This window comes from Nonomuraea sp. JJY05 (assembly GCF_043496855.1).
Classification (GTDB): domain Bacteria; phylum Actinomycetota; class Actinomycetes; order Streptosporangiales; family Streptosporangiaceae; genus Nonomuraea.
This window is the reverse complement of sequence record NZ_JBIEIS010000052.1, coordinates 1-87,760: the sequence shown is the minus strand read 5'-3', so window position 1 is coordinate 87,760 and position 87,760 is coordinate 1. Positions and strand designations below refer to the sequence as shown.

The window sequence follows — 87,760 nt, the reverse complement described above, 5'->3', positions numbered from 1 at the left end:
TAGGTGTGGTCGACGTAGCCAAGCCGGTGCCGCTCCAGCGCGGGCACGCCCTTGACCGCGATCGGCCCATAGGTGATGTTCAGCGCCTGGGCGGTCAGACACGCCGCCACCGAGATGTCCAGGTTGTCCAGGTGCGGGCCGGTGCCCGCGATCGAGGTGAAGGCCTCCATGAACTTCGGGCACCAGCCCAGCACCTCCACGACCGCCTCGGAGATGTCCACCCGCGGCAACCGTCTGCGCGGCGAAACGGGACGGCCGCCGGCTGCGACATCAATCGCGGCCGCCGGGAGCGCCCACGCCCCGGCACGCTGTCAGGCGGCGGCGGTCATCGTGGTCGAAAGCCGGTGACCTCGCGTCGGTGGCCGGCGCCGGTGGCGTGGAAGATGGGCCACGGGTATTCGGCCGTGGCGGCGAGCCCGGGTGCCGTGCATGGGGAGTCGACGCGGAGGTGAGTGCGCGATGACGTGGTGGTCGGTGGTGCGGTTCCTGCACGTGCTCGGAGCGGCGCTGTGGGTCGGCGGGCAGCTCGCGGTGTCGCTGGTGGTCCTGCCCCTGGCCCGGCGCCTGCTCGACGAGCGGCGGCGCGCCGAGCTCCTGACCGCCGTCGGCCGGCGCTTCGGCCTGGTGACCGTGGCCGGGTTCCTGCCCGTGCAGCTCGCCACCGGCGTGGCCATCGCCTGGCACAAGGGCCTCACCTGGGCCTCGCTGGCCGAACCGGGCTACGGTCGTGTGCTGGGCGCCAAGCTGGCGCTGTTCTGCGCCGTGATGATCGCGGCCGGGGCACACGGCTGGGCCGCGGGTGCGGGCCGTCCGCGACTGGCGCGCACCTTGGCGGTGAGCGGGCTGGTGGGATCGTTCGGCGTGGTGCTGCTGGCCACCGCGCTGCCCGTGACCTGAGCGCGTCGTCTCAGACGCGCCGGCACGCCTGCGGCGCCGAGTCGAGGTCCTCGCCCCGGCGAGCCCCCTCGGTCACCGAGGGCAGGTGAGGCATCCGATAATCATGAGCTGAACTCATGTTTCAGGGGGTTCGCTCGATAGCATGCGGGGCCGAAAGTGAAGTCTTGTTGTTGCCGCAGCGTCCCGGCAGGGTTGGAGCCGCTTGTCCAGCAGATCTAGAGGAGTGAGCGGTGACAGGATCATTTCGGGTGGGACTGCGCGTTGCCGACGTCACGGCGGCTGCCGATCTCTACCGGGGGCTTGGCTTCGAGGAGATGGGAAGGGTGCCCGACGCGGACGGACGGCCGGTGTTCATCCTCCTGGAACGCGGTGAGGTGCGACTGCTTGTCGACGCGCTGCAGGGCATGCCGTTCCCCGATACCGAGCGTGAACGGCGGATTCGGCAAGGTCCGCGCGGCTTGGGCGTGACGATCGGCCTGCGCGTGAACGATCTCGAAGCCGCCTACGCCTACTGCCTCGGCAACGGCTGCGAGATCACCTGCGAGCCGATGAACGAGGCGTGGGGAGACCGGATCTTCGAATGCGTTGATCCGTTCGGGTACCTGTGGGAGTTCTTCACCCCCAGCCACGACCTGGAGCCCGCGGCCGGCCTTGCGGCGACCCGGGACGCCTGGTTCGGGGGGCGGTCATGAGCGAGCTGCACGACAGCCCGACCGCATGGGTCGCCCGGCATATCCGCGAGTACGTGGAGTCGGGCGGCGAACGTGGGCATCGCAAGTGGGGCGTGAACACGCTCCTGCTCACCGTACGAGGGCGCAAGAGCGGCAAACTCCGCCGTACAGCGTTGATCTACGGCACGGACGGACCAGGCAGGTACGTCGTGGTGGGGTCCAACGGCGGCCTGCCCACCCATCCGGCCTGGTATCTCAACCTGCTCACCGATCCGCAGGCCGGCGTCCAGGTCGGCCCGGAAAGCTTCCCCGCGCGGGCGGTGGAGGCCATCGGCGCTGACCGAGAGCGCCTGTGGCAGATGATGACGCGACTGTGGCCGCAGTACGACGTCTACCAGAACAAGCTCGACCGCCGGATTCCAGTGATCGTCCTGGAGAGGACCGGCACGCCCACGTGAGCAGCAGTGCTTCGCCGCAGGGTGAGAGGGGGCAGCGGATGAACCGCGTGCGCCCGGCCGGCCCGATGGCAGATGGGCAAGGACGGCGGCGCCTACTCCACCACCCCCGGCCAGGCGACATTCACCCCGCTCAAGGGGGGCAGACGTTCTACTGGAGCGCCATGCCCACTACCAGGCGCTGGCGACGCTGCCCGGAGTGCGGGTCGAAGGCCGGACCACCGATCCGCAGGGGCGGACGGGCGTCGCCGTGACCTTCGCGATCCGGCAGGGCCGGCTGATCATCGACCCGGACACCTCCAAGGTTGCTGACGTTCGAAGTCACCGGCGTGCCGCAGAAGGGCGGGCGGGCGTGGTGCTGGAGTCGGGCTGGACCGACGCCAAGCCTTCCCCGCCCTCGACCGGGTGAAGGCGGCCGGGCACGTCCGCGCTCTGCTCTTTCGCGGTCAGACGCCGGCCACGGCCTGGCGCGGCGCGCGAACGCCGAGCAGGGCAAGGCAGTTCGCCCACAGGGGAGCGAGCCGGTGGGTGCTGTTGTAGAGCTTGGCGAACAGCACCTGACCCTCGAGCTGGGCGACCACCGCCCGCGCGGCTTCCCGCGGGTCGGCCACCTCGACCTCCTGCCGCTCACGGGCCTCGGCGATGATCGACTCGACCATCTCGACCTGCGCGTCGAAGATCTCCTGCAGCCGGGTGCGGATGGCCTCGGTCTGGTTGCTCATCTCCAGGGTGAGGTTGCCGAACAGGCACCCCGAGACGGTGCCGCAGCTCTGCTGGGCGTCCCGCAGGCCGGCCTGCGTGATCTCGAACAACCGGCGCAGGCGCAGCAGGGGCTGGGCGTCACCGCCGAGAGCGGCCGCCCAGGCGCGTTGCTGGCCGGCCCAGTGCTCGTCGATGACGGCCAGCGCGAGGGACTCCTTCGAATCGAAGAAGTAGTAGAAGCTGCCCTTGGGCACGCCGGCCGCCCGGCAGATCTCGGCCACGCCCAGGGCTGAGTAGCCATGCGTCTCGAGGAGCGAGCGCGCGGCGCTCAAGATCCGCTCGCGAGCATCACTGGTCCGGCCCATGAAGCCAGTTTACGACCGGTCGACTATCAGCCGCGGGCCCGCTGTTCGCGGGCCTCCCCGTACGGACATACGGGTGAATAGGTACCCATATGGGGATTTATCCCGTCTACCGGCGGGGCGGGTCCGAGCGAAGCTAAACGTGTCTTCGAACACATTGCGCCAACACCGGGAGGAGACGATACACGTGCCAGCCATGTTGCAGCCGCACATCGAGCACGGCACCACCGCCGGGCCCCAGCCCGCGCTACGGCTGCTGTCCTGGAACGGGCTCCTGGCCATGGGAGATGGCCTGGCCGTTCGCACCGGCTGGGCGGGCCAGGACCGCTCGGCGTCGTGGCTGCTGTCGGCACGGCCTTCGGCGGTGCCGGGCGCACGACGCATGACCGCGGTCCGCCTGGCCGCCTGGGGGTTGCGCGAACAGGCCGAGAACGCCGACCTGCTGGTCGGCGCCCTGGTCGCCGACGCCCTGCGGCACGCCACCGCGAAGATCAGGCTCTCGCTGTGGGCCGAGGACGACCTGCTGCGCTGCGAGATCGAGGACGACCGTCCCACCCTCGCCTTCGTCGCATCCTGCCGCAAAGCCGCCCAACGCGGGCACAACCCGCTGCTGGCCCGGCTGGCCTGCTGCTGGGGGGTCGCCGGCAAGGCCGTCTGGTTCGAGCTCGTCACCGGCGAACGCTCCTGCGAGCACGCCTGACGCGCCCAGACCCGTACCTGCCGCCCGAGCGGCACCGAGGGAAAGGAATCACCCATCGTGCGCCAGATAAGGATCCGCGTCTCCAAGCGGCCGACGCGCCGCCCCGCTCAGGGTGTGGACCTGCGGACCCCGTCAGGGCGGCCGCTGCCCTACTGAGGCTGCCCTCCTGACGCTGCCGTACTGGCACCGCCCGACTGGCCGGAACCGGCCCTCACCCTGGAGCCGGTTCCAGCCTCCCCCGGGCGCCGCGCTCCCTCACGGTTCGTCGTGCCCGTTGGCCCGGGCCCGCTCCCCCACCCACACCGCGATCTGCGCCCGCGAGCTGAACCCCAGCTTGGTCAAGATGTGCTCGATGTGCCCCTCCGCCGTGCGCTGCGCGATCACCAGGGACGCCGCGATCTCCTTGTTCGTCATCCCCTGGGCGACCAGCTCGGCGATCTCCTTCTCCCGCCGCGTCAGCGGCGCCTTCCCCTCCTCCTTGACCGGCCGCTCGGGCTTGTCCTCCTCCAAGGCGTAGGCCAGCGCCTCCTCCAGCGGCATCCGCGCCCCGCGCCGCACGGCCGTCTCGAACGCCGGCTCCCCCAGCGCCGCACGGATGGCCCGCTCGCACTCGTCGTGGTAGCGGGCCAGATGCCCGTAACCCGACAACGGCGCCCCGGCGCAGCTCCACATGGTCTCCAGCACCCCCATCAGGCGCGCGGCCCGCTGGTGGCGGCCCTGACTGGCGGCGATCCAGGCCAGCACCTCGATGTTGACGCCGGCGCCGAGCGGGTCGCCGACCGCGCGGTTGAAGGCCAGGCTCTGCTTCTCCAGGTCCGTCGCCCGCTCCAGGTCCCCCTGGCGCCACACCTGCACGCCCAGCGCCATCGTCGTGTACGCCTTGTGCCAGCCCTCCCCGTAGGCCTCGCATTCGGCCAGGCACTCCTCGCCCGCCGCGATGGCGGCCGAGGAGTCACCCAGGAACGAGTGGGCGAGCGTCAGCCGGATGAGCGACAGCGCGATCCCGACCGGGTCGCCGGTACGGCGATGGCGGGCAAGGGCGTCCCTGTATAGCTCGATCGCGGCTTCCGTTCGCCCCTCGCACATGGCCACCATTCCGGAGAACAGGGCCACGTAGGCCAGGACCGGCTCATCGCCCAGCTCCTCGCCGAGCCGGCGGCTCTCGGCGAGCAGGGCGGTGGCGGCCGGAATGTCGGCCTGGATGATCGCCAGCCAGCTGCCGGCCCACAGGGCGCCGGCCCGAACCCGGCTCGGCTCGGTGTCCGCGGCCAGCCCCTGCTCCAGCCAGCCGCGGCCCTCCGCCAGGTAATAACTGGTGATCCAGTGATACAGCAGGTCGCCGGACATGCTCAGCCCCGCGCGGGCCTCCTGCGGCGTGCTCAGCCAGCTGTCCAGGGCGGCCCGCAGGTTGGCATGCTCGCGCCGCAGCCGGGCGAACCAGGCCACCTGGCCGGCCCCGAACAGCTCCGCCCTGGCCCGCGCCGCCAGATCGCGGTAATAAGTGCGGTGCGCTCGCTGCAGGTCGGGCTCGCAGCCGGAGCCCGTGAGCCGTTCGCGACCGTACTGCCGCAGCGTCTCCAGCATCCGGTAGCGTACGCCGCCCGGATGGTCCTCTCGTATCAGCACGGACTTGTCCACCAGGCCGATCACCAGGTCCAGGACGTCCTGCGGGTCGATCCCGTCCCCGCCGCACACCGCCTCGGCCGCCTCCAGGTCCAGGCCCCCCGCGAACACCGAGGCCCGTTCCCACAGCAGGCGCTCTTCTTGCGAACACAGCGCGTAACTCCAATCGATCAGCGCCCGCAGCGTCTGATGCCGGGGCAGCACCGCCCTCGACCCGCCGGTCAGCAGGCGGAAGCGGTCGTCGAGCCGGTCGAGCAGCTGCTCGGCCGACAGGGCCCGCAGGCGCACCGCCGCCAGCTCGATCGCCAGCGGCAGCCCGTCCAGCAGGCGCACGATGCGGGTGACGACCTCCCGGTTGCCCTCCGCCACGGTGAAGGACGGCAGGACCGCGCGGGCGCGTTCGGCGAACAGCCGCACCGCGTCCTGCCGGATCAGCCTGTCCAGCGGCACCTGCAGATCCGGCAGCGGCAGCGGCGCCACAGGCACCGCCTGCTCGCCGGCGATGCCCATCACCTGCCGGCTGGTGGCCAGCACCCGCAGATCCGGCGCCGCCCGCAGCAGCGTCTCGCTCAGCGCCGCACACTCGCCGATCAGGTGCTCGCAGTTGTCGAGGATCAGCAGGGCCTGCTTGTCGCGCAGGTGGCAGGTCAGCACCCGCATCGGGGAGTCGCCGCTGTGGTCGCGGATCTCCAGCGCCTCGGCCACCGCCTGGACGAGCATGGCCGGCCCGTCCAGCTCGGCCAGCTCCACCAGCCACACCCCATCCCGGAAGGCCCGCCGCACCTCCTGGCCGACCCGCACCGCCAGGCGCGTCTTGCCCACGCCGCCCACGCCGGTCAGCGTGACGGCCCTGGAAGCGGACAGCAGCTGTTTGACCTCGGCCACCTCGTGCCGACGCCCCACGAAACTCGTCACCTCGGCCGGCAGCCCGCCGTTGGGCCGCCCTCCGTAGGTGCTGGCAGTCACCGTTGTCATTGGCGCCTTCCGCGACGCGGCCGGCGCTGCCGTCGGCCCGCATCCCACGTCGTCGCCCCCAGGTTATGTCCCGGCCGTTATCCCAGACGAGCACGGTCAAGAACCCACAACAAGTTTTGGCCATCGCATGGCGTAACGGCGTCTCGACCTTGACGGCCCGCCGCTCCTAGCGTGGAGGAAAGGAGAGGGGCAAACCATGTTCATCCAGGTCATCGAGGGCCGGGCGATCGACGCCGGCGAGCTGCACGAGGCGCTGGAGCGGTGGGCGGACGAGCTGTCGCCCGGCGCGCAGGGCTGGCTGGGCACCACGGCCGGCGTCACCGACGACGGCCTGTTCGTCAACATCGCCCGCTTCACCACCCGTCTGGCGGCCCGCCGCAACAGCGACCGGCCCGAACAGGGGCAGTGGTGGGTGGAGACCGCCAAGCTGTTCGCCGGCGAGGTGACCTTCCTCGACTGCGAGCAGGTGGTCGAATACCTGGGCGGAGGGTCGGACGAGGCGAGGTTCGTCCAGGTGCTGCAGGGGCGCGTGCGCGCCCCCGACCAGGTGCGCGAGGCACTGGAGCGGGGACAGGAGGAGCTGGCGGCCTTCCGGACCGACCTCATCGGCGGCACCGCCGCCTTCTACGGCGAGGACGGCTGCGTCGAGACCGCGTACTTCACCAGCGAGCTGGCGGCCCGGCAGGGGGAGGCCAAGCTGCAGCCGCCCGCGATCCGGGAGCTGCTGCGGCAGTGGCAGGAACTGTTCGTCTCCGACGTGGACTACTTCGACCTGCGCGAGCCGTGGCTGTACTCGCCGCGCTAACCGCACCCGCTCACGCATGGGCCGGCATCCGTACGGGCACCTCGAACCAGACGAGCTTGCCCCGCCCCGTGGGGATGCTGCCCCAGCCGGACGAGAGCACCTCCACCAGCAGCAGCCCGCGCGAGCCCTCGTCGTCGCGGGCCGCGGCGCGCGGGCTCGGCGGCACGGGGCTGGAGTCCTCCACCTCGCAGCGCAGCAGCCCGTCGGCGGCCGACAGGCTGATCCGCACCAGGCCGCGCGCGTGCCGGACCGCATTGGTGACCAGCTCGCTGATCAGCAGCTCGGCGAAGTCGCACGCCTGCTGCAGCCCCCACTCCGCGAGCTGGACGCGGGCGGCGTGCCTGGCCCGGCGCACCGAGACCGCCTGCGAGGTGAACGTCCACGACGCCAGGGCGGCACTCACGCGGCGCGCTCCAGGACCGCGACCGGCACGACGCTACGGCCGTCGGGCAGCAGCTCGCCGGTGTCGTCGAAGAACACCACCCCGTTGCACAGCAGTCCCCATCCCTGCTCGGGGTGGTAGGCGACCAGGCGGGCGGCCTGGTGGGCGGCGGAGTTCGCCGGAGGACAGGGAGGCTGGTGCGTACACATGGTGCGGATTCCTCCGTTCCTCGCATCCAGCAGTTTTTCCGTACGCTTCCAACGTGCCTCACAGCACCGCGTCAAGAAGAGGTGAAAAATACCCTTATAGGTACCTACGTCCTATACGTACGTAGGTACCCGTCAGGTCACCAGGACCTCGCGCCCCTCATCCCACCTCCACCGCAGGTCACGGCCACTCAAGTGCACCCCACCGATCCAACGGTCCACACCGTTGAGCCGCACATGATCCTCCTCACCCGCCAGCACCCGGGCACCGACAGCGGTCAACCGCACCAGCGTGGCCCCCTCCACCGGCACCCCGGCAGGCCGCAGCTCCAGCAACGGATACGCAGCCCCGGCCAGACGGGCCATCATCGCGAAACACGACGTATCCCCCAGATAAGGACGCACCTCACGCGCCGCGGCACGCACGAACACGTCCCCCGCCCTACCCTCCTGCGCCGCGACCGCAGCCAGAACGCGCCGCTCAGCGAGGGAAAGCCCGTCACGAGTGGAGGGATACTCCCGGCACAAGCGATCGAACGCCTCACCCAGAAAACGCAACTCCCCGGAACGGACCGCGGCGATCGCCGGCAACCCCTCCGGCGTCGGAGCACGAAAAGCCGCCCACGCCCGGGTGGCCAGATCCAGCGCCGCCCCAGAGAGCCTCGCGCACGCCTTCGTCGCCGGCAACTCCCGCAACTGCTCCGCACGCAGCTCACCCAAGCCACCGAAATGGGCGATGCCGGGATGCTCCCCGATGCAGATCAACGTGACGGCCCCGGCCGGCACCTCCAGCTCGGCCAGCCAGGCGAGGATCTCCACGATCTGCAGCTGATCGTACAGGTCGGCCTCGAACCACAGCACGTACTCCCCGCCCCGGTTGGCCTCCACAGCCGCATCGCGCTCCAGGAACATCCGCAGCACCTCACCGCGGTCAGCGGCATGCACCCCCACCAGGAACGCGGCCCTGACCCGGCGCAACTCCTCACGCCCCAGCGCCGGCACCGGCCCCTCATGCAGCACATCCCGCCAGAACACGATGCGCCGGGCCAGCCCCGTGCCCGCCAGATCGGTGCCGTCGCCGTTGCTGATGTGCAACGCCGCCGCCATCCGAACCTCCTCGGCAGCCGGCTGCCCACCCAGCAGCCGGCGCCGCGCGATCGCGTACGACTCACCGGTCTCGGCCATGCGGGCACGCACCCGCAGCTTGAAATCCGCCTGCCTGGTCACGAACGCCTCCCCAGCGCCACCCGCGGCATCCCCCCAGCGACCCGCGCGGCAGGCGCACGACCAACCAGCAGATCCCCCGTCCGAGAGGTGAACCCCCCTTTGCCTCCTTCAGGCGACCCGGCTGGGGCGGGCGGGCCGGAGGTTGGGCGGGGACGGCCGCCACCGGCCATGCTAACCCCGCCCCGCCGCCCGCGACAGCCGCCCTCAGGCCGCCCCTTGACGCACCGGCTGACGCAGCACCGTACGCGGCTCCGGATCGTCGAACGGCGTCAGATACACCTCATGATGCAGCCCATTGGGCACCAGCCCCCGCTCGGCCATGAACGCCTCCATCACCGCCAGCGACCGATACTCCTCACTGAAGGCGCCCACATGCAGCACCTCCACACACTCCCCCTCGGTGAACGTCGCCACCCGCACCCGATCCACCGCCGCCCCCGACGACCGCGCCGCCTCCCGCGCCCGCTCCACCAGCCCCGGCTCCGGCACCCCCGCAAGAGGCAGCAGCAGATGCCAGCGCCACAGCTCCCGCGGCACCTCCAGCCCCGGCCGCTCATCCTCCACGAACCACAACCCCTCCAGCGGCCCCGCGGCGCCGCCCATCCCCGCCGCCACCGCGAACAGCGCGCCAATGGCCGACACATGCTCACTGCCGCCCGGCTCACCCATGCCCGTCACATTCAGGCAGGTCACCGGACCGTACGTGGTCAGCTCAGGATTCATGACTCCTCCAAACAGATCATCAAATGCGTGACGAGATGGTCAGGCGAGGTCACCGCCGGATCCGACACATAAACCTCGCGAATCGGCCCCCGCACCGCACACCGGCGCTCACCACACCAGGCCAGCACCCCATGCGCCGTCAGGGACATCTGGTCATAAGGCCCCACATGCGTCGCACAAGCGAACCGGCCCCCCGGCAACACCCGCACCGGCACACCCCCGCCACCCTCCCCATCCCCGAGCACCCGGACGGCCTCCACATCGAACACCTCGCCCAAATCCACCGGGAACAACCCCATCAACCGCACCGGCCCCCCACCGGCAAGCCCCACCAACCGCGACAGCGCCGCCGACACCGCCCGCCCCACATCCTCAGGACCCGCCGCCCGCTCCGCCGCCACCGCCACTCGCCGCGCCGGCTCCTCCACCACCCGCACCGGCACCGACGGCAACCCCCGCGCCATCACCCGCTCCAGCGACGCGAGCGTACGACGCCGCCGCGCCAACTCCGCCTCCAGATCCTCCCGAACCCCCTCAAGCGCCCCCGCCCCACCCGACAGCACCTCACCCACCACCGCCAGCGGCACATCCAGCGACCGCAGCAACGCGATCGACAACGCCACCCGAACCTGCGACGCCCGGTAATACCGGTAACCCGTCACCGCATCCACCCGCGCCGGCCGCAACAACCCCAGCTCGTCATAGTGACGCAACTGCTTCACACTCAACCGCCCCAACCGGGCGAACTGCCCGATCGGCAGCAACTCCTCATCCACGCCCACCAGCATGGACCCTCCCACCGAGGGAGAGTCCAACCCGCCATCGAACGACCTATACATGCCCTTGCCGGTATATAGCCGAGCGGGTATATTAACGAGCCATGCGCTTCGACGTCCTCGCAGAACCCGCCCGACGCCACATCCTCGACCTCCTCCTCCAACGCCCCCGCCTCGTCAGCGAACTCACCACCCACCTCGGCCTCACCCAACCCGGCACCTCCAAACACCTCCGAGTCCTACGCGAAGCCGGCCTCGTCACCGTCCGCAAAGACGCCCAACGCCGCTGGTACGAACTCCGCCCCGCCCCCCTCGCCGAAATCGACGCCTGGCTCACCCCCTACCGCAAACTCTGGAACCACAGCCTCGACCGCCTCGAACACCACCTCGACACCATGGAAGACGACCGATGAACGAAAACCTCACCATCCACCCCGACGGCCGCACCACCCTGCGCATGCAACGCCGCCTCCCCCACCCACCCGAAAAAGTCTGGCGCGCCATCACCCAGCCCGAACACCTCGCCCACTGGTTCCCCGCACCCATCACCATCGACGGCGACCACATCACCTACGGCTTCGGACCCGACGGCCACATCACCGAGAACAACCCACCCCACACCTACGCCCACACCTGGGGCGACGACGAACTCCGCTGGGACATCCACCCCGACGGCCCCCACGCCAGCATCCTCACTCTCACCCACACCTTCACCGACCACCACGGCGCCGCCAGCTTCGCCTCCGGCTGGCACACCTGCCTCATGGCCCTGCTCCACACCCTCGACGAACGCCCCGTCCAGCAACCCGCCGACAAACAACCCGCCGCATTCGCCCGACTCCACGAGGACTACATCGCCATCCTCGGCCTCGCCCCCGCCACCGCCGAAAACGGCGACGTACGCGTCGAACGCCAGCTCACCCGCCCCGCCGAAGACGTCTGGCACCTGCTCAACGGCGACGACGCCACCCTCGGCGACCCCCCGCCCGCCCCCTTCACCGCACCCGGCCTCCCACCCGGGCCTGTCACCCGGGCCGAGAGTGCCAAACTCCTCGAATACGACACCCCGACCGGCCCCGTCCGCTGGGAGCTCACCGAGGGCACCGGTCAGGGCGCCCGGCTCATCGTCACCCACACCGGCGACACCACCACCCTCGACACCTGGCGCATCCACGTCGAGGAACTGGCCTCCTCTTTGGTGGATTAGTGGTTTTGAAGGGGTGAGCAGAGCGGTGCAACCACCCACGCCCTTTACAATGTAGATCAATAAGCGCCGAGGCCGAGCACCGCCGCCGTCACCGCCCGCGCCCGCCCCGGCGCTGTCACCAGGTCCGTCGAATCCGACAGCTGATCCACGCATCCCACCACCGGCAACCCCCTGATCACCGGGTCCGACACCGACTCCAGCAGCGCCTGCGCGAACCGGTCCCCGCCGATCACCTCGAACGGCCGGTCGAAGAACCCCCGTACCCGCTCATCCAGCCGCTCGGCCAGCGCCATGCGGTTCTGCAGCGCCGCCACCCGCGCGTACGCCCCCGACAGCCCCTCCTGCCGCTCCCGCCAGGAGCGCGCCGCCATCGCCGCCCCCAGGCACTCCCCCAGCTCCGTCGAGCCCGGCATGCGCGCCAGCGCGCTGCCGAGCCATTTCGCGTACGGCGGGTAGCGCCGCCGCAACAGCAGCGCCAGCCGCATCACCTCCCGCGCCAGCCGAGCCCCCACCACGGCCGAGCCCAGCTCATCGCCCACCTCGCCACACCGGCCAGGGAACGCCTCCTCCTGGGCGATCCGCCGCCACTGACACGCCAGCACGTACCGCCACACGTCCTCCGGATACCAGCGCAACGCCGCCCTGGCCGCCTCCAGCCCGCTTCCGGGAGCGGCGGTCTCCAGCCCGTCGTGGAACACCTCGCCCCGCGTCACCTCGGCCAGGCTCTGCCACGGCGCCGACAGCCAGTCCAGCAGCGACACCCCCTCGCGCGGATCGAAACCCAGCCGTTCCACCAGCCACGACCCCAGGTCCGTCACCGCCACCCCGGGCTGCACGCTGCCGTGGTAGCCGAACACCGTCGGAAAACCGCCGAAACGCTCCGGCAGGCCCGCCGCCACCCGAGCCCGCACCTCGGGCGCCGTCCCGGGCGCCACGAACACCAGCACCCGCGGCCCCCAGTCATGATCGGCCGAGCGGGCCGTGTCGAACTCCAGCACCTCCGACCCCGGCCCGATCAACGCGGCGCTGTGCGGGACCCCGGACACCAAAGGCGCCACCACCTCGCCGTAGAAGGCGCGGGACAACTCAATACCAGGTACAAAATCGGACATCACGCCGTCAACTCTGCCCCAGCGCCGCCCGAACCTCACCCGATTTTCCCGGCGCCCGCGCGGGTCACCCGGCGACGTGAGAGGCCATCACCCGCCGGCGCCGGTAGCCGATCCGCTCATAGACCGTGCCGGCCGCCACGTTGCCGTCGTCGACCATCAGCGCCGCCCGCCCGTAGACGGCCAGCAGCTGCGCCGACACCCACCGGCACACCCGATCGGCCAGCCCCCGCCCGCGCATTCCCGCCTTCGTCGCCACCCCGGCCAGCAGCCCCACGCTGGGCGCCGACCAGGCATCGGCCGCCACCGCCGCCAGCTCACCGCCGACGCGCACCCCGGCCCACCTCCGCACCCCGGCGATGCCGGGCACCGCATAGGAGTCGGGCGCGTCGGCCGCCAGCAGCGCCGCGACCTCGCCCGCGGCCTCCGGCTCCAGCCACCCCACCCCGCTGGGGACGGGGCCGTCCAGCGCCGGCAGGCTCATCCAGGAGAACGTCCCGGACTCGCGCAGGCCGTCCAGCTTGGCCGTCACCTCGCGTACCAGCTCCAGCTCCCCGAACGGCCGGTAGGAGGGCCCCACCTCGGCCAGCGCGTGCCGGACCAGCTCCACCGCGTCCGAGGCCGCACCCCACACGCCCAGCCGGTCGCGGCGCGAGGCGCCCGGGCCGGCGGCCACCACCGCCCCGCCGAGCGCCCACGCCCGCGCGCCGCCACGCAGCCCCTGCGCCGCCCACACCAGCAGGTCGTCGTCACCGCACGCGGCACGCACCTCGGCGTCGTCGCGTAACTCCCGTATCGTCACAGCTGGCCGCAGCTCGCTACAGGATGGCGCCGGGCCGGTAGGCCGCCGCCTCCGGATGCGCCGTCACAACCTCGCCCACCTGCCGGGTCACGGCCTCCACCTGATCGGCCGCCGCCCCGGTGAACGACACCTGGTCGGCCAGCAGCCCCTCCAGCCGGGCGCGGTCCAGCGGGAAGCGGGTGTCGGCCGCCAGCAGATCGAGCAGCTCGTTGCCGGCGCCGCGCGAGCGCATCGCCAGCGCCGCACCCACCGCGTGCTCCTTGATCAGCTCGTGCCCCGTCTCCCGGCCCACCCCGGCCCGCACCGCCGCCATGAGCATCTTCGTCGTGGCCAGGAACGGCAGATAACGCTCCAGCTCGGCGGCGATGACCGCCGGGAAGGCACCGAACTCGTCCAGCACCGTCAGCATCGTCTCCACCAGCCCGTCGAAGGCGAAGAACGCGTCCGGCAGCGCCACCCGGCGCACCACCGAGCACGACACGTCGCCCTCGTTCCACTGGTCACCCGCCAGCTCGCCCGCCATCGAGGCATAACCCCGCAGCACCACGGCCAGGCCGTTGACGCGCTCGCAGGAGCGGGTGTTCATCTTGTGGGGCATCGCCGACGAGCCGACCTGCCCCTCCTTGAACCCCTCGGTGACCAGCTCGTGCCCGGCCATCAGCCGGATCGTCTTGGCCAGCGACGACGGCGCCGCCGCCAGCTGCACCAGCGCCGTCACCACCTCGAAGTCCAGCGAACGGGGATAAACCTGCCCCACGCTGGTGAAGCGGTGCGCGAACCCCAGGTGCGCGGCCACCTTCTCCTCCAGCTCGGCCAGCTTGCCCCGATCGCCGCCCAGCAGATCGAGCATGTCCTGCGCGGTGCCCACCGGCCCCTTGATCCCGCGCAGCGGGTAGCGGCCGATCAGCTCCTCCAGCCGCCGGTAGGCCACCAGCAGCTCATCGGCCGCCGACGCGAAACGCTTGCCCAGCGTGGTCGCCTGCGCCGCCACATTGTGCGAACGCCCGGCGACCACCGTGGTCTTGTGCTCCTCGGCCAGCGTCGCCAGACGCGCCAGCAACGCCACCACCCGGTCACGCACCAGCAGCAGGCTGTCACGGATCTGCAGCTGCTCGACGTTCTCGGTCAGGTCGCGCGAGGTCATCCCCTTGTGCACCTGCTCGTGCCCGGCCAGCGCGTTGAACTCCTCGATACGCGCCTTCACGTCGTGCCGCGTCACCCGCTCACGCGCCGCGATCGAGTCGACGTCGACCTGCTCGACCACCTTCTCGTAGTCGTCGACCGCGCCCTGCGGGACCGTCACCCCCAACTCGGCCTGCGCCCGCAGCACCGCCAGCCACAACCGCCGCTCAGCGATGATCTTGTATTCGGGGGACCACAGGCGGGCCAGCTCCGGCGAGGCATAACGCGAGGCCAGGACATTCGGGATACGCGGCTTGGACGTCACGTCGGACAAGTCTATTCACACGCCCGCGCCCGCACGGCACCAGGCCACGCGAGCGCCGCGATCACGCTCCGACATAGGCCGCCAGGTGCTCACCGGTGAGGGTGGAGCGGGCGGCGACGAGGTCGGCGGGCGTGCCCTCGAACACGATCCGGCCGCCGTCGTGACCGGCGCCCGGGCCCAGATCGATGATCCAGTCGGCGTGCGCCATGACCGCCTGGTGGTGCTCGATGACGATGACCGACTTGCCGGCGTCGACCAGCCGGTCCAGCAGGCCGAGCAGCTGCTCGACGTCGGCCAGGTGCAGGCCGGTGGTCGGCTCGTCCAGGACGTACACGCCGCCCTTGTCGGCCATGCGGGTGGCCAGCTTGAGCCGCTGCCGCTCCCCGCCCGACAGCGTGGTGAGGGGCTGGCCCAGGCTCAGGTAGCCGAGCCCGACGTCGGCGAGCCGGCCGAGGATGGCGTGCGCGGCCGGAGTGCGCGCCTCACCCGCGCCGAAGAACTCCTCGGCCTCGGCCACCGGCATCGCCAGCACCTCGCTGATGTCGCGGCCGCCGAGGTGGTGCTCCAGCACCGAGGCCTGGAACCGCTTGCCGTCGCACTCCTCGCAGAGCGTGGAGACGCCGGCCATCATGGCCAGGTCGGTGAAGATGACGCCGGCGCCGTTGCAGGCCGGGCAGGCGCCCTCGGAGTTGGCACTGAACAGCGCCGGCTTCACACCGTTGGCCTTGGCGAACGCCTTGCGGATCGGGTCGAGCAGGCCGGTGTAGGTCGCCGGATTGCTGCGCCGCGAGCCGCGGATCGCGCTCTGGTCGATCGACACCACCCCCGCCCCGGCGGGGATCGACCCGTGCACCAGCGAGCTCTTGCCGGAGCCGGCGACGCCGGTGACGACGGTCAGCACCCCGAGGGGGATGTCGACGTCGACATCGCGCAGGTTGTTCGCGCTCGCGCCGCGGATCTCCAGCGTGCCGGTGGGCTTGCGCACGCTCTCCTTCAGGGCGGCCCGGTCGTCGAGGTGGCGCCCGGTGACGGTGCCGCTGGCCCGCAGGCCCTCGACGGTGCCCTCGAAACAGACGGTGCCGCCCGCCGTACCGGCGCCGGGGCCGAGGTCGACGACGTGGTCGGCGATCGCGATCGCCTCCGGCTTGTGCTCCACGACGAGCACTGTGTTGCCCTTGTCCCGCAGGCGCCGCAGCAGGTCGTTCATCCGCTGGATGTCATGGGGGTGCAGGCCGATGGTGGGCTCGTCGAAGACGTAGGTGGTGTCGGTGAGCGAGGACCCGAGGTGGCGGATCATCTTGACGCGCTGCGCCTCGCCGCCCGACAGCGTGCCCGCCGGCCGCTCGAGCGACAGGTAGCCCAATCCGATCTCCACGAACGACTCCAGCGTCCGCAGCAGCGTCGCCAGCAGCGGCGCCACCGACGGCTCGTCGAGGCCGCGAATCCACTCGGCCAGGTCGCTGATCTGCATCGCGCACGCGTCGGCGATGCTGACCCCGTTGATCCGCGAGGAGCGGGCCGCCTCGCTGAGCCGGGTTCCGTCGCACTCGGGGCAGGTGGTGAAGGTGACCGCCCGGTCCACGAACTCCCGGATGTGCGGCTGCATCGCCTCCCGGTCCTTCGACAGGAACGACTTCTGGATCTTGGGGATCAGTCCCTCGAAGGTGAGGTTGACACCCTCGACCTTGACCTTGGTCGGCTCCCGGTACAGGAAGTCCTGCATCTCCTTCTTGGTGAAGTCGCGGATCGGCTTGTCCGGGTCCAGCAGGCCCGACTCGGCGTAGACCCGTACGGTGAAGAAGCTGTCGGACTTCCAGCCGGGAATGGTGAACGCGCCCTCGGCCAGCGACTTGGAGTCGTCGTAGAGCTGGGTGAGATCGATGTCGGAGACCGCGCCCCGGCCTTCGCAGCGCGTGCACATGCCGCCGGTGCGGGTGAAGGTCTGCACCTCCGTCTTCTTGGCGCCGCGCTCGACGGTGATCGCGCCGCTCGCCCGTACCGAGGGGACGTTGAAGGAGAAGGCGTTGGGCGAGCCGATGTGCGGCTGCCCGAGCCGGCTGAACAGGATGCGCAGCATCGCGTTGGCGTCGGTCGCGGTGCCGACCGTGGAGCGGGGGTCGGCGCCCATGCGCTGCTGGTCCACGATGATCGCGGTGGTCAGCCCCTCCAGCACGTCGACCTCGGGCCGCGCCAGCGTCGGCATGAAGCCCTGCACGAAGGTGCTGTAGGTCTCATTGATCATCCGCTGCGACTCCGCGGCGATCGTGTTGAACACCAGCGAGCTCTTGCCCGAGCCGGACACGCCGGTGAACACCGTCAGCCGGCGCTTCGGGATCTCGATGCTGACGTCCTTGAGGTTGTTCTCGCGTGCGCCGTGCACGCGGATCAGATCGTGGCTGTCGGCGACGTGCGGCGCAGGCGACTGCGGGTCCGTGCTCGTGGCCTTGCTCATCGTGTCTCCATCTGTGGGGCAGGACCGCTTTCGCGGTCTCCGTCGGCGTCGCCTGGCTCGATCCGACCAGTTTCGAGCATTATGTCGGGGTTTTCTGGCGTCAGTACGGTCGGCAGAGGCCCGGCACTCACCGGTCCTGAAGCAGCCCCAGGACGTTGCCGTCGGGGTCGGTGAAGGTGGCCACCAGACGACCGCCACCCACGTCGCGCACGGGATCCTTCACGGTGGCCCCGGCGGCGGTCACCTCGGCCAGCTTCGCCTCGATGTCCGCCACGTGCCAGTAGGCCACCGGCGAGGTCATCGCCTGCGGCCCACCGCCCGGCACCAGCCCGATGTGCTGGCCCTCGGCCTCGAAACCGACGTAGTACGACTCGTCGGCCTGCGGCGCGACGCCCAGCAGCGCGGCGTACACCGCCTTCGCCTTCGCCAGATCCGACACCGGATGCAGCACCGTCGTGATCCCCTGGGTGGAAGAGCCGGTCATGGTCACTCCTGTTCGAAAAGATGAGGTGTGTGCCGGTCACGCTAGCCGCAGGCCACCGAAACCCGCTTCTCCATTCCTGACCGGTCGCACCCCGGATGCTGTGAGAAACTGACGAGGTGAGACGGCAGGACCTCGACGATCTCGTCCGGCTGCGGCGGGCGCGCGACCGGATGGACCGCGACTACGCCGAGCCCCTCGACGTCCCGGCCCTGGCCCGCGACGCCCTGATGTCCCCGGGCCACTTCTCCCGCAGCTTCCGCGCCGCCTTCGGCGAGACCCCCTACAGCTACCTGATGACCCGCCGCATCGAGCGGGCCAAAGCACTCCTGCGACGCGGCGACCTGTCCGTCACCGAGGTCTGCTTCGCGGTCGGCTGTACGTCACTCGGGTCGTTCAGCACCCGCTTCACCCAGCTGGTCGGCGAGAGCCCCAGCGCCTACCGGGCCCGCGACCACGACCGCGCCGCCGACATCCCCGCCTGCATGGCCAAGATCTACACGCGACCGGTCAGGAACGGAGAAGCGGGCCCCACCGCTCCCCCGTAGGGTGAAGTGCATGGACATCAAGCTCTCCACCTGCTTCATCGCCGTCGACGACCACGACAAGGCGCTCGCCTTCTACCGCGACGTACTCGGCCTCGAGGTACGCAACGACGTCGGATACGAGGGGATGCGCTGGGTGACCGTCGGGTCACCCTCCCAACCGGACGTGGACATCGTCCTCGAACCACCACTCGCCGACCCCAACGCCTCACCCGCCGACAAACAGGTCATGGCCGAGCTGATGGCCAAAGGCCTGCTGCGCGGCATCATCTTCACGACCGACGACTGCGACGCCACCTTCGAGCGCATCAGCTCCGCCGGCGGCGAGGTGCTGCAGGAGCCGATGGACCAGTTCTACGGCGTCCGCGACTGCGCCTTCCGCGACCCCGCCGGCAACATGCTGCGCTTCAACCAGACCCTCCCCAAGTAAGCCCCGCGCGCGGCCTCACCAGCTCCGGACAGTCGACCGCGGCGCGTCCGTGTCGTAGGGGATCTTTTCTGGCTGGTAGGTGAGTTCTCTTCACCCCGCCACCTTTACAATGTAGATTCATAAATTGAGGTGCATCATAGGCAGATGACGCGTGACGACGCTGCCCTGGACGGGGCCGCCGCATGGCGGGCCCTGACGCCGCTGATGGACCTGATGACGCCCATGGCGCTGCGGGTGGCCGTGACCTTGCGATTGCCCGATCTGGTGGACGAGGACGGCTCGGACCTCCACGACCTCGCCACCCGGGCCGGCGCCGACCCCGACGCGCTGGCCCGGGTGCTGCGCCACCTGGTCGGCCGCGGCGTGTTCACCGAGCCCCGCCCCGGCACGTTCGCGGCGAACGGGACGGCCGCCCTGCTGCGCCGGGACCACCCGTCCGCGGCGTGGCGGTGGCTGGACCTGGACGGGTTCGGCGGCCGGATGGACCTGGCCTTCACCGGCCTGCAGGACACCGTGCGGACCGGCCTGCCCGCCTGGCCGGCGGTGTTCGGGGCGCCGTTCTGGGACTACCTCGACGCCAACCCCGAGCTGAGCGCCTCCTTCGACGCGACGATGGCGGCCAACGCCGGGGGCCGCGAAGTGGCGGAGGGCTACGACTGGCCGGCGCTGACCCGGGTCGCCGACGTCGGCGGCGGCACCGGAAAGCTGCTGGCCGAACTGCTGCTGCGCCACGACGGCCTGCACGGTGTGCTCATCGACCTGCCGGACACCGTCTCCCGCGCGCGTCAGTTCCTGGCCGAGCGCGGGCTGGCCGACCGGTGCGAGACCGTCGCGCGGAGCTTCTTCGACGAACTGCCCGCCGGCGCGGACGCGTACGTGCTCAACCGGGTGCTGCACGACTGGGCCGACGCCGAGGCGACCGCCATCCTGCGCCGCTGCGCCGCCGCGGCGGGCCCGCGCGGCCGCGTGCTGATCCTCGAATCGCCCAGCACCTCGGAGGTCGATCCGGCCATGTTCGCGGAGATGAACCTGCGGATGCTGGTCCTGACCGGCGGCCGGGAACGGACCGTCGACGACTACCGGACCCTGGCCGCGGCCGCCGGGCTACGGGTCGCCACCGTGCACGACATCCGGCCGTGGCACTCCGTCATCGAGTGCCTCCCCACCACCTGACGACGGCCCGTCGCAGAGTGGTCGGTTGGGTCAGGCGCGCTTCGGTTCGTAGCGCAGGGCGGTGATCCCGCAGTCGAACGGCCGGGCCGCCACCGGCCGCAACCGCCTGTAGTCGCCGGCCCCGCCGAACACCGGCATTCCGGCGCCGATGGCCACCGGGTTGACGAACAGGTGCAGCTCGTCGAGCAACCCCTGGGCGATCAGGCTCGACACCAGCGTGCCGCCGCCGTAGGCGATCAGGTCGCCGCCCGGCCGGGCCTTGAGCCCGTTGACGATCTCGGCGAGATCACCGCCCGCGACCACGGCGTTCTCCCACGGCGACTCGGTGAGGGTGTTGGAGATGACGACCTTGGGCGTGTTGTTCATCTTGTCGATGGACTTCTGGTCCTCGCCCTCGGGCCCGGCCGCCCACGCCGGGATGAACCCCTCGGCGAGCTTACGGCCCAGCACGATGCAGTCGACGGGGCCGGTGAGCTCGTCGATGTAGGCGTTGATGTCGTCGGTCCACGGGAAGGACAGCCAGTCCATCTCACCGTTCGGGCCCGCCATGTAGCCGTCGACGGTCATCTGGACCTGCAGTTTGAACGTGCGCACGAGGTGCTTCCTTCCGCGCTGAAGGGGCGTTGATCGAGAGCGTATCCGCTCAGACCAGGCACCCGTCCTCGCCGCGGTCGTGGAGCCCGGCCGCGCCTTCCACGATGCGCCGGTAGTCGGGGCACTGGGTGAAGTCGTCCGCCGTGCACCGCATGAGGTGCTCGATCAAAGCCGTGGGGCTCGGGTCCTCGCCACTGGCCGTTCCGGTGCAGGTAGGCCCTCTCGGGATGCGGATGCAGGTGTTCGCCCGCGAGGTGTCGGAGAGTGCGCCGGGGCCTCCGGGAGATCGGCAAGGGAGGAACGCCCGGTTGTCCACCTGCACTTCGGACCGTCAGTTTGCTTGGGATTTCCGCACCGTCGTGTCCTCTGAGCTGGGGATTGTGCGCTGTCACCGTTGTCGGGCCAGGGGGTGAAACGCTCCCCGGATGATGGACCGGCTTTTGGCCGCCACATCGATCGTGTCGGGTGCGGTGGTGGGGTCGGACACCATGAGGCTGGTGGCCAGCGCGCGGCCGTCGGCGGTGCGGGCGAGGTAGGCGTGCGAGTAGGAGCGGTACGGCGAACCGGGTTTGCTGTCACATCTGTTGACAGTGCTCCATGATGGAGGCCGACACCCTCGCCGTCCACAGGGCGTGGCAAGGGATAGCCGATGTGCGAGGAGGCCATCTGTGGCGGTACCGACGTTGACTCCTGGGCAGCGGGCCATGGCGGTGGTCAAGGCCGCCGAGGCGCGCAAGGCCCGCAGTGAGCTGTTGGCCGCGGTCCGAGCCGGGACCGTCACGGTGGCCGAAGTGTTGGCCCGGGCGGAGGAGGAGACTCTTGTCAAGAAGACGAGGGTCGTTCAGGTGCTGCGAGCGATGCCTGGTTATGGTCCGGCGCAGGTCGCCGCGCTGATGGCGATCTGCGGGGTCGAGGTGAAGCGCCGGGTTGGCGGCCTGGAGCAGGCGCAGCGCGAGCGGTTGCTCACCACGCTTGCGCGGTAGGTGCGGATCCTGCGTCCGGGTCGTCCTGATGAGGGGGTTACAGGACCTGGTGTTCAAGGTGACATCGCCGAGGTGGCGGGCAATGTCGCGGGCCGGCCAGGCGCGGTTGGGGTCTTGGTGGAGGAGGGCCAGGACCTGTTGTTGTCTGCGGCGGTCGGCCGCGGCGATGGGCCGCTCGTCTCGTGACGCGACAGGCAGCGCGGGTGGGGGTGGCAGGAGGGTGATCTCAAGGCCGGTGATGGTGCGGCTGTGATCGGGCCTGCCGTCGTTGAGCCGTTCGTTGTAACGGGAGATGGGCGATTTGACCTTGCGGGTGCTGACTCGCGGGCGGCGGGGTGGCAGCAGCCCAGAAACCTTAACTACCTGGCCTTGGGGGAAGTCCCGAACACGTTCGCCGCAGTGCGACTGCTGCCCGTGGGCGCTTCTGACCTTGTCGCCGGGCAAGGTCCTGCACCGGCTATGGCTCCTCATGGATCTCCACTGCGGACGGTCCTGGACGCGCCACAACCGACACCGTACGGATTCAGCCGACGAATCCCAGGCGGATGACATCAGTGGAGAGATGTCAAGAAGGCGCATCAGCCCAGAACTGTGCCCGAGTTCTCGGTGCCGCGGGGACGCTTGCGGGAGAACGCCGAAAGGTCTATGGCCAGGCCGGTGTGCTCGCCGACGAATCGTACCGGCCGTTCGTCGTGATCTACGCCGTTCTCGGTCTGTTCGATGATCGCGGCGAGGAACTTGCCGACGACCGGCGCGTTCTTGAACTGGTTGCCGCTCGTCCCCATGGCGACGTAGAACCCGTCCAGCTCCGTACGGTCGTAAATCGGCGTCCAGTCGTCGGCGACGTCGTAGACTCCCACGACCCCGCGAGCCCGATTCGGTATCTCCAACGCCGGTAGCCGTCGCGCAGCCCTCGTCACCTGGGCCTCGAACACCGCCGTCGTCGGATGCGCGGTGACGGCATCCGGGTCGTCCACCCACTGCAGCGGGTCGCATTCCGGTTCCGTACCACCCACCAGCAGTCCCCCGCCGGCCTCACCGCGCAGGTAGATACCCAGGTCCATGTCCGCGACGCAGATCCCGGCGCGGTTGTCGGCGCCGAAACCCGCGGGGGCCGCGACGTGCGCGACCTCCTGCCGTAACGGCCGGCATCCCACGGTGAAGTCGGCTCCGACCGAGGCCAGCTCGTTGATGCGGGTCGACCATGGGCCTGCGGCGTTGACCACCACGCCGCAGGGGATCCTGCTCCCGTCCGCGAGTGTCATCGCGGTGACCCGGCCATGAGCCCGCTCGATCCCGCGCACCGACGTATGGAACCGGAACTCGGCACCGTGTGCCCGCGCGGCGGCGGCCAGATTCTGCGCCGCCAGTTGCGGATCGTTCACGAACCCCGCATCAGGTGTGTACACGGCACCCAGCGTGGTTTCGGTCTCGGCCCAGAACTCGTCGTCGTCGATTCGTTTCGGTGGCCAGTACCTGCCGACGTCGATACCCAGGATCCGCTCCGACAGGTCCGCACTCGTCCACTCCTCGAACGGGATACCCGCGTTCCGGAACAACGGCAGGTACACCGACCGAGGAGCCACGTCCACGTCCAGCATCGCCATCCCGCACCGTACGTACCGAGCCAACGGCCCGACGTCGCGGCCAAGGTGCTCCGCCCACGACCTCCAGCCGAAGTGCGCCTCCCAGGCGGTGGCGACGCCCGCGGCGGTGGAGAAGTTGAACCGCACCACCGCGCTGGACGCGCTCGTGGAGCCGTGGCCGGCGCCCCCGGCCTTGTCGACCACCGTCACCTGCCAGCCACGGCGGGCGAGTTCCAAGGCGACCGACGCGCCGATCACCCCCGACCCGATCACCACGACATCCGTGCGCTTACCGGGCACGGCAGGTCCTGAGATAACTGAGGAACGAGGCCTGCAGGCCGGTCACGTGCGTTTCGTGCATGAGTGCGCTGGTGACGGATCCGCTGCGTGAGGTGAGGCGGTGAAGGAACGTGGCCGCGTTCTTCGCGAGATTCTGGTAGACCGCCACGTCTCCGAGGATCTCTCGGTCGTTGAAGGTCACGTGAAGCTTGGTAGCAGGCAGGGTGTCACCCATCGCTTGAAGACGAGCGAAGACCTGACTGTCTGCACCCACAATGCCGGGGCTGCCCGCGCCGATGCTCTCGAAGAAGGTGCTATTGGTGAGCCAGGCGTAGAGACTGAAGAGTCCGCCGTAGGAATAGCCGAAGAGGCCGTGACCGCTCGGGGCTGTGCCGTAGTCGCGTTCGATCCGCGGGTGTAGGTCGTCGGTAAGGAAGTTCAGGAACATATCCCCGCGGCTGTCGCTCAATTCAGCGAGGTAGGCGTCGGCTTGCTCGCGAGTCATCGTGCCCGCTTCGATCCCCATCTCCACCGCATCGATGTACTCCTTCGCGATGGGTTCGCCGGGGGGCACGAGGTCGCGGTTGCGCAACCGCTCCCAGTGCTCTGCCTCCTCGCCTGCGTAACCCACGCTGACTTGGACGTAGGGCTGAATCGACTGCATGGGGTCCAGTTGCGTGACGATGAGTGGGGCGGTCATGCCCACGGCCCAATTGCCGTCGAGCACGTACACGACAGGCGCTTGCGCCGCGGCAGGGTCGTAGCGCGGTGGCGTGGTGACCCAGACGCCGTAGTCGTGCCCACCGCTGGAGCGCATCTCGAAGTAGTCGGTGTGGGCGAGGCAGCCCTGCCACATGGTGCTCATCTGAGGTCCTTTACGATTTGGCCAGCCTGGATTACGAGGACGGCGCTGGTGGGGTCGGAGAACAGTTCTGGGTCTTCGAGCGGGTTGCCGTTCCAAAGAACGAGGTCTGCCTGCGCGCCGGGAGTGATGACACCCACCTGGCCGGACAGGCCGAGGATCTCGGCGTTGGTCTGGGTCGCCGCCACGAGCGCTTCCATCGGCGTCTCGAGGGCTGCGCGGAGGCTGAGTTCTTTGCCGCGACGGTCCTGAGCCGGACCGATGAGATCGGAACCCAGCCCGATCCGCACTCCGGCCTCCTTGGCGACAGCGAGCGCCTCGGTCATCCGCTCACGGACACCCAGCACACGATCGCGGACCGGCTCGCCGAGGCCGGCTTCCGCGGGGTCGTGCAGCAGTCGCTCGACGACGGCGAACGTGGGCACAAGGGCGACCCCGCGCGTGGCCATCAAGGTGGCCGTGGGCTCATCGAGGTCGGTGCCGTGCTCGACACAGCGCGCCCCGGCCTCGACCGCGTTCCGAATGCCCTCATTGTTGTGGGCGTGAACCGTCACGTAAGTGCCCCGTGCCGCGGCTTCCTGCACAGCGACGGCGATCTCCTCCACGGTGAACTGGGTGTCGGTCAGCCGGTCGTGAGCGCTGACCACTCCCCCGGTCACACAGAGCTTCAGGAAGGAGGCTCCGCGGCGGAAGGCCTCACGTACGTTGCCTCGCAGCTCGTCCGCGTTGCCCGACATCATGGACAGGGCACACAGACCCGGAAGGTGATGGCCGCTCCACAGCTCGGTGGGTTCCCAGTCGGCTCCGTAGTAGCCGTGCCCACCGATCTGGCACTGCACCGGTCCGCACGACAGGACGCGCGGTCCCCTGACCTTGCCCTTCGCGATCGTGGTGACGACGCCACCGTCGATCCCGCCGGTGTCCCGGACGGTCGTGAAGCCGGCGTCGAGCGCTGCGCCGGCCGTGGCGAAGATGTCCGCCGCGATCTCGGCGGCACTGATCTGGAACGAGAACTGCGGCTGGATCGGGCTCGACAGGCCCAGGTGAACGTGCGCGTCGATCAGGCCGGGCGTCATCGTCAGTCCCCCGGCGTCGAGCCGCTCGCCGGGTTCGCCACCGGAGGCCCCGAGCTGGGTGATCCGCCCGTCTTCGACGGTGACGTCGACGTCTATGGGATCGCGCCCCGTCCCGTCGGCGACCGCCGCGCCGACCACCTGCAAACGTCCCACGAGTCGTTCCCTCCGCCGTCGCGAGCTGACTGCGACCATGTACGAAGCAACACGGGCCGCCAGAAATCTTTTCCAATGGATAAACTGTAGGAGTGATCCTGTCAACCACGGAACGCAAAGGCGACGCACGCGAGCGCCTCCTGGCCCGGCTCCTCGACACCTTCGACGAGGCCCTTCCCTCACCGGAGGTGTCGCTCCGCGAGATCGCCGCCCGGACCGAGACCAGCCACGCCCTCCTGCGATACCACTTCGGGTCACTCCCGGGCGTCCTGGCGGCCATGCTCAAGGCACAGCGATCTCGTGACAACGAGGCCCTTTTCGCAGCCGCCCAGCAGGGCACCTTCGCCAACCTCGTTGTGGCGATCTGGCGGACCTACACCCGCCCGGAGCAGTTGTCGCGTGTCCGCGGCTTCTTCCACGTCGTAGGACTGGCCGCGTACAGGCCGGAGGACTTCCGCGAGTTCATCGACTCGCTCGACGACCTGACCAAAATGCTGGCCTCACTCGCGGAACGCGAAGGGCACGACACCGGGGAAGCGCTGAACATGGCCACCGTCGCCGTTGCCGCGATCCGCGGCCTGCTCTTACAGGAAGTCCTGACTCCAGGAGTCCACTCGGAGGACGCCGTCGACTTGATCCTGCGCATGCTCCCCGGCAACGCGGCCGGTGTTCATTCAGGCGATGGAGTACGCCCGCCCCCTCAAGCAGGCCGTCCCGCACCGGCGCGTGATCGTCATGGTGCATGAGATGAAGCGAACTTCGATCTGGGCACCAACCGGCCGCACGCGCCAGGCTGGCCCGGCTGCTGGTGGTCGATCCGGTCACCCGGCGCAGCGAGTACGACGGCCTGAAGGACGTGGCGCAGGCCGCATCCCTGGGCAAGTTCAAAGCACGCCTGGCGTTCTTGCAGAACCTGGACGCGCTCGGCCCGACAGAGAAGTGGCTGGAGGCTATCCCGCCGGGGAAGGTCGCGCATTTCGCGGGCGAAGCGCGAGTAACCGACGTCGCCGGCCTGCGCAAGGTACTGGATGAGGACAAGCGGCTCACTTTGATCGTTAGCCTCTTGCACACGGTGCGGACCGGGGTCCGCGACGACGTGGTGACGATGTTCTGCAAGCGGATGGCCGCGATCCACAAGAGGGGCCGCGACCAGCCGGAAACGCTGCGGGAGACGCACCGTGCCGAGTCCGAACGGCTCCTGGGCGTGTTCGGCGACGTCCTGGACGGCGTCCGCGAGGCCATGACCTCCGTGGAACAGCAGAACAGTGAGGACGGTGCCGACGCCGCCGTGGACACACCGGACAAGCGATGGCCAGGAGGCGGTGACCGAGCGGGCGGGCCGGTTGGTGCTCAAGGCCCTGGACCAAGCCGGAGGTCTGGAGGCGCTCAAGACTGCGCACGAGGCGGTTTCGGCCCATCACGGCAACAACTACCTGCCGCTGCTGGACCAGCACTACCGCTCGCACCGCTCAGCGGTGTTCACCTTGGTGGAGTCGATTGACCTGGAGTCGACCAACGCCGAGCGCAGCGTTCTGGACGCGGAGCAGCGTGCGAAGGCGTTGGCGAAGGAGGCCGAGGCGCGTACGGCGCGTCGGGCGCTGTTGGCGGAGGTGCCCTCCGGTGCGGTGAGTGTGGCGGAGGTGTTCGAGCGCCGCGGGCACGATCTGGTCGGCAGGACCCGGGTGGTTCAGGTCCTGCGGGCCGTTCCCGGGCATGGGCCGGCCAGAGTCGCGGCGTTGATGGCCATCTCCGGGGTGGCGGAGAAACAGCGTGTTGGCGCGCTGAACGAGCAGCAGCGCGAGCGACTTCTGCGGGCTTGATCAGCTGACAGCGCCGGGACTGATCGCGTGCGCTATCGCAGCTCCGCGTGCGGGTGGGGTTGATTCTGCAGGCGATGGCGAAGTTCGGCCTCCTGCGCCGTCAGCGCCTGGCCCGGGCGTCGGATGCGGGCCGGGCGGAGTCGGGGGATGTCTTCGCCCTGCAGGAGGGCGAAGTCGGTGTGGGCCGCCTCGATGGCTTCGGTAGGCCTGGGTTTTCTCATGCTCGGCCAGGGCCCGGTAGATGCTGGCCAGGGAGGGATTCTCGCCCTTGCGTTTGCCGGTGGGGATGATCAGGTCTTTGCGGATCTCCTCAATGCGTTCCCCGGCGGCCTTGCGGCACAGCACGGTGTGCAGCATGTCGTCGGTGATCACGACGGGGCGGCCGCCGTGCTTGCCCTGGCGTGCGGCGGCGTCCAAGCCTTCAAGGGTGGCTTCGCGGATGGCTTCGCGCTCTACGTGGAGGGCATGGTGATGGCCGAGGGTGTGCCATTCGCCTTCGATCACGCCTGGTGCATCATCGCCGCGAGCGACCGCGTCATCGAGTCCACCCTGCCAGACGGGATGGGCCTGGCTTATCTCGGTATTGCGCTAACCGACCACTACCGGCGCGCCCAGCAGTCACGGCGTGGCCTGGACGCCGTCATCACCGGCGGCGGCATCAACTTGGCAGACAACGCCGACGCGCTGCGCGGCGGGCTTCCCGATGACGCCTGACTGCGCACCGCCTGCGGCATCGGCTGGGGCGTGTCCCCCGACCATGGAGCGACGCTCGCGGTCATCGGCACGCTGATCGCTTACCCGCCCAGCAGCGCGTGGGCAACTGGTCATCGTGAGTCGGTGAAGAAGGTCTGGAGGTGGCGGTTGACCGGTTCCGGGCAGTCCAGCTGAGGGGCGTGGCCGCAGCCATCCAAGATCACGAGCTCTTCGTTCGTGAGCAGCTCGGCGAAACGGTGGGCGCGCTCGACAGGCTGGATGGTGTCCTGCTTGCCCCACAGCACCAGCGTCGGGGTCTTGGTGGCGGGGAGGGCGGCTTCGGTGAGCGCCCAGTCCAGACGGCGTTCCAGTAGGTAGGTGGCACGGATGTTGTCATGGAAGGTCATCGGCGCCCACCACTCGTCCAGGAGCTGCTCGGTGACGCGCTGCTTGTTGACCATCATGCCCTCGGCCAGGCTGCGGACCGTGGACTTGCCGGTGGACAGCTTGACGGCCAGCTCGCCGATGACAGGAATCTTGAGGGATTCCCACATCAAGGTCCCCGGCAGGTCTAGCCCGGTGGCGTCCAGCAGGGCGAGCTTGGTGACGCGGTCGGGGTGGCGCTGGGCGAAGGCCAGGGCCCAGCCGCCGCTCCAGGAGTTGCCGGCCAGGGCGGCCTGCCGTATTCCAAGGCTGTCCATGAACGCGCCGACGGCAGCGACCATGGCATCCAGGTCGAAGGCGAAGCCGGCGTCCTTCAACTGGGTGTAGCCCTGGCCGGGAAGGTCGACCGCGTACACGGTGTGGTCGCGGGCCAGTATGCCAAGTTGGTCCTTCCAGCCGATGACCGAGGTGCCGCCGGGCGAGAGCAAGATCACCGGTGTGCCGGATCCGGCTTGGATGTAGTGGAAGCGGGCGATCGGGGTGTCGGCGTAGCGGGAGCCGGCCTGGGCCAGGTACGGCGAGCGGAATGCGCGGCCTTCCTCGGCCGGCTGCCAGCCGTACGCGCCGAACAGCAGTGCGGCCATCAGCAGCGCGAGCGCAGCCGCCAACCAGTGGCGCCAGCGCCGCTTGCGCGCCGGCTGGGCGGTGGTGCTCTGAGGTGTGCTGTCCAGGCGAGCCATGGTGACCCCTTACTTGGTCGGGGAGGTGTGCATACACCTGGACGGGCGAGTGGGAGCAACCGTGACAGCCGCGGCACGTGATCCGGCTCACACAGAGCTGCGGGACGCTGGAAGGATCATCTCTACGTGCCGGCCCGCGACCAGGCCACCGCTAAGTCAGTGCCGCAGCGAGATCTGCCACCGTTCGGTAGTGGACAGCGGTCATGCCCAGCGATCTGGCCGCCTCCACGTTCTCCAGTCGGTCGTCGATGAACAGGCAACGCTCTGGCGCGGTGCCGGCGACCTCTGCGGCGATCTCGTAAATGCGCTGGTCAGGCTTGGCCACCCCGACCCGGGCGCTGCTGACCACGGCGTCGGCGAAGTGGGTGAGTCCGACGCGGGCCAGATGCTCATCCAAGGTGTCCGTGGCGTTGGTCACCAGCACCACCGGCACCCGCTCCTGCGCTTTCGCCAGCAGCGCCCTGACGCCCTCGTCCACGGTGAACGGTACGGCGATGAACTCGGCGACCGCGCGCCTTGCCCGTTCGTCTCCGCCCAGAGCCACGACGACGGACTCCGCCCACTCCTCCTCGCTGATCAGGCCGAGTGTGGCCGGGCCGATGAGGGCGGGGTCGAAGGCGGTCCGCATCAGCGGCAGCCCGTAACGGGCCTCGATCTCGGCCTGAACGGCATGGTCGAACTGGCGGAGCACGCCGTCAAGGTCGCAGAGCACTGCGTCGTAGGGCATCATGGCCCTCTATTGTGCGGGGTGTAATGGTCCCCTGGTCGGGGTGGTGCGCCGATCGGGCTCGCCCAACCGTTGATCTTGCCGACGGGTGGGTGATATAGGTGGATCGGTGCGATTCCAAGGTGCGGCGGTGACAGCCCGCCGGTTCCGCCGGTAGCGGTGGTACGACTCGGTGTGATTCCGGGCCACGCGGTGAGACCCCGCCACCTCTCGGGCCCAGCTCAGGCCCCTGATTCTTCGCGCGGCGAGGATCGTCCTCTCCGCTGTCGAGAGGTGGTGTCGCATGTTCACCGGGCACATCCAGGAAATCGGAACGGTGATGGCCGTCGACCAAGCTCGTATCGCGGTCAGAGCGCCCAAGGCCGCCGCGAGCGCGCTGGGTTCGATCTGCCTGAACGGCGTCGGGCTGATGATCGTCCAGACCAAGCCCGAGACGGACGTACTGGAAGCCAGGCTCACGGCCGAGACCCGCCGCAGATCGACCCTCGACCAGATTCCGCCCGGCACGCGGGTCAACGTGGAGGCGCCGTTGGCTCTGGGCGACCCACTGGGTGGTCACCTGGTCCAGGGTGCCGTGGACGCCGTGGGCAAGGTCGTGAGAATCGACGACGAGGGAACCTCACGGCGGTTGTGGATCAAGCCGCCGGAGCGTTTTCTCCCGCTGGTCGCCCCCAAGGGACAGATCGCGGTCGACGGCGTCAGCCTGACCGTCGCCGAGGTGTCCCGCGACCGGTTCTCGGTGGTGCTGATCCCCATGACGTTGCAGGCCACCACGCTGGCGGAGCTGTCGGCCGGCGATCGCGTGAACCTGGAGCCCGACCTGCTCACCCGCCTGGTGCGGCGCTGGCCGTCGGACCCGGGGCGTGCGGTGGGCGCGGTGGTCGCGGCGCTGCCGTGGGCGGGACGGGTCTCGGGCGGGCAAGGCGTGCAGAAGGCGCTGGCGCAACTCGCGTCCGGGGGAGCTGTGGTGATCTGGGATCCCGACCGGGAGGGCGAGGGCGACGTGGTGTTCGCAGGTGCCCGGTTGCGCCCGGAAGCGTTCACCTTTCTGCTCACCCAGGTCTGCGGTCATCCGACCGTGCCGTGCGCGCCCGAGGTCCTGGACCGTCTGGAGATCGGGTCCATCCCCGGGCCCGGTGATCGGCATGGTACCCGGCCGCACGTTCCGGTGGATCTGGTCGCAGGGACCGGCACCGGGGTGTCGGCGGCCGAACGCGCCGCGACCGTACGCCGCCTGGCCCATCCGGAGTCCAGACCGTCCGACTTCCTCCGGCCGGGGCATGTCTTCCCGCTGGCCGCCCGCCCTGGAGGTCTCGCCGAACGAGCCGGTCACACCGAGGCCACCGTCGCCATGTGCGTGGCGGCCGGGCTACCGCCCGTCGGGGTGTGCTGTGAGGTCATGAACCCCGACGGAACCATGGCCAAGGCCACCGACCTCGAGATCACCGCCCTGCGCTGGGGTCTGCCGCTCCTCGACGTGGACGACCTGAGGAAGCACCTGTGATCACGGCGGGTCGCGACCTGTACGACGATCCCCGCTTCTTCGAGGGCTACCGCCGGCTCAGGGATTCCGGTGCCGGGATCAACGACGCCATTGAAATCCCGGCCATGAGCCGCATGCTCCCTCCCGTGGCGGGCGCCGCGGTCGTCGATTTGGGCTGCGGGACCGGCGCGCTCGCCCGCCGACTGGCCGACGCGGGAGCGGCGCACGTCGTGGCGGTGGACTCCTCCCAGCGGATGCTGGCGCTGGCCGACCCGCATCCGCGGGTTCGCTACCTGCGCGCTGACCTGGACGAGCTCACGCTGCCCCCGCGTTCCGCCGACCTGGTCGTCAGTAGCCTCGTCCTGCACTACGTCGCCGACTACCCGGGGTTGGTCCGGCGCGTCGCGCACTGGCTGCGGCTGGGTGGACGGTTCGTCTTCTCGATCGAACACCCGATCTGCACCGCCGCCGATCCGATGACCGGCTGGCGGAGAACCGGCGAGGGCAGGGTCTGGCCGGTTGACGACTATGCCTCGGAAGGGCGTCGGAGGCAGAATTGGATCGTCGAGGGCGTGGAGAAACACCACAGGCAGATGGCCACGCTGATCGGCTGCCTGCTCGATGCCGGTCTGGAGCTGACCGGCATCGACGAACCCGTTCCCGGCCCCGCCGCTCTCCAGATCCATCCTCACCTGGCTGAACATCTCAGACGTCCGCCGCTGCTGGTGCTGGGGGCCCGCCGCGGGCACGTCGATCCCGCCGGCGGAGAGGAGTAACGAGGGTCGTGAACGCCACCCCATACCAGACGATCGGCTTCGGCTACTCCCGCCACCGGCGCCCTGACCCGCGCATCGCCGGCCAGATCGACCAGGCCCTGGGCTCCGCCGAAACGGTGATCAATGTAGGCGCCGGAACTGGCTCCTACGAGCCCCGCAGTCGGCAGGTCACCGCCGTGGAGCCGTCCACGGTGATGATTCGCCAGCGTCCCCCCGGCTCAGCGCCGGTCATCCGGGGATACGCCGAGACCCTCCCCTTCCGTGACAAGTCGTTCGACGCCGCGATGGCCATCCTCACCGTCCACCATTGGACCGACGCCGCCGCCGGCCTCGCCGAGCTGCGCCGGGTGTCCGGCCGGCAGATCGTCCTTACCTGGGACCCAGCCGTCACCGCACGATTCTGGCTGGTCGAGGAATACCTCCCGCAGGTCGCCGAAACCGACGCCGGACTCGCTTCTCTCGACATTGTCCAGACCTGGTTCCGGCGCGACGGCGCACGGGTGAGCGTCGTCCCCGTGCCGGTGGCCGCCGACTGCACCGACGGATTCCTGGGCGCGTACTGGCGACGCGCGCACTGCTACCTCGACCCCCGGGTTCGCGCCGCCATCTCCGCGCTGGCGAACCTTGACCAGCACCTTGTCGAGCGCGCGATGCGACGCCTCGAGATCGACCTCGCCACCCGACGCTGGCATGAACGCCACCAGGGCCTCCTCGACACCGACACCCTCGACCTCGGCTACCGCCTCGTCACGGCCGACCCACCCACCCGCACCGATCAGCCGGACACGAGCAGCACCGTTGCCGTGCGGAGGCCCGCCGCCCAAGCGGACTTGCCGGGCTGGACAGCCGACCACATCGACGGGAACGGGGGATAGCCGTGCCGATCATCGACGCCTGGGCGCAACACCCGACGCAGCGCTTCCTCCAGGACGACATGTTCAACTCGCTGCGCCGCTGGCGCGGCACGTCGATCCCGGCCGAGCAGCCGCCGGTCTCGGCCACGCTCGCCGCCATGGACGGGGCGTGCGTCGACCTCGCCCTGATCAGCGCCTGGTACGGCCCGCAAGGCGTGTTGATCTCCAACGACGAGGTGGCCGCCTTCGTCGCCGAGGCCCCCTACCGCCTGGCCGGCGTGGCCTCCGTCGACCTGCGCAAACCCATGCCCGCCCTTCGCGAGCTCCGGCGCGCGGTCACGGAGCTGGGGTTCAAGGCGCTGCGCGTCCTGCCCTGGCTGTGGGAACTGCCACCGGACGACCGCCGCTACTACCCCCTGTACGCCGAGTGCGTCGAACTTGGCGTCCCGTTCTGCACCCAGGTCGGGCACACCGGCCCGCTACGGCCCTCTGAGCCGGGCCGGCCGATTCCCTACCTCGATCGGGTCGCCCTCGACTTCCCCGAGCTGACCATCGTCGCCGGGCACATCGGCTACCCCTGGACCACCGAGATGATCGCGGTAGCGACCAAACATCCCAATGTCTACATCGACACCTCCGCCTACACCGTCCGCCGGTACCCCGCCGAGCTGATCGCCTACCTCAAGGCTCACGGCCGGACCAAGGTACTGTTCGGCACCAACCATCCGATGATCACACCGGCCAAGGCGCTCGACGGGCTGGACCAGCTCGAACTGGACGACGAGGTACGCGAGCTGTTCCTGCACGGCAACGCCCAGCGGGTCTTCAACCTGGAGCGCTACCGATGACACGGACCATCTGCGGGAGAGCAACTGCTTGATACAGGGGGTCGGTGTCCGCGGAGGATTGAGGGAGCAATGGAAGACCGGACGCAACAGCAGCAGTCAAGCCCCAAGGTGCAGGCGCGCATCAGGGCCAGTTTCGAACGGCAGGGATTGATGCGCCATCTCGGTGCGCGCATTGCGCACATAGCGCCAGGATGCGTGCACATCGTGCTCCCCAGCCGGCCTGAAGTCACCCAGCAGCACGGCTACATCCACGCGGGAGCCACCAGCGCCATCGCCGACAGCGCAGGCGGCTATGCGGCATTCACGCTGTTCCCTGAGAACACCTCCGTGCTCACCGTGGAGTACAAGATCAATCTTCTGGCGCCTGCCCTGGGCGATCACCTCGAGGCCGTGGGGACGGTCCTGAGAGCTGGACGAACGCTGACCGTCTGCCGGCTGGAAGTGTTCGGCGTCCAGGACGAGCACCGGTCGCTCGTCGCGACAGGCCAGCAGACGCTGATGTGTGTGAAGGAGCGACGCGAACAACCGGAAAACCATCCCTCTTCTTGATTTTGCTGGCGAGAAGCGGATCTGGCTCCGAGTCTGGATGCTGTTGGTGATCTCTATTGGGTGGGCGGTGGGTTCTGGCAGAGTTGCTGGAAAGGGTTGCGGGAACGTGCTGGTCGGTCGGGGTAGGCGCTGGAGGTGTAGTGGTCGGCCGGGCACCGAGGTATTGGAGCTCATCACCGTCAAGGACGGCGTCATCGTCGAGGGTCGCCCCTTCGACCTCGATACCGTAGCCGTCCTCGCCGCGACGACCCCGTGACGTCCACGGATTGGGTGGAACCGGGACCACGTCCGACCGACTGGTCGCGTCCGGCTGACCGGTCGGCCGGGGCCGGTCCTGATCGGGGCAGTAGCCATGCGGGGATGAGGGCGATGAGAGCGAAGCCGACCGTCCACCAGAAGGTTTCGCCGAACGCGCCTTGCAACGCGGCGGGGGTGCCGGTGCCCTCGGTGACCCGTTGGAGGACGACGGCCAGGACGGCGGTGCCGAATGAGCCGCCGACGCGCTGGACGACGCTGGTCAGGCCGGTTGCGCCGGGGATCTGGTCGGGACGCAGTCCCTGGTAGGCGCCGGCCATCATCGCCACGCCCGCCGTGCCCAGTCCCATGCCCCCGGACCAGCAGAGTGATGATCTGGAGCAGGTCGCCGGTGCCGGACAGGGTGAACGGGATCGTCGCCGCGACGGTGACGGCCAGCCCGACCAGGACCAGGGGGCGGGCGCCGATGCGGTCGGTGAGCCGCCCGGCGATCAGCAGCGACACGGCGGTGCCCACCCCCTGGGGGCGAGCATGAGCCCGGTCTCGACGGTCGTCAGGCCGTGGACCTGCTGGTAGTACAGCGGCAGCAGGAACATCGGCCCGAAGATCGAGGCTCCGGACAGGAACGCCAGGGTCGCCACCAGCGCGTACGAGCGGTGGCGGAAGAGCCGGAGATCGAGGAGGAGGGCGATTCTGGTCCGCAGGGCGTGCCGGGCGAACGCCGCAATTAGGCTCACCCCGGCCACCAGGCTGACGATCGCCGTGGCGCTGCCGAGGCCCCGGCCTTCCGCACCGTCCTCACCGCCGATCTGCGCGAGTCCGTACACCAGTGCCGCCAGGCCGGGTGACAGCAGTGCCAGGCCCAGGACGTCCAGCGGCGGCCGGCCCTCCGGTCGGCCGGAGGGCATCGCGCGCCAGGCGAGCAGCAAGGCCAGACCGACCACCGGCACGTTGACGAAGAACACCCAGCGCCAGCCCGCGCCGTCGATGAGCACGCCGCCCAGGATCGGCCCGATGATCGGTGCGAGCTGGCCCGGGATCGCCACCAGCGCCATGACCCGCCCGAACCGCGACGGCCCGGCGGCCTGAGCCAGGATTGTCTGCGCCAGCGGCAGGATCATGCCGCCCGCCAGCCCCTGCAGCACCCGAAAGGCGATCAGACTCTCGATCGACCAGGCCAGGCCGCACAGCACCGACGCGACGACGAAGACCGACAGCGCCGACATCCACATCGCCTTCGCGCCGAACCGCTGCACCGACCAGCCGGTGAGCGGGATCGCCATCGCCATGGCCAGCAGGTAGGCCGTCGCCACCCACTGCACCGTCGCCGGGGGTGCGTCGAACCGCCGCCCGAGGCCGTCGATGGCAACGCTGAGGATCGTGGTGTCCAGCAACGAGGCCAGCGCGCCCACCACCACGATGCCGGCACGGGCGCGGCGGCCTGGCGCCCTTGCCGGAGAAGGCGGGCACGAACGTCGCGCGGTGCAGCGCCTGCTGGTAGCGCTGAACGAGCACAGTCGGCCACCAGCGACGCTTTTGCACCTTGGCCAGGTCAGCGGTGGAGAGCGTCCCAGCGCGCAGCGCTTCGATCAGGATCGTCGCCGTGGCGACCGCGTCCTGGATGGCGAGGTTGATGCCCATGCCGCCGGCGGGTGACATGGCGTGAGCGGCGTCGCTGATGAGCAGCACACCCTCGGCGTACCAGCGCTCCAGCCGGTTGAGCTGCACATCGAGCAGGTGCAGCTCGTCCATACTCCGAAGGTGGTGGCGGATGGTCGAGTGCCGCCCGTCGCATGCCATTGTCAGGTTGGCACGGAGCTCCAGATCGCCGCAGCGCACACCGACGACCTTGCCGCCCTCCCTGATCAGCTTCCGGTCACCGCCGTGTTGGTCAGCAGGGTGAAGGCCGGCTCTCGTGCGGCTTCCTCGGCCAGGAAGTTCAGCAGGTCCCACTGGGCATCATCGCGACGTGGTTGTACGGCTCTGGCAGTCCGGCGATGTCGCTCGGTGTGATCCTGCTCCCGTCGGGCAGCGGGGCCTCCAGTTCGCCGAGACGGCTCTGCGGCAGGTTGCGGAACTTCGCGCTCAGCCCCAGCTTGTCCATCAGTCGGATCGTCGAGGCGTGCACGGTGTCGCCGCGGAAGTCCCGCGGGAAGTCGCCGTGCTTCTCCAGCACGGTCACCTCGATGCCGCCTCTGGCCAGCAGCAGGCCGAGCATCATCCCGGCCGGGCCACCTCCGGCTATCACCACGCTCATGCGCCCTCCCTCGGCGGCGCGAGCAGCGCCTGCGCGGCGGCCCAGACCCGCGGCATGCCGAACTCGGCCGCACCACGGAGCAGATCGCGCAGGGTGTCGTCGGTGGCCCCGGCCGACCTGGCCAGCTCGGCGTGCATGCGCAGGGATTCGCCGAGCGTCTGGTAGAAAACGTCCACGACCAGGCAGGCGAGCGCGGGCCCAGCGCTGGGCGAGCTGGTCCTCGGTGAAGGCTGCCAGGCCCGAGTCCACGTTCTCAAGGGCGCGTACGGCTCGCGCGAGCGGTCCGGTCAGCGGTGTGGGTTCGACGGGCTTGCCGTCCTGGGCCTGGGGCAGTCCGAGCTCGGTCAGGCGTTGGAGGGCAGTGACCACGATCGGGTAGCCCACGTAGGGCGCCAGGTGCCGGTAGAGCTCGCGGATCGCCTCGGAGTCGACCCCCTGGGCCAGGGCCATCTGAAGGTGCATGGCGAGGGGCAGGTCGAGGTGGGGGTGGCACAGGTCGGCGGTCAGGCAGATGAAGGCCTTCTCCCGCGTGGTCAGGTAGGCCAGGCCCCAGAGGTTATGGCCCGCGCCGACGGCGCACTGGGCGAAGACGGGGTCGAGCGCGGTCAGGGCCTCGGCTCCGGCGAGCTGGGTCATGGGGGTGCTCCGTTCAGGACAGTCCGAGCGCGCGCAGGCGCAGGCGGTCGAGGGTGTATTGGGGGACGATGCGGCCGAGCGTGCTCATCAGGCGTGACTTCTTGCCGACCGGGTAGCGGGAGCGGGGCTTGCGGGCGGTCAGGGCGTGCAGGACCGCTTGGGCGACCACGTCGGGGCTGGAGCCGGAACGCTCCTCCTTGAGCCCGGCGGTGGTCATGGTGCGGTAGGCGGTGCCGTACAGGCGCCTGCCCTCGGGGCCGAGGGAGGCCAGGCGCGGTTCGACCTCGTCTTCCAGCTTGTCGACCGCGTCGGTGTGGATGGAGCCGGGTTCGATGAGGACCGCCGCCACGCCGTACGGCTTGAGCTCCATGCGCAGCGCGTCGTTCAGCGAGCGGATGGCGTGCTTGGAGGAGCACAGCGGCCCGCCGAAGGGCAACGTGATCCAGCTACCCACCGAGCCGACCGTGACCACCCGCCCGCGCGAGGCCCGCAGCTTCGGCAGCATCGCCTGGGTGACCGCCACCTGGCCGAACACGTTGACCTCGTACTGCCAGCGCAACGCGTCCAGCGGGACGAACTCCAGGGGCCCGGTGACGCCGATGCCGGCGTTGTTGACCAGGGCATCCAGGTGGCCCAGGCGCTCGGCGGCCGCGGCGATCTGGCCGGCGTCGGTCACGTCGAGAATGATCGGGGTGACGGTGGGGCCGAGCGCGGCGCCGTCGGCCTCCTTGCGGACTCCGGCGTAGACGGTGAAGCCCTCGCGGGCCAGCAGCAGCGCGGTGGCGCGCCCGATTCCGGTGGAGGCGCCGGTCACCAGGACGGTCTTCGACATGAAGGGTTCTCCAGGTTTGTTGACATTTGGGCTCAGTAATAGGCGCGCATCAGATCGGTCGCCCACTCCGGCTGCACCGTCTCGCCCTGCGGGCCGAACTCGGCCATGTAGGGCTTGATGTCCAAGACCGGGCTGCCGTCGATGGCGTCCAGGCCGCGGACATGGATGTCCAGGTCGTCCACGGCAAGCAGTTGGCAGCGGGAGACGCCCAGCAGGTTCGGGCGGTTCCTGCCCCGCTGAGCGAAGATGCCGACCTTGGGCCAGTCCGAGTTGCCACGAGGGTGACGGGCAGAGGTGTTGATCGAGGACGGGTTCACGAGATGGAACTGGAACACCACCTCCAGGTGCGAGAAGGCGTCCAGCCCGGCGAGCGCCTCCGGCCCGAAACGTGTTCCGTTGAGGCGGATCAGTGCCTTCTCGGTGTTCCAGCCGTCGTCGAACGCCTCAGCGCGTCCACCGACGACCGTTCCCACCGGCTGCAGGACGATTCGTTCCATGTTTCCTCCGTAGTCGGGTCAAGGTCATCGAGTGCTTTCTTCCCGGAGGCCGACGGCCGGCAGCCGCATCAACGTATGGCACGCAACAGGTCCACCGGCACCGATCCACCGCGCACGAGGGCGCCGGACAGGATGTTTGCGGTCCGACCGTGTCCTGGATGGCGTAGTCGGACTGTGGAGGTGATCGATCGGCTCGCGCCGACCCTTCAGCGCTACCTGACCAGCGACTGAATCGGGCCGGCCGCTCGCTCCTCGGCTTTGAGCAGGCGGTTCTCCTTGATGAGGAAGTAGATCAGCAGGCCGCTCATGATGAAGTGGCCGCCGGCGGTGTACAGGCCGGGGAAGTAGCCGCCCTTGATGATCGGGAAGACGAAGTGGGCGATGCCGTTGAGCAGGCCGGCGCCCAGGGCGTACCACCACAGGAAGAAGTTGGCCACGCGGATGCGGTAGAGCGCGCCCGCTCCGGCGAAGAAGTAGAGCGCGCCGAAGCCGAAGACGAAGACGAGCAGGAATTCCTTCTCCGGCCAATCCCGTGGCGAGTCGAACAGCTCAACGATCTCGTGGGGAAAGCCGCCGGTGTACTCCTCGGCCATGTGGATGAGCTGGAAGCCCACCGCGCACAGGTAGACGGCGATCACCTTCCTTGACTTCACCGGGCGGGCGTAGCTGAAGGCCATCCATCCGCTGTAGCCCAGCACGCTGGCCACCACGAGGATGACGGCGCCCTGGATGGGGAGGGTGAGCAGTGCCCAGACGCAGAAAGCGACAGCCAGGATCGCCATAATGGCGGCCGAGTAGGGTTCAGGTCGTTTGGTCATGGCTGGGACCCTATGAAGATCGCGATGGCGGTCGCCTCTGTCACCTGACTGATGTGCGCGTCGGTCACATCAGTCACCTGACGGAGGCGATGCACCAAGTGGCATGGCTAGCGTCCTGCGCTATGAAGTTGATCGATTCCAAGCCATGATCCGGGTCTTCGCTGTCGTGTTCCTGCTGCTGTTCCTGGCCACTCCGGCCCGGGCGCATGTCGTCGAGTCCGGAGCGGATCTGCGGGTGACGCAGACCTTCGGCGCGGGAGAGGTCACCCTGGTCATCGCCGGGGTCTCGCGAGTGCCGGCGCCGCTGCGGGTGAGTGCGCAGGCCGTAGCGCCCTCGAGCCTTCGCCTGGAGCTGGAGTTGCGTTCGCTGACCGGCGGAAGCAGGTCGACCGGCTCGGTGAGCGTCGGGCAGGAGCCCGCCGCGTTGCAGGCGCGCCAGACCGGCCCGCATGAGCTTCGCGTTCGGGTCGGTGACGAGGTCGCGGTCATCCCGTTCCGGGTGCTGGTGGCGGGCGCCGCCTTCTGGGAGATGCTGCTCGACGGTGCGTCCGTGGTGGTCGGGCTGCTGCTGGTGATCGGCGTGCTCGCAGGCCGCCTGTCCCGGCCGATCGTGGGCGGCGCGAGTGCGGCCGCGGCGGTCGCGGTCGTCGTGATGCTGCTGGAGCCGTACCTCTCCGCCGCCCAGCCGGAAGGCGCCGCGCCCCGCACCGGACCCGGCCGACCCTACGCGCAGGTCCGCTTCTCCACGCTGCCCGCCCGGCCCGCTGCGGGCAGCGAGTTCACCCTGGCCTTGCGGCTCACCGACGGCTCGACGGGCCGGCCGGTGAACGACCTCGCCGTCCACCACGAGGCCTCGGCGCATCTCGTGGTCACCAGCCAGGATGGCGCGGTCTTCCGGCACGTGCACCCGTTGCGGACCGCGCCAGGAGTCCTGACCGTACGGCTGCGCCTTCCGCAACCGGGCCGCTACCTCGCCTACGCCGAGATCGAGCGGCAGGAGTCCGGCGGGCAACTCCTCTCCGGCGCCTTCGAAGTCTCCGGCGCCGCCCAGCCGTACGCCCCGGCCCGTGAGCCTGCCGTGCCCCGTCTCACCCCGCCCACGCCGGCCGCCGCAAGCCCGGTGACCATCGAGGTCAGCCCGGAGGGACCGGTACAGCCGTGGCTGGGGATGCCCGGCCATCTGATCGTCAGGAGTGCGGACGGGGTCCACCTGGCACACGCGCATGGGATGCAGACGGAAGGGTCCGCGCTGCGCTTCACCCTGACTCTCCCGGAGCCGGGCCGCTACCTGGCTTGGGCGCAGTACGCCACCGGAGGCCGACTCGTGACCCGGCCCTTCACCGTGGAGGTGGACCGATGAAGTACGCGGCTGTCTGCCTGCTCGTGGCCGGCGTGCTGTTCGCCCTCGCGACGGACTGGTTCGACGGCAACCCTGAGAGCGTGGAGGCGGCGGGCACGCGCTACACCGTGAGCGTGCTGCCTGCCGATCCCGTCGAGGTGCGGGTGACCTCCGGCGAGGCCGACACGGTCACCGTGGCGGCGGTCATGCCGAGCATGGGCCACGCTCTGCCGCCGGTCGGCACCGTCCAGGCCCATCCCGGCCGCTTCGTCGCCGAGGAGGAGACGTTCGTCATGGACGGCGTATGGGAGCTGTCGATCACCGTCTCCGGGGCTCAGGGACAGGAGACGATCAGCATCAGTACGGTAGTCGACCGGTGAACATCAGTCAGGTGACGGAAGCGACCCCCGAGCGCCTCTGGCTAGCGTCGGCGCCATGAAGCTGATCAATGACCACCTGGCTGTCAAGGCCCGCGTGCTGACCCCGACCGGCGACGGCTTTGTCATGCTGGCCGGCGAGGTCGGCTCCTGGCGTGGCCCCTTGGCGTCCGCTCCCGTCCAGCTGGCCGCCCGCCTCAAGGCGCTGGCCGCGGGCATGGAGGCGCGTGAGGCGTACGTGTTCCGCGCGGTCCTGCGGCCGCCCGGCGAGGGCGACGAGGTGCTGGCCGCCAGGGGCATCCGGCCGGCGCGCTTCGACGTCGTCGTGCTGATCCGCGCCGCGTCCGTGGAGGCCGCCCTGGAGCTGCGCGAGAGCGCCGCCTACAAGGAGCTTGCCGACACCATGGCCACGGCATCCCGCCGTACCCACCAGATCGTCGCCGGCAACGCCGGACGACTCGGTGACGTGGACCACAGCCAGGACCATTGCTTCCTGTTCAACTACTTCTACGCCGACGACCGCGAGACCCTGCTGGAGGTGTGGGAGTACACCGCCGGGTGGTTCCAGGCCAAGACCGCGCTGCCCAACTCCGTGCTGATGCGGCCGCTGGAGGGTGAGCCCGCCGACTACGGGGTCGTCAACCACGCGAGTTGGCCGAACTGGCGGACCTTTCTGCCCAGCCTGATCTTCCGGCCCACCTTCCGTACCTTCGTGTTGGCCAACTTCCAGGCCAACGGCATCGCCGCGCAGCCGATCATCTACCGCCGGGTGTGACCTACCCCTCAGCTCAGTCCCGGAAGCCTGGTCAGCTCGGCGCGCGAGGAGACGCCCAGCTTGGGAAATGCCTTGTACAGGTGAGAGGCGACCGTGCGCGGGCTCAGGAACAGCTGCGCGCCGATCTCGCGGTTGGACGCGCCCGTGACGGCCAGCCGTACCACCTGGAGCTCCTGCGGTGTCAGCACGTCCAGTGGATCTCCGGCACGGGCATGGTCCGGTAGTGAGATCCCGGTGGCGCGCAGCTCGGCGGCCGCGCGGGCGGACCAGGGAGCCGCGCCGAGCCGGTCGAAGGCGTCCATGGCGGCCTGGAGGTGGGTGCGTGCCTCGGCGCGGCGCTTGTGGCGGCGCAGCCACTCCCCGTAGACCAGGCGGGTGCGTGCCTCGTCGAAGAGTTGCTCGCCCTCGGCGTGCAGGGCCAGCGCCCGCTCGTACAGGCTCTCGGCCGCGCTGTCCGGAGCCACCAGCGCACGGAGCCGATGCAGTACGGCAAGCGGCCTGGATCGGCCGGTGGACTCGGCCCATTCCGCGTAGAGTCTCAGCGGCTCCTGAGCGCGCTGCGGATCCCCTACCCGGACGGCGGCCTCGATGTAGTCCGGCCAGGAATATCGCCACAGGAAGGCATGGCTCGTGGGACCGGACATGGCCCGGTCCACCCGGTCGAGCATCGCTTCGTAGCGGCCCAGCCCGAGGTCCAGAGCCGCGAGGGCGTACTCGGCCCAGCAGGATCCCGGCATCCACCTGCGGTGGTCGGCGTCCCGGATAGCCTGCACGGCCATCGCCACAGATTCCTCCTCCGTGCCGGCGATCGCGGACAGCCAGGCGTGCACGCCCGCCAAGTAGCTGCCCCACTGCGGCTGGCCGACATCGGCGGCCAGGGCCAGACCCGCGACCACGGTGGCTCGCGCGGACCGGTGGTGTCCGATGAGGAGCTGCGCGATGGTGAAGACTGTCATGGCCTGGGGCATGCGTCCCAGACGTCCCTGCGCGCGGCAGTCTTCGACGAGCCGCGCCGAGCCATCCAGCATGCCGTCGAGGTCGGCCCGGACCATGCTCTGGTAGGCGATGATGAAGCGCAGCTCGAACGGTATGCGCTCGGTCCGGTCCGGTATCCGGTAGGTGAGCGTGGTCACGGCATCTCCCTCCAGGATCAGGCGGAAGGCGTGGTTGAACGTGCGCACCAAGGAGGCCAGCCCGTCACCCTCCGGGCACAGTTCCTCGTTACGGCGGGCCAGCGCGACCTGGTCGGGGTGGGTGGCACTGGCCCAGGTGTAGAAGCCGGCCAGGCTGAGCAGCGACAGCCTGGCGGTCAGGTCGTCGGCTGCCTCGGCGCCCTCGAGCAGCAGGCGCACGCCCTCCAGGGGCCGACCGGCCTCGATCTCCAGCTTCGCGCGCACGTAGGCGAGCTCTGCCAGGACGGCGCCTGTCGGCGTCGTCGTCCCAGTTTGGTGGCGGGCCCTGTCCACCAGTTCACCCGCGCGCTGCCACAGGCCCGCCTCGGCCGCGGCCTCGGCTGCGGCCGTCCACCGGCGTGCGGCCTCGGCAGGATCGGCCGACAGCTCGGCCGCCCGCGCGTAGGCCGCCGACACCGCCGTCTGCCCGCCGCGCTGCCGGGCGCGCAGCGCCAGGCCCTCCATCTTCCCGGCCACCTCCTCGTCGGGCTGCAGGGTGACAGCGGCCAGGTGCCAGGCTCGCCGATCGTCGTCGACCGCCTCGGCCAGCGCCCGGTGCGCCGCCATCCGGGCGGCGATGTCGCAGGCCAGCAGCACTCCCGTACGCACCAGCGGGTGATGGAAGACCGCGCCCCCTAAGCCCACCCGCACCAGGCCTGCGCGCTCGGCTGCGGCGAAGTCGGCCAGTGAGGCGCCGAGCAGGCCGACCGCGCGTGCCAGCACGTCCAGCTCGTCGTGGTGATCGAGGGCCGCCACGAGTAGGCAGGAGCGGGTGGCGTCGGGCAGTGCCGCGATCCGATCGCGGAAACCGGTCAGCACCCTGTCCGTCACCGGCTGCGCCGTACCGAGAGAGAAGGAAAGCGGGACCAGGGCGCCCTTGCGCTGCTCGCCTGTGAGCATTCGGGGCAGCTCGACCAGCGCCAGCGGGTTACCCCCAGCCTCGGCCACCAGTTGATCGCGCACGGCCGGCGGCAGGTCCGCTGCCTGCTCGGCGAGAAGCTTGCGGGCGGCGTCGGTGTCCAGCTTGCCCAGCCGCACCTCGGGCAGACCCCGCGCGGGGAAGTCGCCCTCCCGCGCGGCGAACAGGACGGCGACGGGCTCGGCATGCAGGCGGCGTGCGGCGAACAGCAGCGCGTCGGCCGACTCGCCGTCCAGCCACTGCGCGTCGTCGACCAGGCACACCACCGGGCCCGCCCCCGACAGCTCCACCAGCAGGCTGAGCGTCGCCAGCCCGACAAGGAAGCGGTCTCCGCGGTTGTCGCCGCCGAGACCGAGCGCGCCGCGCAACGCCTCCGCCTGCTGCGGCGGCAGCGACTCGATGTGATCGACGACCGGGCGGAGCAGCAGGTGCAAGGCGGCGAACGGCAGATCCGCCTCGGACTCGACGCCGGTCACCCGCAGCACCCGTCCCCGCGTGCTCGCAGCGGAGAACTCCAGGAGGGCCGACTTGCCGATGCCCGCCTCACCACGCACCACCAGAGCGCCAGACCCGCCTTCCAGCAACCCGCCGATGACGGACTGCTCCGCCTGACGCCCGTACAACATGGCACTCCAAGAAACGGTTGTCCGTAATGTGACGTATGGGGAACGTTTCGCCTACGCGCCGCGAGGCGGAAAGCCCACGATCCGCTGTTGGTCGAATCGCCCACCATGTCCATGACCCGCGATCTGGTCGAGATTTGGGCAGACCGCGCAAGCAGGATCATCCGGATCGGCTTCCGCCAGGGTCGACAACTGTCGGCGGTCCGGCGTGCGCCCTCTCGGACGGCGGATGTCAACTCGAGGGAAGGTGGCGTCGAAGGAAGGCGATTTGGTCTGGATGGCGTCGGGCGCCAAGCGTGTGCGTGTAACTGTTATGCGGGATGTTCATGGTCAGAGGACGGCCAGACGCTGCGCAGTGGACGCAGGCCCTCCTCGACGTAGTCGGCGATAGGGCGGCTGCCGCCGTCGAGGTACCACTGCTCAAGTGCGGCGAAATAACCGAAGACGAGGGCGTTCGTGGTCACGCGAGCCTGCGTTTCTGTCAGCTCGCTGGTTGCCGCGATCAGCGGGGCGATCCGCTGGCTTGCGCGGTCGAGATTGGCGCAGACGGCCACGCGGACCGATGGCTCGGCGAAGAAGTAACGGACCCTGCGCCACGGGCTCTTCTCGGCCTGAGGGCCTTCGGCTACATCCTCGGAACCAGATGTGCCCTCCGGTGCGGATTCGTAGGCGCGGACGGCTCGGAGCAGGCTGCCGATGGGATCGCCGGGGTCGAGGAGGTCCTTGAGTGCCTCCGGGCTCATCCTATCGAACTCGTCGGCGACCACGATCCCTTCCTTCGTGCCGAAGTAGCGGTACACCGACGACGGCGATACCTCGGCCGCGGCCGCGATCTCCTCGATTGTGACCGCAGCGAACCCTCTCTCGTCGAACAGATCGAGGGCGCATTCCTGGATGGCGCGCATGGCCTTGAGTCGCCAGCGCTCGCGAAGCCCGCTCATGCGATCAGGGTAGCAGGAAGTTAAACGCTAAAGCATGTAACTGTCACTAGACGTTGACTGTCTAAAATCAGGGATTTAGAGTCACTGTCCAAAGATAGTGACTACCTAAAAGAGGTCAGGGGACGACTTCGATCCCGCCCAGACACGCCGTGACCCTCTGACGCCTCCCGGCCGTCACCGGCCCATTCACACGGAAGGACTCATGCCATGACGACGCTGAAGCAGAGATCGCACAACCGGACCCCACTGGCGATGATGTACATCGGGGCGGGGCTCACCTCGATCGCCGCCTTCTTTCCGTTCATCGACCAATCCACGACGACCGTCTTGGCAGACCACATCAGGGCGAGCTATCCGGCCTACGAGCCCGGCGCGATCGGCGCCGCTGTTGCTGCGTATCTGGCGATACTGTCGACGATCGGGGTTCTGGGCCTCCTCGGCTGGCTCGGCACGATCTGGATGGTTCGAGTCGGTAAGCGCTGGGCGCGCTGGCTGGCGACCGGGCTGCTTGCGATCGCGATCTGCATCGCGATCGCCGCACTGACCGTCCGGGACACCTCGGGTGATGTCGGCCTCGCGCCGCTGCTGGGCTGGCTGCAAGTCCTTCCGTGTATTCCCGGCCTCGCCGTGGTCGCACTGTGGAGAAGGGCGACATGACCGAAGGCCCAAGGGAGGCATGGAGCATCGGCCGTGCCGTTGTACGCCGGGTCGCGGCGCTCAAGAGCGTGATGTATCGAGGAGGGCGTCCGAACGCGCTCATGCGGCTCATGAACCGGCTTGATGTCCTGGTGTACGGGGCTCGGCGGCTGTCACCACGCCATGGTGCCGTGTTGAAGGTGAAGGGGCGCCGCAGCGGAAACATCCTTGCGGTTCCGGTCGCGGTCACGGCCTACCGCAACGCCGAGTTCCTCGTATCGATGCTTGGGCCGGACGCGAACTGGGTGCGGAACGTCCAGGCTGCGGGTGGTAAGGCCGAGCTCCGCCATCGGGGTCGCGAAACTCCGATCCAGCTTGAGGAGATCCCGCCCGAGCATCGCTCCGAGATCCTGCGCCGCTACCTCGCCGCCGCACCTGGCGCAAGGCCGCACCTGGGGCTGAGGCCTACAGCCCCCTTGTCGGAGTTCCACCGGATCGCGCCTCGTCACCCCGTCTTCCGAATCCGTGAGTGCCGGTTCATGCCCACACACGAAAGATGAACGAGTCAGCGACAGGCGGCTCGTCCGGCGCCGCTCGCCCATCCGACAACAGTCTGTCGATAGGCAGCCCTACCGCATCCCGCCGAGGCGGCGACACGTCTCGGGGCGGGGGAAGGATCACACCGGCGCGGCGGGGAACAGCGCGCGAGGGGTGAGGTCCAGCCTGGTCGCCACGATGTCCTGCGGCGGGGTGGTGTCCACGATCCAGTCGCCGAACCGGCGTATCGTGCGCGTGATCAGGGGTGAGATGGTGGCCAGGTCGTCGGGGTCGACGACGTGGCCTTCGGCGGCCAGGGCGTTGGCGGCGTCGGTGATGTCCAGGGCGGTGGAGTAGATCGCGCAGTTGGAGATCAGCTCGTTAAACTTCACCACCCGCTCCTGGTAGTCCGGGTCGTTGTGGCCGATCAGCTGCCCGCCGATCATCAGGTGCGCGGCGAAGCCGTGGAACGCCTCGGTGCGGTTGGTGATCGCAGTGATCTGGTCTCTGAGCTGCGGCTCCGACAAGTACCGAAGCAGCGTCACGGTCCGCACCACACGGCCCAGCTCGCGCAGCGCCTTGTAGATCCGGTTGCGCCGGGAGTGGTTGCCGAGGCGACGCAGCAGCGTCACCGAGGAAACCCGGCCCTCCCGGATCGAGATCCCGGTGCGCAGCAGGTCCTTCCAGTGCTTTTCTATGAGATCCCAATCGATGACGTTGTCGTCGAACGGCGAGTCGATGTGCTTGTACCTGGCCTTGGGATCAGGCCGGTAGAAGTTCAGGTCGTGCCAGTTCCTGATCCCCGGAAGAAGATCGAATCCGAGGATGGCCGCGAGCCCGAAAACAGGCAGCGACGCGCCTTGGGTGTCGGCGTGAATGGTGTCGGGCTGGATGTCGGAGACATTGGACAGCAGCGAGTCCAGCAGGTACACCGCCTCCCACACCCCGCACGGGATGAAGTGGCTGAACAACGCGATGTAGGAGTCAGACACCAGCCGGAACGCCAGAGCGCCAAAACCTCCATACCTGACATGGGATTCAGCCCGGAGATTGTCTTCCCAGGTGTCGATCTGCGAGCCGTCGGTCGCAGCGACCGACCCGTCGCCCCACACCTGTTGTGACGTCCAAAGTGGCGAAGGCGTTCACCACGTCTGCAGAGGCTTTGTAGATCTTGCCCGGGTCGGCGTGCTTGTTCCCGGCGGTGTAGATCTCGTGCGCGGATATCCCGCGCATGTGCCGGGCCACCTCGGTCGGGCCGAGGTTCCCGCCGTAGGCGAACGCGGTCACCACGTACCGGCCCAGCCGCTCCTCGGGCTTGATCTTCGGATCGGAGCCGGAGGCCGGTCCGAAGCGGTGGTGCCAGCCGGTCAGGTGCGCGGTGCGGGCCAGGATGCCCAACAAGGGCCGCTCCGGCAGCCGGTCCAGCACCGTTCCTTCCAGTGCGATCGCCGACGGACGCCGCTCGGCGTCCTTGCGCCGGGCCAGCACCGGACGGCCGCCCTCCAGACGCAGGTCGGTGTTGGCCGGATATCCCTCATCCACCTCGCGGGCCGTCTTGGTCAGCAGGCTGCGGTAGTGCGCGACAAGGGCCTTCGGATCCGACGGCATGCCGGCCTGAGCGCAGAACTCCTCGGCCTGCCTCTCGCACTCCTCCCACGCCATCAGCTGGGTATGTAAGTTGGCGTAGGAATCCGACCCCGACCACCGCGATATCCCCCGACCGCAGCTCGGCAGCCAAGTGGGAGAACACGCAGACCTCCAGGTGGCGCCGCGCCAGCATCCCGGGCCGGCGCCGGTCGCGCAGTGTGCGCTTCCATAAGGGTCCGGCGAACGCGTCCACGTCGATCGTCAGCACGACCTGCTTGCCGTCCCGCTCGACCAGAACGCTCTCCTCGATCCACTCAGCGCGGCGGTCGGCATCCCGGTTCGCCCGCACGAACTCCAACGCGTCCAGCACCGCCCGCTCGGCGGATGTCGCCTCCAGCTCGACCGCGTCCACCAGCGCGAACAACGTCGGCCGGTGCGACTTGTAGTACTGCTCGCACAACGGCAGGTAGTTGTTGCCGTGGTGGGCGGCCACCGCCTCGTGCGACGCCGACAGAGCCGCAACCCCGCCGCCGGCGGCCAGGGCTTTGAGCACCAGCTCGCCGGTCAGCGCAGTCTGCGCGACGGCCGCCTCGGTCGTTCCTTCTTCGGGGTCGTCCTCGTGCGCACCAGTTTCGTCGTCGGCGGCGTCGTCAGACGCCGTACTGTCGGGCCCGGCAGCCTCCCGGACGGCGGCCAGGACGTCGCCGAACACCTCCATCAGCCGTTCGCTCGCCTCGCGGTGCTCCTCGCGCAGCGCCTCCAGCCGGGCCCGGCCCTTCTTGTGGATCACTGCCATGCTTGCAGAACATATCGGTGACCTCATCTCGTGCCGACGTGCGCAGCACGTGGACGAAGGCGGCCAGCAGCGTCAGCCGCTTGTCCTCGCCGACCTTGACCATGTCTGCGGCATCGGTGACCTTCGCCTCTCCGGCGAAGTGCGAGATCTTCCCCGGCGGGACCCCGCGCAGCCAGACCTCCGTGGGACCGATCGCGTCCAGGTCGGCCAGATGCGCCAGCCGGATCTTGAGCTTGCGGATCGTCGCGGCCTTCGCCGGGTCCTTCAACCGGTCGAACTTGCCTGCTCAGACCCGACTGTCAACGAATGTGACAGCAACCCCGGTTCGCCGTACCGCTCCTACTTGCACGCCAGGATACGCGTGCTCCCGGCTCGGCCAGCCGTGCGTCGATCTCGGTCCACGAGGTCGGCTCGGGTTCGTCTGGGGTCAGGCGCAGGTTGTCCACGCGCCCCGCCGCCTCCACGTGCACCGTGATGCGGTAGCCGGTGGTGTGGGCGTGCACGGCTGCCTGGACCTGGTCCGGTTGCGTCGTGAGGGTTTCGCGGAGGGTGAGCGGACCCACTGCGGCCAGTGCGGCGTTGAATCCGTCCGGTCCGCCGCTAGCCTCCAGCAGGGCCGGGACCAGGTGCTGACGGATCTCGCCATCCGGCAGCGGACCCCTTGAGGAGGCGTCCAGCAGCCAGTCCAGCTGTTGTTCCGCGGTGGTGGAGGAGGTGCTCGCGGCGGTTTCGTCGATCACTGCCGTGCCTTTCCTGCGAGAGGTGTCGGGTCGGGCGGTCAGCGTTTGAAGCTGGAGACGAGCCGGGCGATCGCCGACGGGCGCGGTGCCAGCCAGTCGGCGATGTCGGTGACCACGGCCGCGTCCACGTGCTGGGGCTTGTCGTAGTCCACAGGCGTGGACGGGCCTGAGCCGGGGAAGAACAGGTGGTCGTCGGCGTCGTAGACGCGGATGGTGACGTCCGTACGGTGGGCGAGGCCTGCCTGCCAGCCCGCGAGGTCGTCGGCGACGGTCACCTGGTAGTCGCGGCCGCCCTGCAGGATGAGCATCGGCTTGTCCAGCGCGGCCGCGGTCGCGACCGGGTCGTAGCCGCGCAGGTCGAGCCAGTACGCCCCGGAGTAGCCGAACGGCAGTTCCGCGGCAGGTGTCTCAGCCGACAGTTGAGGGCTGTCGACACGTGCGGCCTGCCGGGTGATCGCCTCGACCGTGGCCTGCGCGCCAGGATCAAGTGAGGCGAGATGGCGGACGACGCGGACTGCGGCCTGGTGCATGGGCTGGGTGTCACCGGCCAGGAGCACCAGTCCGGCCACCGACGGCTCGGCGGCGGCGACTCGCGGGGCGACCTTGCCGCCCATGCTGTGGCCCGCGACGAACACGCGCGCGGCGTCGACGGCAGGCTGGCGCTGAAGCAGGCGGATGGCCGCGACGGCGTGCGGGACGTACTCATCGCTCATCGTGAAGTCCGCGATTGCCGCCACCTGGGCGGCGTGGGTGTGGGTCACCTTGTCAAAGCGCAGCACTGCCACGTTGCGGCTGGCCAGCCCCCAGGCCAGGTCCTTGAGGGGCTTGTTGGGGCCGCTGGTGGCGTCCCGGTCGAACGGCCCGCCGCCGCTGAGCAGCACCACTGCGGGCCACGGCCCGTGCCCGCGCGGCAAGCTCAACGTGCCGGGTACGGCCAGCGCGCCGGAGCCCACGGTGACCTCATGCTCGTCGAACCTCTTGCGGCGGGCGTACGACGGCGGCGTCCACGGTTCGGTGAGCGCAGGTGCGAGTCGCAGGTCCTGCAGCAGGCCGGTCTCGTCGACCGCCATGACCACCGTCAGTCCGCCACGTTCATACGTCACCGGGACGCTCACCTTGACCAGCCCGGCCTTCCCCGTTGTGGCCACCCAGCTCTCGGGGGCCGGCTCGCTGATCGGCGCCCCGACCGCGGAGATCCCCCCGATCCTGGAGAGCTGACTCTCCCACCCGACTTGCAGCGTCTCAGCGGAGGCCACCGCTCGCAGCGGCGGGGCGAACAATGTCTCAATGTCCGCAAAGCGTCCACTCCGCGCCATCTCGACGACCGCCATGGCGATCGCCGCCGGATCCGTTTCCATGCTCATTCCCGCCTCATCCTTTCTACTACTTTGCGAACGTTAGCACAGCATGAGACTGTTGCATCGTGAACACCTTGGAGCTGCTGGCGCATCCGGTGCGGCTGCGGATCGTGCACGCGATGCGCGGAGAGCGGGAACTCACCACCGGCCAACTGTGCGCCCGGATTCCCGACACCTCGAAGGCCATGGTCTATCGGCACGTCGACCTGCTCGCGGCCGGCGGGGTCCTGGAAGTGTCGGGCGAAAGGCGGGTGCGCGGCGCGGTGGAGCGCCGCTACCGGCTACGCCACGACCGAGCCGTCCTCGACGCCGATGCACTCGCGGCCATGACGCCCGACGACCACCGGCGCGCCTTCGCCACGTCAATGGCCGTCCTGGTCACTGAATTCAACGCCTACCTCGACCGCGAGGGTGCCGACCCGGTGGCTGACCTCATCGGCTACCGGCAGCACGCCGTCTGGCTCACCCGCGGCGAGCTGGAAGAGATGATCAGCGAGTTCCGTCGCGTGATCCTGCCCCTGCTGACCAACCAGCCAACGCCGGACCGCACACAGCACCTGCTCAGCCCGATCTTTTTCCCGGTCGAACAGCCACCCACTCCGAATCCGAATCGGCCCTAGATCATCCTGACCCATGTACGTGACAAGGGACTGTTGTCACGTACATGAGCGATCACGTCGGCGCGGCGACCAGGAGAACTCCCCGCCGCCGCAATGCGCGACTCCGGCACGTTTTCCGGTACATCACTACCGACGCCGCTCGGCGGCCGGCATGAGCACGGCACCGAGGGCCGCCGCCCTGCGCCGCGGACACGTCACGCTCGCCGCGGCCGCCGACGCCTTCCTGGCCACCCCGCGCACGGCCAACCCCAACCCCCACCGCGCTTACGCCTCAGCCATCGACCGCGTCATCGCGTCACTGGGCCGCGACCGGCCGCTGGCCGAAGTCGCCGACGCCGAGATCGGCACCGCGCTCACCGAGCTGTTGGGACAGCGGCACCGCGCACCTGCTGCCCCGGCTGCTCCGCCTCCCCGACGGCAGCACCCGCGTCCCGCTGGACAAGTACGCCGGGCTCGATCTGCATCAGCTGCGCCACTCGGCTGCCACCCACGTCGGCGAGGCCGAGGTGCCGCTGCAGCTCATCATGGGCAAAACCCGCTACAACCACCCCCGCACCGCCATGCGCTACGTCAAACCGGCGCCGAACCCATCGCCAAGGCCACCGAGGTCCTGGCACCCTGCCGCCGTACCCACCGCTCAAGCTCAGCCCGCCCGCCCTCGGCCAGATGTAGCGGCTCGACCTTTGGTCCTGGACGCCCCGTAGCCGACAACACTGGATGAATTACTGACCAGTGGGATCCACCGTTCACGGAGCAGGATCAGGCCGCCGTGGAATGGTCGGCCGTGCTAAGCGCGACCGACATCAGCGGCGCGCCCCAGCTCGCGGGTTACCCGTACTGCGCCTGATCGGTTACGGCGGCCGCAACCTGAAACCGCTGGGCAGCATGCCGATCACCATGATCCATTCGCGCCTGGTCTTCCTCGCCGAACAGCAGAGCGGCGGCCAGCGTGAGCGAGGACGCGCCGTGGCGCAGGTCGTGCAGGCGGACGGGCGGCAGGCCTGCCAAATGGGCCAGCCAGGCGAGTGCCAACACCATCAAACTCCACAACGACACCACCCCGGGCCCGGACATCGACCGCATCTTCCTTGACTGAGGGAACGTGATCGGCACGGCGGCATCGACCAGCAGCGCGTGGATCGTCGCCGCCACGACTTACACCCATGGCAGGGTTACCTCGACCCTGAACCCGCCCTCTGGCAGCGGTTCCCCGTGCGCCGTGCCGCCGAGTGCCTCGGCGCGCTCGTGGATGCCGATCAGGCCGTGCCCGCCCACGCCGTCCCACCCGCGCTCCGCGCCCCCGATGCCGTCGTCGGTGACCTGGATGTGCAGCCCCTCGGCCGTATAACGCAGCAACACCTCGGCATCGGCGTCCTTCCCGGCGTGCTTGAGCGTGTTGGTCAACGCCTCTTGCACGATCCTGTACGCGGCCAGGCCCACGTCAGGCGACACCTGACGAGTTGGACCCTCGACGCGTAACCGTACATCGATGGGCAACCACTCGGTCATCTCCTGGATCGTCTCGATCCCGGGTTGCGGCAGCGTCGGGCCCTCCCGCAGCACGCCGAGGAGCAGCCGCAACTCGGCCAGTGCGGTACGGCCCACGTGCCCGATCCCCTCGACGGCAGCGCTCGCCCCGGCTTTGTCGTCGTTCAGCAGCGCGACGCCCGCGCTCGACGACTGGATCACCATGGCGCTCACGTTGTGCGCCACGATGTCGTGGAGTTCGCGCGCGATGCGGATGCGTTCCTCGGCCAGCGCGGCCTGGGCCTTGCTCTCTTCGGCGCGGGCCGCGCTGCGCGCCACCGCCTCGGCCTCCGACCGCCGCAGCCTGCCCAGCCCCCATGCCGCCGCGCAGGTCACGAACGACACCGCGAACAGGTCGTCCGGAGGCTCCGGGAACACCGGCCCCGCCCACATCCGCGCCACCGTCACGACCGTCGGCAGCAGCGTGCCCGCGAGGAAGACGACCGGCCAGCGCGAGGACGTCCACCGGCCGGCGGTGTAGAGCACGAGCATGAGCGCGGTCGGCGTGCTCAACTCCGACCACGAGGCGTTCCACTCCGCCCAGATGTCCCACCGGCCACCGACGAACCACAGCATCCACACCAGCGCAAGCACCTGCGCCGGATACCTGCGCCGCAGAGCGAGGCTCGCATAGGCCAGCAGGTCGCCCCAGAACGTCACGGGCAGGCTGCCGGGACTGGCGATGGTGTTGTCGCTGTAGGGCACCTCCACCAGGAGGAACGTACAGGCTGCCACAGCCAGCAGCGCATCGGCGAGCTGAGGATGCTCGCTCCACCAGTCCAGGGCTCGCCGCATCATGATCGAACGCTACGGGCGGTACGTCACGCGCGCCAGCGTCCTACGCCCATTGCATGTCAGCCGGCCGGTGGGCGCGCGCAAGGGCACTGCTCGCTCACGGGCGGCAACCGCAGCGGAGCGGGAGCACGGCAGACCGTCCTGCCGAACGGGTTCCGTGAGTAGCCGACTCTGGGGGTAGCTGCCCTGTGACTCGCACCGTACGCGCGACACCCCACCGTCAGGTGTGCGAGGAGCTTTCCCGGCCAGGGGTGATGAGGCCGGATTCGTACGCCAGCGCCACGACCTGGGCGCGGCTGGTGAGGTTGAGTTTCGACATGGTGCGGTTGAGGTGGGTCTTGACGGTGGCTTCGCTGACGCGGAGCCGGGTGGCGATCTCGGCGTTGGACAGTGCCCGCCCCACCAGTTTGAGCACCTCGACCTCGCGGGCGGTGAGGAGTTGCAGCGCGGGCGAGAGCAGGGCGGGGGATGGGTCCGTCTGATTGGTGTAGGCCTCGATCAGGCGCCGGGTGACGCTGGGTGCGAAGAGCATGTCACCCGATGCGACAGTGTGGATGGCGGCGATGAGTCGTTCCGGCCGGGTGTCCTTGAGGAGGAACCCCGAGGCACCGATGCGGAGGGCGTCGTAGACGTACTTGTCCAGGTCGAAGGTGGTCAGAATGAGCACCCGGGGCCGATGGTCGCTCTGCGTGGACAGGATGCGCTCGGTCGCCGTCACGCCGTTCATGCCCGGCATTCTGATGTCCATGAGAATGACATCGGGTCGGGTGGACGCCGCCTGGTCGATGGCCTCCTCGCCGGTCGCAGCCTCGCCGACGACGTCGAGGTCGGGGGCCGCGCGGAGCAGCGCCGCCAGGCCTGCGCGGACGAGGATCTGATCATCGACGACAAGTACCTTGATCATGTGTTCGGCTTACCGTGTGACTGAGGAGGTTGGTCGTCCGGGTGCGAGAACGACAGGGGCAGGGTGACCACGACCTCGTATCCGCCTGACGGCTTCGATCCGGCTGCGACCGTTCCCTTGTAGAGCTTGACGCGTTCGCGCATGACGATCAAGCCGTGGCCGTTCTCCTGCGGGGTGGCGGCCGCCCCACGCCCGTCATCGGTGACGCGTAGCTCCAGCTCGGCGCCGTAATGGAGCGAAACCCACGCCGTGGCCGGGCCCGCGTGTTTCAGCACATTGGTGAGGCATTCTTGAACGACGCGGTACGCGCACAGGTCGATGCCGGGCGCCAGCGGGCGCACCTGGCCGATGATCGACACCTCGACCGGCAGACCCGCCGAACGCAGCCGTTCCACAAGTTGGTCGAGCCGTTGCAGGCCGGGTGCGGGGTCATAGCCGTCCGCGTCGTCCGCGTCGTCCGTGTCGTCGTCCGTGTCGTCGTCCGTGTCGATGCGCAGGACGGACAGCAGACGTCTCATCTCCCCCATGGCCTCGCTACCGGTGTCGGCGATGGTGGCGAGCGCGCCACGCGCGGTGGCGGGATCGGAGCCGAGAACGTAGCGGGCGAGCCCTGCCTGGATCACGATGACCGACATGTGGTGGGCGACCAGGTCATGCAGCTCACGGGCGATGCGCACCCGTTCCTCGCCAACGGCGCGCCGCGCCTTGTCCTCCTGTTCATGGCGCAGCCGTTCGCTCAGGTCGGCGAGCCGCCTGTTGCGCTCGATCAGCATCCGGGTGCTGTTGCCGAACGTCCACGCGACGGCCACCATGATGCTCGCCTGCGCGAGGTTCGGCCAGGTGAACTCGTCCGGGCCGAGGAACGCCGCGTGCCACAAGGAGACGACCGGGAGCAGGACGCACGGGACGGACACGGCAGGCGATCGCCGGCCGGCCACGGTGTAGAGCGCCAGAAGCGGTGCCACCCCGTTAAGCCTGACATCGTAACCGGCCGCGTGGAAGACGATCGCGGCGGCGCAGGAGATCATCAGCACGGTGACCGGGGCACGCCGGCGCCAGGCCAGCGCGAGGTTGGCCACAAGAGTCAACGCCACGCCGGCAATCTCCAGCGAGCGCCGCGCATGGCCCGGATCGACCGAGCCGTTGGACGAGACGAAGCCGAACGTCAGGGTGACGCCGGCGACCACGACGCCGAACAGCAGATCGGCGAGGAAGGGGTTCATCATGGCGAGTCGTCTGAGGGACGACAGCACCTTTGCGCGCATCAGCGCATGGTAGCCGCGACCGGCCGCGTTACTCATCACTCGTGCGGCTGACCGCCGCTACAACCTGGGCGGTATACACGCGGCACGTACCGCAGCCGGTTGACCCTCGAGCGGAGCCGATACGCCGGAGGTTTCGGTGGTCTTCATACGGTGGGTTGACGCTCAGATTCCGGATCTTTCCTATAACTGGTGTCGGCCGAAATCACCGGCGCTGCTGGGGCCGCGCCCAAGGACGGCACCGTCCTTGGGCGCGCCGGCGATCGCAGGAATCAAGGGGGGACAGTATGCGATACACGAGCACAACCTTCGGAACGGTCGTGACCGCGATCAGCGTCCTGGCCCTTCTCTGCGGCACGGCCGCGGCGGCCGCTGGTCCGCCGCGGGAGGATCGTCTCCCCGGATGCCCGGCTCCGAGGACCCAACCTGGATGACGGCTACGGCGTCATGGGGGGAGATCCAACCTCAAGAGGGGTCCGTACGCGGGCGGCAGGTGCGGCACGGTGACCACGGTCGGCGGACGCGGTGTTCTGCAGGGGGGTGTGGTTCTGTCAGCCTGCGGTACGGCTCATATCGGCGCCATCCAGGGATGGCTTGGAGACGGCGGCACACCCGTGCGGCGCCCTTCGCGCCGATGCGCCGGCTGCGGTCGCTCTACGCTCGCGGGCCGGTGTAGCGGGCCGCGAGGGTGGGCTGATTACCGCCGGTCAACAGCGTGGTCTCGGCGGCGAGCAAGGCATCGAGGGCAGCGGCCTGATCCTCCAGGCCAGGGACGCAGACGGTCTCGCCGAGGCGAAGCCCGGTCAGGCTGGCCGAAACCACGTCCTCAGGCGACATGGCCCAGGGGATGGCGCGGCCGGCGCCGCTGTTCCACTCCGTGGCCACCACACCGGGGCACAGTACCTGGACACGAACCGGGGTGCCGGCGAGCTCGCAGGCCAGCGTCCGGGTGAAGCCCAAGGTGGCGGCCTTCGCGGCGACGTACAGAGTGCGCCGGGGCGGCGGCTCCATGCTGCCCGCGCTGAAGGCGAGCAGCGAGGCGACGGTGACGATCGTGCCTTCGCCTGCCGCGAGCATGGCGGGAAGCGCGGCGCGGACCAGCCGGACGGGGGCGACGGCGTTGAGGGTGAGCAGGCGGTCGATGTCGGCCGCGTCGACATCGGTGAGCGGGGTGTAGCCGCTGGCGCCGGCGTTGCTGACCAGCATGCGGACGTCGCCGGCGGCCAGCCGTTCGGTGACGGAGGTGATGCCGTCGTGGGTGGCGAGGTCGGCGGGCAGTACCTCGACGGCGGCGCCGCCGTCGCGCAGTTCCTGCGTCAGGTCCTCCAGCCAGTCGGCGCGGCGGGCCACCAGGACGAGGTCGTGGTCGGTTGCCAGCAGGCGGGCGTAGGTGGCGCCGATCCCGGAGGAGGCGCCGGTGATCAGAGTGAGAGGTCGTGACATGTCACTCAGCAGGCAACAAGCGCTGATTTTGTGTCAAACGCTTGATAGATGTGAAGTGTCGTTGCTTCACGGGTGAGCCAAAACGATGCAGACCCGGTCAGGATCGACGCTCTGGACCGGGTGACCTGGGCACTGCGCCGCACGGAGCTGGCCGTACAGGCACTGAAGGAGCAGCGGCTACGGTCGCTGGACATGGCGGTGGCGCACTACGCGCCCCTGATCTCGGTGCACGCCGAACCGGGGCTGACCGGCGCCGAGCTGGCCCGCCGCCTCAACGTGACCCCGCAGGCGGTGGCGTCACTGGTGGCCCGGCTGGAAGGCCGCGGCCAACTCGAGCGCCGCGAACACCCACGCCACCGGCACGTACAAGAGCTGCATCTCACCGATGCCGGGCGCGAGGCTCTGCGCGCTGCCGACGTGGTGATCGACGGGGTCGAGCAGCAGATCACCGATGACCTCGGTCCGGACGCAAGCGTGCAGCTGCGGGCGCTGCTCGACCGGGTGGCCAAGACCGTTCGCGACGGCTGACGCCGCAGCTCGTGCTGGTGCAGGCCGGGTATGGGTTTCCGTGACATCCGCCGCAGCCCCGACCTGTTTACGTGAGCAGCAGAAACGACGGTTCGGGTCGTGGGTTGCGGCGGGTGATGGGACGACTTGCGAGCTTTGGTCAGCCGGTGGTGGATGCCGGTACTGCGGCAGTGTCGTGTTCGCGCAGCATGCGCAGAACGCGGCCTCCCCCGCCGGTCTTCAGGGCCGTGCCCACGGGCCGGCGGCGACCGCGGTGGCCATTCCCGACGTCCTGTTCTGGGGCGCGCCGGCCGCGGCCGTCCTGGTGGCGCCGATGGCCCTGCTGCCGTCGCCCCGCGGCTAGGAGCTCAGCGAGTCGAGCAGCCGCAGGCGCTCGGCGGTGTCCGTCCCGGGTGCCGCGCCGAGGAACATGATCCGCTGGCCGGGGTCGTCCGGTACGCGCATGGTCTCCTCGTTGAGCTCCAGCGGCCCGACAAGGGGGTGGTGCACCCGCCGTACCGCGTAGGTGCACTCGGCGACCCGCTGGGCGCCCCAGACGCGGGTGAAGTCGGGGCTCTTGATGCTCAGCTCGCCGATCAGCTCGGCCAGCAGGGGATCGTCCGGCATGTCGCCGGTGGCCATGCGCAGGTAGGCGGCGACCTCGTCCGCGTGCGTCTCCCAGTCGGGATACAGGTCGCGCATGGCCGGGTCGAGGAACATCATCTTCGCCAGGTTCACCCGCTGGCCGGGGTTCAGGCCGTACAGCGCGTAGCCGAGCCGGTTGCCGCCGAGCAGGTCGAAGTATCTGCCGAGGATGATCGCCGCCTGGTCGGCGACCCCCTCCACCAGTGCCAGCACCGACGGGCGGAGCTGCTCGGGGCCGTAGGGGCGGCGCGCCACCTGCACCTGTTCGGGGCGGGCGAGCCGTACCAGATGCATGCGCTCGTCGGCGGTCAGCTGGAAGGCGTTGCCCAGCGCCTCCAGCACCGAATCCGACATCTGATGGCTCTCGCCCTGCTCCAGGCGCGTGTAGTAGTTGACGCTGATCCCGGCCAGCTGCGCCACCTCGTCGCGGCGCAGGCCCGGCACCCGGCGCGGCGTGCCGTAGGTCGGCACGCCGCTTGCCTCGGGCGTCAGTGCGGCACGGCGGGCGCGGAGGAACTCCCCCAGTTGCTCTCCCATGCCCCCATTGTCGCCACATCCGCCGGCCGCTCCCATCCCCTGCCATGGATACCCAGGACAGGGGCAGGCGCCCGCGCGGGAACGCCGCCAAGGTGGAGACATGACCGACAAGAAGATCATCGCTGTGGTCGGGGCCACCGGAGCGCAGGGCGGCGGCCTGGTCCGCGCCGTCCTCGCCGACCCCGACGGGCCGTTCACCGTCCGCGCCCTCACCCGCGACACCGACTCCCCGCAGGCCCGCGCCCTGGCCGAGCAGGGCGCCGAGATCGTGTACGCCGACCTCGACGACGAGGACAGCGTGCATCACGCCTTCGCCGGGGCCTGGGGCGCGTACGTCGTGACCAACTTCTGGGCCCGGCGCACCCCCGAACAGGAGGCCGCGCGCGACGCCGCCCGCATGGAGATCGACCAGGCGCGCGCGGCCGCCCGCGCCGCCAAGGCCGCCGCGCTCCGGCACGTCGTGTGGTCCACGCTCGAGGACACCCGGCCGCACTTCGCCCACCTGGGCCGCCAGGTGCCGAAGCTGCTCGGGGAGTACGCGGTGCCGCACTTCGACGCCAAGGCCGAGGCCAACGCGGCCTTCACGGGTCTGGGCGTGCCGACCACGTTCCTGCAGACCACCTTCTACTACGAGGCCTTCCTCCAGGGACAGGGCCCGCACCGTGACGCCGGCGGCCGCCTCGTGCTGACCCTGCCCATGGTGGGCAACCCGCTGTCCATGATCGCCGTCGAGGACATCGGCCGCACCGCGCTGGGCGTCTTCCGGCGGGGCCCGGAGTTCGTCGGCCGCACCGTGAGCATCGCCGGGGAGCACGCGGGTGGCAAGGAGCTCGCGGAGAAGTTCACCACGCTGCTCGGCGAGCCGGTGACCTACGCGCCGCTGACCTACGACCAGATGCGGGCCGCCGGCTTCCCGGGCGCCGTCGAGATCGGCAACATGTTCGAGTTCTACTCCGAGGCGTCCGCCTACTTCACCGGCGTACGCGATCTCGGCCTGGTACGCGAGCTCAACCCCCGGCTGCGCTCTCTCGACGACTGGCTGAACGAGCACCGCGACCAGATCGCGGCCACGATCTGACAGCCGGGGCGCGCGCTCACGCTCCGTCTCCGGGGACCGGACGCCCCCGGAAGATCCGCCAGATCAGCCACGCCTGCAGCAGACCGGCGCCGGACAGGACCACGGTGAGCAGCACCGGGTTCGCGATATGGGGCGGCACCAGGTCCTCCCATCCCCACCAGATCAGCCATCCGAGGGGGAAGGTGACGCCGATGAGCGCGACGCCGGTCAGCAGGATCGGATCCCGCACCGTCAGCAGGATCACCAGCGAGATCACGCCGAGAACCAGCACGAGAGCGGCGTAGACGACGGCGAGCACAGCCGCGACCTTGCCGTTCCGGTAACGGCGCATCCGACCACGTCCTTCACGGGAGACGACGGCGTCCACCTACGATCCTTCCACGGACGCCCGGCCGCATACCCTCCTCGACGCTTCATATCGCGCCCGGCCAGGACCCAGGGCAGGCCAGTGCGTACGACGTGGCGTGACCGGATGCCGGGCGCCCCGATGACCTGCGCGGGTATTCCGCGCCGTAGCGTCTGCCGCCCGATCGCCTCCGCGATGATCCACACGTGGCCGGTCCGGGTCAGCGGCTCCGGTCCTCATGACGCACCTTCTCGCCCACGTCGCGCAGCCGGCGGACGACGTGGGCGCCGGCGTTTCCGCTGCCACCGGCCAGGACGGCATCCTTTCTATCGGTGGCCGACGAGGCACTACGCCTGGATGTGGCCGAGTTGCTGCAGCTGCGAGTAGACGTCGACGACTCCCCAGAGGTCGGTGATCTGGCCGTCGGCGAAGCGGGCGATGAATATCTCGTTGTAGGTGACGGATTTGCCGGTCGGGAGCATGCCCCGGTATTCGCCGGTGTTGGTCCCGGTGACCGTCTGCCGAGCGACGATCTTGTCTCCCTCGGCGAGCAGGTCCTCGACCGTCACGTGAATGTCGGGGAACGCCCGCAGGAGGACCTCCCATATGCGCTTTTGCGCCTGCACCGCGGTCACGCCGGCCCGCTCCGCCGGGTGGAACCGCCCGTCCGCGTGAATGAACTCGTCTATCGCCTTCGCGATGACCTCCAGATCGCCGCTGTTGATGGCCTCGTGGAAGCGGTGGTACGTCTCCTTGTTGCGGGCTTCCTGAGCTGTTGACATGTCGCCTCTCCTTTGGGTGAAACCGGCGCCTCTGTAGTTACCGACCGGACAGCCCCCCGGATTGTGAGGCCGGCACGTGGGCGGTGATCCGCTCTTCGAGGCAGCGGTGGATCGGCGGCAGGTCCAAGGTCGCCAGCTGCATCCATCTCCACCCGCGCCCTGCGGGAGAGCTACGTGGGCGAATGGATTCCCGAGCCGCCGGAGTCCGGCCCGGCGGCGGCGAGCGGATCGCGCACATGTGGGCCGTACGAGGTTGAGTCGCGTCAGCGAGCTGGATGGTACGGCTCACTCGGCGCAGGCTGGGCGACGCGCAGCTCGCCGGCCGTGCGACTGAGATGTTCCAGCCGCTCCATCATGCCTCCCAAAACATAACAGCATAGCGATATTGATCTTAGACAAGATAACCCATGAGCCATAGTGTCGAGGCCGTTCGCGAAAGCGAGAACAGAGTGAGGAGGGACATCGCATGCTCACCATGGCCGCGCGACAGACGACACCGACGGGGTGGACACTACGGGCCGTCGTCAGCGCGCACACGGCGGCGATCGTCGGCCAGCCGGTGTTCGCCGGGGTGTATCTGACCGGCGACTTCGACAGCCTGCGCTGGCACGCGATCGGCGCCGACGTGGTCACCTCCATCGGCTACCTGCAGGTGATCGCGGCGATCGTGGTGTGGGTCCGGCTGCGTCAGGTCTGGCCGGTCGTGGCCACGACGGCGGTGGTGGCGGCCGAGACGGTGCAGTACTTCGCCGGGCTGGACGGCGCGCTGTGGTTGCACATCCCGTTGGGCGTGATGACCGTCGCCGCGCTCGTCGTGCTGTTCATCGCCGTGTGGCGCCGGCCCTTGCCGCGGCGGGAGGTCCACCATGCGTGAGCACGATGCGCGGGGCCTGACCCGGCGGGGGATTCTGGGCATCGGCGGAGCGCTCGGGCTGATGGCGGCCACCGGGCTGTCGACCTCGGCCACGCTGGCCCGACGGCCGCCGATCACCGGTGCCGAGTTGCCCAGCGCCGTACCGCTGCCGCCCCCGTTCCGGGTGCCGCTGCCGATTCCCGCCGCGCTGAAGCCGATCAGCACCTCCGGCGGCGTCGACCGTTACGAGATCACCCAGCGCGAGGCGAGCGCGGAGATCCTGCCCGATGTCAGGACACCGCTGTGGACGTACAACGGGACCTTCCCGGGACCGACGATCGAGTCGCGCCGCGGCCGGCCGGTCACCGTGTCACACCGCAACGAGCTGCCCGTCCCGACGGTCGTGCACCTGCACGGCGGCCGGACCCCGGCGGCCTCCGACGGATACCCGACCGACCTCGTCCTGCCCGAGGGCTGGCAGGAGCACTCCATGCACATGGGGCACGGTGCCGAGCATGGCATGCACGACCCGAGGGCCGTGGTGAGCCAGCTGACGAGGGACTACACCTTCCCGCTGGACCAGCGGCCCACGCTGCTGTGGTACCACGACCACCGGATGGACTTCACCGCCCCCGCGGTCTGGCGCGGCCTGGCCGGGCTGCACATCATCCGCGACGACGCCGAGGACGCCCTCGGCCTGCCCGCCGGCCCGCGCGAACTGCCCCTCATGATCGCCGACCGGGCGTTCGCCGCCGACGGCAGCCTCGCCTACCCCGCCCTCGATCCCACCCTGCGCGTACGGCCCGGCGTCCGCGAGCCGTACCTCGCCGGGGTCCTCGGCGACGTCATCCTGGTCAACGGCGCGCCGTGGCCCGTGCACGAGGCCGACGCCGCCCGCTACCGGCTGCGCATCCTCAACGCCTCCAACGCCCGCCACTACGAGCTCGAAGCGGTCACCGACGACGGACGCCGCCTCGACCTCGTCCAGATCGGCGCCGACCAGGGACTCCTCGCCGCCCCCGTCACCCACAAGCTGCTCCCGATCGCACCCGCCGAACGCTACGACGTGGTCGTCGACTTCTCCGGCGTTCCGACCGGCAGCCTCGTCCGGTTGATCAACCGGCTCGGCTCCGGCCGTACGCGCGACGTGATGGCCTTCCGCGTCGCCCGCAAGGCCGCCGACGACAGCCGCGTCCCCCGCACGCTGTCCACCGACCTGCCGGATTGGCGGCGTTCGGACGCCGTCAGGGTGCGCGACTTCTCCTTCCGCGCCGGGCAGCTGCACGCGGGCCACGGCTGGCTCATCGGCGGCCTGCCGTTCGACCCCGCCCGCACCGATGTCACCGCCCGGCTCGGCGACGTCGAGGTCTGGCGGCTCGTCGCCGACGTCCACCATCCCGTCCACCTGCACCTGGTCGGCTTCCACGTACTTTCGCGCAGCGGCAGAGCGCCACTGGCCCACGACGCGGGGCTCAAGGACACCATCTCGCTACGACCGGGCGAAGCCGTGGAGATCATCACCCGGTTCGACGGCTACCGCGGCCGTTACCTCTTCCACTGCCACAACGCCGAACACGAGGACATGGGCATGATGGCCAACCTCGAGATCATCTAGAAGCATCACCCACGGGCACCGGCATCATCGTCATCGTCGAAGCGACCACCTCCGCCGGGCTTTGGGAGGCAGCCGCAGCGCCGGCCGAGCCTTCAACCACACCCGCAACGCCGGAGATGCCCGGTCACCCCGTCCGCCCAGCGATCACAGCACCCAGCGAACCGCAGCACCCAGCGACCGTGGCGTCTCGCGGGCACGGCCTCCCGCGGGCTGGCCCTGAGAGGGCGCATCGCCTCCATACTCCACCCGCCGTAGCCGCACCCCCCGATACCCCCCGGGGAGTATCGGGGGGTGACGTCGCCGGGACGACGACACCGCCACACCCAGGCCGCGATGCTCGACATCTCACCGGAAGAAAGGCATCGCCCCATGTCATCGACCCTGGTACGGCACATCACCCCCGTCCTCCCGCACCGCGCCCGCGGCCTGGTGGCCGAGGTCTACGCGCAGGTGAACGCGGAGTTCAGCAGCATCGGCCCGGCCGTGATGATGGTCTCGCCCTCCCCCGAGCTCATGGCCGCGGGCTGGTCGCTCATGCGCGAGAGCCAGCTGGCCGGCGACGTCCCGGCGCTGGAGAAGGCCGTCGTGGCGCTGGGCGCGGCGCAGGCCAATGACCTCGACTACGACATCCAGGCGTTCCTGTCGGTGCTGCGCCTGCTGGGACAGGCTCGGCTGGCCGACACCATCGAACGCGGCGACCCGCCCGCCGACGCCAGGCTCGCCGCCCTGCTGGACTGGGCCGCCTCCACCGGGGTGGCCGGCCGGGAGCCGCTGCGGCGCCCGTTCCCCGCCGGGCCCCAAGCCGCCGAATTCCTCGGTACGGTCCTGTTCACCCACTTCGTCAACCGGGTCGCGGCCGCCATGCTGCCCGCCGGGCTGAGCCCCGGCACCCTCGACCCCGACGACGAACCGCCCTTCGAGGACGCCCCCGTCCTGCGCTCGCTCGACCAAAACCTGCGCCCCGGCGCCACACTCCCCCTCCTGGACGGCCTGCCCACCGCGCCACCCCCGTCGTGGGCTGCCGGCCGGCCGATCGGCACCGCGTACGCCGCCCTGACCGCCACCGCCGCCCAGGGCGCCGGCCTGCTCACCCCTGAGGCCGCGGACGTGACCGCTGAGGTGATCGCCGAGCACCGGGGCCGCCGGCTGCCGATCGGCGACTGGCTCGACCGGTCACTGGCCGGCCTGACACCGGACGAACGCACAGGGGCGCGGGTCACGATCCTCGCCGGCCTGGCGCCCCACGCCATCACCGACGAGCACGTCACCGCCTGGCGCGCCACCGACCGCCGCTTCAGCGACCACTGCACCGTCTTCCTGCTCGCCTACGGCGCCATGACCGCCGTCACCCACATCGAAGCCGACATCACCGCCTGACCCACCTCCGCCTGTACTGCGGCATCAGGGACGGCCGCCGCTTCCCCCGGACTGCCACACCACGGCCTACGCCACCAGGACGGCCCGCGCCACGGGCGCGGTCAGCACGGGTGGTCACAGCGGGCGGTCAGCACGGGCGCGGCGGCCTGGTGCATCCACGGGCGGGCAGTCCGGCCCCGTGTGCGCACGGCTGCTCACCCACCCCGAGCGGAGCATGCCCACGAGATCGCACCCCGCCCGCCAACACCGCCAGCCGTAACCCCTCACCGGCCGCGCGCCACGAACGCCGGTAAGGCCGCCACGTCCACATCCGCGTCCGGCCACCGACGCCGCAGCGCCTCGCCCACCCGCCACCCCCACCCCGCCAGCCCAGGCAGCACACCGAACGACTCCGCCACCCGCGCCGCCGCCTCCACCGTCGCCACCAGCTGCACGCGGCTGTCATCCCCCGCCGCCCGCCCATCCACCTGGGACAACCGCTGCAACCGCAACAACACGTACGAGAAACACGCCGCCGCCAGCCCGAACCCGAACCGCCGATCGTCCTGCGCCTGCGGCACCCCCACCGCCAGCGCCCGCCGATACGCCGCCCCCATCCCCCAGTCCACCGACAGCCACGCGGGGCCCGGAACGTACAGGCAGACCGCGTCGTGCAGCGCATGCGTGAACCCGGCGAACTCGAAATCGATCACCCGCGCGTCCGGCGCCCCCGAGGCTCGCATGAGAACGTTGTTCGCCTCCGGATCCCCGTTGCTCAGCGCCAGGAACGGCCCCGGATCCCCCAGCTCCTCCAGCACCACCGCCAACTCCCGCTCGGCACCGCCCGCCACCTCCACCCCCAAAGCCGCGACCTGCAGACGACCCTCCTCCCGGAATCCGGCGAACCTGCCCGCACAATCCGCCACCCGATCGACCGCCCCCAGAGCCGCCCTGCGCGCGTAGTAGGCCTCCGCCCGGCCGGCGGTCACGGCGTTCAGCTCACCACGCACCCGGGCGAACGCCGCCAGCCGCTCCCCGTGCGCCGCCGCCCCGTCCGCACGCAGCAGGCCGTCCAACGCCACCCGCGGCGCCAGATCCTCCAGCACCACCAGCCCCGCCCCCAGCTCCGCGGCCACCACCCGCGGAGCCAGCCGCACGCCGAGATCGTCGGACAGGAACCGTAAGGCGGCCACCTCGCTCCGCAGCCGCCACGACTCCGAACGGTCGGGACCGGGCGCATGGGGCCGCATCCACTTCACGATCGCCGAGCCGGGCGGACCGGCCAGCTCCGCCCGCGCGACCGCCCAGGGCTCCAGCCGCCGCCACGCGGTGACGGTGGCGGGCGACAGCAGCTTCTCGACTTTGCTGAGGAGGTCTTTCTCTGTGGGATCGAGAATGATCATCGGCCCGGCGCCTTTACAAAGTAGATTTCGAAGGAAGGGCGACCAGGTGCTGCAGCCGCCGCGCCTCCTGGACCAGCCTGCTCGACCCCTTGCGGGCCGCCACCGCCGCCACCTCCGGCAGCTCGGCCCGTACGCCGGCGATCCTGGCCGCCCGAGCCCCGGCCGCCAGCAGGTCGGCCACCCCCGCGCGGGGCCGTTCGCCCTCCTGGGGCAGCACCCCGGGCAGCAGCCGCACGACCACCTCCCACACCGCCTCGTGCGCCCCGGCCTGCGTGGCGTCGTCGAGCACCGACACCACCCGGTTGAGCTTGAGGAACCCTTCGGCGACCAGCTTCGTGAGCGTCTGCGCCAGCACCTGTGCCGGCACCCGGCCTCGGGCGGCCAGCGTCAGGAGGGCGTCGGTGGCGGCGGCCCGGTCGGCGGCGTTCGTGTGGCCCATGCCGCAGGCGAGTGCGTGCGCCACCGCGCTGCCGAGCGGCCCGTCGGCATGGGCCAGGCCGACCAGTGCCTGCGTCTGCGAATCGCTGGAGTCGATGCCGATCGACAACATCCAGACCATGTGCGCGGCCACGATCTCCGGGTGCGACGGCATGGCGAGCGGCCACCACTCGAGCGTGTACGCGTAGCCCGTCCCCGGCCGGTAGAGCGGGCGGAGCTCCTCGGGAAGATCGTCAGGCATGTGCAGCACGGAGCGCAGGACGGGCCAGTTCGACAGGTAATAGCCGTTGCGCTCGCTGCGCAGGTGGACCGTCACGCGCGGATCGGGGATGCCGTCGCGCATCCGGGCGGCGCACGCGCGGCCCGCCTCGGAGGTCAGCCGCTGCGCCCGCCGCACGCACGCGTCGGGGATGTCGCGGGGCAGCCGCAGCAGTGCCTGGACGAGGTCGCCGGGCAGCGCCCGCGCCCCGGCGGCCTCCAGCAGCTCGAGGCGGTCGAGCAGCACCCCGGGATCGATGTGACCGCTGCCCGCCGTGGGCGTGGCCAGCAGGACCGGGTAGCTCGCGCCCTCCTCGAACGAGCGCGCGAGCTCGTCGGCGCGGCCGAAGTAGAGCTGCTTGAACCCGCCCAGGGTCGGCGGCTGCCTGAGGGCGATCTTGGGCAGCGAATCGCCGGCCTCGGGCGAGGCGAACGCCAGGAAGGCCCGGCGCACGACATGGACGGCGTCCTCGCTGTTGTGGCCGAAGAAGAGCGGATCGAGCGGCTCCAACCGGGGACGCAACGCTTCGCGCAGCGCGTCGGGCGCCCGCTGCGACCACTCGACCAATCCGGCCAGGAGGCGTTCGAACGTGTGCGCGTCCACCTCGCGGGCGCTCACCGCCTGTACGAGCTGGTCCGGCGAGGAGTACGGCGACGGCGACGCCGGCCCCTGCCCCACCGCCGGCAGCGGCGTGACGGTCACCTCCTCGGCGGCGATGCCGCCCCCGTAAGCCGCAGAGACCCGCTCCAGCAACTCCTCGGGCAGCCCGGCCGCCGCCTGCCGCACCGCCTCCCGGCCGGCCGCCCCTGCCTGCGGGGCCAGCTTGACGGCCAGCCGCACGGCGCGCTCCTGCAACGCCAGCGTGTCCTGCGCGAAGATCAGGGACATGGCGGCCAGCACGACGTCCGCGCGCCGGGCGTCACGCAGCGCGGCGTCGCCCGCCCACGACAGGGCCGCGCGCAGCAGCTTCTTCTCCGGCCGGAACGCCAGCGCCTCGACCGCCTCGGCGAACAGCTCCTCCTCCAGCCGCCCCGCCTCCTCCAGCCGCCGCAGCTGGGCCAGCGCCAGATCGGCCACCGCCACCGGCCCGGCGGGCAGCAGCCGGGTGTAGTCCCTGGCCCGCTCGGCGGACTCGTCGATGTCGAGGTCGAGCCGATCGTGCAGGACGACCAGGGCGCCCAGCGCCGTCGGCCCGTCACGCAGCAGCCGCCCCACGATGCCGTCGATGACCCGCTTGCGCTCCAGCCGGTCGTCCTCGACGAGCCGGGCGATCGTCCCCACCTGCTCGGGGAGGGCCTCGCCCAGGCCGTCGATGTCGAAGAGCCGCGGCGCGAACGCGGTGAACAGCGGATCGGTGGCCGCCGTCCCCGGGTGGAGCGCGCGTAACCAGCCCACCATGAACGCGTCGCCGTCCGGCGGCTCGATCCCGGTCTCGCGTACGAGCGCCGCGGCCACCTCCCAGTGGCGCATGTCGTTGAGGCGCAGGCGGGCGGCGATGCGGCGGGCCACGTCCGCCCGCCACTCGGCCGGCCGCTGCCGCAGCAGCAGGATGACGCGCTCGTCGTCGCCGCGCTCGGTCCACTGGAACTCGCGTCTGAACAGCCACGCCGTGACGGCCGCCGCACCGCCCAGGCACGCCACGCCCGCCAGCCGCAGCGGCCTGAGCTGGTGCCGCCAGGACCACCAATCCTCCGGCCGCTGCGCCGCCAGGTGGCGCGGCAGCTGCGCCGCCACCGCCTTGCGATCATCGGCGTCCAGCTCGAGGAGCAGGCGGAAGACGCCGGCCACGTCGCCGCCCTCGGCCAGCTTGACCAGGCGCTCCCACGTGCTCATCCGGCCACCTCCGATGCGGGCCGGGAAGAACCGGCGCGCGAACACACCTCCGCTGCGTCAACCATGACGGTGACCCTAGCGATCACCCACGACAATCTCGGGGCCCGCGCGGCGACCAGCCCCGAGACACGTGGACACGCCCGGCGAACGCTCATCGCCGGGCGGGCGACGTCCCGCGTCCGGCACGGCGGCAACGGCCTGGGGGCACGGCACCGCCGGCGATGCCGCCAACCGCACGGTCGATGCGCACGGCACCCATGTCCCCAACGGCCCGGTCGATGGGCACGGCCGGGAACGGCGCCGCCGCCGAGGCCGTCCACCGCGGCCCCCGGCGGCCGAGGGCGCCGCACCGTCGGCGACCCTCGCGGCACAGACCTACCGGGATCGGGACGGCTCACCTGCGGCCGCGCGCTCCCGTTCCGGCGTGGGGGCGGGACCCACGGGGCCTCTCATGAACGCCGCGGCGACGGCCGTGGCGGCGAGCAGCACCAGGCCGAGCCCGAACGCGAGCGCCGCCGCGGCGTTCGCGTCCGAGCCGCCGGCCAGGCCGTGCAGGAAGACGCTGCCGAGCAGGGCCACCCCGAGCGTGCCGCCGAACTGCTGGACCGCGTTGAGCAGCCCGGCCGCCGACCCGACCTGATGGGGGCGAAGGCGCGCCAGGGCGGCGGTGAAGAACGGGACGGTGACCAGGCCGTTCCCGGCCCCGCACACCGCCAGCGCCACCAGCAGCGCCCACGGGTGGGCGCCCGCGTAGGCGGCCAGGGCGCCGAGCACCCCGGCGAACAGCACGGCGAGCCCGGCGAACATGACCCGTGACAGGCGGCGGGGCGTCAGCCGCGCGCCCACGATCCCGGATGAGATCGCCAGCCCGCAGGACCACGGGAGCAGGGTCAGCCCGGCGGTCAGGACGTCGCGGCCCAGGCCGAGCTGCACCTGCAGCACGATGACCAGCATCAGCCCGTTGGTGACCGCGAAGAGCAGCGTCGAGGTGGCCAGCGCGGCCGGGAAGACGCGGTCGCCGAACAGGCTCGGCTCGATCAGGGGCGTACGCCCGCTCCGGGCCCGGCGGCGCTGGTGCAGCCCGAAGGCCACCAGGACGAGGACCCCGGCGACGAGCATGGCCGCGCCCCACCCGGGCGGGACGGCGTCGCCGCCCTCGATGAGCGGGTAGACGACCAGCCCGGCGCCCAGCACCGCCAGGGCGGTCCCGGGCAGGTCCGGCCGGGGCGGCCGCGCGGCCCTGTCCTCGCGGAGCATGGGCCCGGTGGCGAGCACGGCGACGGCGAGGGGCACGTTGACCAGGAACGCCGCCCGCCACGAGGAGCCGAACAGGTCGGCGTGGGTGAGCACGGCCCCCAGCATGGGCCCGCAGATCACGGACAGGCCCATGACGGGACCGATGGTGCTCATCGCCTTGGCCAGTTCGGCGCCGGCGAACATGGAGCGGATCAACCCGATCGTCTGCGGGATGATCAAGGCGGCGGCCGTGCCCTGGAGTGCCCGCGCGCCGATCAGCACTCCCGCGCCGGGCGCCAGCGCGCAGCACAACGACGCCAGCGTGAATCCCGCGATCCCGATCAGGAACACGCGCTTGCGGCCGAGCATGTCCCCCAACCGGCCACCCAAGATCAGGAACGCCGCGAACGGCAGCGTGTAGGCCGAGCTGAACCACTGGATGGCGGACTCCGAGCCGCCGAGTCCGGCGCGGATCACCGGCGCCGCGACCTGCACGATCGTCGAGTCCAGCACGTTCATCGCCTCAGCGGTCAGCAGCGCGCCCAGCACGACCCATCGCCACCGGTAGGCCGTCGGATCCTCCCGAACCGGCATGTCTCAGTCCCCCTCAGTCGTACGGATGACTTCCGCGACCAAGGCTGCGGCCACCGGCGCCGGGGATTCCGCAATGCCCGCGATGTTCGGGAGATTTTTCCACGCTGCAACGTCTCGTGCATGATTTGCTCATGCTCGACGATCTGGACCGCGGTTTGATCCATGCCCTGCACATCGACGGGCGGGCGCCGTTCAGCGGCATCGCCCGGGCGCTCGGCGTGTCCACCCAGACCGTGGCCCGCCGCTACCAGCGGCTGCGCGCGAACGCCTCCCTGCGCGTCGTCGGGCTCCCCGACCCGAACCGGGTGGGGCGCAGCCAGTGGGTGGTCCGCCTCACCACCAGCCCGGCCGCGACCCGTACCCTCGCCCAGGCCCTGGCCAGGCGGCCCGACACGTCATGGATCAAGCTGCTGTCGGGCGGCACCGAGATCTTCGCCATGGTCCACGTCCCGCACGGCGTGGACGACCCGCTCTCGATGCTGCTGCACGACCTGCCGAGGAAGGCGGGGATCACCTCGGTCTCCGCGCAGTACCTGCTCCACCCCTACCGGGGCGGGCCCACCGCGTGGCAGGGCATCGCGCGGACCCTCGACGAGGGGCAGCGACAGCAGCTCAGGCCGGTCCACGCCGCGCCGTCGGGCCGGCCGTCGCTGGACCGCACCGACCAGGCGCTGCTCGACGCCCTGCGCCACGACGGCCGCGCCGGCTACGCCGCGCTCGCCAGGAGCACCGGCTGGTCCGAGGCCACGGTGGCGCGGCGCCTGGCCGACCTACGCGCCCACGGCACGATCTTCTTCGACATCGAGATCGACCCCGTCCCTCTCGGCGTCGCGACCCAGGCCGTGCTGTGGATGGCGATCGCCCCGGCGTACCTCGACCAGGTGGCCACCGCGCTGGCGGGCCACGACGAACTCGCCGCCGTCGCCCACACCACCGGCCCCACCAACCTGCTGGCCCACGCGCTGTGCTCCGGCACCGATCACCTGCACCGCTACATCACCCACCGGCTGGGGGCGTTGCCCGAGATCCGCACCATCGAGACCGCCCCGGTCCTGCAGACCGTCAAGCACGCCGGACCGTTCCGGCCCGGCGCCTGAAGCCGGCGGCGCGGACGGCGCGGGCGCCCGCCGCCCGCAGGTACTCCAGCAGTTCGGGCGGCTCGTGCACCTCGAACTCGCAGCCGAGCATGAGCAGCCGCGCGGCCAGCCACTCCAGGGTGTCGGCGTGCCCGTGCAGCTCGCAGCTGTGCTCGTCGACGGGCCGGACGTCGCCCGGAGCGGCCCCGAGCCGCTGGATCACCTCCTCGGCCGGCAGGCGCAGGGTCGTCCGCACCTCGTAGGTGGGGACGAGCGAGTACATCTTGCGGGTGACGAAGGCGGCCGCGTCCGGCTCGGGCGGCTCGCGGAGCGCCACCCGGACGCCGGTCGGCCGCGGGGCGCTGAGCCGGTCGACGCGGAAGATCCGCCAGTCGTCGCGGTCGTTGTCGTACGCGAGCAGGTACCAGCGGCGCCCGCCGGCGACCAGGCGGTAGGGCTCGACCAGCCGGCCGGTCCGGCTCCCGTCGTTCGCCTGGTAGTCGAAGCGCAGGCGTTCGCGGTTGGCGGCCGCCCAGGCGAGCACGGCCAGGTTCTGCGGGTCGACGTTCGGCCCGTTCGCCGCCGCCATCGACACCGTGGCGGCCCCGAGCGCGCCGACCCGCTGCCGCAGCCGCGACGGCAGCACCTGCTCCAGCTTGGCCAGAGCGCGTACGGAGGCCTCCTCCATGCCGTCCACCGGCCCGGCCGCCATACGCAGGCCCACCGCGATGGCCACCGCCTCCTCGTCGTCCAGCAGCAGCGGCGGCATGGCCTTGCCGGCGACGAGGCGGTAGCCGCCCATCGCGCCCATCGTCGCCTGCACCGGGTAGCCGAGCTCGCGCAGGCGGTCGATGTCGCGGCGGACCGTACGGGGGCTGACCTCCAGCCGCTCGGCCAGCTCGCTGCCGGGCCATTCACGCGAGGTCTGCAGCAACGACAGCAACGCGAGCAGCCGTGCGGGGGTGTCGCTCATGACGTCAAGTATGCGCGCCATATAGGACATGGATCGACCTAGATGGCTCCTACCGTCGTCCCGTCATCGCGACCGCAGGAGGACCATCATGGGCGCCGAGATCCGCCCCTTCCGTATCGACATCCCCCAGGCCGACCTGGACGACCTGAACGACCGGCTGGCCCGTACCCGGTGGTCCCGGCGGCTGCCGGGCGAGGGCTGGAGCCGCGGCGTCCCCGCCGGCCACCTCGAGGAGCTGGCCCGCTACTGGCGGGACGGCTACGACTGGCGCCGGCACGAGGCGCGGCTGAACGAGTTCCCGCAGTTCATGACCGAGATCGACGGCCAGGACATCCACTTCCTGCATGTGCGCTCCGCCGAGCCCGACGCCCTGCCGCTCATCCTCACGCACGGCTGGCCGAACTCCTTCGTGGAGTTCGCCGGCCTCGTCGAGCTTCTCACCGACCCCCGCGCGCACGGCGGCGAGCCGGCCCAGGCGTTCCACGTCGTCGTGCCGTCCCTGCCCGGGTTCGGGTTCTCCGCGCCGCCGCGCGAGACCGGCTGGGACGTCACGCGCGTGGCGCGGATCTGGGCGGAACTGATGCGCCGCCTCGGGTACGACCGCTACGGCACCCAGGGCGGCGACTACGGCGCGTACGTCGCCCCGCAGGTCGCCGTCGCCGACCCGGAGCACGTGATCGGCGTCTACGTCATCAGCGGGCTCGGCTTCCCCGGCGAGGACGACGTCCCGGAGATGACCGAGGACGAGCGGGGAGCGTACGCGCGGCTGCAGGAGCAGGACTGGATGAACGGCGTGGACCACCACAGCCTGCTGCGCGCGGCGCCGGCGACCTTCGCCTACGGCTGGCACGACTCGCCGGTCGCGGCGCTGGCCTGGATGACGCACAAGTTCAAGGAGTTCACCGTCGCGGCCAAGACGCCGGAGGAGGTGATCGACCGCGACCTCCTCCTCACGAACGTGAGCCTCTACTGGCTCACCGGGACGTTGGGCACCTCGTCCTGGCCCTACTACGACAGCACGGGCTTCGGCTGGCCGAAGGGGCAGACGGTGGCGCCGACCGGCGTCTACAGCGGGCCGCCCGGAATCCGGCGGCTCGCCGAGCGGCACAACACCATCCTGCACTGGCCGGAGGACAACACGGCCGACCACCACTTCGTCGCCATGGAGCAGCCCGGCCGCCTCGCGGCCGATCTGCGCGCGTTCTTCGCCAAGGTCCGCTGACCTTCCGGTGCGGCCGTGCCGGCGACGCGGCCGCACCCGGTCAGAGCAGTTCGACGTATCCCTCGGTGCCGTTGACGCGGATGAGCCGGCCGTCCTCGATGCGCCGGGTGGCGTTCTCCACGCCGACGACCGAGGGCAGGCCGTACTCCCTGGCGACCACCGCGCCGTGGGTCATCACGCCGCCGACCTCCATCACGACGCCCTTGACCGAGACGAACAGCGGCGACCAGCTCGGGTCGGTGTAGACGGTGACGAGGATGTCGCCCTCCTCGACCTCGGCCTCGTCCATGCTCAGCACGACGCGGGCGCGCCCCTCGACGACGCCCGACGACACGGCGATGCCCGCCAGCGCGCCCTCGGGCAGGGCGCCGGTGTCGTACTCGCCGGAGATGACCTCGCCCTCGGAGGTGATGACCCGCGGCGGCGTCAGCTTCCGGTACTCCTCGAACGCCTCCCGCCGCTCCTCGACGAGGGCCTGGTCGAGGCGCCCGGTCCGTACGACCTCCCTGAACTCCTCCAGCGACAGGAAGAACACGTCCTGCGGCTCCCTGATCACCCCGCGGGCGACGAGCCCGGCGGCCTCGGCGAGCAGCGCCCGCTTGTACAGCTCGTACCGCTGGAACAGCGCGTGCTTGGAGTACTCGCGGTAGCCGATGAAGTGGCGGATGAGGCTCATCTGCCGGGCCGCCTTCTTGGCCTTGCGCTCGCCTCCCGGCAGCGCCCTGAGGCGTTCCAGCAGGCCGGCGATGGTGCGCTCGGCCTCGGCGCGGCCCCGCTCCACCTTGCGGGCGCGCTCGCCGGGCGCGAAGTTCCTGACGTTGCCCAGCAGGAGCGGGACGAGCTGGGTGGGGTCCTCGCTCCACCGGGTCCTGGTGAGGTCGATGTCGCCGGAGCAGTGCATCCCGTACGTGCGCAGGTAGCCCTCGAGGGCGCGGCGCGCCTCGGGACCGCCCTCCAGGCCGTCCAGCCCGGTGAGGAGCGTGTCCCGGCCGGCGCGTTCGAGGTGCTCGACCACCTGCGGGTACGGGCGGACGGCGTCGGCGACGTCCAGCAGGTCGAGGCCCATGGCGGCCACCACGTTGTGGTCGGCGGACCGGGCGATGGCGTCGGCGGCGTTCCGCACGCCGAGCCAGGCTTTCATGCGCTTGTTGACCCAGTTCACCGCCTGGATGCCGACGAAGGCCGCCGCCACGCTGCGCGGGTCGAACGTGAGCCGGGCCAGCACGTCATGATCGTCCAGGATGTACGCGAACAGCTCGTCCCCGGACCTGCCCGCGATGCCGCGCCGCAGTTCCTCGACCGTCCGCTCGTTCTCGGCGATCAGCTCGGGCACGGCCTCGGTGTCGTCCTTGCCGGACATCTTCAGATATTGGCGGGCCATCGGCAGCAGCCCGCCCTCGCCGAAGTCCAGCATCGAGGTCCTGCCGCGGGCCAGGCCGCGCACGAAGTCCTTCCTGGTCAGGACCTGGCGCAGGGCGTTGGCCATGAGGACGTCCACCTGGCCGAGGCTCTTGAGCGTGACCGCGCGGGCCCATGGGGAGGACAGCTCGGGCGAGACGTCCTTGTAGAACCGACCGCCGGACACCGTGCCCGCCGAGCGGCCCAGCCGATCGTGCAGGAGCGCGAACACCGACAGGCCCAGAGGCTTGAAGGCGTCGGTCATCATCTGCCGGTGGCCGTACGACATGAAGACGTGGTTCTTGCCGTCCGAGGTTTCGGGCACCGGGTAGAGGGTGGTGATCGGGCGGCTCTGGAGGATCTGGAACTCGCCGCCGGCCAGGCCCCACTCGATGTCCTGCGGGCGGCCGAAGTGGCCCTCGATGCGGCGGCCGAGGCGTTCGAGGCGCAGGATCTGCTCGTCGCTCAGGGTCTGGACGTGCCGCCGCGCGGGCTCGATCTCCCGCTCCTCCGTGCCGCCGTCCGGTGAGGGGCGCAGCTCGATGGCCTGGGTGACGACGTTGCGCGCGATGATCTCGCCGGCTCGGACGCGGTAGTTGTCGGCGTTCGCCACGCCCGACACGAACGCCTCCCCGAGGCCGAACCCGGCGTCGATCGAGACCACCTGCCGGTTGCACGTCACCGGGTCGGCGGTGAACATGATGCCCGCCGCCTCGGGGAAGACCATCCGCTGCACGACCACGGACACGCGCACCGCGCGGTGCCCGAAGCCGCTCTTGATCCGGTACGCCACCGCCCGGTCGGTGAACAGCGACGCCCAGCAGCGCCGCACGCTCGCCAGCACCGCCGGGGCGCCCCTGACGTTCAGGTACGTGTCCTGCTGGCCGGCGAACGAGCTGGACGGCAGGTCCTCGGCGGTGGCGCTGGAGCGTACCGCGCAGGGCACGTCGCCGAGCTCCCCGAGGCGGCGCAGGATGTCATCCTCGATCTCGGCCGGGACGGGCAGCGTCTCGACGGCCTCCCGGAGGCGGGCGCACGCCTCGGCGATCCCGGCACGGTCGTCCGCGCGCAGCCCGGAGAGCCCGTCGATCAGCGCGGCGATCGACGGGTCCGACTCGACGACCGTGCGGTAGGCCTCGGTGGTGACGCAGAAGCCCGGCGGCACCCGCGCCCCGTCGACGGCGGACAGCTCGCCGAGGTTGGCTCCCTTGCCGCCGACCAGGGGGAGCAGGGTCTTGTCGATGTCGTGGAAGCCGAGCACGTAGGCACCCATGGCGTGTTCCCGTCTGCCTGTCATGGCGAATTATGATACAGAGCTGTCCTGTATCTTAATCCTCCGGGCCTCCGGCGGAACGGCCGGGGTGATTCAGGTACGCGTCGAGGCCGGCGGCGCCGGTCAGCATGGCGCGGCCACGGGCCGTCAGCCGGGCCTGCCAGTCGCGCAGGGTCGCCTCCAGGGGCGTGATCCCTCCGGCGGAGCGCACCTGGGCCAGCAGCGGGGCGATCTGCTCGAGCAGGTAGCCGCCGCGTCTTAGCTGGTGGGCCAGCCGGGCGTCGCGCACGTCGGCGGCCGTGTAGACGCGGTAGCCGGTTTGAGGGTCGCGGCGCGGATCGACCAGCCCGGCGCGCTCCCACTTGCGCAGCGTCGCGGGCCTGATGCCGAGCCTCCTGGCCAGGGGGCCGATGAAGGTGACGCCCCCGGGTCCGGGCCGCTCCTCCGGCGCTCCGGGCTTCTCCTCGGCGGTCAGGTCGCGCAGGGCCCGTTCCACGGCCAGCAGCGTCCGGCGGTCGTCGAGCAGTTGCGCGTGGCTCTCGTCGATGAGCCGCAGGGCCTGCTCGACCGCGCCGCCGTTCACCTCCCGCATGATCGAGGTGGCCGTCTGGTGGCCGTGGCCGGGGATCAGCGCGAGGAAGGCGCGCAGGGCCTCCCGGTGGACGGGGGTATAGGTGCGGTAGCCGTGGGGAGTGCGCGCGGCGGGCGGGAGGATGCCCGCCTCTTCATAGTTGCGGATGGCCTGCGTGGACAGGCCGTGCTCGCGCGCCAGGTCCACGGGCCGCAGTCGCTCGCGGGGCATTGGGAAAGTTTACACAGAAGGTTCAACGATACGGTTTAAGGCATGGAATCCGCGATCCTCGACTCCGGCCGGCCCTTCGAGGGCGCCGCGATCACTCAGCTGCTCCGGTCGTTCCCGGCTCCCCCGCGCCTGCTCGGCCTCGGTGAGCCCACGCACGGCGAGGAGGCCTTCCTCCGGCGGCGCAACGAGGCCTTCCGCCATCTCGTGGAGCACGAGGGCTACCGATCGATCGCGATCGAGAGCGACTGCCTCGCGGCGCTGGTCGTGGACGCGTACGTCACGGAGGGCGCGGGGACGCTCGACGACGTCATGCGGCGCGGCTTCAGCCACGGGCTCGGCGGGTCGGCCGCCAACCGGGAGCTCGTGGCCTGGATGCGGGAGCACAACCGGCACCGGCCCGCGGCCGAGCGCATCCGGTTCTTCGGCTTCGACGGGCCGATCGAGCTGGCCGGGCCCGCCAGCCCCCGCCCCGCTCTCGCCGGGCTGCACGGCTATCTCGCCGCCCACCTCGACGTGCCGCCCCTCGACACCATCGACCGGCTGCTCGGCGACGACTCCCGATGGACGAACCCCGACGCCACCATGGACCCCACCCGGTCCGTCGGCCGCTCGCCCGACGCCGCCGAGCTGCGCCTCGTGGCGGACGACCTCGTGGCCCTGCTCATGGCGGAGTCGCCGCACCTGATCGCCGCGACCTCGCGGGCGGCGTGGTGGCGGGCCTGCCTGTTCGGGCGTACGGCCACGGGCCTGCTCCGCTACCACGCGGGGATGGCGGACACGTCGCCGAGCCGGGTCGTGCGCCTGATGAGGCTGCGGGACACGATGATGGCCGAGAACCTCCTGGCCCTCACCCCGCACCACGGCCCGGCGCTGGTCTACGCGCACAACCGGCACCTGCAGAGGGACAGGAGCGTCTGGCAGACGGCCGGCTGGCAGGGCGGCGACCTGCTGCTGGAGTGGTGGAGCGCGGGAGCGATCGTCGCGGCGCAGCTGGGCGGGGAGTACGCCTTCATCGCCTCGACCGCGGGCGCGGCGGCCCCGCCGGACACCCTGGAGGGCGTCCTGCACGCCGCCCTGCCCCACGACGGTTACCTCATCGACTCCAAGCGCCTGGCCGAGGCCCTGAAAGGGGTCGAGCTGGCGCCTCGCACCGACACGAGCTCCGGCTACTTCGCCCTGGAGCCCGGCCAGGTGGACACGACCGACGGGATCCTCTTCCTCAACGACCTCCCGCCGGCCGACTGACCCCGCCCGTCCTCTCGGGAGGCCCCCGTCGCGCCTGCCCGGTGTCGCTCCCGAAAGGACCTCAGTCGAAGTACGGCGGGGTGTTACTGCTGCCCCGGCCGCCGCGCCGGGACAGGGGCCGGCCCAGCGGTGCCGTCGGCGAACCGGGACGGCCGGAACGGCGCCAGCAACGCCGACTCCTCGCCGTACACCTCCCCCGCCACCTCCCCCATGAGCAGCGGCGCCAGCGTGATCCCGCTGTGCGTGGCCACCGTGTACACGCGCCGCTCCGCGTCCACGAAACCCGCCACCGTGAGCCCGTCCCCCGGCATCGCCCGCCGTCCGACCACGGCCCGCTCCACCGCGGCCCCGTCCGTGGCGCGCAGCACGCCGTGCAGCCGGGACATGATCGAGTCGAGGACGTCGCCGGGCACCGGGACGGCCGGGTCCGCCCGCCCGTCCAGCGGCAGCGACTGCAGCAGCAGCCGCCCGCCCCCGTCCGGCCGCAGGTTGAGCCCGCCGGTGTGGAGCACGCGGGACAGGCGCGCGGGCAGCGGGGCCGTGGTGACCAGGAAACCGTTGGTGACCGCGCCGGACACGACCGGGTCGAGCATGGGCACCTCGGCCCCCGCCAGCCCCGCCACTGCCTGCGTCCAGCGCCCCGTGCAGGTGACCACCACGTCGCCGCCGAAGGTCCGCCCGTCGGCCGCCGTCACCTCGACGCCCGACGACGAGGTCTCGATCCCTGTCACCTCCGCCCCGCACGCGACCGCGGCCCCGGCGTCGCGGGCCTCGCCGAGCAGGCGCCCGAGCAGCCGCAGCGGCTGGACATGCGCCTCCATGGGGAAGAACACGTACTCGGCGCCGGGAGGCGGCGGCACCAGGTCGGGCTCCAGGGCGAGGGCGCGCCCGGCGGTGATCCGCTCGACCGGGTAGCCCATGCCGGCCAGCCGCCGCACGCGGGCCTCCAGGAGCTCCTTGTGCTCGTCGGAGACCGCGTACTCGAGGTTGCCCGTGGGGAAGAACCAGTCGCCGGGGAGCTGGTGGTGCGCCCAGACGGCGGCGTGGTTGAGGTCGAAGTACTCCTTGGGCGTCTTGTTGTTGGCGTTGACCCACGCGAGGGAGGTGGACGTCGTGCCGGATCCCGGCGTACGCGCCTCCAGGACAGTGACCTGGGCGCCGCGCCGGGTGAGCCCGGCCGCGACCGCGGATCCGACCACCCCGGCGCCGATGACGACGACTCGCACATTGGCTCCCTTCACTGGCCGGCGCCGAACAGGCATCACTCAATGGTCGAGATGGCGGTGAGGTCGTTCGAGCAGCCCGCTGCCCAGCGGGGTCAGCAGGTTGAGCACGGCGGGGCCCCGGCGCACGCTCCTGATCAGGCCCGCCTCCCGCAGCACCTTCGCGTGCCGGCTGGCCGCCGCCAGCGACACGCCCGCCCGCCGTGCCAGCTCGGTGGTGGTGGCCCCGCCGTCGGCGGCCTGCAGGACGGCCGCGCGGGTGGCGCCGATCAGCGCCTCCACCGAGCCCGGCGTCCGCACGCCCGGCTGCCGGCGGAACGCGGTGTCGATGGGGTAGATCAGCACCGGCGGCAGCTCGGGGTCGGCCAGCGAGACCGGCACCCGGCGGCAGAAGAAGGACGGCACCAACGTCAGCCCCCGGCCGCGCAGCTGCAGCTCCCGGTCCACGCTGTAGTCGACCTCCAGCACCGGCGAGCGCCAGCGCATCAGCGGCTGCATGCTGCTGAGCAGGCCCTCGACGCCGGAGCTGAGCAGCTGGCCGGCACGCCAGGCCCGGTCCGCCTCCACCGCGGGCTGGATGAGGTCCTGGTACGGGGCGATGGCCGCGGCGTGGTAGCCGGCCAGGGCGGTGGCCAGCTCGGTCACGGGCGCGGATGGACGGTCGGCGAGCGCGCCCAGCCAGGCGGGGATGGGCGTGTGCCGGGCGAGCAGCTCCAGCTCGTGGCGGAACCGGCGCAGCGGGGTGGCGCGCAGCGCGTCGAGCCCGGCCTCCAGGCCGTCCCGGGCCGCCACCGGCGTGAGGAAGTCAGGGAAGTACGGCGCCTCGGGCGCCAGGGCGGTCAGCCAGCGCAGGCCGGCGGCCATCCTGGACAGCCTGACCGGGCTCTCGCGCAGCCTGCGCTCCCAGGGCCGGAAGGCCGGCGCCTTGTCCTTGTCCTGCAGCCGGAACTTGCTGAGCACGGTCTCCCACAACGGGTCCGCGCCCGCGGCCACTGTCGTGCGCGCAAGGTCGTCCGCCGTGAAATGAATGCGCAGCAGCCCCACGAACCCTCATCTCGGACACCGGCGAGCAGCTTGTTTTCACTAGGCTGCAAAGGGTCTGGCCGAGGCATCGTACCAACGACCACCATGTGACCAACGATGATCGACAATCCCCCCGAATCCCTATTATCTGGGCGCTACCGGCTGATCCGGGCGCTCGGCCGAGGCGGCATGGGCACCGTCTGGCTCGCCCGTGACGAGACGCTCGACCGCGAGGTCGCGGTCAAGGAAGTGCTGCTCTCGCCCGACATCGCGGCGGAGGAGCGCGCCGAGCTGTGCGAGCGCACCGTGCGCGAGGCGTACGCGGCGGCGCGGCTGAGCCATCCGGGCATCGCCACCGTCCACGACGTCTTCTCCGAGGACGACCGCCCGTGGATCGTCATGGAGCTGCTGCGCGGGCGCACGCTGCAGGACTCGATCCGCGACGACGGCCCGTGGGCTCCGCAGCGGGTGGCCCGGCTCGGCGCCGACCTGCTGACGGCCCTGTCGGTCGCGCACCGGCAGGGCATCCAGCACCGCGACGTCAAGCCCGGCAACGTGTTCCTGTGCGACGACGGCCGGGCGGTGCTGACGGACTTCGGCATCGCCAGGATCGACGGCCAGGTCACCATCACGCAGTCGGGGCTGCTGATCGGCTCGCCGGGGTTCATCGCGCCCGAGCGGCTGCGGGGCGAGCGCGGCGGGCCGCTGTCGGACCTGTGGTCGCTGGCCGCCACGCTGTACACGGCGGTGGAGGGCACCTCGCCGTTCCACACCGCGTCACCGCTGGCGACGCTGCACCGGGTGCTCACCGAGGAACCGCCGCCGTCCGCGCAGGCCGGTCCCTTGCTGGGGCCGGTGCTGCTTCGGATGCTGGCACGCGAGGCCGCCGACCGCCCTGACCCCGCGCTGGCGGGCCGGTGGCTGGAGGCGGCCGCCTCCGGCGTACCGCCCCTCATGGACCGTCCCCGCCGTCCGCGCCCGCGCCTCGGCAGGGCCGTCCCGGTGGCCGCCGCCGTCGCCGGGCTCGCCGTCGTCGGGACCCTCGCCTGGTACGGCGTCGCCCGCGACACCCCTGACCCGCCGCCCCGCGCGGCCGGCCCGCTCGCGTCCGCCGCCGCTCCGCCGGCTACGGCCCTGCCGTCTCAGGGGCCGTCTCAGGGGCCGTCGAAGGGGCCGTCGAAGGGCCGGTTCACGGTGCCGGTCGACTTCTGCACGCTGCTCACCGGCGCGCAGGTCAAGGAGACGGCGTACGGGCGCGAGCTGAAGCGCGGCCATTCGGAGGACGGCTGCGCCTGGACGAAGCGGAAGGTCGGGCTCTCCGTCGAGCCCACGAAGGCCCAGAACAAGGACTACTGGGAGGCGCTCCCCGTGGAGGCGCACGAGGAGTTCCTCAACAAGCGGACCGTCAACGGCGACGGGTCCAGCGGCGGGGTGTGGCAGTGGGGCGCCGTCGGGATGGAGTGGCCGATCGGGACCACCTCCACCGCCGCCGCCCCGGTCGCCGGGGTCGGTGAGGAGGCGTTCCAGTACGACGTCTCCGATCGGAGGTCGGGCACCATGGTGAGGTCCAACGTCGTGTTCCGGGTCAGCAACATGGTGGTCGAGGTCCAGTACGTCGACTTCGACGGCACGCAGGCGGCGCGGGTGCGCTCGGCCGCGCTGCGGGCCGCCAAGCTGACGGCCGCCGCGCTGAGCAGGCGGGGGTGACATGACGTCGCTGATCGGAGGCAGGTACCGGCTCATCGAGCCCGTCGGCGAGGGCGGCATGGGCGTCGTCTGGCGGGCCCGCGACGAGAGCCTCGGGCGGGAGGTGGCGGTCAAGCGGGTACGGCTGGCCCCCGGGCTGGACACCGCTTCGCGGGCGGCTCTGTGCGACCGCGCGCTCGCCGAGGCGAGGACGGCCGCCGCGCTACGGCATCCCTCGATCGTGGCCGTGCACGACCTGATCGTCGAGGACGGGGATCCGGCGATCGTGATGGAGCTGGTCCACGGGCCGTCCCTGGAGCAGGTCATCCGCGAGAACGGGCCGCTGCCCGCGCGCCGGGCGGCCGAGATCGGGCTGCGGGTGCTGTCCGCCCTGGCGGCCACGCACGCTGCGGGGGTGCTGCATCGGGACGTCAAACCGGCCAACGTGCTGCTGGCGGGGGACGGGCGGGTGGTGCTGACGGACTTCGGCATCGCGACCCTGGTCGGCGGCCTGCCCGGCACCCCGGTCGGCACGCCCGGCTACACGGCCCCCGAATGCCTGCACGCCCCCGCCCTCATCCAGCCCACCGGCCCGGCCGACTCCCGCACCGCGATCCAACCCACCAACCCCGCCCACCCCGGCGCCACCGCAATCCAACCCACCAACCCCGCCGACCCCGGCGCCACCGCGATCCAACCCACCGACCCGGCGTCGCCCCGGGCCGCCGGGTCCGGCTCGGATGCCTGGTCGGAGGCCGCGGGACCGGCCTCGGATCTCTGGTCGCTGGCCGCCACCCTCTACACCGCCGTCGAAGGGCGCGGCCCGTTCGCCAGGGACAGCGCCGTCGCCACGCTGAGCGCCGTCCTCACCGAGCCGCCCGCCCCCTCGGGGAGCGTGCTGTGGCCGGTGCTGGCCGCCGCGCTGGACAAGGACCCACACAAGCGTCCCGGTGCCGATCGGCTCCGGGGCTGGCTGGAGGCGGTCGTGCAGGGGCCGGCCGCTACAGCCGTACTTCCCGAACCGCCGCAGGCCACTCCACCCGGCGTGCGGCTGCCGGTCGCGCTGGGCGCCCTCGTCCTCGCGGGCCTGGTGGGCGCGGGCGCCGTCGTCGTACCCCAGCTCGGGCGACCCTCCGCGGCGGCCCCCGCGTCCCTCGCCGCCGCGCCGTCGGCGACGTCCGCGGCGGGGCGGTTCGCCGCCCTGCCGCGCGCGTGCGGCCTCCTCACCCCGGAGCAGGCCGCCAAGGCCGTCCCGAAGGCGTTGATCATGCCGAGGGAGAACGCCGAATGCACCTGGCATCGGAGCCTGGTCAAGGAGTCCCGGTCGCTGCGGCTCGAACTGGAGATGCAGGAGCCGACCGACACCCATGCGGAGATCGCGCTGGCCGCCGACGACTTCGACTCGCGGCGGGAGGAGGCCGAACGGAGCAGGAAGTACTCCACCCTGGGCAAGAGCTCCGAGATCATCGACCTCGAGGGGCTCGGCGACGAGGCGATGACGTGGACCGTCACCGACGACCGCCGGCCGCAGACCGAGGTCGCGATCGTCTTCCGGGTGAGCAACCTGGTGGCCAAGCTGACGCTGCGGCACGAGGTCGCCAAGGACCCCGCTCTGCCCGAGCAGGCGGGCGCCGCGGCCCGCTCGATCGTCGAGGCGCTGACGCGATGAGGGGCACCGTACTGGCAGGGCGCTACACCCTGGCCGAACCGCTCGGCCCGGGCGGCGGCACCTGGCTGGCCAGGGACGAGGTGCTGCACCGCGACGTGGCGGTCAAGCGGATCCCCCTCACCGCCGCCCACGCGACGACGGGCGCGCAGCCGGGCTCGGGGGCGGTCGAGCGGGAGCGGGTGCTGGCGGAGGCCAGGTTCGCGGCGTCGCTGAGCCATCCGGGGCTCGTCACCGTGCACGACGTCCTCGCCACCGGCCCTCAGCCCTGGGTCGTCATGGACCTCATCCGGGGCGGCTCGCTCGACCGGGTCACCGCCGCCGAAGGGCCGCTGGAGCCGGGCCGGGTCGCCGCGATGGGGCTGCGGCTGCTCGACGCGCTGGCCGTCGTCCACGCGCACGGGCACCTACACGGCGCGGTCACGCCGGGCAACGTCCTCATCGCCGCCACCGGCGAGACCGTGCTCGCGGGCCTCGGCACCACCACCCCCGCTCCCTCCGCTGATGTGCGCATGCTCGTCACCACCCTCATGTTCGCCCTGGACGGGGGCTCCACGCCCCGCCCTGACAACGCGGCCGCCTCCCCGGCGCTCCTTCCCCTGCCACGGGAGGCGGCCGCGTTACGGGCCGCGCTCGCCCGGGCGCGCGACGGGGCGGAGGTCCGTGCCGTCCTGACCGAGGCGGCGGCCCGGGCGGCGGTCATGGCGGCCGAGGTGCCTACCGTGCCCACCGAGATCAGGCCCACGAGCAGGGGCCGTACGCTCTGGCTGTCCGCCGCCGCCGCGACCGCGCTGGTCGCCACCGTGGCGGCCCTCGCCGTCGCCAGGCCCGGCACCGCGACGCGCGACTCGGCCTCCACCGCCACCACCGCCGCCACCACGCCCGCCACCCCGACCCCGAGCCGGTCCCGGACCGCGGCGGCGGCTCCCTCTCCCGACCCGTGCGCGCTGGTCGTCCCGACGGACCGGGTGGTGCCGAGCACGTCGTCCACGTGCTCCGTCACCGTGGACGACGCCAGCGTGACGATCAAGACCCAGCCGAACGTGGACACCGCCCGCAAGGTGTTCGACGCCCTCCGCAAACGCCGGCAGTCGCAGACGGGCACCTCGAAGGTGGAGCGCGCGGTCACCACCCCCGTCAAGAACGTGCCCGGCCTCGGCGACCAGTGCTTCTCCCAGGACACCACCGTGGGCATCCTGTCCAGCGTGAGCAGCAACGTCTGGCTGCGCGTGCGCACGATGGTGATCGAGGTGTCCGTGATGGGGAACGGCGCGGCGGTCACCTCCGAGATGCGGGACACCGCCATGCGCGCGGCACGCACCACCGCGGCCAGACTGCAGGGGAGCTCATGACCGGCGAACGCTTCCACCCGATCGGCCCCCTCGCCCTGGGCGCGCCCGGTCGTGCCCTGCGGGTGTTCGACCGCCGCACCGGCATGGAGGTCGCGGCCAAGCGCCTGCCGCCGCCTCCGGGCCGGTTCGACTTCGACGAGGTACGCCGGCAGGCGATGGCCGCGGGCGGCCTGCGGCACCCGTCGATCCACCCGGTCTTTGAGGTCGTCGGCGTCGGCGCCGAGGTGTGGATCCTCTCCCCGATCGTCAACGGCTGGTCCCTGCGCGCCGAACTCCACCAGCGCGCCGCCCTCGGCCCGGCCGCGGCCGCCGCGATCGGCCTGCGCGTGCTGGACGCGCTGACGTACGCGCACCGGCACGGCGTCACCCACGGCAACCTGCACCCGGGCAACATCCTGCTGGCCCCGGGCGGCCACGTGGTGCTGAACGACTTCGCCATCCCCGCCCTCGCCGCCGAAACGGCCGCCCGGCTCCCCGGCTTCACCGCACCCGAGCTCCCCATCGACGACGGCCCGGCGCCCGGAACCCTGCCGGAAGTCGCTGACCCGGCAGCATCCGAAGCCAGGCCGAAACCCGCCGACGCCGATCCCACGCCGGGACCCGCCGACGCCGAAGCCGATCCCACGCCGGGACCGGCCGACCGCCAAGCCGCCGACGGCCAAGCCGCCGAACCCGCACGCGCCGGTGACGGACTCGTGCCTGGGCCTGCCGCCGATCTGTGGGCACTCGGCGCGATCCTCTACACGGCGGCGCTCGGCAGGCCGCCCTTCGTCCGGGCCACGCCGGCCGCCACGGCGGAGGCCGTCCGGCAGGGGATCGCGATCGAGGCGAAGGACCCGTTCACCGCCCTCCTCCGCGACCTGCTCGACCCGGACCCGGCCCGCCGCCCGGACGCGGCCACCGTCCACGCGGTCCTGCAGGGTGCCGCCGCGCGGCCCGCCTTCGAGGTCGCGACCGTCACGGTCGGCGGCGTCGAGATCGTCGGCCACCCTCTCTCCGCCGACGCCCCCGCCGCTCCCCCGGCCCCGCCCAAGCGCTCGCCGCGCCTCAAGCCGGCCGCCCTCGTCCCCGCCGTGGCCGCCGCCGCGGTCCTGGGCGCCGGCCTCGCGCTGCTGATCCCCGTCGGCACGGCCGCG

General features: G+C 70.8%; 90 protein-coding genes and 2 pseudogenes. 40 read left to right on the top strand and 52 right to left on the bottom strand.

The genetic code is table 11. The annotated features are described in order from the left end of the window. On the bottom strand, window positions 1-221 hold a 221-nt coding region (locus ACFKCF_RS51470), incomplete at its 3' end, for a hypothetical protein (RefSeq protein WP_394503403.1). 238 nt (window positions 222-459) lie between these two features. Between ACFKCF_RS51470 and ACFKCF_RS51465 the strand changes: the two genes are divergently transcribed. The 4 genes from ACFKCF_RS51465 to ACFKCF_RS51450 all read left to right on the top strand — a co-directional run bounded on the left by ACFKCF_RS51465 (window position 460) and on the right by ACFKCF_RS51450 (window position 2,432). Next, window positions 460-897 (top strand): hypothetical protein, encoded by a 438-nt coding sequence (locus ACFKCF_RS51465; protein ID WP_394503401.1) that lies wholly within the window; start codon window positions 460-462, stop codon window positions 895-897. 248 nt (window positions 898-1,145) lie between these two features. Next, the gene (locus ACFKCF_RS51460; RefSeq protein WP_394503399.1) at window positions 1,146-1,589 is read left to right on the top strand and encodes a VOC family protein; all 444 of its coding nucleotides are present in this window, start codon (window positions 1,146-1,148) and stop codon (window positions 1,587-1,589) included. Beyond that, on the top strand, window positions 1,586-2,026 hold the full coding sequence (locus ACFKCF_RS51455) for a nitroreductase family deazaflavin-dependent oxidoreductase (RefSeq protein ID WP_394503397.1): 441 nt from the start codon (window positions 1,586-1,588) through the stop codon (window positions 2,024-2,026). The genes ACFKCF_RS51460 and ACFKCF_RS51455 overlap by 4 nt, the downstream gene beginning before the upstream one ends. Window positions 2,027-2,222: 196 nt before the next feature. Further along, window positions 2,223-2,432 (top strand): hypothetical protein, encoded by a 210-nt coding sequence (locus ACFKCF_RS51450; protein WP_394503395.1) that lies wholly within the window; start codon window positions 2,223-2,225, stop codon window positions 2,430-2,432. A 37-nt stretch (window positions 2,433-2,469) separates the two neighbouring features. Here ACFKCF_RS51450 and ACFKCF_RS51445 read toward each other — a convergent pair whose 3' ends face one another. Next, the gene (locus ACFKCF_RS51445; RefSeq protein WP_394503393.1) at window positions 2,470-3,090 is read right to left on the bottom strand and encodes a TetR/AcrR family transcriptional regulator; all 621 of its coding nucleotides are present in this window, start codon (window positions 3,088-3,090) and stop codon (window positions 2,470-2,472) included. A 184-nt stretch (window positions 3,091-3,274) separates the two neighbouring features. Between ACFKCF_RS51445 and ACFKCF_RS51440 the strand changes: the two genes are divergently transcribed. Next, entirely contained in the window at window positions 3,275-3,787 is a 513-nt protein-coding gene (locus ACFKCF_RS51440) for a hypothetical protein (RefSeq protein WP_394503392.1), read from the top strand. Window positions 3,788-4,042: 255 nt separating this feature from the next. On the opposite strand, the gene ACFKCF_RS51435 is transcribed toward ACFKCF_RS51440, so the two are convergent. Then, on the bottom strand, window positions 4,043-6,376 hold the full coding sequence (locus tag ACFKCF_RS51435) for an ATP-binding protein (RefSeq protein WP_394503390.1): 2,334 nt from the start codon (window positions 6,374-6,376) through the stop codon (window positions 4,043-4,045). Between the two features lie 205 nt (window positions 6,377-6,581). On the opposite strand from ACFKCF_RS51435, the gene ACFKCF_RS51430 reads away from it, so the two are divergent. Further along, window positions 6,582-7,190: a hypothetical protein gene (locus ACFKCF_RS51430; RefSeq protein ID WP_394503388.1), complete on the top strand. Its 609-nt coding sequence runs from the start codon at window positions 6,582-6,584 to the stop codon at window positions 7,188-7,190. 10 nt (window positions 7,191-7,200) lie between these two features. Here the strand turns inward: ACFKCF_RS51430 and ACFKCF_RS51425 are convergent, their stop codons facing one another. From ACFKCF_RS51425 to ACFKCF_RS51405, 5 genes are all read right to left on the bottom strand, one after another. Continuing rightward, window positions 7,201-7,593 carry an ATP-binding protein gene (locus ACFKCF_RS51425; protein WP_394503386.1) on the bottom strand — a complete coding sequence of 131 codons (393 nt, stop codon included), beginning with the start codon at window positions 7,591-7,593 and terminating at the stop codon, window positions 7,201-7,203. Further along, the gene (locus tag ACFKCF_RS51420) at window positions 7,590-7,781 is read right to left on the bottom strand and encodes a DUF5999 family protein (RefSeq protein ID WP_394503384.1); all 192 of its coding nucleotides are present in this window, start codon (window positions 7,779-7,781) and stop codon (window positions 7,590-7,592) included. The genes ACFKCF_RS51425 and ACFKCF_RS51420 overlap by 4 nt, the downstream gene beginning before the upstream one ends. 132 nt (window positions 7,782-7,913) lie before the next feature. Then, window positions 7,914-9,005 (bottom strand): hypothetical protein, encoded by a 1,092-nt coding sequence (locus ACFKCF_RS51415; RefSeq protein WP_394503382.1) that lies wholly within the window; start codon window positions 9,003-9,005, stop codon window positions 7,914-7,916. Window positions 9,006-9,209: 204 nt separating this feature from the next. Beyond that, window positions 9,210-9,728 carry a hypothetical protein gene (locus ACFKCF_RS51410; RefSeq protein ID WP_394503380.1) on the bottom strand — a complete coding sequence of 173 codons (519 nt, stop codon included), beginning with the start codon at window positions 9,726-9,728 and terminating at the stop codon, window positions 9,210-9,212. Next, window positions 9,725-10,516: a MerR family transcriptional regulator gene (locus tag ACFKCF_RS51405; RefSeq protein ID WP_394503378.1), complete on the bottom strand. Its 792-nt coding sequence runs from the start codon at window positions 10,514-10,516 to the stop codon at window positions 9,725-9,727. Before ACFKCF_RS51405 ends, ACFKCF_RS51410 begins: the two co-directional genes overlap by 4 nt. Window positions 10,517-10,608: 92 nt before the next feature. Here ACFKCF_RS51405 and ACFKCF_RS51400 point away from each other — a divergent pair, with 92 nt between their 5' ends. Further along, window positions 10,609-10,917, top strand: coding sequence for an ArsR/SmtB family transcription factor (locus tag ACFKCF_RS51400; RefSeq protein ID WP_394503376.1), 309 nt, complete (start codon window positions 10,609-10,611; stop codon window positions 10,915-10,917). Then, window positions 10,914-11,711: an SRPBCC family protein gene (locus tag ACFKCF_RS51395; RefSeq protein WP_394503374.1), complete on the top strand. Its 798-nt coding sequence runs from the start codon at window positions 10,914-10,916 to the stop codon at window positions 11,709-11,711. The genes ACFKCF_RS51400 and ACFKCF_RS51395 overlap by 4 nt, the downstream gene beginning before the upstream one ends. 56 nt (window positions 11,712-11,767) lie before the next feature. On the opposite strand, the gene ACFKCF_RS51390 is transcribed toward ACFKCF_RS51395, so the two are convergent. The 5 genes from ACFKCF_RS51390 to ACFKCF_RS51370 all read right to left on the bottom strand — a co-directional run bounded on the left by ACFKCF_RS51390 (window position 11,768) and on the right by ACFKCF_RS51370 (window position 18,005). Beyond that, window positions 11,768-12,823: a DUF4037 domain-containing protein gene (locus tag ACFKCF_RS51390; protein WP_394503372.1), complete on the bottom strand. Its 1,056-nt coding sequence runs from the start codon at window positions 12,821-12,823 to the stop codon at window positions 11,768-11,770. 64 nt (window positions 12,824-12,887) lie between these two features. After that, a complete protein-coding gene (locus ACFKCF_RS51385; RefSeq protein ID WP_394503370.1) occupies window positions 12,888-13,622 on the bottom strand; it encodes a GNAT family N-acetyltransferase in 735 nt (244 codons plus the stop codon). Between the two features lie 16 nt (window positions 13,623-13,638). Then, entirely contained in the window at window positions 13,639-15,069 is a 1,431-nt protein-coding gene (gene purB / locus ACFKCF_RS51380) for an adenylosuccinate lyase (protein ID WP_394503368.1), read from the bottom strand. Between the two features lie 61 nt (window positions 15,070-15,130). Next, entirely contained in the window at window positions 15,131-17,521 is a 2,391-nt protein-coding gene (locus ACFKCF_RS51375; protein WP_394503367.1) for an ATP-binding cassette domain-containing protein, read from the bottom strand. Between the two features lie 127 nt (window positions 17,522-17,648). Then, on the bottom strand, window positions 17,649-18,005 hold the full coding sequence (locus ACFKCF_RS51370) for a VOC family protein (RefSeq protein ID WP_394503366.1): 357 nt from the start codon (window positions 18,003-18,005) through the stop codon (window positions 17,649-17,651). Between the two features lie 170 nt (window positions 18,006-18,175). Here ACFKCF_RS51370 and ACFKCF_RS51365 point away from each other — a divergent pair, with 170 nt between their 5' ends. The 3 genes from ACFKCF_RS51365 to ACFKCF_RS51355 all read left to right on the top strand — a co-directional run bounded on the left by ACFKCF_RS51365 (window position 18,176) and on the right by ACFKCF_RS51355 (window position 20,150). Then, window positions 18,176-18,550 carry a helix-turn-helix transcriptional regulator gene (locus ACFKCF_RS51365; protein ID WP_394503410.1) on the top strand — a complete coding sequence of 125 codons (375 nt, stop codon included), beginning with the start codon at window positions 18,176-18,178 and terminating at the stop codon, window positions 18,548-18,550. A gap of 10 nt (window positions 18,551-18,560) precedes the next feature. Beyond that, on the top strand, window positions 18,561-18,977 hold the full coding sequence (locus ACFKCF_RS51360) for a VOC family protein (RefSeq protein ID WP_394503364.1): 417 nt from the start codon (window positions 18,561-18,563) through the stop codon (window positions 18,975-18,977). Between the two features lie 144 nt (window positions 18,978-19,121). After that, complete coding sequence (locus ACFKCF_RS51355; protein ID WP_394503362.1) at window positions 19,122-20,150, top strand: methyltransferase; 1,029 nt, start codon at window positions 19,122-19,124, stop codon at window positions 20,148-20,150. 30 nt (window positions 20,151-20,180) lie between these two features. Here the strand turns inward: ACFKCF_RS51355 and ACFKCF_RS51350 are convergent, their stop codons facing one another. After that, the gene (locus ACFKCF_RS51350) at window positions 20,181-20,744 is read right to left on the bottom strand and encodes a dihydrofolate reductase family protein (RefSeq protein ID WP_394503360.1); all 564 of its coding nucleotides are present in this window, start codon (window positions 20,742-20,744) and stop codon (window positions 20,181-20,183) included. 590 nt (window positions 20,745-21,334) lie between these two features. Here ACFKCF_RS51350 and mihF (ACFKCF_RS51345) point away from each other — a divergent pair. Continuing rightward, complete coding sequence (gene mihF, locus ACFKCF_RS51345; RefSeq protein ID WP_394503408.1) at window positions 21,335-21,727, top strand: integration host factor, actinobacterial type; 393 nt, start codon at window positions 21,335-21,337, stop codon at window positions 21,725-21,727. A 578-nt stretch (window positions 21,728-22,305) separates the two neighbouring features. On the opposite strand, the gene ACFKCF_RS51340 is transcribed toward mihF (ACFKCF_RS51345), so the two are convergent. From ACFKCF_RS51340 to ACFKCF_RS51330, 3 genes are read right to left on the bottom strand one after another with little or no spacing between them, the layout of a single operon-like run. Further along, complete coding sequence (locus ACFKCF_RS51340; protein WP_394503358.1) at window positions 22,306-23,613, bottom strand: NAD(P)/FAD-dependent oxidoreductase; 1,308 nt, start codon at window positions 23,611-23,613, stop codon at window positions 22,306-22,308. Next, on the bottom strand, window positions 23,603-24,457 hold the full coding sequence (locus ACFKCF_RS51335) for an alpha/beta hydrolase (protein ID WP_394503356.1): 855 nt from the start codon (window positions 24,455-24,457) through the stop codon (window positions 23,603-23,605). The genes ACFKCF_RS51340 and ACFKCF_RS51335 overlap by 11 nt, the downstream gene beginning before the upstream one ends. Then, on the bottom strand, window positions 24,454-25,683 hold the full coding sequence (locus ACFKCF_RS51330) for an amidohydrolase family protein (protein ID WP_394503354.1): 1,230 nt from the start codon (window positions 25,681-25,683) through the stop codon (window positions 24,454-24,456). The genes ACFKCF_RS51335 and ACFKCF_RS51330 overlap by 4 nt, the downstream gene beginning before the upstream one ends. A 92-nt stretch (window positions 25,684-25,775) precedes the next feature. Here ACFKCF_RS51330 and ACFKCF_RS51325 point away from each other — a divergent pair, with 92 nt between their 5' ends. Beyond that, a complete protein-coding gene (locus ACFKCF_RS51325) occupies window positions 25,776-26,429 on the top strand; it encodes a TetR/AcrR family transcriptional regulator (protein ID WP_394503352.1) in 654 nt (217 codons plus the stop codon). Here ACFKCF_RS51325 and ACFKCF_RS51320 read toward each other — a convergent pair. Beyond that, on the bottom strand, window positions 26,417-27,037 hold the full coding sequence (locus ACFKCF_RS51320) for a hypothetical protein (protein WP_394503350.1): 621 nt from the start codon (window positions 27,035-27,037) through the stop codon (window positions 26,417-26,419). The two genes, ACFKCF_RS51325 and ACFKCF_RS51320, sit on opposite strands and share 13 nt — an antisense overlap. Here ACFKCF_RS51320 and mihF (ACFKCF_RS51315) point away from each other — a divergent pair. Both mihF (ACFKCF_RS51315) and ACFKCF_RS51310 read left to right on the top strand, forming a co-directional pair. Further along, window positions 27,006-27,503: an integration host factor, actinobacterial type gene (gene mihF / locus ACFKCF_RS51315; protein ID WP_394503348.1), complete on the top strand. Its 498-nt coding sequence runs from the start codon at window positions 27,006-27,008 to the stop codon at window positions 27,501-27,503. The genes ACFKCF_RS51320 and mihF (ACFKCF_RS51315) overlap by 32 nt on opposite strands. A gap of 177 nt (window positions 27,504-27,680) precedes the next feature. Further along, complete coding sequence (locus tag ACFKCF_RS51310; RefSeq protein WP_394503346.1) at window positions 27,681-28,217, top strand: hypothetical protein; 537 nt, start codon at window positions 27,681-27,683, stop codon at window positions 28,215-28,217. A 110-nt stretch (window positions 28,218-28,327) separates the two neighbouring features. Here the strand turns inward: ACFKCF_RS51310 and ACFKCF_RS51305 are convergent, their stop codons facing one another. Then, window positions 28,328-29,320, bottom strand: coding sequence for an alpha/beta fold hydrolase (locus ACFKCF_RS51305; protein WP_394503345.1), 993 nt, complete (start codon window positions 29,318-29,320; stop codon window positions 28,328-28,330). Between the two features lie 151 nt (window positions 29,321-29,471). Next, window positions 29,472-30,050, bottom strand: a complete 579-nt coding sequence (locus tag ACFKCF_RS51300; protein ID WP_394503343.1) for an HAD family hydrolase — start codon at window positions 30,048-30,050, stop codon at window positions 29,472-29,474. 280 nt (window positions 30,051-30,330) lie between these two features. Between ACFKCF_RS51300 and ACFKCF_RS51295 the strand changes: the two genes are divergently transcribed. From ACFKCF_RS51295 to ACFKCF_RS51275, 5 genes are all read left to right on the top strand, one after another. Beyond that, complete coding sequence (locus tag ACFKCF_RS51295) at window positions 30,331-31,551, top strand: riboflavin synthase (protein ID WP_394503341.1); 1,221 nt, start codon at window positions 30,331-30,333, stop codon at window positions 31,549-31,551. Then, window positions 31,548-32,306 (top strand): class I SAM-dependent methyltransferase, encoded by a 759-nt coding sequence (locus ACFKCF_RS51290; protein WP_394503339.1) that lies wholly within the window; start codon window positions 31,548-31,550, stop codon window positions 32,304-32,306. Before ACFKCF_RS51295 ends, ACFKCF_RS51290 begins: the two co-directional genes overlap by 4 nt. 8 nt (window positions 32,307-32,314) lie before the next feature. Further along, entirely contained in the window at window positions 32,315-33,181 is an 867-nt protein-coding gene (locus ACFKCF_RS51285) for a class I SAM-dependent methyltransferase (RefSeq protein ID WP_394503337.1), read from the top strand. Window positions 33,182-33,183: 2 nt separating this feature from the next. Further along, window positions 33,184-34,008, top strand: coding sequence for an amidohydrolase family protein (locus tag ACFKCF_RS51280; RefSeq protein WP_394503335.1), 825 nt, complete (start codon window positions 33,184-33,186; stop codon window positions 34,006-34,008). Window positions 34,009-34,077: 69 nt separating this feature from the next. Continuing rightward, a complete protein-coding gene (locus ACFKCF_RS51275; RefSeq protein WP_394503333.1) occupies window positions 34,078-34,557 on the top strand; it encodes a PaaI family thioesterase in 480 nt (159 codons plus the stop codon). A 191-nt stretch (window positions 34,558-34,748) separates the two neighbouring features. Here ACFKCF_RS51275 and ACFKCF_RS51270 read toward each other — a convergent pair whose 3' ends face one another. Together ACFKCF_RS51270 and ACFKCF_RS51265 are read right to left on the bottom strand one after the other, a co-directional pair. Continuing rightward, on the bottom strand, window positions 34,749-35,162 hold the full coding sequence (locus ACFKCF_RS51270) for a hypothetical protein (protein ID WP_394503331.1): 414 nt from the start codon (window positions 35,160-35,162) through the stop codon (window positions 34,749-34,751). 141 nt (window positions 35,163-35,303) lie between these two features. Then, window positions 35,304-36,224, bottom strand: coding sequence for a DHA2 family efflux MFS transporter permease subunit (locus ACFKCF_RS51265; RefSeq protein ID WP_394503329.1), 921 nt, complete (start codon window positions 36,222-36,224; stop codon window positions 35,304-35,306). A 70-nt stretch (window positions 36,225-36,294) separates the two neighbouring features. Between ACFKCF_RS51265 and ACFKCF_RS51260 the strand changes: the two genes are divergently transcribed. Next, window positions 36,295-36,468, top strand: a complete 174-nt coding sequence (locus ACFKCF_RS51260) for a hypothetical protein (protein ID WP_394503327.1) — start codon at window positions 36,295-36,297, stop codon at window positions 36,466-36,468. Here ACFKCF_RS51260 and ACFKCF_RS51255 read toward each other — a convergent pair. The 7 genes and pseudogenes from ACFKCF_RS51255 to ACFKCF_RS51225 all read right to left on the bottom strand — a co-directional run. Then, a pseudogene (locus ACFKCF_RS51255) lies at window positions 36,448-36,564 on the bottom strand (FAD-dependent monooxygenase); the annotation flags it as partial. The gene ACFKCF_RS51260 and the pseudogene ACFKCF_RS51255 sit on opposite strands and share 21 nt — an antisense overlap. Before the next feature lie 187 nt (window positions 36,565-36,751). Next, complete coding sequence (locus ACFKCF_RS51250; RefSeq protein WP_394503406.1) at window positions 36,752-37,069, bottom strand: FAD-dependent monooxygenase; 318 nt, start codon at window positions 37,067-37,069, stop codon at window positions 36,752-36,754. After that, complete coding sequence (locus ACFKCF_RS51245) at window positions 37,066-37,245, bottom strand: carboxymuconolactone decarboxylase family protein (RefSeq protein ID WP_394503405.1); 180 nt, start codon at window positions 37,243-37,245, stop codon at window positions 37,066-37,068. The genes ACFKCF_RS51250 and ACFKCF_RS51245 overlap by 4 nt, the downstream gene beginning before the upstream one ends. Before the next feature lie 181 nt (window positions 37,246-37,426). Further along, window positions 37,427-37,705, bottom strand: a pseudogene (locus ACFKCF_RS51240) (carboxymuconolactone decarboxylase family protein); the annotation flags it as partial. Window positions 37,706-37,718: 13 nt separating this feature from the next. Then, on the bottom strand, window positions 37,719-38,537 hold the full coding sequence (locus ACFKCF_RS51235) for an SDR family oxidoreductase (protein WP_394503325.1): 819 nt from the start codon (window positions 38,535-38,537) through the stop codon (window positions 37,719-37,721). A 32-nt stretch (window positions 38,538-38,569) separates the two neighbouring features. Beyond that, a complete protein-coding gene (locus tag ACFKCF_RS51230) occupies window positions 38,570-39,034 on the bottom strand; it encodes an SAM-dependent methyltransferase (RefSeq protein WP_394503324.1) in 465 nt (154 codons plus the stop codon). A gap of 212 nt (window positions 39,035-39,246) precedes the next feature. Further along, the gene (locus tag ACFKCF_RS51225) at window positions 39,247-39,852 is read right to left on the bottom strand and encodes an HXXEE domain-containing protein (RefSeq protein WP_394503322.1); all 606 of its coding nucleotides are present in this window, start codon (window positions 39,850-39,852) and stop codon (window positions 39,247-39,249) included. Between the two features lie 145 nt (window positions 39,853-39,997). On the opposite strand from ACFKCF_RS51225, the gene ACFKCF_RS51220 reads away from it, so the two are divergent. From ACFKCF_RS51220 to ACFKCF_RS51210, 3 genes are read left to right on the top strand one after another with little or no spacing between them, the layout of a single operon-like run. Then, on the top strand, window positions 39,998-41,212 hold the full coding sequence (locus tag ACFKCF_RS51220; RefSeq protein ID WP_394503320.1) for a hypothetical protein: 1,215 nt from the start codon (window positions 39,998-40,000) through the stop codon (window positions 41,210-41,212). Next, on the top strand, window positions 41,209-41,571 hold the full coding sequence (locus ACFKCF_RS51215; RefSeq protein ID WP_394503319.1) for a hypothetical protein: 363 nt from the start codon (window positions 41,209-41,211) through the stop codon (window positions 41,569-41,571). Before ACFKCF_RS51220 ends, ACFKCF_RS51215 begins: the two co-directional genes overlap by 4 nt. A 55-nt stretch (window positions 41,572-41,626) precedes the next feature. Further along, a complete protein-coding gene (locus tag ACFKCF_RS51210) occupies window positions 41,627-42,343 on the top strand; it encodes a hypothetical protein (protein ID WP_394503317.1) in 717 nt (238 codons plus the stop codon). 8 nt (window positions 42,344-42,351) lie between these two features. Here the strand turns inward: ACFKCF_RS51210 and ACFKCF_RS51205 are convergent, their stop codons facing one another. Continuing rightward, a complete protein-coding gene (locus tag ACFKCF_RS51205; RefSeq protein WP_394503315.1) occupies window positions 42,352-45,060 on the bottom strand; it encodes a LuxR C-terminal-related transcriptional regulator in 2,709 nt (902 codons plus the stop codon). Between the two features lie 308 nt (window positions 45,061-45,368). Next, window positions 45,369-45,998, bottom strand: a complete 630-nt coding sequence (locus ACFKCF_RS51200; RefSeq protein WP_394503313.1) for a TetR/AcrR family transcriptional regulator — start codon at window positions 45,996-45,998, stop codon at window positions 45,369-45,371. A gap of 207 nt (window positions 45,999-46,205) precedes the next feature. Between ACFKCF_RS51200 and ACFKCF_RS51195 the strand changes: the two genes are divergently transcribed. Both ACFKCF_RS51195 and ACFKCF_RS51190 read left to right on the top strand, forming a co-directional pair. Beyond that, window positions 46,206-46,655 carry a hypothetical protein gene (locus ACFKCF_RS51195; RefSeq protein ID WP_394503311.1) on the top strand — a complete coding sequence of 150 codons (450 nt, stop codon included), beginning with the start codon at window positions 46,206-46,208 and terminating at the stop codon, window positions 46,653-46,655. Continuing rightward, a complete protein-coding gene (locus tag ACFKCF_RS51190) occupies window positions 46,637-47,194 on the top strand; it encodes a nitroreductase/quinone reductase family protein (protein WP_394503309.1) in 558 nt (185 codons plus the stop codon). The genes ACFKCF_RS51195 and ACFKCF_RS51190 overlap by 19 nt, the downstream gene beginning before the upstream one ends. Before the next feature lie 117 nt (window positions 47,195-47,311). Here the strand turns inward: ACFKCF_RS51190 and ACFKCF_RS51185 are convergent, their stop codons facing one another. The 5 genes from ACFKCF_RS51185 to ACFKCF_RS51165 form a co-directional block, all read right to left on the bottom strand. After that, the gene (locus tag ACFKCF_RS51185) at window positions 47,312-48,283 is read right to left on the bottom strand and encodes a Tn3 family transposase (RefSeq protein ID WP_394503307.1); all 972 of its coding nucleotides are present in this window, start codon (window positions 48,281-48,283) and stop codon (window positions 47,312-47,314) included. Continuing rightward, window positions 48,210-48,779 carry a Tn3 family transposase gene (locus ACFKCF_RS51180; RefSeq protein ID WP_394503306.1) on the bottom strand — a complete coding sequence of 190 codons (570 nt, stop codon included), beginning with the start codon at window positions 48,777-48,779 and terminating at the stop codon, window positions 48,210-48,212. The genes ACFKCF_RS51185 and ACFKCF_RS51180 overlap by 74 nt, the downstream gene beginning before the upstream one ends. Continuing rightward, window positions 48,706-49,554, bottom strand: a complete 849-nt coding sequence (locus ACFKCF_RS51175) for a hypothetical protein (protein ID WP_394503304.1) — start codon at window positions 49,552-49,554, stop codon at window positions 48,706-48,708. The genes ACFKCF_RS51180 and ACFKCF_RS51175 overlap by 74 nt, the downstream gene beginning before the upstream one ends. Before the next feature lie 299 nt (window positions 49,555-49,853). Beyond that, entirely contained in the window at window positions 49,854-50,294 is a 441-nt protein-coding gene (locus ACFKCF_RS51170) for a Cpe/LpqF family protein (RefSeq protein WP_394503302.1), read from the bottom strand. 38 nt (window positions 50,295-50,332) lie between these two features. Further along, on the bottom strand, window positions 50,333-51,658 hold the full coding sequence (locus tag ACFKCF_RS51165; protein ID WP_394503300.1) for a serine aminopeptidase domain-containing protein: 1,326 nt from the start codon (window positions 51,656-51,658) through the stop codon (window positions 50,333-50,335). Window positions 51,659-51,717: 59 nt separating this feature from the next. On the opposite strand from ACFKCF_RS51165, the gene ACFKCF_RS51160 reads away from it, so the two are divergent. After that, entirely contained in the window at window positions 51,718-52,272 is a 555-nt protein-coding gene (locus ACFKCF_RS51160; RefSeq protein ID WP_394503299.1) for a helix-turn-helix domain-containing protein, read from the top strand. Window positions 52,273-53,100: 828 nt separating this feature from the next. Here ACFKCF_RS51160 and ACFKCF_RS51155 read toward each other — a convergent pair. The 5 genes from ACFKCF_RS51155 to ACFKCF_RS51135 form a co-directional block, all read right to left on the bottom strand. Beyond that, entirely contained in the window at window positions 53,101-53,424 is a 324-nt protein-coding gene (locus ACFKCF_RS51155; protein ID WP_394503297.1) for a hypothetical protein, read from the bottom strand. 3 nt (window positions 53,425-53,427) lie between these two features. Further along, window positions 53,428-54,597, bottom strand: a complete 1,170-nt coding sequence (locus ACFKCF_RS51150) for a sensor histidine kinase (protein ID WP_394503295.1) — start codon at window positions 54,595-54,597, stop codon at window positions 53,428-53,430. A 217-nt stretch (window positions 54,598-54,814) separates the two neighbouring features. Next, complete coding sequence (locus ACFKCF_RS51145; RefSeq protein ID WP_394503293.1) at window positions 54,815-55,498, bottom strand: response regulator; 684 nt, start codon at window positions 55,496-55,498, stop codon at window positions 54,815-54,817. Continuing rightward, a complete protein-coding gene (locus ACFKCF_RS51140; RefSeq protein WP_394503291.1) occupies window positions 55,495-56,763 on the bottom strand; it encodes a sensor histidine kinase in 1,269 nt (422 codons plus the stop codon). Before ACFKCF_RS51140 ends, ACFKCF_RS51145 begins: the two co-directional genes overlap by 4 nt. A gap of 651 nt (window positions 56,764-57,414) precedes the next feature. Continuing rightward, window positions 57,415-58,203, bottom strand: coding sequence for an SDR family NAD(P)-dependent oxidoreductase (locus tag ACFKCF_RS51135; RefSeq protein WP_394503289.1), 789 nt, complete (start codon window positions 58,201-58,203; stop codon window positions 57,415-57,417). 72 nt (window positions 58,204-58,275) lie between these two features. On the opposite strand from ACFKCF_RS51135, the gene ACFKCF_RS51130 reads away from it, so the two are divergent. Both ACFKCF_RS51130 and ACFKCF_RS51125 read left to right on the top strand, forming a co-directional pair. Continuing rightward, entirely contained in the window at window positions 58,276-58,731 is a 456-nt protein-coding gene (locus ACFKCF_RS51130; protein ID WP_394503288.1) for a MarR family winged helix-turn-helix transcriptional regulator, read from the top strand. Window positions 58,732-58,906: 175 nt separating this feature from the next. Further along, a complete protein-coding gene (locus tag ACFKCF_RS51125) occupies window positions 58,907-59,074 on the top strand; it encodes a hypothetical protein (RefSeq protein WP_394503286.1) in 168 nt (55 codons plus the stop codon). Here ACFKCF_RS51125 and ACFKCF_RS51120 read toward each other — a convergent pair. Continuing rightward, complete coding sequence (locus tag ACFKCF_RS51120; RefSeq protein WP_394503284.1) at window positions 59,071-59,892, bottom strand: helix-turn-helix transcriptional regulator; 822 nt, start codon at window positions 59,890-59,892, stop codon at window positions 59,071-59,073. The genes ACFKCF_RS51125 and ACFKCF_RS51120 overlap by 4 nt on opposite strands. A gap of 100 nt (window positions 59,893-59,992) precedes the next feature. On the opposite strand from ACFKCF_RS51120, the gene ACFKCF_RS51115 reads away from it, so the two are divergent. Then, complete coding sequence (locus ACFKCF_RS51115; RefSeq protein ID WP_394503282.1) at window positions 59,993-60,970, top strand: NmrA/HSCARG family protein; 978 nt, start codon at window positions 59,993-59,995, stop codon at window positions 60,968-60,970. Window positions 60,971-60,986: 16 nt separating this feature from the next. On the opposite strand, the gene ACFKCF_RS51110 is transcribed toward ACFKCF_RS51115, so the two are convergent. Both ACFKCF_RS51110 and ACFKCF_RS51105 read right to left on the bottom strand, forming a co-directional pair. Next, on the bottom strand, window positions 60,987-61,301 hold the full coding sequence (locus tag ACFKCF_RS51110) for an SCO4225 family membrane protein (RefSeq protein WP_394503280.1): 315 nt from the start codon (window positions 61,299-61,301) through the stop codon (window positions 60,987-60,989). 362 nt (window positions 61,302-61,663) lie between these two features. Beyond that, entirely contained in the window at window positions 61,664-62,098 is a 435-nt protein-coding gene (locus ACFKCF_RS51105; protein WP_394503278.1) for an ester cyclase, read from the bottom strand. A gap of 466 nt (window positions 62,099-62,564) precedes the next feature. Between ACFKCF_RS51105 and ACFKCF_RS51100 the strand changes: the two genes are divergently transcribed. The 3 genes from ACFKCF_RS51100 (at window position 62,565) to ACFKCF_RS51090 (ending at window position 65,943) form a co-directional block, all read left to right on the top strand. Then, entirely contained in the window at window positions 62,565-62,972 is a 408-nt protein-coding gene (locus ACFKCF_RS51100; RefSeq protein WP_394503277.1) for a hypothetical protein, read from the top strand. Beyond that, complete coding sequence (locus ACFKCF_RS51095; protein WP_394503275.1) at window positions 62,965-64,566, top strand: multicopper oxidase family protein; 1,602 nt, start codon at window positions 62,965-62,967, stop codon at window positions 64,564-64,566. The genes ACFKCF_RS51100 and ACFKCF_RS51095 overlap by 8 nt, the downstream gene beginning before the upstream one ends. Window positions 64,567-64,935: 369 nt before the next feature. Further along, window positions 64,936-65,943 carry a DNA-binding protein gene (locus ACFKCF_RS51090; protein WP_394503274.1) on the top strand — a complete coding sequence of 336 codons (1,008 nt, stop codon included), beginning with the start codon at window positions 64,936-64,938 and terminating at the stop codon, window positions 65,941-65,943. Window positions 65,944-66,206: 263 nt separating this feature from the next. Here the strand turns inward: ACFKCF_RS51090 and ACFKCF_RS51085 are convergent, their stop codons facing one another. The 3 genes from ACFKCF_RS51085 to ACFKCF_RS51075 all read right to left on the bottom strand — a co-directional run bounded on the left by ACFKCF_RS51085 (window position 66,207) and on the right by ACFKCF_RS51075 (window position 71,685). Continuing rightward, a complete protein-coding gene (locus tag ACFKCF_RS51085) occupies window positions 66,207-67,325 on the bottom strand; it encodes a phosphotransferase (RefSeq protein WP_394503272.1) in 1,119 nt (372 codons plus the stop codon). 13 nt (window positions 67,326-67,338) lie between these two features. After that, on the bottom strand, window positions 67,339-69,855 hold the full coding sequence (locus ACFKCF_RS51080; RefSeq protein WP_394503271.1) for a DUF6493 family protein: 2,517 nt from the start codon (window positions 69,853-69,855) through the stop codon (window positions 67,339-67,341). A gap of 375 nt (window positions 69,856-70,230) precedes the next feature. Beyond that, on the bottom strand, window positions 70,231-71,685 hold the full coding sequence (locus ACFKCF_RS51075; RefSeq protein ID WP_394503269.1) for an MFS transporter: 1,455 nt from the start codon (window positions 71,683-71,685) through the stop codon (window positions 70,231-70,233). A 131-nt stretch (window positions 71,686-71,816) separates the two neighbouring features. Here ACFKCF_RS51075 and ACFKCF_RS51070 point away from each other — a divergent pair, with 131 nt between their 5' ends. Then, on the top strand, window positions 71,817-72,782 hold the full coding sequence (locus ACFKCF_RS51070) for an Lrp/AsnC family transcriptional regulator (protein WP_394503267.1): 966 nt from the start codon (window positions 71,817-71,819) through the stop codon (window positions 72,780-72,782). Here ACFKCF_RS51070 and ACFKCF_RS51065 read toward each other — a convergent pair. Then, window positions 72,748-73,734 carry a helix-turn-helix transcriptional regulator gene (locus tag ACFKCF_RS51065; protein ID WP_394503265.1) on the bottom strand — a complete coding sequence of 329 codons (987 nt, stop codon included), beginning with the start codon at window positions 73,732-73,734 and terminating at the stop codon, window positions 72,748-72,750. The two genes, ACFKCF_RS51070 and ACFKCF_RS51065, sit on opposite strands and share 35 nt — an antisense overlap. Window positions 73,735-73,822: 88 nt before the next feature. On the opposite strand from ACFKCF_RS51065, the gene ACFKCF_RS51060 reads away from it, so the two are divergent. Beyond that, the gene (locus tag ACFKCF_RS51060) at window positions 73,823-74,956 is read left to right on the top strand and encodes an epoxide hydrolase family protein (RefSeq protein ID WP_394503264.1); all 1,134 of its coding nucleotides are present in this window, start codon (window positions 73,823-73,825) and stop codon (window positions 74,954-74,956) included. A 40-nt stretch (window positions 74,957-74,996) separates the two neighbouring features. Here ACFKCF_RS51060 and rph read toward each other — a convergent pair whose 3' ends face one another. Then, entirely contained in the window at window positions 74,997-77,651 is a 2,655-nt protein-coding gene (gene rph / locus ACFKCF_RS51055) for a rifamycin-inactivating phosphotransferase (protein WP_394503263.1), read from the bottom strand. 31 nt (window positions 77,652-77,682) lie between these two features. Further along, window positions 77,683-78,429 (bottom strand): TioE family transcriptional regulator, encoded by a 747-nt coding sequence (locus ACFKCF_RS51050; RefSeq protein WP_394503261.1) that lies wholly within the window; start codon window positions 78,427-78,429, stop codon window positions 77,683-77,685. Between the two features lie 42 nt (window positions 78,430-78,471). Between ACFKCF_RS51050 and ACFKCF_RS51045 the strand changes: the two genes are divergently transcribed. Continuing rightward, window positions 78,472-79,674, top strand: coding sequence for an erythromycin esterase family protein (locus ACFKCF_RS51045; RefSeq protein ID WP_394503259.1), 1,203 nt, complete (start codon window positions 78,472-78,474; stop codon window positions 79,672-79,674). A gap of 83 nt (window positions 79,675-79,757) precedes the next feature. On the opposite strand, the gene ACFKCF_RS51040 is transcribed toward ACFKCF_RS51045, so the two are convergent. Continuing rightward, entirely contained in the window at window positions 79,758-80,900 is a 1,143-nt protein-coding gene (locus ACFKCF_RS51040; protein WP_394503258.1) for an NAD(P)/FAD-dependent oxidoreductase, read from the bottom strand. A gap of 39 nt (window positions 80,901-80,939) precedes the next feature. Then, window positions 80,940-81,941 (bottom strand): ArsR/SmtB family transcription factor, encoded by a 1,002-nt coding sequence (locus ACFKCF_RS51035; protein ID WP_394503256.1) that lies wholly within the window; start codon window positions 81,939-81,941, stop codon window positions 80,940-80,942. Window positions 81,942-82,037: 96 nt separating this feature from the next. On the opposite strand from ACFKCF_RS51035, the gene ACFKCF_RS51030 reads away from it, so the two are divergent. The 4 genes from ACFKCF_RS51030 to ACFKCF_RS51015 form a co-directional block, all read left to right on the top strand. After that, window positions 82,038-83,627 carry a serine/threonine-protein kinase gene (locus ACFKCF_RS51030; RefSeq protein WP_394503254.1) on the top strand — a complete coding sequence of 530 codons (1,590 nt, stop codon included), beginning with the start codon at window positions 82,038-82,040 and terminating at the stop codon, window positions 83,625-83,627. A 1-nt stretch (window position 83,628) separates the two neighbouring features. Then, on the top strand, window positions 83,629-85,275 hold the full coding sequence (locus tag ACFKCF_RS51025; RefSeq protein ID WP_394503252.1) for a protein kinase: 1,647 nt from the start codon (window positions 83,629-83,631) through the stop codon (window positions 85,273-85,275). Next, a complete protein-coding gene (locus ACFKCF_RS51020; protein ID WP_394503250.1) occupies window positions 85,272-86,624 on the top strand; it encodes a serine/threonine-protein kinase in 1,353 nt (450 codons plus the stop codon). Before ACFKCF_RS51025 ends, ACFKCF_RS51020 begins: the two co-directional genes overlap by 4 nt. Continuing rightward, window positions 86,621-87,760 (top strand): protein kinase (locus ACFKCF_RS51015; RefSeq protein WP_394503248.1); only part of this gene is annotated, 1,140 nt, incomplete at its 3' end. The genes ACFKCF_RS51020 and ACFKCF_RS51015, both read left to right, overlap by 4 nt.

Bases quoted from the DNA above. Each gene is read 5' to 3' on its own strand.
- ACFKCF_RS51465 (WP_394503401.1), top strand. From the start codon at position 460: ATGACGTGGTGGTCGGTGGTGCGGTTCCTGCACGTGCTCGGAGCGGCG.
- ACFKCF_RS51455 (WP_394503397.1), top strand. From the start codon at position 1,586: ATGAGCGAGCTGCACGACAGCCCGACCGCATGGGTCGCCCGGCATATC.
- ACFKCF_RS51445 (WP_394503393.1), bottom strand. From the start codon at position 3,090: ATGGGCCGGACCAGTGATGCTCGCGAGCGGATCTTGAGCGCCGCGCGC.
- ACFKCF_RS51430 (WP_394503388.1), top strand. From the start codon at position 6,582: ATGTTCATCCAGGTCATCGAGGGCCGGGCGATCGACGCCGGCGAGCTG.
- ACFKCF_RS51420 (WP_394503384.1), bottom strand. From the start codon at position 7,781: ATGTGTACGCACCAGCCTCCCTGTCCTCCGGCGAACTCCGCCGCCCAC.
- ACFKCF_RS51410 (WP_394503380.1), bottom strand. From the start codon at position 9,728: ATGAATCCTGAGCTGACCACGTACGGTCCGGTGACCTGCCTGAATGTG.
- ACFKCF_RS51405 (WP_394503378.1), bottom strand. From the start codon at position 10,516: ATGCTGGTGGGCGTGGATGAGGAGTTGCTGCCGATCGGGCAGTTCGCC.
- ACFKCF_RS51400 (WP_394503376.1), top strand. From the start codon at position 10,609: ATGCGCTTCGACGTCCTCGCAGAACCCGCCCGACGCCACATCCTCGAC.
- ACFKCF_RS51395 (WP_394503374.1), top strand. From the start codon at position 10,914: ATGAACGAAAACCTCACCATCCACCCCGACGGCCGCACCACCCTGCGC.
- ACFKCF_RS51390 (WP_394503372.1), bottom strand. From the start codon at position 12,823: ATGTCCGATTTTGTACCTGGTATTGAGTTGTCCCGCGCCTTCTACGGC.
- ACFKCF_RS51375 (WP_394503367.1), bottom strand. From the start codon at position 17,521: ATGAGCAAGGCCACGAGCACGGACCCGCAGTCGCCTGCGCCGCACGTC.
- ACFKCF_RS51370 (WP_394503366.1), bottom strand. From the start codon at position 18,005: ATGACCGGCTCTTCCACCCAGGGGATCACGACGGTGCTGCATCCGGTG.
- ACFKCF_RS51365 (WP_394503410.1), top strand. From the start codon at position 18,176: ATGGACCGCGACTACGCCGAGCCCCTCGACGTCCCGGCCCTGGCCCGC.
- ACFKCF_RS51360 (WP_394503364.1), top strand. From the start codon at position 18,561: ATGGACATCAAGCTCTCCACCTGCTTCATCGCCGTCGACGACCACGAC.
- ACFKCF_RS51355 (WP_394503362.1), top strand. From the start codon at position 19,122: ATGACGCGTGACGACGCTGCCCTGGACGGGGCCGCCGCATGGCGGGCC.
- ACFKCF_RS51335 (WP_394503356.1), bottom strand. From the start codon at position 24,457: ATGAGCACCATGTGGCAGGGCTGCCTCGCCCACACCGACTACTTCGAG.
- ACFKCF_RS51305 (WP_394503345.1), bottom strand. From the start codon at position 29,320: ATGGCTCGCCTGGACAGCACACCTCAGAGCACCACCGCCCAGCCGGCG.
- ACFKCF_RS51300 (WP_394503343.1), bottom strand. From the start codon at position 30,050: ATGATGCCCTACGACGCAGTGCTCTGCGACCTTGACGGCGTGCTCCGC.
- ACFKCF_RS51295 (WP_394503341.1), top strand. From the start codon at position 30,331: ATGTTCACCGGGCACATCCAGGAAATCGGAACGGTGATGGCCGTCGAC.
- ACFKCF_RS51275 (WP_394503333.1), top strand. From the start codon at position 34,078: ATGGAAGACCGGACGCAACAGCAGCAGTCAAGCCCCAAGGTGCAGGCG.
- ACFKCF_RS51270 (WP_394503331.1), bottom strand. From the start codon at position 35,162: ATGGGACTGGGCACGGCGGGCGTGGCGATGATGGCCGGCGCCTACCAG.
- ACFKCF_RS51250 (WP_394503406.1), bottom strand. From the start codon at position 37,069: ATGAGCGTGGTGATAGCCGGAGGTGGCCCGGCCGGGATGATGCTCGGC.
- ACFKCF_RS51235 (WP_394503325.1), bottom strand. From the start codon at position 38,537: ATGTCGAAGACCGTCCTGGTGACCGGCGCCTCCACCGGAATCGGGCGC.
- ACFKCF_RS51230 (WP_394503324.1), bottom strand. From the start codon at position 39,034: ATGGAACGAATCGTCCTGCAGCCGGTGGGAACGGTCGTCGGTGGACGC.
- ACFKCF_RS51225 (WP_394503322.1), bottom strand. From the start codon at position 39,852: ATGACCAAACGACCTGAACCCTACTCGGCCGCCATTATGGCGATCCTG.
- ACFKCF_RS51220 (WP_394503320.1), top strand. From the start codon at position 39,998: ATGATCCGGGTCTTCGCTGTCGTGTTCCTGCTGCTGTTCCTGGCCACT.
- ACFKCF_RS51215 (WP_394503319.1), top strand. From the start codon at position 41,209: ATGAAGTACGCGGCTGTCTGCCTGCTCGTGGCCGGCGTGCTGTTCGCC.
- ACFKCF_RS51210 (WP_394503317.1), top strand. From the start codon at position 41,627: ATGAAGCTGATCAATGACCACCTGGCTGTCAAGGCCCGCGTGCTGACC.
- ACFKCF_RS51205 (WP_394503315.1), bottom strand. From the start codon at position 45,060: ATGTTGTACGGGCGTCAGGCGGAGCAGTCCGTCATCGGCGGGTTGCTG.
- ACFKCF_RS51200 (WP_394503313.1), bottom strand. From the start codon at position 45,998: ATGAGCGGGCTTCGCGAGCGCTGGCGACTCAAGGCCATGCGCGCCATC.
- ACFKCF_RS51195 (WP_394503311.1), top strand. From the start codon at position 46,206: ATGACGACGCTGAAGCAGAGATCGCACAACCGGACCCCACTGGCGATG.
- ACFKCF_RS51180 (WP_394503306.1), bottom strand. From the start codon at position 48,779: ATGCCGTCGGATCCGAAGGCCCTTGTCGCGCACTACCGCAGCCTGCTG.
- ACFKCF_RS51175 (WP_394503304.1), bottom strand. From the start codon at position 49,554: ATGGCAGTGATCCACAAGAAGGGCCGGGCCCGGCTGGAGGCGCTGCGC.
- ACFKCF_RS51165 (WP_394503300.1), bottom strand. From the start codon at position 51,658: ATGAGCATGGAAACGGATCCGGCGGCGATCGCCATGGCGGTCGTCGAG.
- ACFKCF_RS51150 (WP_394503295.1), bottom strand. From the start codon at position 54,597: ATGATGCGGCGAGCCCTGGACTGGTGGAGCGAGCATCCTCAGCTCGCC.
- ACFKCF_RS51145 (WP_394503293.1), bottom strand. From the start codon at position 55,498: ATGATCAAGGTACTTGTCGTCGATGATCAGATCCTCGTCCGCGCAGGC.
- ACFKCF_RS51140 (WP_394503291.1), bottom strand. From the start codon at position 56,763: ATGCGCGCAAAGGTGCTGTCGTCCCTCAGACGACTCGCCATGATGAAC.
- ACFKCF_RS51135 (WP_394503289.1), bottom strand. From the start codon at position 58,203: ATGTCACGACCTCTCACTCTGATCACCGGCGCCTCCTCCGGGATCGGC.
- ACFKCF_RS51120 (WP_394503284.1), bottom strand. From the start codon at position 59,892: ATGGGAGAGCAACTGGGGGAGTTCCTCCGCGCCCGCCGTGCCGCACTG.
- ACFKCF_RS51115 (WP_394503282.1), top strand. From the start codon at position 59,993: ATGACCGACAAGAAGATCATCGCTGTGGTCGGGGCCACCGGAGCGCAG.
- ACFKCF_RS51110 (WP_394503280.1), bottom strand. From the start codon at position 61,301: ATGCGCCGTTACCGGAACGGCAAGGTCGCGGCTGTGCTCGCCGTCGTC.
- ACFKCF_RS51105 (WP_394503278.1), bottom strand. From the start codon at position 62,098: ATGTCAACAGCTCAGGAAGCCCGCAACAAGGAGACGTACCACCGCTTC.
- ACFKCF_RS51100 (WP_394503277.1), top strand. From the start codon at position 62,565: ATGCTCACCATGGCCGCGCGACAGACGACACCGACGGGGTGGACACTA.
- ACFKCF_RS51095 (WP_394503275.1), top strand. From the start codon at position 62,965: ATGCGTGAGCACGATGCGCGGGGCCTGACCCGGCGGGGGATTCTGGGC.
- ACFKCF_RS51090 (WP_394503274.1), top strand. From the start codon at position 64,936: ATGTCATCGACCCTGGTACGGCACATCACCCCCGTCCTCCCGCACCGC.
- ACFKCF_RS51085 (WP_394503272.1), bottom strand. From the start codon at position 67,325: ATGATCATTCTCGATCCCACAGAGAAAGACCTCCTCAGCAAAGTCGAG.
- ACFKCF_RS51080 (WP_394503271.1), bottom strand. From the start codon at position 69,855: ATGAGCACGTGGGAGCGCCTGGTCAAGCTGGCCGAGGGCGGCGACGTG.
- ACFKCF_RS51075 (WP_394503269.1), bottom strand. From the start codon at position 71,685: ATGCCGGTTCGGGAGGATCCGACGGCCTACCGGTGGCGATGGGTCGTG.
- ACFKCF_RS51070 (WP_394503267.1), top strand. From the start codon at position 71,817: ATGCTCGACGATCTGGACCGCGGTTTGATCCATGCCCTGCACATCGAC.
- ACFKCF_RS51065 (WP_394503265.1), bottom strand. From the start codon at position 73,734: ATGAGCGACACCCCCGCACGGCTGCTCGCGTTGCTGTCGTTGCTGCAG.
- ACFKCF_RS51060 (WP_394503264.1), top strand. From the start codon at position 73,823: ATGGGCGCCGAGATCCGCCCCTTCCGTATCGACATCCCCCAGGCCGAC.
- rph (WP_394503263.1), bottom strand. From the start codon at position 77,651: ATGACAGGCAGACGGGAACACGCCATGGGTGCCTACGTGCTCGGCTTC.
- ACFKCF_RS51050 (WP_394503261.1), bottom strand. From the start codon at position 78,429: ATGCCCCGCGAGCGACTGCGGCCCGTGGACCTGGCGCGCGAGCACGGC.
- ACFKCF_RS51045 (WP_394503259.1), top strand. From the start codon at position 78,472: ATGGAATCCGCGATCCTCGACTCCGGCCGGCCCTTCGAGGGCGCCGCG.
- ACFKCF_RS51030 (WP_394503254.1), top strand. From the start codon at position 82,038: ATGATCGACAATCCCCCCGAATCCCTATTATCTGGGCGCTACCGGCTG.
- ACFKCF_RS51025 (WP_394503252.1), top strand. From the start codon at position 83,629: ATGACGTCGCTGATCGGAGGCAGGTACCGGCTCATCGAGCCCGTCGGC.
- ACFKCF_RS51020 (WP_394503250.1), top strand. From the start codon at position 85,272: ATGAGGGGCACCGTACTGGCAGGGCGCTACACCCTGGCCGAACCGCTC.